Raw genomic sequence first — 112975 nt, forward strand, 5'->3', positions numbered from 1 at the left:
TCCGGGAACACTCCTTCCAAGGCATCGCACGCTCCTTTAACGGTCGTGCGACGATCATAAAAGGTGTTACCTATGTCCCTAGACAACTGTTACCTATGTCCCTGTGCCATACAGGGTTTCCCGCCCACGCGGTGATAGTTACGGTTGATTCAGCCGCACGGGCTGATCGTGAGGGAGTTGAACGCGTGGGCGGCAGAGCCGCCCACCCTACGATTTAAGCTTTTCAACCAGGCTCGCCGGCACTGCAAACGCCGTCCCATGCCGCACCCGCTGCTTCGTCCCGGCACCCGGGAATCGCAGCTTCGGCGTCACGTCCTCCCAGTTCACCATGTCGCGTGTACGTAGCGCCCCGTAGTGGCCGGCCGTATAAGCGTCGTAGTACACGATCACCTCATCCCCCACCTGCAGCACGCTCGGCCCTTCGCTCCACAGCCCGGACGGCGTAATCGGCGCCGCCAGCGCACCGAACGGACCGTCGAAGCTGGACGCCTGGGCGACACGCAGGTGCTTCAGGGGCGGATAGCGGGTCTCGTCCTTCACCAGCAGCCAGTCCTTGCCGAAGGCGCGCGCCAGCGTTGCGTCGATCACCGAGAAACCCGGATCGTAATACAGGCGGGTCGGCGTGAAGCTGGCGAAGTCCCTGGTCGTGGTGGCGTAGATGCGGTGGTTGTACTTTTCCTCGCTCTTGCCCTCGGTCTCGGGGAAACGCCCCGGGATGGTGGACGACCACAGGATCAGGTAGTGCTGCTTGCGTTCGTCGTAGCAGATCTCGGGCGCCCAGGCGTTCAGGGCGGTCGCTTCGTGCGCCATCACGGGGATGTCGCGCTGGGGCGACCAGGTCATCAGGTCGGGCGAGGAGGCGTAGCCGATGCCGCGGTCGTTCCAGCCGCTGGTCCAGACCATGTGGTACAGGCCGTCCGGCCCACGCACCAGGCTCGGGTCGCGCATGAGCTTGTGTTTGCCCACGGTAGGCGTAAGGAAGCTGGCGCCGCCGCGCAGCGCTTCCCACACATAGCCGTCGCGGCTGGCGGCCAGGTGCAGGCCGTCGGCGCCGTTGCCGATGAAGTAGGCAAACAGGTAGGCCTGCTTCTCTTCGGTGCGCAGGAGTGGCGCGCAGCCGGCGATCGCCGTGCCGCCCAGCGCGGCGATGGCGGTCAACAGCGCGCGGCGCTTCATTGGGCGCCCCCGGCGCGATTGCTTTCGTCGCCGGCCGGGCGCTCCGCCTTGCGGCCCGGGCTCGGCGGCACCGCGAAGGCGGCGACCGGATCCGGACGCGCCGGATCGAAGGCGAAACCGTCGACCACGTGGCTGGCCAGCGGCAGCCTCGCATCGCGCATGCCGAGCACGATCGCCTTGGCCAGCACGTAGCTGCCGTAGTTGTTGTGGTGGGTGTTGTCGAGACGGTCCGGGGCGGGCAGGGCAAAGGCGGCCTTCGAGCCCTCGACGCCGAGCGCCGCATACATGGCCTGGCTCATCTTGTGCAGGTCGATGAAGGGCACGTCCAGCTCCTGCGCCGACTGGCGCGCCGCTTCGGCATAGTCGGTCAGGGTGAGCTGGATATTTCCGCCTGCGTCGAAGCGGCGCCGCTCCATCGACGAGACGATGACCGGCAAGCCGCCGCGCGCGCGCACCATCTCGACGTGGGTCTTGATCTCGGCCTTGTAGGTGGTGAAGGGGCCGCCCTTGCCGGAGGCGATCTGCTTCTGGTCGTTGTGCCCGTACTGCATCAGGAGCGTATCGCCCGGCTTCATCTGGGTCAGGATCTTGTCGATGCGGCGCTTGGCCAACGAGTCGCGGTAGGTCTCGCCCGACTGCGCGTAGTTGGCCACCGCCACCGTCGGCTTGAAGAAGCGCGGCAGCATCTGGCCCCAGCTGTTGTAGGGCTCGCCGGGCTGGTCGCTGACGGTGGAGTCGCCCAGCAGGAACAGGGTGGGCACCTGTACCGGTACGATTTCCACGCTGCGCACGGCCGGACGGCTGCCGTTGAATTCCAGTGTCAGGCGCTTGTCCCAGGCCCAGGCTTCGGTGACGGTCTCGCGCGGGACGTTGAGCTTCACGTCGCCGGCGGCGATGCCGGCAACCGCGGGAATCCGCGGGGTGCGCACGTTGACGATGAAGCTGCGCGCGATTTTCTGGCCGGGCGCGGTCTCGACGTTCTCGAGCATCAGGCGGCGCAGTTCGGACTTGATGGTGGTGCTGCCGGCTTCCTTGTCGTCGCCCAGGGTCACCGTCACGCGGTAGTTGCCTTCCGGGAGGTCGACCGAAAAATAGCTGCCGCGGGCGCCCGGCTCGAAGCCGTAGCCGCGCGTGGCGTCGTAGGTCGCGTCCGGGGTCACGGCGGTGTAGCCGGCTGGCGCGGTCCCGTCGAAGGCGAAGCGCAGGGCCTGGCTAGACGGTGGCTGGGAGGCGCAGCCGGCCAGCAGGCTGGCGGCGGCGAGGGCGCACAGGGTGCGCTTGAGTACAGGTCTCATGTGGTCTTCTTTTTTTTGGTTCAGGATGCCGGCAGGGCGTCGCCGATCAGGGCCAGGTTCTGGATCGCGGCCAGGCCCCATTGCGCGGTGTCGTTGGTGGTCACCCACGGGACTTCGTTCACCGGGTTGAGCACGGCCGCGCCCGCGACGCGCTTGGGCGCGAAGGCCGGATAGGGGCGGTTCCCGCCGGTGAATTCCTTCCAGGCGCGGCGCGCCAGCCCGGGATCCTTGCGCTTCCAGGCCGCATAGGCCGTCATGCGCGAGTTGCCGAGGTAGAGGGCATCGGTGCCGCCGTGCTTCCTGCCCAGGCGGCGCACCTGTTCCTCGCTTGGGGCGTTGTACAGTTCGCAGTACTCGATCCAGGCCTTCTCGAACGCCTTGTCGCCGGTGAGGTTGATCAGCTCGTCGAAGATCTCGATGGCGCCGAACACCGCATTCAGGTGCGAGGCGGCGACGCCGTCGCCGATCATGTTGTGCAGGCGTCCGGTCTGCGGATCGTAGCCCATGCGTTCGGCGCTGAAGAAGCCGCGCGGCATGGCTGCGATGTCGCGCATGCCGGTGAAGATCTTGTCGCGGAACGTGGTGCTGCCGCTGCGCTCCCATTCGGTCAGCCAGTTCGCCGCCAGCGAGGCCCAGTCGGTGCCGAAGCTGGCGCGCACTGGATAGGGTCCCTTGGGCGGCGCGTTGGGGAGCTTGCGCACCGGGTCGACCGCGTCCAGGCGGGTGTCGGCATCCAGCACTTCGCGCATCACGTCGCCGATGCGTTCGTCCGCCGTCAGGTAGTAGTACATGCGGCGGTAAACCGCAGTGCTGATGCGCACCTGCTTGGCGCTGCAGCCCCAGTGCTGGACGTTGTGGCGCGTGCCCAGCCCGGCGAAACGGCCCAGGTGGTAGGTGTCGACGTCGCTGGTGTGGCGCACCATGGCCTCGCCCATGCGGAAGATGTCGGCGCGGCCGGTACGCAGGAAGGAATACCACAGCCACAGGTCGGGCGAGAGCTCGGAGTTGGCCCAGGCGTAGCCGCCGACGTCGTAGCGCCATTCGTGGCGGTCGGCATCGTAGGTGTGGCGCACGTCGCCATGGTCCCAGAAACCGTACCAGCGGCGCTGCTCGACCTCGTCGCGGTAGAAGGCGAAATGGGCGTTCAGCCGGTCCTCGATGCGCGCCTTGGCAGGCGTGGAGCGGTCGGGCAGGGCCCACATATTGCCGAACACGCGGGTGGCGAGGATGTGGCTCGGGGCGGCCACCAGCTGCGGCGGCGTCGCTACCACAGCGGCCATCTGCACCAGGCGCTCGCGCGCCGGAGTCGCATCCAGCGCCCACAGCGTCAGTTCGCTGCTACGGGCGACGCCGACCGGGGTACCGAAGCCTTTTTCATAGTCTTCATAGGTGATGTCGAGCGCCTGCAGTTCTTCGGCGTGGGTGTCCATGCCCATGCCGTCGTGGTAGAAGCGCAGGTCCATCGCGGGGGCGTCGGGCGACCACATCCAGAGCGTGACCTGGGCGGCGTCCGTGTGCGCATTGCGGATGTCGAGCTGGGTCGGGTGGCGCTGCCAGAAGTCGCGCAGGCCGAAAGCGACGCCGCCCGAGGCGCCGCCGATATAGCCCAGGCCCGGCGCGCGCCGGCCCCAGGCCGCATCGATCCAGCCATGGCCGGCCTTGGTGCGCTTGCGGATGCGGAAACTGTCGGCGGAGAATTGCGACAGGCTGTAGTCGCCCCAGGCCGGGACGTAGTGCATGTTCTTGCGCACGCGCTCGGCAATCTCGGGTGTTGGCAGCCCGGCCAGCTGCGCCTTGCGCACCGCCTCGCCGGGGTCGCGCCGCAGGCCGGTGAGGTTACGTACGCCTTCGGCCCAGAGGCCGCCGCTGTTGTCCTGTAATTCTCCGGCGAAGCGCACGTGCCGGTCGTGCGGCTCGTCCGCCATCGGCACGTCGAAGCGCAGGCCGATCCCGCGCACGAAATCCTTCTGCTCGTCGCCGTCGAAGACGAAGGTATGCATGATGCGCACCGATTCGGCGCCGGCGTAGAAGTAGAGGCGGACGGTGAAGGGCAGCCAGGAACGCGTGCCGCCCAGGGCACGGTGCATGCCGTCGAGTTTCACCACGCTGCGTATCGGGCCGCGCTGCTCGAGCGTGACGCGGGTGAGCTGGCTTTCGTACGCCGTCTGGCGCGTGCTGCCGTCCGGCTGGTCGTCGCTCAGCGCGATCAGCTTGCCCGCGCGCGCGATGTCGCGCGCAGTGTTGCCGACCTTACGCCGGATACTGCGGATGATCTCGCCTCCCTGGCGCGGGACGACGCATTCGATGACGCCGGTATTGACCACGATGGCGTCGGGACGCTCCTTGACGTCCAGCGCCTGGGCAGGGGCGCGCGCTTTACCGGGGTGCAGCTGCAGGCGCCCGGGCATGGCGGGGCCTCGTACCGGCAGCGCGTGGGCGGTCCACTTGAGCGAGCCGTCCGGCCAGTAGGCAATCGGCCAGCTCTGGCAGGCCAGTTCGCCCCCTGGGCCCGCGAGGCTGAAGGCCTGGTCCTTGCGCAGGGCGCCGCGCGGCCAGGGTACGCCGAAGGTGGTGCCGGTCATGAGCGACGGCGCACCCTCCAGCCACGACATGTCGGCGACCGTCGGAGAAGCGGGTGCAGCGGGCGCGGCGACGGCATCGACCGCGCGCACGCCGAGCGGCAGCGCCGCCGCCAGCGCGCCGGTCTTGAAGAAGCTCCGGCGGGACAACGGGGCCATCGGTCAGTTTCCTTTTGCCAGGCTGACTGCCACCGGCGCACGCAGGCGCGCCGCTTCCTCGGCGACGTGGCGCTGCCAGTCGGCCTGGTTGGCGAAGGTGCTACCGCGGGTCCAGGCCGCGCCCACGTGGTAGCTGAGCGGCTTGCCGGAAACCACCGGCGCAATCACCAGGCCGTTGCGCTCGTCGGCGGCGAATCCGGAGGCGCTCGGCACGATCACGGCCACGCCGAAGTCGCCGAAGCTCTTCTGGGTGACCCATTGCACCAGGCTGCCATCCTTTTTATTCTCGCTGAAGTCGACCTTCACTTCCTGGCCCTTGTCGCTGGGGCGCTTGTTCAGGCCTACCGCGGCGTTCAGGCTGGCCGGACCGGCAAAGGTAAACGTGCTGTCGATGCGGTCGAAGTAGCGGCCGGCGTCGACGGTGAAGCGCTTGACCTCGGCCACCTTGGTGCCCGCGGCGTCCCAGCCGTTGTAATGCAGCTCGAACACGGTGCGCACCGGGCCATTGGCCAGGATTTTCCAGCTGGCGTAGTTGGTGCCGACGTACAGCTGTTTGCCGTCCCAGATGCCGGTGCCGCCGGCGCCGCGGGTCGGGCCGACGTTGTACATGTCGATGCCTTCGCCTTCATCCACGTGGTAATGGTCGTGGCCGATGTTGTACCAGCGGTCGACGATCGGGTAGGGCACGCGCTTGAACCAGATGTCCATGCCGCTCGTGACCAGCACTTCCTTGTCGCTGCCCGTTGGCGCCGGGGCGCCCAGCGCAGGCCCGTAGGTGCGGTGGGCCAGCTTGTCGTTCTCCCAGGCGAAGTCGTCGAGGCGCTCCTGCACGAAGCGGGCCGTGGTCTTGGCCGGGAACGGCGGCACCGTGGCGCCGGCCTTCTCGATGGTGACGGTGGTGCGCTTCTCGCCCGGCTTGAAATCGACCTGGAACAACAGCTCGCCATAGGCGGCGCCGATGAACTTGGGGTCCTTGCCCGTGGGGGCGATATTGGTGACCTGGTAGGGCAGAACGCGGCCCGAGGCATCCTTGACCACGAGTTGCTGGTTCAGGGCCTGCGGCAGGGCCTCGTTGACCTTCGTCCAGGGGATGGCGATGGTTTCGGCGGGGCGGGCGATGTCGAGGTTGTGGCTGATGGTGACCGTGAGGCGCTCGGCCGCAGTGGCGGAGCCGGTGGCGAGGAGGGCGGCAACGGCAATGGTGCTCAGGGAGAAACGAGTTGTCATATCAGTGCGCTTATCAGTATTAATTGGTTACCTGCGGCGGCGTCATGCCTTCGCCGAGGAAGAAGCTGGGGTGCGGCGGCTGGTTGTAGGCCGCGTTCTGGGCCGCCACCTGCGCCCGGTACTGGGAGTCGTGCATCAGCGTGTTCAGGCGGTGACGGGTCGGCAACGTGGTGCTGAACACCAGCAGGGCATCGTCAGTGCTGCTCCTCCACACGACCTCTTCGCGCCAGTCGCCGAACAGGTCGGCCGACAGCACCGGGTTGGCCTTGGTGCCGTTGTTCGAGGCCGCCTTGTACTGGGCGCCGTCGAGCAGCGGTTCGAGACGCCGGGCCTGCGGGTTCCACTTCTCGATTCTGGTGCCGTCGAGCGATTCGCGCAGCAGGTCGCCGTCCCACCAGAGGCCGAAGTTGTAGGCGCGTGGACGCACCGGCGAGATCTGCACGCCCTTTGCGCTGAACAGGCCGCCGGCCGGGTTGGTGATGCCGCCCACGGAGGCCCAGCATTCGTTGCCCGGATGGGCGGCGTCGATGTCCATGCAGATGCCGCGGCCGACGTCGATGGTGCTCGGGATGCCCCACAGTACCTTGCCGGTGGCGGCGTCGCGCATGGCGGCGCCGTTGCCCTGGTAGCATTTGGGCGACTCGTGGACCATGAAGACCTGCAGGCCGGGGAGGCTCGGGTCGTGCTTGGTGACGTGGAGGGCGTCGCCGTGGCACAGGTTCGAGCTGTACATCAGCTTGCCGCCGCTGGTGATGGTGGCGGCGCCATAGACGATGTCGTCACGGCCGTCGCCGTCGGCGTCGGCCACCGCCATCCAGTGCGCGCCCTGGCCGGCGGCGGCGGTGTTGCCCGGCGTGTCGCTGTCGAACACCCAGCGCTGCGACAGTTTGCCGTCGCGCCAGTCCCAGGCCGCCAGCACGGCGCGCGTGTAGTAGCCGCGCGCGAACACCGCGCTCGGGCGCTTGCCGTCGAGGTAAGCCACGCCGCCCAGGAAGCGGTCGACCCGGTTGCCGTTGCTGTCGCCCCAGGCGGCGCCGTTGCCGCCACGGGCAGGCAGGTAAGCGGTGCTGGCCAGCGCGGCGCCGCTGCGGCCATCGAACACGGTCAGGAATTCGGGGCCTTCCAGGATGAAGCCGCGCCCGTTGCGGTAGTCGGCCTTGGGGTCGCCAATAAGCTTGCCCTGGCCGTCGACGCTGCCGTCGGCGGTCTTCATCATCACCTCGGCGCGGCCGTCGCCGTCGAAGTCGTAGGCGAGGTAGGTGGTGTAGTGGGCGCCGGCGCGGATGTTCTTGCCCAAGTCGATGCGCCACATGAAGCTGCCGTCCAGCTTGTAGGCGTCGATGTAGGTCGAGCCGGTGTGGCCGCTTTGCGAGTTATCCTTGGCGTTGGTCGGCTGCCACTTGACCAGCAGCTCGTAGCGGCCGTCGCCATCGAGGTCGGCGGCCGAGCCGTCGTTCGCCTGGTAGGTGTAGGCGACGCCGTCCGGGGTGACGCCGCCTTCCGGCTTGCGCAGCGGGATGGTGAGGTAGGGCTGGGCCCAGGCGGCGGCCGCCTTCGTGCCGTCCGCGCTGCCCGGGATCTCGGCGTTGCCGCGTACTGCCCGCACCCTGTAGCTGGCGCCGGCAATGGCCCCTGGGTCGACGAAGTTGGTGACCGCCAGCGGCTTGTCGTTGATGCGCTTGCCGTCGCGGTAGAGGTTGAAGCTGGTGGCATCTTCGCCGGCGAGTGCGCGCCAGCTGACGAAATTGCCGCCCTGTGTATGGATCGCGACCACGCCGCGGTCGAGGCGTTCGAGCTGCTTGCCCGCGAGCTGGGTGACGGCGGGGGTGCTGCCGGTCGTGGCGCAGGCGGTGCAGGCGAGGGCCAGCATGCCGAGAGCGATGCTGCGCTGCAGCGTATTATTGTGTGTGTGGGAAGCCATGGTGTCCTGGGTTAGGCGTCGAAATAGCTCATCCGAGTATTCGGTGCCATGCGGGCAGTGTCAACAATCGGGCTGTTTCACGGCCCATTTAGTCAAGCGCTTGAGCGAATCCTGCACGCTGTGAATACAGTTGGAGCGATCAACGCACTGATCGATGCGCGGATTGAGCACAGGGGGATATGGACGCCCGTGCGCATGCCGGCGTAGACTGTGCGGATTCGTTTCCTACCAGCCAGTCCATGATCATCTCGTCCGCCACCGATTTCCGCGAAGCGGCCCGCCGCCGGCTCCCGCCCTTCCTGTTCCACTACCTCGATGGCGGCGCCGGCGCCGAGCAGACGCTGCGCAGCAATGTCGACGACCTGCAGGCGGTCAAGCTGCGCCAGCGCGTGCTGCGCGGTTCCGAGCAGCTGGACCTCGGCGTCGCGTGGCTCGGCAAGGACTATTCGCTGCCGATCGCGCTGGCGCCGGTCGGCCTGACCGGCATGTACGCACGCCGCGGCGAGGTGCAGGCGGTGCGCGCGGCCTGCAAAAGCAACATCCCCTTCATCCAGTCCACCGTGTCGGTGTGCCCGCTCGCCGAGGTGGCGGCCCAGGCATCGAATCCGATCTGGTTCCAGCTGTACGTGCTGAAGGACCGCGGCTTCATGCGCGACGTGATGCGGCGCGCCTGGGAGCTGGGCGCGACCAACCTGGTGTTCACGGTGGACATGCCGGTGCCGGGCGCGCGCTACCGCGATGCGCACAGCGGCATGAGCGGTCCGAACGGGCCGCTGCGGCGCGTGCTGCAGGCGATGGCGCATCCGCGCTGGGCGCTGGACGTGGGTGTGCTCGGGCGCCCGCACGACCTCGGCAACATCTCGGCCTACCGCGGCAACGCCACCGGCCTGGCCGACTACATCGGCTGGCTCGGCGCCAACTTCGATCCGGGCATCGCCTGGCCCGACCTGCAGTGGATTCGCGACGAGTGGAAGGGCAAGCTGATCATCAAGGGCATCCTCGACCCGGAGGATGCGCGCGACGCGGTGGCCTTCGGCGCCGACGGCATCGTGGTGTCCAACCACGGCGGGCGCCAGCTGGACGGGGCGCCGTCTTCCGCACAAGCGCTGCCGGCGATCGCCGCCGAAGTGAAAGGCAAGCTCACCATCTTCGCGGACGGCGGCGTGCGCACCGGGACCGATGTGTTCCGCATGCTGGCCCTCGGCGCGGACGGAGTGCTGATCGGGCGTGCGTTCGTGTACGCGCTGGCGACGCAGGGGCAGGCCGGGGTGGAGCGCCTGCTGGCGATCATGGAGAAGGACCTGCGCACCAACATGGTCCTGACCGGCGTGCAGTCGGTGGGGGAGATCGGGCCACACTTGCTGGCGAAGTAAGGCCTGTCCGGCCGCGGCTGCGCGAGCACTGGTTCGTCGCCGCGTGCGCCATGCTTCGTAGAGGCATGGAACGCGGCCGCCATCGGACGCCCGACGCCGGGCCACCGATGTCCGCAAATGACCAGCCGAATCGGCGCACATCGACGCACATATTGCATTCTGGCTTGCGTAAATTCTTTACAGCAAATAAATAAGTCGCTACAGTCGGCCTTCTACCCGGTCCTACGCCATCCTCAATGTCCAAGTTGCAGTCCGCCGGCGCCATTGCGCGCTGGCGCGGTGAATTCATTTCCACCAGTCTCGAATCGGCATTCCTGCGCGACCAGGGCCGCATCATCCGGCATGAATTGACTCGTTCGCTCTCATTTTGCGCGATCTTCTACCTGATATTTGCGCTTGTCGATGTGGCCCATCTCGGCCAGAGCAGCCAGGCGCTCGCCCTGTTCATCGTCCGTTTAACCGTTGCCGGCGTGGCCCTGACAGGTATCGTGCTGACCCGCCGCAGCACTGCACCAGGGAGAACCGCCCATCGCGCGGCCACCGCGTTCACGGGTCTGGCGATGCTATCGTTCTTGCTGGTCACGTATTTGCGGGGCGAGCTGCTACTTCATGGCATGTCGATGGCGATCATGCTGATCATCGTGTATTTGTTCATTCCGAACCGCCTGGTCAATGCAACGGTCGTCGCACTCGGCGCCAGCGCCGGCTTTCTCGTGCTCGCGCATACGCTTGGTACGGTCAGTCCGCGCCATCTGTCGACCATGGCCTTGCTTCTGCTGCTCGCGAACCTGTTCGGCGCGGCTGCCGCGCGCCGCGACGCCCGTTCGTCGCGCCGTCAATACTGGACCCAGCAAATCCTGATCAACCAGTCTGTACGCGACCCCCTCACCGGCGCCTTCAACCGCCGCCACCTGAACACCGGCCTGCTGGACGCGGAAATCAAGCGCACGCGGCGCCGGGGCGGCTCGCTGACCATCATCATGTGCGACCTGGACGGTTTCAAGGCCATCAACGATACCCTCGGCCACCAGGCGGGCGACGTGCTCCTGCAGGATTTCGCAGGCTTGCTGCTGTCGATGACGCGTGACGGCACCGATACCGTTGTGCGCTACGGCGGCGAAGAATTCCTGCTGATCCTCCCCGACACCGGCCTGGCTGACGGCCAAGCCCTTGCCGAGCGCATGCGCACACGCCTTGCCGAAACCAGCAGCCTGCACGGCCATGTCCGCGTGAACGCGACGGCAAGCTTTGGCGTGGTCAGCGCGCGCCTTTCGCCCGAGCTGCCGGGCATTGCCAGCCACGCCCTGGTCGCGCATGCCGATGAAATGATGTACGCGGCCAAACGCAGTGGCCGCAACCAGGTTCACGTGAAGGAATGGGAGCCTGCCAGCGCGGCCTGAGCCTGGGCCGGGCGGTCTGCGCGCACCAGCACGTCGTTTCGGCCGGACAGGGCGTTCCGGATCAGGTGCACGGTCTCGCCGGGCGCGTCCCAATGCGGAAAGTGGCCGCAGCGGTCGAACCAGTACAGCTGCGCATCCGGAAAGGCCGCCTTGGCTCGCCATGCCTGGCGCGGGAAGCAGACCCGGTCGCTACGTCCCCAGCCGATGACGAGCGGGTGCGCGATGCTGTGGCGCGGAGCGCCGCGCTGTTCTTCGCCGTAGGCAAGCTCGGCCAGTAGTTCGTCGAAGGCCGGCGCCGTGATATAGCTGCACAATTCCCTGCTCACGATGCCTGGGTCCAGTCTGGCCGGCCGGGCACTGAACTGGGCCAGCAGCAGGGTACGTCCAATGGCCGTGTTGCACAGCGCGGGAAGTGCCGGACGCAGCAGGCGCAATAGGCGGATCGAGAGATAGATCGAGCTGAAGAATGCGTGGCGTTCCCACCCTTGCCAGAAGCCACCCGGGTTGAGCGATACCACGCCGCCGACGATGCCGCCGCGACGCGCAAGTTCCAGTACCAGGCGTGCGCCCATCGAACTGCCGACCGCGTCGATACCGGCCAGGCCGTGGGCGTGGATGAAGGCCGCGACCTCATCGGCCAAGGTCCGGATCGAGGTCTCGCCGCGCAGGCGCGGGGTCCGGCCAAAGCCGGGCAGGTCCAGGGCAATCACTTCGCGGGTCGCGGCAAGATGGTCCAGGATCGGTTCCCAACTTTGCCAATGACCTCCGAGGCCATGTACCAGGAGCAGCGGTTTTCCGGTGCCACAACGAATGTGGTGCATATCGTGTTCTCCTTCCAAAGGATGCATGCCTCTGGAGGGTAGCCGAACTGTTGTGGGGCGCGCGTTCCTTAGGGATGAGCAACGCCCGGCATCCCATGCGGTGACTTGATGCGCTCCTAGTGCCCACGGCGCCCGATGCGGTGATGCACCCGCCGCTGCGCCAGCCACACCGCGCCCGCCACCACCGGCACCAGGATGCCCAGCGCCAGGTCCGGATTGAGCGGCAGGCCGGCAGCCTTGGCCGCCTTGCCCGCGTAGCCGAGCAGGCCGACCAGGTAGTAGGAGATCGCCGCCACCGACAGGCCCTCGACCGCGAGCTGCAGCCGCAGCTGCTGGGCGGCGCGGGCGTTCATCGATTCCAGGATGCGGCGGTTCTGCAGTTCCTGCACGATGCCGACCCGGGTGCGCAGCAGGTCGTTGCTGTCGGCGATGCGGCGCGCCAGCGCGTCCTGGCGCGCGTTGACCGCGCCGCAGGTCTGCATGGCCGGCGCCAGCCGGCGTTCCATGAATTCTTCCACCGTTGGCGTGCCCTCGATGCGCACTTCGCGCAACTCCTCGATGCGCGCCTTGACGATGCCGAAATAGGCTTTCGACGCCGAGAAGCGGTAGCCGTTGTCGAGCACCAGCTTCTCCAGGCGCGCCGCCAGCCGTGTGATGTCGCCGAGCAGGCGCTGTTCGTCGTGGGCGCCCTTGTCGAGCGCCATGTCGGTGGCGACCATGGCGCTGGCCAGTCCGGCCAGCTCGGCTTCGATGCGGTCCAGCTCCATGCCGACCGTGCGCGCGGCCGGCAAGCCGAGGAGGGCCATCATGCGGTAGGTTTCGATCTCCAGCACCCGTTGCACCAGGCGCCCGCCCTGCAGGTGGCGCATGCCGAGGTCGCGGATCACGAAGCGGCTGAAGCCATCGGACTGGATCGCGAAGTCGGTCCACAGTTCGGCGCCCTGCATGACCGAGGAGCCGGCCAGCTGGTTGCGTTCGAACACCGCTCCCAGGCGCGAGGCGTCGGCGTCGCCCCTGACCAGCGCCACGTGGGCGGCCGCCATCACGCTGCCTTCCAGGCTGGCCAGCCAGGCAGCGGGCAAGAAGGACAGCGGCACGTGCGAGAAGGCTTCGTGCGGCGCCATGTTGGGCGGCAGCGGCGTGGTCACCGTATAGGTGGCGAATTCGGTATGGCATTCCCACTTCAGGCGGAAGCTGCCGAAGTCGTGGAAGAAGTGGTTGCTGCCCGGGCCGGGGGCGGCGACGCCGAAGTATCCGCACAGTTCCCCCAGCACGCGATGCTGCGAATGCTGGGCCGGCGGGCCGGCCTGGCCGCCATGGCAGACCGCCAGGTGGGTGATCGCTTCGGGAGCGTCGAGCCGCATGAAAGGCCGCGAATGGAGCTCGGCGGCGAGCGGGACGCGCAGGGGATGGTTCAGCGAAGGGTTGAAGTCTCTCACTCGGCGCTTTCGTAATTGGTGAATATATCTTTTGTATATTGTGTCATTACACTGAATTTTGTGCACTGCGTCAAAAGTTTTGCGCCGAACACTCAGGACCTTGAGCGGAAAGTGTTGGGAATGATCATCAGACTTGCCTGCATGGGCGCAGGGCTGCTTCAGGCGCCCGGCAGGCGCGGGCGGCCCGGAAGAAGCTGTACCGAGACGTGCCGCATCCCTGGAGAGCCGGGAGGCCGCGCGCACTGAGGCGGATGCCCCGCTCCGGCTAGCCGGCCTCCTTGCGTGCCCCCGCGGCGAGGCCGGCCAGCACGTCGATCGGCAGCGGGAAGACGATGGTGGACGACTTGTCGCCCGCGATCGCGCCGAGCGTCTGCAGGTAGCGCAACTGCATCGCGCCGGCCTGCTGCGACAGCACCTGTGCGGCCTGCTGCAGTTTTTCGGAGGCCTGCAGTTCGCCTTCCGCGTGGATGATCTTGGCGCGCCGTTCGCGCTCGGCCTCGGCCTGGCGCGCGATGGCGCGGATCATCGATTCGTCCAGGTCGACGTGCTTGATCTCGACATTGGCCACCTTGATGCCCCAGGCGTCGGTCTGGGCGTCGAGCACCTGCTGGATGTCGAGGTTGAGCCGCTCGCGTTCGGCCAGCATCTCGTCCAGTTCGTGCTTGCCGAGCACCGAGCGCAGGGTGGTCTGGGCCAGCTGGCTGGTGGCTTCCATGAAGTTGGCGACCTGGATGATGGCGCGCTCCGGGTCCACCACCCGGAAGTAGATGACGGCATTGACCTTCACCGAGACGTTGTCGCGCGAGATCACGTCCTGGGTCGGAACGTCGAGCACGATGGTGCGCAGGTCGACCCGCACCATCTGCTGCAGTACCGGGATCAGGATGATCAGGCCCGGCCCCTTGACGCCCCAGAAGCGGCCCAGCTGGAACACGACGCCGCGCTCGTACTCGCGCAGGATGCGGATTGCTGCGACCAGCAGCGCCAGCAGCAGGAACAACAGGCTGCCGAGGCCGATACCGATACCCGAGATCATCGTGCCCTCCTATGGTGTGTCAACGGGGACCACTTCGAGCTGCAGGCCGCTGCGGCCGACGATGCGCACCGTCTGCGACTGGCGCAGCGGCGTGCTGCTGATAGCGTGCCAGAGTTCGCCCTCGACCCGCACCCAGGCTTCGTGCGGCCGCTGCTGGCCGGTCTGCTCGACCGTGCACAGCGCGCCGACCATGCTTGCCGCGCCGCTGGTCACCGGGCGCCGCCGCGTGCGCAAGGCCAGGCGCACGGTGCCGAACAGCAGCAGGGCGCTGGCCATGGCGAGCGTGCCGACCAGGCCGGGCGGGATGCCGTAGCCGGGCAGCTCGGTATCGACCAGCATCAGCGCGCCCGCGACAAAGGCCGCGATGCCGCCCAGTCCGAGGATGCCGAAACTGGGCAGGAAGGCTTCGGCCGCCATGAAGCCCAGGCCGAGCACGATCAGGGCCAGGCCGGCATAGTTCACCGGCAGCAGCTGCAGGGCGTACAGCCCCAGCAGCAGGCAGATGGCGCCGATCACGCCCGGCGCCACCGCGCCCGGGTTCATGAATTCGAACACGAGGCCGTAGAGCCCGACGGTCATCAGGAGCAGGGCGACGCTGGGATTGGCGATCGCCCCCAGCGCATTGGTACGCCAGTCGGGCGTGAACTGGACCAGCACTGCCCCTTTCGTCCGCAGGCGGTGCGGCTGGCCCATGACGCTGACCGTGCGGCCGTCGAGCTGCGCCAGCAGGGCGGGGACGTCGGCTGCCACCACGTCGATAACCTTCAGCCGCAGGGCTTCCTCTGCACTCAGGCTGCTTGAGTCGCGTACGGCGCGCTCGGCCCAGTCGGCATTGCGGCCGCGCAGCTGGGCCAGCGCACGCAGGTAGGCCGCGGCGTCGTTGATCGCCTTGGCCTGCATGGCCGAGCCCGGCTCTTTCTGGCCGGTTTTCGGCGCAGCCTTGCCGGTTTCGCCGGGCGGGGGCTGGCCGCCGGGAGCGGGCTGCGGCGGGGTGATGCCCATCTCGACCGGTGTCGCGGCGCCGACATTGGTGCCGGGCGCCATGGCCGCGACGTGGCTCGCGAACAGGAGATAGGTGCCTGCACTGGCGGCGCGCGCACCGCTGGGGGCGACGTAGGCGGCCACCGGCACCGGCGAGGCCAGGATGGCCTTGATCACCGTGCGCATCGAGGTGTCGAGCCCGCCCGGCGTATCCATTTGCAGGACCAGCAGGGCATGCCCGAGCGACGCCGAGCGCGCGATGCCGCGCGCCACATGGTCGGCGCTGGCCGGGCCGATGGCGCCGTCGATCGTCAGCAGGCCGACGGCTGGCGGCCCGGGCGCGGCTACGATCGCCGCCGGAGAAAAACCCAGGAGCGCGAACACGAGAAACGCCAGCATCGTGGCTGGCGCCGTGGCGAGCCGATGGCGCGAAGCAAAGCCTGACACATCGCCTCCCCGGACCGATGCCGGCCGCAGGCTGGACCGGACAAGACTTGGACAGCGAAACCCCCAAGGGTGTTCCCGGAATAGTCGACTTGAGTCGATAACGAGAATGCATTATCATTAATGGGCTGCCTCGCATTCAAGAAAGTGTCCAGACCCATGAAGCGCCCGTTCCTTCCGATCCTGCTGGTTCCCGTCCTGCCCCTGTTCAGCGAGCCCGCCATCGCGGACGACCCCGTGATGGTGATCGGAGAAGTGCGGGTGAGCGCCCAGCGCGGCGGTCCCCTGTTGTCCAGTGGCGTCATGGCTTCGGTCGACGTGCTCGGCGCCGACAAGGTCGAGGACAAGAACGTTGCCAACAGCTGGGAACTGCTGGGCCAGCTTCCCGGCATCCAGCTGACCGAAACGCGCATGGGTGCGGAATCCGGCAAGGCCACCTTCCGCGCCTTCAATGGAGAAGGCTATATCAATGGCATCAAGGTGCTGATCGACGGCATTCCCAGCAACGTGAACAGCGGCAACCAGCGCTTCATCGACATGGTCTTCCCCCTCGAGGTCGACTACATCGAGGTGGTGCGCGGCACCAACGACCCGCGCTACGGCCTGCACAACATCGGCGGCAACATCAACTTCGGCACCCGCCAGGGCGGCAACTACCTGGACGGGCGGTTCACCGCCGGCAGCTTCGCCACCCGCGAAGTCCAGCTGGCGCTGGGACGCGAGGCCGATGGCGTCGCCCAGAATTACTTCGTGGCCCGCCAGGCATCGAACGGCTACCGCGCGCACAGTGACTCCGACAAGCACACGCTGGGCGCCAAATGGTTCGTCAGCTCGGCCGACCGGCTGCTCAAGGCCGGCCTGGTGCTGCGCAGCTACCGCCACGATGCCGAGGAGCCCGGCTTCCTCACCGCGGCCGAACTGGCCGCCGACCGCCGCCAGTCGCCGGCCAAGAACGCGAACGACCTGAGCGAGCGCGACATGCGCCATGCGAGCGCCCACCTCGACTGGCAGCCCGCGCCGTACACCCACGTCGGTGCCAGGCTATACTTCAACCGCTACGCGGACGACCGCCGCGTGAGCTTCACCAGCAATCCGGCCGGCACGGCGCCGCGCCAGCGACGCATCTGGGACGAAGAGCAGCGCGGCTTCCTGGGGACGCTGACATGGCGCGCCGGCGCCCGGCTCGTGGTCGAAGGCGGCATCAACGCCGAGCGCCAGGACAACCGCTACCGCCGCCTGCGCTACCGCTTTGCGCTGCCGACCAGCTTCGCCACGCCGGCCACGGTCCAGAACGACGACAGCTACAGCCTGGAAAACACGGGCGCCTATGTGCAGGCCATCATCCAGCCGCTCGATTCGCTCAAGATCATTCCCGGCCTGCGGGTAGACGAATTCCGCGGCGGCTTCGTGAACCAGACCAGCGGACTGCAGGCGCGGCTGCAGGACTACGGCCCGATCAGGCAGCCCAAGCTGAGCATGGTCTACAGTCCGGCGCAGGAGCTGAGCGTCTACGCCAACTGGGGCCGCACCTTCCAGGTCCTGACCGGATCGGGCGCTCCGGCCTACCTGACCCCGGGCCAGGCCGAGTTCGCGCCCTCGATCAACACCGGCAAGGAGATCGGGGTCAAGTTCCGGCCCGCCGCCGGCATCGACCTGCGGGTCGCGGCTTGGCAGCAGGACGCCACCGGCGAGGTGGCCAACATGCCGGCCACCGGCACCACGGTCGGCCTGGGCGAGACGCGCAGGAAAGGACTCGACCTGCAGGCGTCGGCGCGCGTGGGCGAGCGGGTCGACGTGACGTTCTCCCACTCGCTGCAGAAAGCCGAGGTGATGAGCGCCTTCACGGCGGACGGCATGTCGCTGGCGGGCCGCGAGGTGTTCTCGACGCCGCGCCGCATCACCAATCTCGGCGCCGACTATCAACCCTCAGAGCGCTGGCGCTTCGGGCTGCAAGGCCGTGCGCAGGGCAGCTATTACATCGACAGCGCGAATGCCGAGGGCAAGTTCGGCGGCTTCGTGCTGTTCGACGCCAGCGCGCGCTTCAAGCTGTCGGAAAGGACCAGCCTCGACCTGCAGCTCCGGAACCTCGCCGACCGCCGCCATGCCTATGCCTGGTACGACAACTTCTTCTGGCCGGCGCAGGACGCGCAGCCGATGTTCTCGGCGGGGCCGGGGCGCGCCGCCTACCTGTCGCTGAACGTGAAGCTGTGAACCCATGACCAATCCAACCCGTTCCCGCATCACCTCCATCGACGCGCTGCGTGGCCTGGTGATGGTGTTCATGCTCGCCGACCACGTGCGCGAGACCTTCCTGCTGCACCTGCAGGTGTCCGACCCGATGGACGTGGCGGCGACCTCCGGCCCGCTGTTCGCGTCGCGCCTGGTGGCGCACCTGTGCGCGCCGGTGTTCGTGTTCCTGACCGGCCTGTCGGCCTTCCTGTACGGCGCGCGCCAGCCGGACGGCCCGGCCGCGGCCGCCGGCTTCCTATGGAAGCGCGGCCTGTTCCTGGTCGCGCTCGAGCTCACCGTCGTCAACTTCGCCTGGACCGCCAGCTTCCCGCCCAAGGTGATCTACCTGCAGGTGATCTGGGCCATCGGCCTGTCGATGCTGGCGCTGGCGGCGCTGGTGCGCCTGCCGCGTATGGCCCTGGCCACGCTCGGGCTGGCGATCGTCGCCGGCCACAACCTGCTGGATGGCTTGCACTTCGCAGCCGGCCATCCGCTGCACGCGATCTGGGCCGTGCTGCACGAGCGCGGCTGGCTCGTGTTGGGCGACGCGCTCCGCCTGCGCACCTCCTACCCGGTGCTGCCATGGATCGGCATCATCTGCCTGGGCTACGCCTGCGGGCCGTGGTTCGGAGCGGGCTTCGTCCCGGTGCAGCGCCGGCGCCGGCTGCTCGGCTGGGCGGCGGGCGCATTGGGCGGATTCGTGCTGCTGCGGGCGCTGAATGTCTACGGCGACCGGCCCTGGACGGCGGGCGCCTCGGCCTCCGAGACCGTGATGGGCTTCTTCAACGTCACCAAGTATCCGCCGTCGCTGCTGTTCACGGCGCTGACGCTCGGGATCGGCCTGCTGCTGCTCGTGCTGCTGGAACGCCGCGATGGCGCGCTGGCGCGCCGGCTGTCGGTGCTGGGCGCGGCGCCGATGTTCTTCTATATCGCGCACCTGTATGTGCTCAAGCTGCTGTTCGTCGCGGTGACGGCTGTCGACCCGGACGCGGCCCGTTTCGACGGGGTGGCGCCGGTATGGGCGCTGGCGCTGCTGCTGTGCGTGGCCTTGTACCCGGCGGTGCAGGCCTTTGCGCGGCTCAAGGCGCGGCGGCGCGACATCGCCTGGCTCAAGTACCTGTAGCCGGCACGTGCTACCATCGGCGGCCCGGCAACTGTAGTGTACGAGTAGTGAAACACCGATTATTCCTGTTCGACCTGGACGACACGCTCCTCGACTTCAAGGCCTCCGAACGCCTGTCCTTCGTGCGCACCATGGGCGAACTTGGCGTGCAGGGCGATGTCGAGGCGCGGTTCCAGCAGTATCAAACGATCAACCTGGCGCTGTGGCGCGCCTTCGAGCTGGGCACCGTATCGAAAGAGCTGCTGAAGGTCGAGCGCTTCCGCCAGACCTTCGCCGCAGGCCGGCTCGACCTGGACCCTGAGCGCGCCAGCCTTCTCTATCTCGACGCCCTGTCCGACACGGTGGTGCTGGTCGACGGCGCCCTGCGCCTGTGCGAAACCCTGTGCGCGGTCGGCGAGGTCGGCATCATTACCAATGGCGTCCACCAGATCCAGCACCGGCGCATCGCCAACTCGGGACTGGGCGGGCACATTGCCTTTGTCGCCACCTCGGAAGCCTGCGGCCATGCCAAGCCGGACAGCCGCTTTTTCGCGTATACCGCCGCGATGGCCCGGACTTTCTCGAAACGCAACACCATCATCGTCGGCGACCGCCTGGATGCCGACATCCTCGGCGCCAACCGCTTCGGCATCGACAGCTGCTGGTTCAATCCCGGCGGCCTGGTCAACGACAGCCAGGCGCTGCCCAGCTGCGAAGTCGCCACTCTGGACGAGGTCGTTCCCGCATTCAAACGATTGGCGCAGGCGGCCTGACAACCGCACAATTTGTCGGCTTTTCGCGTCACAGGGGTTGAAATACTCCCGTTATACTCCACATGGAGTATAAGGAGAAGATAATGCACGCCACTACCCCCCTGCAGCGCGTACCCGACAGCGACAAGGTCACCGTCAATGTCGGCCTGGTCGACCTGGCCCAGGTCGACCTGCTCGTCAACGAAGGTTTTTATTCGAACCGTACGGACTTCGTCCGTACCGCCATCCGCAACCAATTACTGGCGCATGCCGATGCATTGCGCCAGATCGTGGTCCGCAAGCGCTACGTGCTGGGCCAGCATCGTTACAGCCGCAGGGAGCTCGAAGAGGTGGTAGCCGGCGGCCAGCGCCTCGAGATCCACGTGCTGGGACTGGCCGTGATCGAGGACGAGGTGACGCCGGAACTGGCGGCCGCCGCGATCGTATCGGTCCAGGTCCTCGGCGCCTTCATCGCATCGCCCGCCGTCAGGCAGGCGCTTGCCGACCGTATTCACAATTAAAGGACAGCATTCCATGAAACCCATCGACGAATTCCTGCGCCACATGATGGCGTCGGCCCAACGGGTCCGCACCGGCGACCCGGCCGCCGCCACCGAAGTCATCCAGCGCGCACTCCAGCAGGCCGGGCTCATGCCCGCCGGCGGGACCGCGCAAGACGACGGCCCGACCATCATCGACCTGAATCCTCCTCCTGCGCCACCGCCGGGCGCGGCGCGTACCAGCTCGACCGAGGCCCCGGCGGTACGTAAGGCGCGCCCGGGCCACCCGATGCCCGGCGCGCGCCCCGCCTGGAAACGCCAGCCCCGTCCCCCGGCCGACCTGGGCCCGGGCAGCTTCACCGAAGGCACGTTCGCCTGTGCCGAAGGCCGGCGCCGCTACCGGCTGTATGTACCGGCGAGCGCCGCCCAGGGCCCGCGGCCGCTGGTGGTGATGCTGCACGGCTGTACCCAGAATGCCGGCGATTTCGCGGCGGGCACCGCGATGAACACGGTGGCCGAGGAACACGGCTGCCTGGTGCTGTATCCTGAGCAGGACCGCGGCGCCAACCATAACGGCTGCTGGAACTGGTTCGAGCCCGGCCACCAGCGCGCAAGCGGAGGCGAGCCGGCGATCATCGCCGCCATGACGCGCCAGATCGCCGCCGAGCATGGCGCCGATCCGAAGCGCGTGTATGCGGCCGGCCTGTCGGCGGGCGGCGCGATGGCGGCCATCCTCGGCGCCGAGTATCCCGAGCTGTACGCGGCGGTCGGCATTCACTCCGGCCTGGCGGCCGGCACCGGCAAGGACATGATTTCCGGCCTGCATGCGATGAAACATCCGCCCAAGCCGGCGGCAGCCGGGCAGGGCGTGCCGGTCATCGTGTTCCATGGCGATGCCGACCACCTGGTCCATCCGGGGAACGGCGAGGCCGTGTTGAAGCAGTTCACGGGAGCGCACGCTGGAGGCGGATTACAGCAGCAGCGCCACAGCGGCGACGCCGGCGGGCGGAAGTTCACCCGTACCGGCTGGCGCCATGCGGATGGCCGGCGCGTGGCCGAGCACTGGCTGGTGCACGGCGTTGGGCACGCGTGGGTTGGGGGCAAGGCGGCCGGGTCGCATACCGATGCCAGCGGCCCCTGCGCGTCGACGGAGATGCTCTCGTTCTTCCTCGAGCAGTCGCGCTAGCGCTAGCTGGGCGCAAAGTACTCGCCCTTAAATAAATGTGTTTTTGGCTGCCATAACCGGCGCGCTGCTGCGTTGGCTCGTGCTTGCAGTGCTCGCACTGCGGCGCACTCGCCGCCTTGCATCGCATCCGGTTCTGTTTGCCAAAACTCACATTTATTTCTTGTCGAGTACTTAGCGCTTGATCGCGTGCAGCCACACGGCCGCGATCCGCTCGGCGTCTTCGTAGCCCGGCTCGCCCAGCTGGCCGCCGAAGATGTCGGGGTCGAGCTCTTCATAGCTCCAGTGGTCGCACTGCGCTTCCAGGTCGGGCCGGACCGCTTCCAGGAATGCATCCTGGGCGCCGGTGATCGCCACCCCGGTGTACAGCATCAGGTTGCCGCCGCGGCGCAGCCGCCCCAGGCTTTCGCGGACGATCCGCACCGACAGCTCGGCGCCGCGCATCCCGCCGCCATGGCGGTAGGGCAGTTCGCTGGGGTCGAGCACATAGGGCGGGTTCGACACGATCAGGTCGAAATCCCCCTCCAATCCATCGAACAGGTCGCTGTGGCAGGCGCGCAGGTTGGGCAGCCCCGCCAGCGCCGCATTCACCACCGTCAGTGCCAGCGCCCGGGTATTGATGTCGGCGCCGATCACTTCGGCATGCGGGAACTTGTGTGCGATCGCCAGCGCGCCGGCGCCGCCGCCGCAACCGATGTCCAGCGCCCGGGTCGGTCCAGAGCCGAGCCAGGGAAAGGCCCGTCCCATGGTGCCGACGAAGCGGTAGGTGTCGGGGCCGAAGAAGACCGAATCGTCGTCATCGGTCGGGTAGGCCGAATGGAACACCAGCAGCTCCCCCAGGGTCGACGCGCGCAGGGTCGAGCGCAGCAGGGCGCCGTCGGCCTCGACGATGCCGGCCTCGCGCATCAGGTCCAGCAGTTCCGGCGCCACATCGGCGGACGCGAACGGCCGGCTCCAGCCGAAGATGCCGCGCAGGTCGGCGGCGCGCTCGTTGCCGGGACGGCGGTTGATGCGGCGGTGGGTGGAGGGCGTCACCGTGACGAAACGGTAGTCGTGCTCGCGCAGGTAGCGGCCGACGGCGACCAGGGCGTTGGCGTGGGGATTTGTCATTGCGCCAGCCTCGCATGCGCGGGGCGCGGGCGCTGTGCGCCAGCTAACGCAGATTGCCGCCTTGGAGAAGGGAAATTTCCACCGCTATGTGAATACCCGAACAGTGCGCGCCCCGGCTGACGCCCATACTCGATCACAGGAACATTGTTCAGGTCGGCTTGGGTCCGGCTCACCGTTGAGGAGAACGACATGGCGCACAGGGATCGTGAGGGGCCGGCTGGCCGGCTGGAGCGCGAGATCGCACGCGAACGCCATGAGCGCGCGCTGCATGACGAGGCGAGAAGCGGCCTGGGATCGCAGGAAGAAGAATTTCGCCTGAAGGACGCGCGCGAGCGTGCCGATACAGGCACGCTCAAGCGCCATCCCGGGCGCTGAGCGCAACACAAGGAGGCGAACATGAAATGGGAAGGTGAACGCCAGAGCGATAACGTGGAAGACCGCCGTGGCGGCGGCGGCGGGGGCTTCGGCATCGGCGGCAAGACCGTGGGGATCGGTACGCTGGTCGTGGCGCTGATCGGCAGCGTGTTCTTCGGCATCGATCCGAGCGTATTCCTCGGTGGCGGCGGGCCGCCCGTCGCGGTGCAGCAGGGACCGCAAGGGCCACAGGCTGCGCCGGCCAATGACCGCGAGACGCAATTCGTACGCGCGACGCTCGGCTCGACCGAGGATGCCTGGGCCCAGCTGTTCGCGGCCCAGGGCGCGCAATACCAGCCGGCCCGGCTGGTGCTGTTCGAGAACGCCACCGGCACCGCCTGCGGCACCGGACGCAGCGCCACCGGCCCCTTTTATTGCCCGGCCGACCGCCAGGTCTATATCGACCTGAGCTTCTTCCGCCTGATGGAGCAGCGCTTCCAGGTGGCCGGCGAATTCGCCCAGGCCTATGTCATCGCGCACGAGGTGGGGCACCACGTCCAGAACCTGCTCGGCATCTCCGACCAGGTCCGCAATGCGCAGCGCAATGCGTCGGAGAAGCAGGGCAATGCCATGTCGGTGCGGCTCGAGCTGCAGGCCGATTGCTTCGCCGGCATCTGGGCGAACCAGCGCAAGCAGGTGATCGAGCCGGGCGACGTCGAAGCGGCGATGGCCGCGGCCACCGCGATCGGCGACGACGCGCTGCAGCGCCAGTCGCAGGGCACGGTGGTGCCGGACTCGTTCACCCATGGCAGCTCGGCGCAGCGGGTGCGCTGGTTCACGCGCGGGCTGGAGACCGGCAGCGTGGAGCAGTGCAACACCTTCGAGGCACGGCAGCTGTAGGGTTTACGGCTTCGCCGTACCCGCGTTCAACTTGACGATACGCTGTGGCTGCGCATGCCGTAGTTGAACGCGCGGGCGGGGGACCCGCCCGCCCTACGAAAACCGAACCGCTTGTAGGACAAATCCCCGTTGAGCGCCTCCCTCCCTGAAAGCGGATGAAAACCGCTTGTTCGTTTCCGTGCGCGCATCGCATTCCTTGGTGTTCTGACATAACGTATTTGCAAAGCCCGCCGAGCTGGCGGGCGATGTGAATCCTGTCGTCAACCCAATCGAGGAGGAGTTATGCTGGCAATGAACTACCGCGGGCCCTATCGCGTCCGCGCCGATCACAAGCCCGACCCGGTCATCGAGCACCCGGGCGACGCCATCGTGCGCGTCACCCGGTCCTGCATCTGCGGTTCGGACCTGCACCTGTACCATGGCCTGGTGCCCGACACCCGCGTCGGCCACACCTTCGGCCACGAGTTCATCGGCGTGGTCGAAGATGTCGGCTCCGGAGTCCAGAACCTGAAGGTCGGCGACAAGGTACTGGTGCCGTTCAATGTGTTCTGCGGATCCTGCTTCTTCTGCGACCGCGAACTCTACGGCAATTGTCACAACATGAACGCGGAATCGACCGCGGTCGGCTCGATCTACGGCTACTCGCACACCGCGGGCGGCTACGACGGCGGCCAGGCCGAGCTGGTGCGCGTCCCGATGGCCGACGTCGGCCCGATGATCATTCCCGACGACATCCACGACGACGACGCGGTGCTGCTCACCGACGCGGTGCCGACCGGCTACCAGGCGGCGGAGATGGGCGACATCCAGGAAGGCGATACGGTGGTCGTGTTCGGCGCCGGCCCGGTCGGCATCTTCGCGGCCAAGTCGGCCTGGCTGATGGGCGCGGGGCGCGTCATCGTGGTCGACCATATCGAGTACCGGCTGGAGTTCGTCAAGCGCTATGCGCAGTGCGAGGTGGTCAACTTCAAGGAAGTGCGCGACATGGCCGAGCACATCAAGAAGATGACCGACTGGATGGGCGCCGACGTCTGCATCGACGCGGTCGGCTGCGAAGCCTCGGGCAACGCCATGCAGACGCTCACCGGGCGCTACATGATGGCCCAGGCCGGTTCGGCCACCGCGCTGCACTGGTGCATCAACTCGGTGCGCAAGGGCGGCAACGTGTCGATCGTCGGTGTGTACGGCCCGACCTTCAACGCGGTCCCGATCGGCAATGCGCTGAACAAGGGCCTGACCCTGCGCATGAACCAGGCCAGCGTACGCCGCCACCTGCCGCGCCTGATCGAGCACATCCGGGCAGGGCGCCTGAATCCGAAAGAAATCATCACCCACCGGGTGCCGCTGGAAGAGGTGTCGGACGCCTATCACATCTTCTCGGGCAAGCTGGATAACTGCATCAAGACCATCCTGATCCCGCCGAATGCCAATCAGGTCAAGGCAGTCTCGGCCAGCGCAATGCATTAAGGAGCGACCATGGAACCACGCAACGACATGACTGAACACAAGCACCATGGCCACGCGCACGGGCATGACCATGATCACGGCCACCTGCAGCAGCACCCGAGCCAGGGCCACGTCGCGCCGCGCCGTCCTTCACGCCAGGAATTGCAGCACATAAACGGCTGGGGCGCCGACCTCGACCACAAGAACCGGCCTGGCGTGCCGATGGAACGCACCCCGCCGCGCTTCATCAACCAGCCCCAGGGCGACCCCGAGCAGCAGCAGGAAAAGGTCGAGATCCTGGTCTCGTCCGAGCGCCCTGGCATTACCCAGGTGTTCGGCACCGTCCAGCCGCCCTCGGGCCTGTCGGGCATGATCCGGCGCATGGCGTTCAAGGCGAGCGAGAACGACCTGCGCCACTGGCTGCTCCTGCTGCTGGCCGATCGCGTCAACATGGTCGAAGGGGTGGTCGACGACCTGGCGCACGGGCACGTCCCGAACGTGCTGGGCGAGATGGGCATCAAGGCCGAGATGAAGCACAACCCGGCCGGGCTGGCGAAGAAGGTGGCGATCACCGCCGCCGTGGTTGGCACGGCGGTCTACCTGATGAAGCGGCGCGACCGCGACGACGTCCGTTACGAGAGCGATCGCGGGGACGACCGTTACCAGGGTGACCGCTACGGCAAGCGCTACTACCGCTGAGTAGCACCCAGTCGTTCAGGGCCTGCGCCCACTGGGGCGCAGGCCATGGCCGGGGCAGGGTGCGGCGTCGGCTCGCCGGCAGCTGGGTTTCCCCTCGCTGGTTTGCGCTTGGCCGGCTTGCGGCGGAACTTGAGCCAGACCACCAGGCCGGTGACGAAGAAAATCAGCGGGGTGAGGCCCACCACGCTGACCAGGATGCGGCCGGCCAGGCCAAACGCTTCGCCGGTATGCAGCGGGTACAGGGTGCTGACGAACCAGTCGCTGCCGCGCGCGGCCATCGGATCGATCGATCGCAGCACGGCGCCGCTGCCGGCGTCCACGCTGACGCGGGTGGCGCCCGGGCCGTGGCGCAGTTCGCCCGGCTGGCGCACCCGGACCTCAAAGGGCTGCTCCGGCTTGGCCGGAATGCCGATGCGCGAGACTCGCGCTTCCGGGTAGCGCGCCTGCGCCGCCGCCATCGCCGCGTCAGGCCCGATGCGTGGCGCGTCTTTCCGGCTGGCGTTGGCCACCTTCTCGTTCTTCGTCAACGGCGCGACGGCACGGATCGCCGGCGTCACCCAGTCCGGCGCATTGAAGTACACCCCGGAAAATGCCAGCACCAGCAGCACCGGCGCCACCCAGAAGCCGGCCGCGCGGTGCAGCTGGAAGCTGAACTTCGGCCAGTTGCCGCCACGCCGCACGGTGATGGCATGCCAGAACGCGGACAGGGTCGGCTTCGGCCACCACACCACGATGCCGCTCAAGCACAGCAGCATCAGCGCCACCCCCTGCACCGCGATCACCAGCTTGCCCGCGTCCCCGGACATCAGGTAACGGTGCAGGTGGAACAGGGTCGGCATCAATAGTGGCCGCGACAGGCCGGCTTCGCCCCAGTTGCGCTCACCCAGCACAGTCAGGTTGGCCGGGTCGACCATGACCTGGCGGGTCACCCCTTGCGACCAGCGCGAGGCCGGCTTCTCCGGGCGATACCAGGCCACGTACACATCGCCGTGCACCTCGGGCAGGAACAGGGTGTCGGGGCGCCCGTAGGCCGGGTCGCCCGCCAGGCGCGCGGCGACCGCCGCCACCTGGGCGGGCGCGGGACGGGCTTCGGCGCCGGCATCGAAGCCCGGAGGTGGCGCCACCTGCAACAGTCCCGGATTGAGCCAGGCGTCGAGCTCGTGGCGCCAGCCGATCACGGTGCCGGTCAGGCCTTGCAGGACCAGGATGGTGCCGAAAACAAGGCCGGCCCAGAGGTGAATGGTACGGATGAGCGGTTTCATGCACCGCATGATAACCGAAATGAGAACGATTCTCGATATTGCGTGTTTACTTGATAACGATTATCATTTCGGGATTCCTGCTGAGTAAGCCCTTTCGAATCCATGAACAAGACCAACCCGATCAAGCCCATCGTCGCCGCCTGCATGCTGATGGCCATGTCCTGCGCCGCTGCCCAGGAGCAGACGCCCTCCCGGGAGCAGACACAGGAGCAGGCACAGGAACAGGAACTCGCCTCGGTGGTCGTCACCGCCACCCGCACTGCCAGGGCCATCGACAGGATTCCGGGTGCGGTCTCGGTGATCACGCAGCAGGAACTGGCGACCCAGTACCTGATCGCGGATGACCCGTCGCAGGCCCTGTCGACCTATGTGCCGGGCTACGCGCCGAGCCGCCAGAAGATGACCTCGACCGGCGAATCGCTGCGCGGCCGCCAGCCGCTGATCCTGTTCGACGGCATCCCCCAATCGAACCCGCTGCGCGCCGGCATGCGCGAAGGCTACTTCGCCGACAGCGCCATCATCGAGCGCATCGAAGTGATCAACGGCGCCTCGGCCATGCAGGGGATGGGTGCGACCGGCGGCATCATCAACTACATCACCAAGACCCCGCGCAGGGAGGGGACGAGCTACAGCGTCAACACCCGCTTCGCCAGCCAGTTCGAGTCCGACAGCCTGGACTGGAAGACCGGCCTGACCGTTACCCACAAATCCGGCGACTTCGACCTGCTGGCCTACGCCAGCGTGCAGCGCCGCGGCATGGGCTACGACGGCAGTGGCCGCCGCTTGGGAATCGATGCGGTGCAGGGCGACACCATGGATTCGCACGGCAACGACTTGTTCCTGAAAATGGGCAAGACCTTCGGGGCCCAGCGCCTGCAGCTCAGCCTGAACCGCTTCGACCTGGCCGGCGACGGCGACTACCGCGGCGTGCCGGGCAAGCTGGCCCAGGGTGTGCCGACCAGTTCCGCACCGGGAACGCCGATCGGCATGCCACCGCGCAACAAGGTGCGCAGCGCCAGCGTCGACTACCGCCACGACGACCTGGCCGGCGGCAGCCTGGCCGTGCAGCTGTTCGGCCACGAATTCTCCGCGCTGTACGGCGCCACCAACACCTCTACCTTCCAGGACCGCACGATCGCGCCCGTCGGGACCCTGTGGGACCAGTCGCAGGTCGTGACCGACAAGCGCGGCTCGCGCATCACCTGGGTGCGGCCGGACCTGGTCGTACCGGGTCTGGAACTGACGACCGGAGTCGACTGGCTGCAGGACAATCCCCAGCAGCGCCTGGCCAGTACCGGCCGCACCTGGGTGCCGGAGCTGAAGTTCCGCTCGCTGGCGCCCTTCGCCCAGCTCGAATACGAGTTCGGCCCGCTGACCGTGCGCGGCGGCGTGCGCTACGAAGACGCCAAACTGGACGTCGACACCTACACCACCCTGGCGGCCTACGGTAGTCGGCAAGTGCAGGGCGGCTCGGCCGAGTTCTCGAAAGCGGTCAAGAATATCGGCGTGGTCTGGCGTTTCGCTCCTGGCTGGTCCGCCTTCGCCGGCAGCTCGGAAGGCTTTGGCCTGCCCGACGCCGGCCTGGTGCTGCGCGCGGTGGCGGTGCCCAACCAGTCGGTCTCGAGCCTGATCAGCCTGCAGCCCATCGTCACCCGCAACAACGAAGTCGGCATCAACTGGCGCGGCAGCCAGGGCCAGTTCGGCCTGTCGCGCTACGATTCGCGCTCCAAGCTGGGCAGCGTGATCCGCATCACGTCCGCCGGCCTTGGCGTGGTCGAGCGCGTGCCGACCACGGTCAAGGGCTGGGAAGCGAATGCCGAATGGCGCCCGAGCAAGGCGTGGAGCGTGTTCGGCACCTGGGCCACGCTGGACGGCAAGACCGCCGCGACCCAGGGCGCGCCGATGGACCTCGACCTGGGCGCGCGCTCGCAGGGACCGGACAAGGCGGTAGTGGGCGGCAACTGGAACTTCCGGCCGCAGGGCCAGCTGCGCCTGCAGGCCACCCACCTGCGCGACCGCGACATCAACATCGGCCGCCGCGTCGGCACCAGCAACCTCGAAGAGCACTTCCAGGGCTATACCCTGGTCGATGCCGCCGTCACCTGGGAGACCCGCCTCGGCCGCTTCGGCCTGAGCCTCGAGAACCTGTTCGACAAATACTACGTCGGCTACTACTCGCAGTCGGCATCGAGCGTGGATGTCAACGCGACCTATGCCGGGCGCGGACGCACGCTGGCGCTGAGCTGGAACCGGAGCTTCTAAGAGCCAGAAGTTCCAAGGGCAGGCCTGTCTGCTTGAGCGTTGCGCTCAAGCAAATCCTTTCTGCTGAGCTCGTCCACACTGTCCGGTGGGCGGCCCATCCGCGGGCCGCGTTTCCACCGACGGAGACGAGATGACCACGCACACCACCCTCCCGGCCGCGCTGCTCGGCGCCGCCTTGCTGCTCGCGCAGCCCCTCCATGCGGCGCCCATGATGAGCCCGCCCACGACCTTGAGCAGCACGGCGAAGACCGCCGTGCTGGCCCAGCTGGCGGCGCAGCGCCAGGCCAAGGGCCTGGACCCCGACCACCATTACCGCTTCACGGCCCAGCATCCCGGCGCCGGTGGCACCCAGATCCTGCGCGCGGCCCATACCTGGAAGGGCTTGCGGGTGTTCGGTTCCGAATCGGTGGTGGTGCTCGACAAGTCCCTGAAGATCGTGTCCGAATCCGCCTCCGAGCGCCGCCAGCATCTTGGCAGCGGCACTGCCAACCGCCTCGGCGCGCTCACCGCCAGCTTCAGCGTCGTGCCGCAGATCAACAGCCGCGCGGCGATCGCGGCGGCGCTGGACTCCCTGGCCCCCAGCGCCGGCCCGAACGCGGTGCACGTGGTGAAGCCGAATGCCGAGCTGCTGATCTACCCGGTGATGCGCATGCAGCGGGTGGTCGGCGCCGGCGCCAAGGAAGAAGCCGAGCTCAATGCCCTCGACGTGCAGGACGTGGTCGAGCGCTACGAGCTGGCCTACCTGGTGCGCACCCGCATGCGCGTGGGTGACCAGCCGGTCTACTACGACACCATCGTCAGCGCGCGCGACGCGGCGGTGCTGGATCAGTGGAGCATGCTGCAGACCGTCGCCGGCGTGGGAAAAAGCCAGTACAACGGCGAGGTCCCGCTCAGCACCACCCTGAACAACGGCGTGTACCAGATGCGCGATCCGGAGCGCGGCAAGGGCGGTACCTTCGGGGCGATGGCGATCACCAATGCCAATAACGGCAGCAGTGCCGGCAAGCTGTACACCAACGCCACCAATACCTGGGGCGACGGCAAGCAGTTCGTCGAGGGCGGCAACACCACGGGCGTTAACGGCCAGACCGCGGCGGTCAATGCGATGTGGGGCTTGATGAACACCTACGACGCCCACAAGAACGTGCTGGGCTGGCTGGCCCTGGACGGGCGCGACACGGCCACCTACATCGCGGCCCACGTCAACCGCGGCTACGATAACGCCTACTACAGCGACACCTGCAAGTGCATGTTCATCGGCGACGGCACCTACTTCACCAGCCTGGGGGCGATCGACGTGGTCGGCCATGAGATGGGGCATGGCATTACCGCCGCCACATCAAGCCTGATCTATTCGGGAGAATCGGGCGGCCTGAACGAATCGAGTTCGGATATCTCGGGCGAGGTCGTGGAAGCGTATGCGCGCGCAGGCGGCAAGGGCGACAGGTTTCCGGAAGAGGGCAACGACTGGCAGCTGGGCACCGAGATCAGCAGGAATGCCACGCCGCTGCGCTGGATGTTCCGGCCAAGCAAGGACGGCAGCAGTCCGGACGCCTGGAGCACCTCGCTGCGCCGCCTCGACGTGCATTACAGCAGCGGGCCGAACAACCGCATGTTTTATTTCCTGTCGCGCGGCTCGAAAGACGACAGCGCGGGCGACCACTACAGCAAGTACCTGGTCAAGCAGCCGAAGGCGATGAGCGGCATCGGCATGGACAAGGCTTTCCGCATCTGGTTCCATGCAAACACCACCAAGTTCACGTCCTCGACCAACTACGCCGACGCGCGCGCCAAGATGATCGAAGCGGCGACGGACCTGTACGGCAAGGACAGCCGCGAGGCGGTCGCCGTGCAGCGTGCCTATGCCGCCATCAACGTCGGCGCCGACGTGGACGAACCCGGCGCCGTCGCGACCCCTTACTGAGCCGCGGCGACGCTTGCCTGGTCAGTCATCAGGGGGAAGGGATTGAGCGGCGTCCCTTTCCACCATTGCTTCTCGGGCGTCAGCTCGAACACGGCAAAATGCAGGTGCGGCGCGTTCGGGTCGGAATTGCCGGTGACGCCGACATAACCGATCACGTCGCCGCGCCGGATAGCCATGCCTTCCTTGATGCCGTCGGCGTAGCGGTCCAGGTGCGCGTAGTAATAGGCGTAAGGCAACAATTGCCAAACAGTCAGACGCCAGTAGGGCGGAACCGTCGATAAGCGTGCACGTGCAAAATTTGTGCAAACAGATGCCACTCACCTAGTGAGGTTGTGACTATACAAACTTCCAGGTAGCATCTGGCATCGACATTTACAGCAGATGCTATGAGCAAAGATTGGTACGACTACCAGGAGAAAGCCGCCGCGCTGTTCCGATCCATGGGTTTGGATGCGGCCACAAACGTGACTGTTCAGGGGGTTCGTACCACGCACGACATAGATGTAGTTGTCAGATCACATCATGCCGGTTTCGACATTACTTGGCTTGTAGAATGCAAGCATTGGAAAACGCCGGTTTCTAAGTTACACGTCCTTGGTCTTCGTGAAATCGTAGCCGATACCGGGGCTGATCGCGGGATTCTCCTTTGTGAAGCCGGTTTTCAGAGTGGGGCGATCGAGGCTGCCCAGCTGACGAATGTCCAGCCTACATCCCTTGAGAACGTACGTGTCACGGCCGGGGGAGACATTTCCGCGATGAGGCTTCGTGAACTTTTTGACCGAACTACTGTTTGTCGAACCCGCTATTGGGACATACCGAAGCGCGACAGGATCGAACATGGAATCCGTTCAGATCTCGGCGACTCTGGATACTCTGGATGGATGGTCTTGGAAATGGCCAACGACGTGTTAATACGGGCGTTGCGAGCCATGTATCCGTTCAAACCGGACTCAATCCAGGCGCTAGTTTTGTTCGGGAAAGATCGTGAATTTGTTTCTGTTAACGACGTTCTCGACACCTTGACACCCTTAATTGATGAGCTTGAGAACAAGCTCACGAATGCAGAACATGCTATTGCCTCGCAGAAATGTACCTAATGAGTAGGTGAATCGCCACAGCTCTTCTAGACACTCGAGAGCGCTGGAAATACTGCCTTTCATACCTGACCGGCGACATGTCATTGCAGAAGCTGGCCGGCCCTTCGGATTGTAGGACATCTCGATATAGTCGAAGATGTCCTCCTTGGCCTCATCTCAGGTAGCGTAAATCCGACGATAAAATGGCAAAGAACACGACTGCAGCTGACACCCTGGCTAATACCGAAGTACCGGCTTTCTGGCACAACTGGGCACACTCGCCACTGCAATTACCGATCTGTCCCAAGTTGCTATAACGCGCGACCCGGTAATTAACGCACGCACGAAATTCGCTGCAAACTGGGACGAGACGATCAAGCTCATTACTCAAAACGCAGATCAGGGAAAATTCTCCAAGAAAATCCCTGGTGGCTTCGTGATTACTTTTCGCAAGCGTAATTTGGCAATGCGGATCAACGGGACGCAATACTTCCAGGTCAACGATGTGGAAGGGGCGACCAAGTTTGTAGTAGCTGCTAAAGCTACTGCAAATGGTTAACTCGATCAATCATTCCGCGAGACTATGCGCAATCCACGTAAAGCAAAAGAAGAAGCACCATCAGCGTAATCAGCCAGCATTCCAAGCGAAGCCCGCCATGTGCGGGCTTTTTATTCGAACTGTTACTTTTAACGCAAGCAGTACTTTTCGAAGAATTCTGCCCTTACTACGCGGGCAACTCTCTTGTGCGTTGCTTGATACATGTATGAGTAGTATCGGTAGAATTCCGATTCAGTATTAGATCGATTGGCCATCACGTTTTCCTCCAACGCAATCAGTTTTTCCTTGAAGTCTTTCGGCAGGGCATCGACATGTTTTGCGATTTCTACGACCAGCGTAAAGAAATTCGACTTCCTGAACCACATCGAGTCAACCGGCAGGTTGAGATCACTAATAATTGAAAACGTCTTGATCAAGAGTGCAATCATGTGGTCGCGGTTCGGGTATTCCTCGTTGTACCCTGCTACCTTTGGCTCAACTTCACGGTCTTGGACAAAATACCCACCGTTTTCCAATGTTGCCATCACTAATAGGATGAAGTGGAGGTCTGCCATACGCGTGAACTCTGACTCTCTCAGTACGCCATACTGCTCAAAGTCTACGTTCGCTAAAATGTTTTTGGCGGCCTGAATAAAATGGCCGTCATAGACAGCGTTATGAATTTCAATATCATCTAGCTTGAATTTCGTTAGGTTGATGCGTCTGAAAATTTCTCGCGTCGTCTCATCGTCGACTTTGCCGAGATCTCGCATCACGATCTGATAAGATAAAAAATCTTGTTTCTGCTCCCGGGTTAATTCTTGATAGGTAGGCACAGAAGTTAGAGGATGATCATGCTTTTCCTCGATGTAATTTCGAATAGTGGTCAGCCTTTGTTGACCGTCGATAACAAGTTTTGTAGTGCGCAAGAGCTGTACATCAACCTCGCCTTCGCAGACGTAAATCTCAGGAAAAGGAAGTCCTTTAAGCATCGTGTCGATAAATGCTGCTTGGTGCTCATGCGTCCATACGAACTTCCGCTGAAAGTCAGGGCGCAATACTAACTTTCCTTCGTTGATTAGCTGATAGACATCGGCGATGGTGGGATTTGTAACGCTAGGTTTGATTTGTAGAGGCACTGATAGCTCCGATTTTCAGCTGACTCCTTAACGACCGAAGGCCGCTAAGCGTGTATTTTTCCAGATGGCTGTAGCTCTTGAAAGCGCCCGCCGTGACTTTGTAATTCCCTACCTCGCTATTCCCGTACGAGATTGACTTGAAGAACTCGAACCAATCTTGCTTAAAGTCGTCCATTGTGAAAGAAGTCGGGAGGAGGTCAGGTCGCATCCATCCAATCGCGCCGTACTCAAGGAACTTATGATAGCCTTTTATTTCGTACAAAGTAACCGCCTTACGGTTTTCTCGTAACTCCATTTGGTAAGCGTGAATAGAATCCATGATTCTATCGTAAAGTTCAGACGAGATAAGTGCAACATCAATGTCGGAATCAAGGTCGAAAAGTTTTCCTTTGTGCGGACTAAAGCCAAGTTTAGCCGACCCAGTTATGAAGACTTCGTGAAAGCTGATGCCAAACTTATCAGCGATGCGTTTTCGAAATGCATAGTAAGCATCCTCGTCTCCATGAAAAACAGCCGGAGTTCCATGTAAGGTTGTGCGTCGGCAAAAGTCGAGTAGGCCATTGTCGTTATCGATTGAGCCTAATCTTTGAAGGAAAGTCTGCATACAGAGAACTATGTTGAACAATGCTTTGAGCAAGAAGTGCTGCACGCCGACCACATACAGTTAGTCGAACCGCATGAGTATGCTCGCTAACTGTCTTTGTGGCAACAAGTAATGAATGCTAGTTATGATTAATCGGTATCTAGCCAGCCAAGGCTACTGCCTTAGCTCGCGCTAGAGCAACGGCGCCGCCAAGGTTACGACGACGGTTGAGCTACCCTGCGTCGAGCTAGCGTCAAACGCTGCTGGTGTGACGATCTATGACCATTTTTTGACGTGCTGCGCTGCCGCGAAGTCTAAGCTAGGCTGTGCTAGGTAAGGAGAAGGCTTGCTGCAGGGCAGGCTGTTTACACATGCTTTGCACGCAGTGATCACCTGCGGCGTAAGTGCTTGTTTCTTCTGAATCTTTCCAGGCCCTCTGTAATACTCTGTGTATGACATGCATCCCGCTCCGCACTCAACGAATCACGTAACCTCAAGAGTCTATTGAGGAATCTCAGAAAGCACATCGGCCGGTAAGTCACCGGCCGATTCCGGATCCCGAAAACGCATGTATGCAGGGCTTAACTGCTGCCGTACAGGTGGCATCAACCTTAGACTGATTTAAATCTTGGGTTGAGCGAATGCTTGCGGACCTTGCTCGATAGCTTGATCCAAAAAGGTCATAACGATGATGTCAGGGTGGGCACTCATGCCGAGGGTCTCACCTTGTTCGTTAATCTGCATATCCGTATCGCCCTGCTTTGTAAAGCTGAACTCGCCCACGTAGTCGTACTGCGCGTCTGGCAGCCAAGAACTTTTTCGCAAACAGACCACGCGACCACAAGAGCGGCCGTTGTCGTATGAGGGCAGCAGATGGAACCTAATGGTTGCATTCATGCACAACACATCAACAGTGTAATCGTCGATACGCACTGTCTCCAGCGATAACATACGCACTGGCCTACGCTGTTTGATGTAATCCTTTACCTCCATAAGATAAGCAAAATAATCTTTTAATGATTGCTCATCTTGCTCAAGCGCCACAAGTCTGTTGTAGTTTTCTAGCTTGATCACAATTCCTCCAAGAATCGCCGTTGGACATCAAACGTCGTATAACATCTAGATCAATTTCTGAACTGTAACATTTTAGTCCATCAATGTAGCTAAGTTGTGGTTAGCCGTCTAATTTCAATAGCTACTACAAGTTTTTTTCAAACACGCCATTTGAAGGGTGGTTTGGCGAGTTCTTTACGCTGCTTCATGATCGGTGATCAAGCTTAGGACCAGCTTGCATCTTGCGTTCGATGCAGTGGTTGACTACAGCGTTCCAGTACGTGACGAACGCCGAAATATTTTTTTGTGATGCGCCTTCGGCTATACGAGTTTTTGCAATCGCTTCCAGTTATGCTTTCGTCAGGGCTTGCATCTTCACGTTAGGCAACGCGTCCTTCCAGTGCTGACGTGCTCATACGTAGCTTGCTTTGTGCTTGCGTACTTCTAGAAGGCTACCGATTGCTTCATGCAGCGTGACAGGGTGTTCGCCTTCGTACACAACTGTCTGCACAACTTGTGTTCCCACTTCTTTGCTAGCGTCTCGGCAAGCTTCTTTTCAGCAGTCTTAGTCGATCGGTTGAACATCACTTCGTCAACCATCTGCTCCAGTACCAGATTTCAATTCGATTGATCAATGCCACGTGCGTTCTCCAATAGGAAACGCAACACTGTCCGCGTGCAAAGGGCTTGCATAATCCTTGTGCAAACGCGTGCAAAAACCTTGTACAAAACGCGTGAAAAACAGTATTGCTGAGCACTAGGGGATGTATTTGAGCTGACAAAAGATCAACGTTGGAGTGAGAGGAATGCCGCCGTACATACAGCGTACGGCGGCAAAAATCTCAGGGAAATGAACTTAAGCCTACGGGGCGGCGACGGCTTGTGCGTCCGACATCAGCGGGAAGGGATTGAGTGGCGTCCCTTTCCACCATTGCTTCTCGGGCGTCAGCTCGAACACGGCAAAATGCAGGTGCGGCGCGTTCGGGTCGGAATTGCCGGTGACGCCGACATAGCCGATCACGTCGCCGCGCCGGATAGCCATGCCTTCCTTGATGCCGTCGGCGTAGCGGTCCAGGTGCGCGTAGTAATAGGCGTACTTCTCGGCCGGGTCGAACTGGTACAGCGTGGTGCCGCCCGGCTTGCTGGTGAACAGCTTGGCCACCTTGCCGTCGGCGGCCGCCAGCACCGGCGTACCCTTGGGCGCCACGATGTCGAGGGCTTCGTGGTGACGCTGATTGCCGCGCGGCTGGTCGTAGGTATCGCTGAGATTGGCGAGCTTGATCCCCTGCACCGGCACCAGGAGCTTGCCATGGACGGCAGCGGCGACCGCATCGGCCGGCGCCTGGGCGCCCGTTGCCGTGCCTGTGCCTGCGCCGGTGCCCGATACTGCGGTGGAAGGAGGACGCAGCGGCAGGTCGAATTCACTGAGGTCGGCCTGGATGCTGGGCGGGCCCGGCAGCTGGGGATCGATCTGCGCCGCCGGCACGCCCGCAGCCGGCGGCGCAGTGGCCACCACCGGCGCCGGCTCGTCGGGCACGGCGCGCAACATCACGAACAGTCCGCCGGCGCCGACCAGCACGCCGAGCAGGAAGGTCATCAACCATTTCATCGTCATCCTCCGTGGGGTTTATACCTGCTTCAGCTTTCCAGCACGACCTCCAGGCCCGCCGCCACGGCGCCGGCCACTTCGGCGGCGCTCCAGTTGGTCAGGCGGATGCACCCGTGCGATTCGGTCTTGCCGACGTGGCCGGGCACCGGGGTGCCGTGGATGCCGTAGTGTTCCTTGGACAGGTCGATCCAGACCACGCCGACCGGGTTGTTCGGGCCCGGCGGCACCTTGGCTTTCTTGTCGCCCGGTTCGGCGTCCCAGAACAGCTTCGGGTTGTAATGGTAGGTCGGGTTGGCATGCACGCCGTTGATCTTCCACGTGCCGATCGGGAGCGGATCGTTGCCGCTGCCGGTCGAGACCGGGTACTGGGCAAGCAGGGCGCCGCCGGCGTCGAACAGCTGCAGCACCTTGGGGCCTTCCTTGACCACGACCTTGGCCGCCTTCGGCAGCGGCTGCTTGCCGTGCACGTTCGGCACCACGATCTGCTCGCCGGCGCGGCTGAAGTCCTTGCCAGGGTTGAGACGCGCGAGCATCTCGGGCTTGGCGTGGAATTTCTCGCCCAGTCCTTCGAGGACATTGGCATAGCCGAGTTCGGGCAGCTTGGCCTTGTCCATCATGTCTTCCGGTACCGGGCGGAAGGGGCCGGCCACGTCGGCCTCGACCAGGGTATAGGTGACCATGTGGGGGGTGTTGTCGGCGTTCAGGGCGTCCCACGTCGCCGCATCCAGCTTGCCCGTCACCGGCAGCTTGCGGGTGGCCTGGAACGTGTTCAAGGCCTGGCGCATGTTGGAGCCGTAGGCGCCATCGATTTCACCGGGCGAGAAGTAGGCGCGGTCGAGCAGGACCTGGGCGCGCAGGTTGCGTTCGAATTCGGCTTTCCTGGCCTCCGCCGGGCTGGCCGGGGCGGCTGCCTGTGCGGGTGCCAGGGCGGGTGCGGCTTGCTGTGCCTGGGCAAGGGGGAGGGCGCCCAGCAGGGCGGCGAGGAGCGGGGCTACGGTGAATTTACTCATTTTGGTTTCCTGCAATGCTTGCTTTTGGAAACTTCAGGGTAGGCCCGCAGCGTTGGCGGGTCTGTGCGAGAACGAACCCAAGCGGTCGAGGCCGCCCGCGCTACAATCGCCGCCATGACCAGCCACACTATCGTGCTCCAGCCCGGCGGACTCGCGTTCGAGGCGGACGCGGACACCAGCATCCTGCATGCGGCCGAGGCCGCCGGCATCGCCTTGCCCAGTTCCTGCCGCAACGGCACTTGCCGCACCTGCATCTGCCGGGTGCGCAGCGGCACGGCGGTCCACCTGATCGAGTGGCCCGGCCTGTCCGTCGATGAAAAGCGCGAAGGCTGGATCCTGCCCTGCGTGGCGGTGGCGCGCGGCGATCTCGAACTCGAGACGCCGCTGGCACGCCGGATGAAGTGGGACGCCGTTTAAGGCTGTGGACGGCCGAGGGCCTGTTCGATGACGGCCAGCACCATCGGCCAGGCAGGCGAGCCGGCCGCCACTTCGTCGTAGTGGCTGGCGCCCGGCAGGATCACGACTTCGGCGGCGTCGCCCGCCTTGCGCGCCCGCGCCGCATAGTCGTGCGCCACGCGCGGCGGCGAGATCGTGTCCAGCTCGCCCGTGACGAGCCAGGTACGGCTGCCGTTCGGCATCAGCTCGGCCGCGTTGGTATCCACGAACACGTCGGGCCGGCCGGGCCCCGGGACCCCGGCCAGTTCGCGGGTATCGCGCCCGCAGCTGGACTTGATCAGGGCCGCTTCGTTGCGCAGGTCGGCCAGGCCGCCCAGGCTGACCACGGTGCGTACCTGCAGCGGCAGCGCGGCGCGATGCAGCGGACTGCCGGCTGGAATGCGCCCGCGTCCGGCCATCCACTGCACCAGCTGGCCGCCGGCCGAGTGGCCGACCGCGGCCACGCGCCCCAGGTCGAGTGGATGGCGCGCGGCCTGCGCCGCCAGCAAGTCGAGCGCCGCATGCATGTCCTGGTAGGTGCCGGGATAGCCGCCGCCCGCTTCGTCGCTGCGCCGGTATTCCACGTTCCACACCGCGATGCCGCGCGCCGCCAGCGCACCCGCCATGTTGCGCAGCTGGGTGATCCCGCCGAACTCCTTGGTCCAGCAGCCGCCGTGTACCAGCACCGCCACCGGGAAGGGGCCGGCACCTGGAGGCAGGAACAGTTCCGCGTACTGCGAAGGCGCGGCGCCATAGGGAATGCGGGCAGTCGGCTCGGGGCCGCCGAGCGCCAGGTAATCGGCCAGTTTCATGGGTGTGGCGGCGGATGCGCTGTGGATGCCGGCCGCGCCAAGGGCAAGCAGGGCGGCAAGCAGAGGACGACAAAAAGGCGGGCGGAAGGTCATGGTCTGCCAGGAAATATTTGAGCGGCCACTATACCGAGGATTCCCGGTTCCGGCCACCAGCGGCAGTGCCCGCACGATTGAAAACCCGGCATCGGCATCCATGCTAGGCTGCATCCAAGTGCAACCATGTCAACAAGGAGGAGTACGATGAGCCAGTCGAAATCAGGCGATAGCCAGACCAACAAGCAGTCGGACAACCGGTCCGAAGAAGAAATGGCCAAGCAGCGTGCCGGCCAGAACACCGACAAGAGCAGCCACGACCACATGTCGAATGTGAAGGCCGGCAAGGGCGAAGGCGCCGGTGGCGGCACCAAGCAGAAACGCAAGCACTGAAGAAGCGTGCGCGGCGGGCCGGGCCCGCCGTTTTCCCCGCTGTTTGCCGATCCATCCCCTTCCAGAGGCTGACCATGACGACATTCCCCGTGCATGCCCACAGTACCCCGGAACCGGACGTGCCGGATCCGAAACCCACCCCCGACCCGCGCCCCCCGGTGCCGGACGACGTCCCCGATCCGGCCAATGCGCCGGTCGAGGAACCGCGTTTTCCCGAAGCCCCGATTCGCGCCTAGCCCTGCAACGTTCCACCGGATCGATCCGGTGGAATGAAAACGGGCCGTCGCTTGACGGCCCGCAGAAGGGTGCTTGCTCAGGCGCGGGACTTGTCCGCAGTGCCGGATGAGTCCTTGCCGCCCGAGGACGGCAACGGGGGGATCTCCTTGATCATTTGTTCGGTTTCCAGCTCTGCAGGCGATTTCTCGCCGCTGCCGATATCTGCTTCGTGCAGCACGTTGGGGCCTTTGGCCGCGGGATCGACTTGGCGAGTCGGGTTGTTCATGGTGCGCTCCGGTAGGTTGGTCGATAGGACGATCCTAGCAGGGCCGCTCAGGCGTCGGCGCGCGGGACGCCCGATCCATGTCATGGCCCTGACACCTTTCGCTGCCTATAATGGATCCGAGTAATGGCGTAATCGAAGCACCAAGCGAAGCACACACCGAGATTCAGCGAGCAAGGCCGGAGGAGACCATGGGCCATACCTTGTACAACACGATTCACCTGGGCCGCGGCCCGCTGTATTACTCGCGCCGGGCGCAACTGGCGCTGGCGCTGGCGCTCGGGGTCGCGGCCAGTGCCGGCCTCGGATGGCTGGCCTTGCGCGCCTTGCGTTGAGTTCTAGCGCTTGCTCTGCGAGGGCGCGCCGGGTACCATGGCGCGCCCTGACCGAGAAACAAGCAGAATGAAGAACGAACAACTGACGACCGACGAATACGACGCCCTTGAACTGGTACGCCGCGGCGTGAAGCGCGACAACCCGGGTGCCTGCGTGGGCCGCAATGCCAAGCGTCTGTCGGGATTGAAAATGATGGAAACCACCCGCGACGGGCGTATCCAGTTGACCGAAAAGGGGCAGCAAGTGCTGTTCCTGCGCCGCTGCATCACATCGCTGACGGCGCTGGCAGGCGATCCCCTGGCCGCGCTCGATGCCGACGTGGTGCGCTTCCTGAGCATCAAATCGCACATCGCCCCGCTCGAAGGCGGCGGCTACGCCCTGACCGACAAGGGGCGCGAATCGCTGGACGACATTACGCGCCAGCAGCAGCAACTGCGCCGCTAAAGGCGTCGCGGACGGCGGCGCTCGCGCACTGCCCTCCGTTTGCCAAGATGCCGCCTAATTGATCCGGCGGCGGTTCGGGTACACCAGTACCCGCACGGCCACTTCGGCCGGCACGTTCATCGTCGCCAGAAACTCGGCGGCGCGCTGCAGTCCGAGGGTCGGGATCGACGCCACCGCCTGGTTGATCAGGTCGCGCGTCCGAATGTCGGTGCGCTGCCGGCGCACGCCTGTGGCATTGGCCGCGGTGTCGGCGACCGTGCGCAGCTCGCCGGTATCATTCATTATCATAAATATCCGTTAGGTCTGGGGTTGCTAAGAAGACACGGCTATTCTAAGGCTAACAATGTTGTTTAGGCTACAAATAAATAGCCTATAGCAAACTTAGTGCTTGAATGACGGGGGAGTCGGCGCCGGATCAGGCGGCAACGCTGTCCGACGCGGTCTCGGGCGCGGCTTGCGGCGGTGCCTGGCGCGGTGGCGGCAAGGCCTTGCGCTGCACCAGCAGCAGCTCGAAGTCCTCGGCCGGCAGCGGCTTGCTGAAGAAGTAGCCCTGCATCTCGTCGCAGCCGTGGTTGCGCAGGTAGTCGAGCTGCTCGAGGGTTTCGACGCCCTCGGCGATCACCGCCAGCTTCAGGTTGTGCGCCAGCGCGATGATCGAGGTGACGATCGCGGCGTCGTTGGCGTCATGGGTGATGTCGGCGACAAAAGAGCGGTCGATTTTCAGCACGTCGATCGGGAAGCGCGACAGGTAGGAGAGGCTCGAGTAACCGGTGCCGAAGTCGTCGATCGACAGGTTCACGCCCAGCGACTTCATGCGGTGCAGCAGGTCCACCGCCGGCGTCACATCGCTCATGAACAGGCTTTCGGTCAGCTCGATCTCCAGGCAGTCCGGGTCCAGCCTGGTGTCCGCCAGGACCGATTCCAGGCTGGCGATCAGGTCGGCGGCGCCGAACTGGCGCGCCGACAGGTTCACGGCCACGCGCAGCCTGCCCAGGCCCGCATCCTGCCAGGCCTTGTTCTGGGCGCAGGCGGTGCGCAGCACCCAGGCGCCGATCTGGACGATCAGGCCGGTCTCCTCGGCGATACCGATGAAGCGGCCAGGGGGCACCATGCCCAGCTCCGGGTGCTGCCAGCGGATCAGCGCTTCCATGCCGACGATCTGGCCGGTCTTCAGGTCGACCTGCGGCTGGTAGTGCAGCACGAACTCGTTGCGTTCGAGGGCGTTGCGCAGCGCGCTTTCGATGCGCACGCGCTCCATCGACTCCTCGTTCATGGCCGGGGTGTAGAACTGGAAGTTGTTGCGTCCCATCTTCTTGGCGCAATACATCGCGATGTCGGCGTGCTCGATCAGGCTGTCGGCCGGCGTGCCCTCGCTCGGATAGACCGCGACGCCGATCGAGCAGGTGACGAAGAATTCCTTGGTGCCGAGCATGACCGGCTGGGCCACCGAATCCATCACCCGCTGCACGATCTCGGGCGAGAGCGGCTCGTCGTGGTGCTCGGCCAGGATCACCACGAACTCGTCGCCCGACAGGCGCGCCACGGTGTCGGTGTCGCGCAGGGAACCGGTCAGGCGCGCGGCTACCGTCATCAGGAGCACGTCGCCGGCCTTGTGACCCATCGAGTCGTTGACGAACTTGAAGCGGTCGAGGTCGATCAGCATCACCCACATCGGGTGGCCACTGCGGTTGGCGTAGGCGATCGCCTGGCTCAGGCGGTCCTGCAGCAGCGAGCGGTTGGGCAGGCCGGTCAGCACGTCGTGCTGGGCCACATGGTGCACGCGCTGCTCGGTGAGCTTGCGTTCGGTGATGTCGCTGCCGGTGCCGCGGTAGCCCGCAAGCAGGCCGTCGTCGCCGAACACCGGCTGGCCGTTGACGCAGAACCAGCGGGTGTGGCCGTGCGCGTCGACGATCTGGTATTCGAGGTTGGCGAAGGGTTCGTGGGCCTTGACCTGGGCGATGTGGGCGCGCCCGGCTTCGGTCTCCAGCAGCGACGGCGCCGTCTCCCAGCGGGTCTTGCCGATCACTCTTTCCACGGCGACGCCGGCCTTTTCGGTGAAGGCGCCGGTGACCATGGTGAAGCGCAGCTCGCGGTCCTGTTCCCAGTACCAGTCCGAGGACATCGACACCAGCTGGCGGAAGCGCTGTTCGCTCTGCTGCAGGGCGCGTTCGGCGCGCTCGCGCGCGGCCATGTCCTCGACCAGGCGCCGGTTGGTGCGGCGCAGGTCGGCGGTGCGCTGGCGCACCAGCTGCTGGACCCTGCGCGCGCGCTGGCCCGAGGCCTGCACGAAGGCCGTGCCGAGCAGCGTCATCAGGATGCCGCCCACCAGCAGGACGGTCGAGGCCATGTGGTCCTGCAGGAAGGGCCGCGGCGCGCTCGCCACCTCGATGCGCCAGGGTTTGCCGGCGATCCGCAAGGTCCGGGTGGTGAAGGTGGTATGGCCGGGCGCCAGCAGGCCGGCAAGCCAGCTGGCCGCTGGCTTGCTGCCGGCCGTGTCGCTGGTGGAGAACATCAGGTTGGCGGGAGTGGCATGGTCGCCGGCATATACCGACACCACGATGTCGCCCGAGCCCTCGCGCGGATCGAGCAGGCCGGTGGCGGCCAGCGAGGCGCGGACCAGTTCCGGGCCGCGGATCACGACCGCGGTGTCGCCGGCCAGCATGCCCTGGCGGTCGAGCACCGGCATGATCAGTTCGAAGGCTGGATGTTTCTGGTCGTCCTGGGCCAGCTGGAACAGGTCGGTGGCCGCCGCACGGCCTTCGCCGCGCGCGACCGCGAGCGCGCTCATGACCTGCACGTTTTCGGTGGTGTTCAGGCCGAAGGCGCGTTCGTTGCCGGCCATCGGCTCGATGAAATCGACGATGTGGTAGCGCGCCCGCACCGGCGCCGTCACCAGGCCGCGCGGCTGCAGCTCGGTGAACACGGTGCCCGGGCGAACCTTGCTCAACTCGGCTTCGACGGCGGCGCGCTGCTCGCCCGGCACCGCGCGGTGGAAATTGAAGGCCTGGATGTAGCGGTGGCGCTGCAGCAGGGCGGCGGTGAAGTCGTGGAACTGCTCGCGGCTGACCGGCTCGCCGCGCGCGAAGAGCTGGTTGGTCACGGTCAGGACCTCGACCGCCTGGTCGATGCCCTGGCGCACCGCCGCCACGCGCTGGTCGGCACGCTGGGCGAATGCGAGCGCCATGTTGTCGTACTCGAGGTGGCTCACGCCCAGGAACAGGGCGGTGGATGCGGCAAGACCGCCCCCTAGCGTAAGGGCTGCCGTGAGAGTCAGCGACAAGGGCAGACGACGCGCCATGATGTTCTTAGAATGTCCTGGAGTAAGAAAACCTACGGAGCTTTCCGGTAGGCATCAATACGAAGTGTGTCACATCAGGAAGGGATTCGGCAAACTAAATGTCGCAAAAATGCCGGTCTCACACGCGCCGCCAGGACAAGTACGCAACGACCAGCCGTGCCAGAAGGCGGTTGAGCGGGGCGGCGCCGAGCCCGCGGTTGCCGAGGGTGTCGCGCAGGAAGCGCAGGGCGCCTCCCGGTGCGGCGCCGGGGCGCCTGGGCGCCTGGGCCAGCAGGATACGGTTGTTGCCGGCGACGCCGGAGAGCCAGCACACATGGCCGTCGAAAGCGGCCCGCAAGCGTTGCACCACAGATACATAATCGGGGTCGTAGCTCAGGACATTGGCCACCAGCACGCCGCCGGGACGCAGGCTGCGCCGGCAGTGCGCATAAAAGCTGGCGCTGGACAGGGCTGGCGGCAGGCCAGCGGCGTCGAAGCCGTCCACCAGCAGCACGTCGCACTGGACCTCGTTGTCGCTCGTTCGCGACAGCCAGTGGGCGGCATCGCAGTGCAACACCCGCAAGCGCCTGTCGTCGGGCGGCACCCCGAACTGTTCGCGCAGGGCGATCACATCGGCGCGCACTTCCAGCACGGTGATGCGGGCTTCGGGAAAATGACGATGGCAGAACTTGAGCAGCGAGCCGCCGCCCAGGCCCACCATGAGAATGTGGCGCGGGCGCGGCGCCAGCAGGGCGAAGCACATCATGGCGCGCGCATACGACAGCACCAGGGCGCTCGGTTGCGACAGCCGCATTTCGCTCTGGATGTCGCCGGGCGTGAACTCCAGCGTGCGGCGGTTGCCGCGGGTGGAGACGATCGGCGGCGACAGCGTGGGTGGCGGGTCGGGCAGGGCGGACATGTCGCCAGTATAGAAGAGTACAGCGGGGGAAGCGAATAGCGGACGAGAACGGCGCTGCCACGCAGCTTGTTCTGCGGCATCCCTTTCTGATAAGCTGGCCATTCGAACAAAGAAAAACGCCCATGTTCCTGGACCATCCTTCGATCACCGCCACCAATGCCCAGACCGAGCCGGACCGGCTCGAGCGCCTGCAGCGCGTGTACGGCTACGCGATGGCCCTGGCCGACAGCGCCGGCAACGCCGGTTTCGTCGACAAGCTGACCCAACTGCACGACCACAAGGGCACGCTGATCGTGTTCTGGCACGCGCCGCCCAGCCTCGAGGAGCAGGCGTATTTCAGCAGCGCCTGGGCCAGCAAGGTCGGCGACGGCACGACCCGGGTCGAACACGAATACTGACACTGAGCTGAGCGCAGGCTGACGACATGACGAATCTGGACGCAACCACGATGGTGCTGGTGCTCGCCCTCGGCAACCTGGCCCTGTGCGCACTGCTGACCTTCTATGAGCAGGGGCCGGCTCGCCATGGGCACACCCACGCGGCGCTGGGCGCCTGGGCCCTCTCGAAACAGGTGCAGGCCGGCGCCTGGACCCTGCTGGCGCTGGGCGGCCCCGGCGTCGTGCCCGAGGCGCTGGCGCTGCCGGGCGGCTATGCGCTGCTGTTTGCCGGCGTGGCCATCGAGGGCGGCGCCGGCTGGCAGGCGGCCGGCCGCGACGGCTGGCGCCGGCCCACGCTGGTGGCCGGCGGCCTGGCGATCCTGGTGTTCTTTGTCTGCTACCTGATCGACGAACAGGGGCTGCGCAGCCTGGCGGCCTCGCTGCTGCTCGGCGCCCTGTACCTGAACGCGGCGATCGCATTGGCAGCAGGCTGGCGCGAGGCCAGCCTGCTGCAGCGCTTCCTGGCCCTGGTGACCGCCGTGCTGGCGCTGGTGGTAGCGGCGCGCGGCCTGTCGGTGCTGCTGCTGCCGGGCGGCTGGCGCTGGCTCTCGAGCGAGCTGCTGCGCCAGCTCTCCAGCGCCGCGCTCTACCTCCTGATGCTGGCCAACGCCTTCGGCATGCTGCTGCTGGCGCGCGAGCGCGCCGGGCGCGAACTGGCGCGCCTGGAAGTGGTCGACCCGCTCACCGACGTGCCGAACCGGCGCGGCTTCTTCGCTGCGCTGGCCCCCTGGATGGCGCTGGCGCGCCGCCCCGGCCTGCCGACCGCCCTGGTGGTGCTCGACCTCGACAGCTTCAAGCGCGTCAACGACGGCTACGGCCACCCGGCCGGCGACGCCGTGCTGCGCCACGTGGTGGAACTGTGCAAGCGCCAGCTGCGCGATTCCGACCTGGTGGGGCGCCTGGTGGGCGTGGAATTCGCCATCCTGCTGCCGCGCACCAATATCGACGAAGCCCTTCTCGTCGCCGAGCGCATCCGGGCGGCGATCGCCAGCTCGCCGGTCAAGAGCGAGCGGGCGATGATCGCCATGACGGCCAGTTTCGGGGTGACCGTGATTCGGCCGGAGGACAGCACCGTGACGCTGTTCCAGCGCGCCGATGATGCGCTGCGGGCGGCGAAGGAGGCGGGGCGGAATCGAGTCAGTCAGGGAGTTGCGGCAGCGGTTGAGGCTTGAGTGGTAATAGACAAGCGCTTGTCTGCTTGAACGAATTCACGGCACTTTAGTATTCGTGCTTGGCTGCTATCCGCCAGGAGCGGACCTTTTGCAATTGAGAAAAGCGATAGGAAAATGATGGAACGTTGGGAATACAAGACAGTGAAAATGGAAGCAAAAGGGTTGATGGGTGGCGTAGTGGACACCGATAAGTTCGACGCGTTGCTCAATCAGCTTGGCATGCAAGGCTGGAATCTGGTTTCTGTCTTTGATACGAACATGGCAGTCAACGGTACAACGCGCGAAATAGTCGCTGTCTGCAAGCGTAAGCTCGGCTGATCATCGTCGATGACGCTCGAGCGCTGTCCGGTATGGGTCGGTACCGGTCCTTCGTGACAGTCTGCGACTTTTCGCCCCTGGCGAACTGCTATGCTGAGCTCAACGGCTGCCTTCGTCCAGAAGCGGTCGCTCCTTCAACCTCGCAATTTGGAAATCCTTGTGCCGCTTTACACATACGTGGTGTCGTACAAGGGAGCGACTCATGTTGCCCAAGGTAGCCACAGCAATTTCAAGGGCTTCATTTCGACGTGGTGTTCCAATCTCCCTGCTGGAGCACTGCCTGCGCTCACGCCTGCACTTCGCCGTGACCTTGCAGAGAAAGCATACCGGGGCGAATTTCCACCAGTTGCCAACATCAGGCATGCCTGACGCAAGGCTATCGAGATCGACGGGAGTGAGTTGCTCGTCGTCGCTGTGCAAACCCAGCCATGACCAGGAAAACGTGACAATTCAAGCATATTCGGTTTGCAACGCCCTCTAGAATGGAAAGATAAAAAGGAGAGGCAGCCATGAAGACCAGGACCGACCCTCGCGGCTTTGAACTGGCGGGAGGGAAAGCAAAACTTGTCGCCGCACTGTTATTGCTGTCTTTGGTGCTGACTGGTGCGTTTGCCCTGTGGCCGCCCGACGAAGTCGTGCTCGACGGCGCCATGCGCACCCAGGCAATCGACAGGCTGGTGTTGGAACTGAACCAGCATTACGTGTTTCCAGGCACTGCGAAACAGATCGAAACCTTGCTGCGCAAGCGGCAGCAGGATGGCAAGTACGACGCGATCAGCAATGGCATGCGATTTGCCGCGCAACTCACTGCGGATATGGCCTGCGTCGCCCATGATAAGCATATGAAGGTGCGGTTCAGCCCGAGGTTCCTGCGACCCGACCGCGATCCGGATATGAGCAGTGCACCGCCGGGCAGCAAATCCGGCATCGACAAGATCGGACGCCTGACGCCTGCCATTGGCTATCTGCGGCTATCTGCATTTCCTCCCCCCTTTCTCGTTGCGGAAAAGTATGCAGCCGCGATGAACACATTGTCCGATACCGACGCGCTCATCATCGATATGCGCGACCACCGCGGCGGCTCCCCGCAATCGGTAGCTCTCTTGATCAGCTATTTCGTCGACCAGCGGACCCGCCTGAACGATATCTGGTCGCGCGATTCCGGCCGGACGCAGCAGTTCTGGACCGAAGACAGGCTCGATGGCAAACGCTATGGCGGCAAGAAGCCGGTCATGATCCTGGCCGGCCCCCGCACCGGGTCTGCCGGCGAAGATTTCACTTATACGATGCAGGCATTGAAACGCGCCACCGTCATCGGCGAGCCGACCTGGGGCGGCGCCCATCCGGTCGCCTCGTATCGCCTCAGCGGCCATTTTTATGCCGACATCCCGAACAGCCGCAGCATCAGCCCGATCACCCACACGAACTGGGAAGGCTCGGGCGTCAAGCCCGATATCGCGGCGCTACAAGCCGATGCGCTTGCGGTGGCCAAGGAGCTGCTGCAGCGAAAGCGCGATGCCATTCGACATTGAAGGATGCACTTCTCATGAATGACGCCCTCACGGTTTCCGTGCCGCTCCTTCACATGGATCGGCTGACGCTTCGGGAATATCGTGTTGAAGATTTTGAATTATTTGCCGATCATTTGTCGAATGCGGAAAGCTCGGCCCATCTCGGCTCGGCAGACCGCCAGATCGCTTGGCGCATCTTCAACTCACATGCCGGGTTATGGCTCCTGAACCAGGCGGGCTGGTGGTCGATAGAGGACCGGCAGACGGGCCGGCTGGTTGGCAGCGTGGGCGCTTTCTTCCGTTACGAATCGACGGTGATGGAGATGGGATGGAATACCTATCGCGCATTCTGGGGGAATGGCATCGCGAACGAAGCGGCCGCGGCAGTCTTGAAGTATGCGTTCGAGGTTCGGCGCGAGCCGACGGTTCGGGCACTGATCGCGCCCGGTAATGCATCGTCGCGCCGTGTCGCCGAGCGCCTGGGGATGACCTACGAAATGAAGACTGAGCTGAACGGCAAGGAAGTCGATAGCTACATGCGTAGCGTGCCTGAAGCGGCTGCGGTTGGCACCATGCCGCGTCCGTTTTGGGTCGATCGCAGGCCTGGATCCGATCAACCCAGCAGCGCTGCCTCGTCGCAAGCGCATTCGTAAAACCCCGCACCCCGCCACGTCACATCCCCGTCATATCCCCGACGTATCCTGCGCCATCGCCGCCGCCGGATACGTCTCATCATGCATCCTTCTCCCGCATTCCCCCGTTACGCCGCCGTCGAACTCGGCTCGGACAGCTTCCGCCTCCACGTCGCCCGCATCGAGCACGGTGAACTGGTGCTGGAGGCCAGCCTGTCCGAGCGGGTCGCACTGGCCGCGTCGTTCGAAGAAGACGGCAGCCTGTGCGACGCGGCGATGCGGCGCGCGCTGGCCTGCCTGCGCGAGTTCGCCCAGACCCTGGACGCCTGGCGTCCGCAGGCGGTGCGGGTGGTCGCCACGGCGGCGCTGGGGATGGCGCACAACGGCGCGCTGTTCCTGCCGGCGGCCGAGCGGGCCCTGGGCCATAAGATCGAGTTGATTGCCGGCGACGAGGCCGGGCGCCTGGTGTACATGGGCGTGGCAAGCACGCTGGGGCCGGGCGACGAGCCGCGCCTGGTGCTCGACATCGGCGGCGCCTCGACCGAACTGGTGCTGGGGCGCGGCGCGCGCATCGAGCGCATCGAGTCGTTCAGGGTGGGCGCGCTGCGCCAGAGCCTGAGCTTCTTTGCCGACGGCCGCATCGACGGGGCCAGCTTCGATGCCGCCGTGCGTTCCGGGCGCAGCCGCTTCGCCGAGAGCGCACTGGCCGGGCGGCGCCGGGACGCCGCCTACGGCGCCTGCGGCACCGTGCGCGCCCTCAGCGAGATCGCGCTCGAGGACCGGCTTGGTTCCTTGACGCCGGAGGTGCTGCACGCGCTGCGCGAGCGCTTCCTGCGCGCCGGCCACGTGGCGCGGGTACGCCTGGCCTGGCCAGCCGCCGCGCGGGCGCCGCACCTGGCTGGCGGACTGGCCCTGCTGATTGCGCTGGTGGAGGAGTGCGGCGTCGCGCAGGTGCTGCCGGTGGGCGCCGGCCTGCGCGTGGGCGCCTTGTGGGACCTGCACCGGCGCGCCGGAATGGCGATGGGAACGCCGCCGCCACGGCGCCCGGAGGCCCACCTGCCGGCCGCCACGTGAGCACGCCCGCCATGGGATGTCGTTTTCCGTCCCGGGTCAGCGCTTTTTACTGTTGTTTGGAAACTTCTGGTGGCATACTTGTCTTGTCCGTTCAACCACGCCTGCCCACCCGTTTTCCATGCGCCGCTTCTTCCTGTTTGCCCTGGCCGCCAGTTGTCTGTTGCAGCACGCCCGGGCCGAGGCCGCCCCGGGTGAGCGCATCGTGCTGTGTTTCGAGCGCCAGGAAGTGCGGCCCTGGCGCACGCTCGACGGCGGCGGACTCAATTTCGAACTGCTGAGCGAGGTCGCGAAGCGTATCGGCGTTACCTTCGACTACCAGAGCATGCCCTGGAAGCGCTGCCTCGAACAGCTCAAGGCCAACCAGGTGGGCGGCGCCTTCGCGGTCAGCTTCAACCGCGAACGCATGGCGCTCGGCGCCTACCCCGGCGCAAATCCGGGCGCCCCGGAACCCGCCGCCGACCCGGCCAAGCGCATGCACGTCGACACCTACATGCTGGTGCGCCGCCGCGGCAGCCGCCTCGACTGGGATGGCAAATCCTTCCGCAACCTCGATGGCCGGATCGGCTTCCAGCTCGGCTACTCGGTGGGCGATTTCCTGCGTGCGCAGGGCGCGCAGACCGACGAAGGCAGCCAGCGTTCGGACGAGCTGGCGCAGAAGCTGATTGCGGGGCGCCTGGCCGGCGCAGCGCTGGGCGGCGGCGACGCCGCGCGCCTGATGCGCGGTCCCTACGGCAAGCAGCTCGAGCTGCTGACGGTGCCGCTGATCGAGAAGCCGTATTTCCTGGTACTGTCGAACGCACTGCTGGCCAGCCAGCCGCAGCTCGCGACGCGCCTCTGGAACGCGGTCGAGGAAGTGCGCACCAGTCCCGCCTACCGCAAGCGCGAGCAGCAGGAGCTGGGCGGCCGGCAGTTCGGCAGCCGTGGAGGCCGAGGCGGTGACCAGTATTAAGCGCCGCAGCCGCATGAGCGTGGTGCCGCGCCGCCTGCTCGAGAACTGGCGCCAGAACATCGTGTTCCGGCTCGGCGCCGGCATCGTGCTTGCCGTCGCGCTCTCGACCGGCGTCTACACCACCTACACCCTGCACACCCTGAGCCTGGACGCCGATGCGCGCCTGCAGGAGCGCATCGAGCGCCAGGCCAAGGTGCTGGAACACGCGCTGGCGCGCCCGTTGTTCGACATCAACAGCGCCGCCGTCAGCTCGGTGGTGGACGCGCTCGGCGCCACGCCCGAGGTGCAGAGCCTGCGCGTGCTGGCGCCGGACGGCGCACTGATCGCGGCGCTTGGGAATGCAACTGAGCGCGACGACGCCGGAACCGCGTTGCGCCTGCGCCGCCGCATCAGCTACAACGACGGCACCCGCACCTATTCGGTGGGCGCGATCGAGCTGGCCTTCTCGCGCGAACAGATCGACCAGGACCTGCGCCAGCAGATCGTGCACACGGCGGCGGCCAACATCCTGCTGACGCTGGCCATCGTCGCCTGCGTGTTCGTGGTGGGACGGCGCATGTCGCAGCCCTTTGCCGACATCCAGGATGCGCTGGAAAAGCTGGCGCGCGGCGAGACCGACATCCGGCTGTCCGGCATCGGCCGGCGCGACCAGGTCGGGCGCCTGTCGTCCGCGGTGCGGAGCTTTCGCGACACCCTGAACCGGCTGCGCCAGGCCGAGCAGGTGACGAACGGCCTGCTGCGCGAAAAGAGCCGCATCGAGCAGCAGCTGCGCGAGCTGAACGAAGACCTGGAACAGAAGATCGCCGCGCGCACCGAGGAACTGACCCAGTCGAACCTGCGCGCGGAAGCGGCGAATGTGGCCAAGTCCGAATTCCTGGCCAACATGAGCCACGAGATCCGCACCCCGATGAGCGCGATCATCGGCATGGCCTACCTGGCGCTGCGCACCGATCTCAATCCAAAGCAGCAGGACTACGTCGGCAAGATCCACCGCGCCGCGCTGTCGCTGCTGGGGATCATCAACGACATCCTCGATTTCTCCAAGATCGAGGCCGGCAAGCTCGATGTCGAGCAGGTGCCGTTCTGCCTCGACGAAGTGCTCGGCAACGTGGCCAGCGTGACCAGCCAGCGCGCCGCGGACAAGCGCCTCGAATACCTGTTCCACGTGCCGCACGCGGTGCCGCGCAAGCTCGTGGGCGACCCGCTGCGCCTGGGCCAGGTCCTGATCAACCTGATCAACAACGCGGTCAAGTTTACGCCGGCGGGCGAGCTGCAGTTGTCGTGCATCCCGCTCAAGGGGGGCGACCCTGGCCGGGTGAAACTGCGCTTCGCGGTGCGCGACACCGGCATCGGCATCGGCGAAGAGCAGCAGGCCAAGCTGTTCCGCGCTTTCAGCCAGGCCAACGGGTCGACCACGCGCGAATACGGCGGCACCGGACTGGGGCTGTCGATCTCGCAGCAGCTGGTGGGCCTGATGGGCGGGCGGATCGCGGTCGACAGCGCGCCAGGGGCCGGCTCGACCTTCCACTTCGATCTCGACTTCGCGCTGTCCGGCGAGCCGGAATCGACCCTGCAGGGCCCGGGCGAGCTGACCGGCGCGCGGATACTGGTGGTGGACGACAGCGCACTGGCGCGCGCCATCCTGCGCGAATCCCTGGCCGCGCTGCCGCTGCGGGTCGAGTGCGCATCGGATGCACGCCACGCGGAAGGCGCGATCATCGCCGCCGATGCCGCCGGCATGCCTTACCGCCTGGTGCTGACCGACTGCACCATGCCGCGCATGGACGGCATCGAGCTGGTACGCCGCATCACCGCCAACAAGGACTTGTCCGCGCCGCCGCTGACCGTGCTGGTCACGGCTTTCGGGCGCGAAGACGTGCAGGCCCGCGCGGAAGAGGCGGGCGTCGACGGCTTCCTGTTCAAGCCCTTCGTGCAGTCGGCGCTGTCGCATACCCTGGCCGGCCTGTTCAGCGCCGCGTCGCGGGGCGCGGCCGGCGCGGGCGTGGTGCGCGCCCAGCAGCACGGCGCGCGCGTGCTGGTGGTGGAAGACAACCTGGTCAACCAGCAGATCGCGCGCGAGCTGCTCGAGGCGCAAGGCGTGGATGTCGACGTGGCCTCGACCGGCCAGCAGGCGCTGGAAAAGCTGGCCGAGGCCGGCCCGGAAGGCTACCGCCTGGTGCTGATGGACCTGGAAATGCCCCAGCTCGACGGCCACGAAGCCACGGTGGCGCTGCGCAAGGACCCGCGCTTCGACGAGTTGCCGATCGTCGCGATGACCGCGCATGCGCTGTCCGAAATCCGCGAACGCTGCCTGAACGAAGGCATGCAGGACTACATCACCAAGCCGGTCGACCCGGAAAAACTGGTCGCCACGCTGGCGCGCTGGATCGGCAAGGCGATGCCTGCCCGATTGCCGTCCTCGGCCTTGGCGGCCGACGAGCTGGCGCCGCTCCCGGGCCTGGCGGGCATCGATTCCGCCTTCGGCCTGCGCAACGTGGGCGGCAACAGCGCGCTCTACATCGAGCTGCTGGACCGCTTCCGCGGCTCGCAGCGCGACGCCGGCTGCAGCATCCGCAGCGACCTCGATGGCGGACGCCTGCGCGAGGTTGCCAGCCGCGCCCACTCGCTGCGTGGCGTGGCCGGCAACATCGGCGCGCGCGACGTGATGTCGCTGGCCCAGGAGATCGAAGAGCAGGCCGCCCGGCCCGCGACGGCCGGACCCGCGCTGTCGCGCAGCGTGGGTGCGCTCGAGCGGGCGCTGGCCGACCTGATGGATTCGCTCGACTGCTATTTCGCCAACGCGCCCGAAGTGCCGGCTGCGGCGCCGGCCGCTGGCGGCAAGTCGGATGCCGACGACGCGCATGATGCCCGCCAGGCAGCGGCCCAGCTGGAACGCCTGCTGGCCGAGTTCTCGGGCGAGGCCACCGATTATTTCGACACCGTGCGCGCGCCGCTCGGCCGCCTGCTCGGCGCGGGCGCGCTGGCGCGCCTCGAGGCGCACCTGTCACGTTACGAATTCGAGGAAGCGCGCCAGGTGCTGGCCCAGGCCAAGGGCGCTTCTTCCTCCATCGCGGAACACATATGAATGTCCTGAAGGACCAGCCGCCTGCACAGCAGGATAAACAGTACCGGCCGACGATCCTGATCGTCGACGACACGCCGGACAACATCATGCTGCTGTCGCGCCTGCTGAAGGACAAGTACCACACCAAGGTGGCCACCAACGGCAGCACCGCGCTGCAGGTGGCGGCCGCTACCCCGGACCTCGACCTGGTCCTGCTCGACGTGATGATGCCCGGGATGGATGGCTACGAAACCTGCCGCCAGCTCAAGGCCAATCCGGCAACGAGCGACATCCCGGTGATCTTCCTGACCGCCAAGAACCAGATCGAGGACGAGGCCATGGGCCTGTCGGTGGGCGCGGTGGACTACCTCGGCAAGCCGATCAGTCCACCGATCCTGTTCGCACGCGTCTCGACCCACCTGACCCTGCGCGCCGCGCGCAAGCAGCTGCAGGAGCATAACCAGAACCTGGAGCGCATGGTCCAGCAGCGCACCGCGCAACTGCTGCTCATGCAGGAAGCCCTGATCCTGGCGATGGGATCGATGGCGGAAACGCGCGAGGGCGAGACGGGCGGGAAAAACAGCAATTACAGCGGCAACCACATCCGCCGCACCCAGCGCTACATGCGAGCGCTGGCACTGAAGCTGCGCAGCCATCCCCGCTTTGCGGCCAGCCTGACGGAAGAGAACATCGAGCTGATGTACAAATCGGCGCCGCTGCACGACATCGGCAAGGTCGCCATCCCCGACCGCATCCTGCAGAAGCAGGGCAAGCTCGACCCCGAGGAATTCGAGGTGATGAAGCTGCATGCGGCCTATGGGCGCGACACCATCATGCTGGCCGAGAAGCACCTGGGCGGCACCAACAGCTTCCTGATGTTCGCGCGCGAGATCGCCCATTCGCACCAGGAGAAATGGGACGGCAGCGGCTATCCGGAAAACCTGAGCGGCGACGAGATTCCGGTCTCGGCGCGCCTGATGGCGGTGGCCGACGTCTACGACGCGCTGATCTCGCGCCGGGTGTACAAGCCGCCGTTCACCCATGCGCAGTCGCTCGAGATCATGCAGCAGGGGCGCGGCTCGCATTTCGATCCGGACGTGCTGGACGCCTTTTTCGCGCTCGAAGCGGAGTTCGCGCACATCGCGCGGGAGTTCGCGGACCAGGATTCGTAATATTGGCAGTCAAGGGCCAAATCGACTATATTGTTTAGCTTAATGAAGCAATGGAGTTGGTAATGCCCAGGAAGTCGGCCGTCGTTACGGCAGCAGGGAAAGGTGCCGCGCGTGCGAAAGCGGCGCCCGTCAAGGCGGCAAAACCAGCCGTCAAGCCGGTAGTCAAGCGCGCCGCCAGGGCGGCGCCGGTCAAAACAGCCAGGCCTACCGTCAAGGCGGCCGCCAAGGCCGCAGCCAAGTCGCTGGCTGCTCCCGCCGTAAAACGCGCCCCGCGCAAGGCGCGAGCCGCGACAGCGGCAGTCGCGCCGCGCGACGCCGCCGACGCGCGCCCGGTCCTGGTGCGCGACAGCTTCACCATGCCGGAACAGGAATACGCCGTGCTTGCCGAGGTCAAGCAGGCCTGCCTGCGCGCCGGCATCGACGTCAAGAAGAGCGAACTGCTGCGCATCGGCGTGGCCCTGCTGGGCCAGGTCGACATCGCGACCCTCAAGGCGGTGCTGGCGGCGCTCCCGCAGCTCAAGACGGGACGGCCTCCGGCGCCTTAGCGGCGCTAATGGATTGAAGCGCTGGTGAGCTCCTTTAGTTCGCGGATCGGGATGTTCGACTTCTCGTGCATGCGCAGCAAGATCGTGGCGCCGACATTGAGCTTGCGGTGGCGGATCTTGCTGATGATCGGCGGCTGCACCTCGAGCACCCTGCATAGTTCGGCGTCGTTCTTCAGCTGCATGCGCTCGATCAGGGTATCGAGCAGCTTGTTGGGCACGAAGCTCGACGGCTCCAGGGCGCGGGCCCGTTGCATCGCGGCGAGCATTTCCTGTTTTTTCTGTCGTACGCTCATGTTGCTTCTCCGAATATGAAAACAATAATTCGGGACAGATCGACTGTTCTGGAAATACGCCCTGCCTGTTCTGGATATGGGTTTGGTGGCGGGTCGTTGTGATATTACTACGATTGCGCCATGCACGATTCACGAATTGAGCGTAACAGACGGTAACATGGGTCTTTCTCGCAGGAATTTACGCTAATTTCAATCCGGAACGGGTCAGGAGCAGGACCTGATCGGCCATGGCGGCCGCGGCGTGCGAATGGGTAACCATGATGGCGCCGGCGCCGCTGGCCCGGGTCTCGCGGCGCAGCAAGGCAAGGATGCCCGCGGCGGTCTCGGGATCGAGGTTGCCGGTCGGTTCGTCGGCCAGCAGCAGGGCGGGGCGGTGCACCAGCGCGCGGGCGATCGCCACCCGCTGCAGCTCGCCCCCGGAAAGCTGGCGCGGGAAGTTGGCGCCGCGCCCGGCCAGCCCGACTGCGTCCAGCATCTCGTCGGCACGGTCGGCGGGCGCGCGGTTCAGCAGCAGCGGCAGGGCCACGTTCTGGCGCAGGGTGAGGTGCGGCAGCACGTGGAAGGCCTGGAAGATGAAGCCCATGCGGGTACGGCGCAGGCGGGTCGCCGCGGCGTCGTCGAGCGCCGACATCGGCGTGCCGTCCACGATCACCTGGCCCGCGTCGGGCGCGTCCAGTCCGGCAATGATGTTCAGCAGGGTCGACTTGCCGACCCCCGACTCGCCCATGATGGCCACGAACTCGCCGGCGCGGAAGCTGTGCGACAACTCCGCCAGCACGGTGCGGCCACCGTAGGACTTGCTCAGTTTGTCGAGTACGAGCATGCGGAGCCTCTGCTTAACGTGTGAGGGCGCGGCGCAGCGCGAAGCTGGCCGCATCCACTGCCGCCACCAGCAGCAGCATGGCGATCACCACAGTGGCCGCGCTCTGCATCTGGAACAGCGACAGGTGGTATTTCAGCATCTGGCCCAGGCCGCCGGCGCCCACCACGCCCAGCACGGCGGCGGCCCGGATGTTGTTCTCCCAGCGGTACAGGGTGTACGACAGCATCTGCGGCAGGGCCTGCGGCAGGGTCGCGTACAGGAAGGCGCCAAGCGGCGCGGCGCCATTGGTGCGCAGGCTGGCTTCCGGGAGCGGCTCGACGTTCTCGAGGGCGTCGGCAAACAGGCGGCCCAGCACGCCGCTGGTGTGCGCGGCCAGCGCCAGGGTGCCGGCGAAGGGGCCGAGGCCGGCGGCGACCAGCAGCAGCGCGGCCCACACCAGTTCCGGGATCGAGCGCAGGACGTTCAGCAGCACCCGGGTCAGCCCCCGGGCAGCCCGTCCGGCGCGGCCTGCCGCGGGCAGGGCCAGCACCAGGCCGCCGATGACGGCGAGCAGGGTGCCGACCAGCGACATGGCGAGCGTCTCCCACAGCGCGCCCAGGGTCTTGAGCAGGAACGGCCGGCTGGTCTCGGGCGGTGCAAAGCCGGCCAGGAATTCCGCGCTCGACGCCAGGGCCTCCGGTGTGAAGAAGGCCGCCCACTGCAGCGGCAGCGAAGCGAAGCTGGCCAGCACCAGGGCGACCAGCGCAGCCAGCAGCACCAGGGTGCCGAAGGCAGGCGGTGGCGGCGGTGGAAGGCGGTCGTTCATCCCAGCCTCCGGCGCAGCAGCTTCGACACCAGGTCGGCCAGCGCCACCAGCAGTACGAACATGATCAGCATGGTCGACACTTCACCGCCCGCCATCATCTTGGTCGACTCCTCCATGCGCTGGCCCAGGCCGCCGGCGCCCACGAAACCCATCACCGCCGAGCCGCGGATCGCGCATTCCCAGCGGTAGACCGTGTAGGACACCAGTTCGGCGGCGGACTCCGGCAGGGCGCCGTACAGCAGCGCCTGGAGGCGCCCGCTGCCATTGGCCAGCAGCACGTCCGTGGCGTGGGCATCGGACGATTCGAGGATTTCGGCATAGACCTTGGCCAGCATGCCGCAGTAGGTCAGGGCGATGGCCAGCACGCCCGCGGTCGGCCCGAGGCCGACGATGCGCACGAACAGCAGCGCCCACACCAGCTCCGGCACGCTGCGCAGCAGCACCAGTACCCAGCGCAGCAGCTGGCGCACCAGCCCCGCCAGCGGCCGCATGCGCCTGGTGCCGAGGCGCGAGATCGACAGGCGCTCGGTGATCAGGATGGTGGCCGGGATCGCGCCCAGCAGCGCCAGGCTCAGGCCGGCGGTGGCGATGGCCACGGTCTGCCAGGTCTCGCGCAGCACCATGGCGAGGAACTCGGCGCTGGCGGCCGGGTGCAGGAAGTCGGACAGGAACATCCACGCGGCCGCCAGGCTTTGGGGGTCGAACAGGATCCAGGGCTTGAATTCGCTGGCCACGAGCATCGGCCACAAGAGCAGGAGGCAGACGACCGTGGCGGTAACGCGGCCGCGCCAGGCCGGGTCGGGATGCTGCGCGGCCGCCATCAGAAGCAGGCGCCCACGGCGATGCGCTCGGGCGGTTCGTGCGGGTGCTGCGGATGCGGTTGTACGGTCTCGTTCTCGTACAAGGCAGCGATCATGGCGTCGCTCACGGCGCCGGTCGGCGCATCGAACACGATGCGCCCGGCACGCAGGCCGACCAGCCGCGGAAAATGGGCGCGCGCCATCTCGACCTGGTGCAGGCTGCACACCAGGGTGGCCTTGCGCGCGGCAGCTTCCCCCTGCAGCGCCGCCAGGGTGTGCCGGGCCAGTGCCGGGTCGAGCGCGGAAATCGGTTCGTCGACCAGCAAGGCCTCGGCGCTCGACAGCATCAGGCGCGCCAGGCCGCAGCGCTGCCGTTCACCGCCGGACAGGCGGTCGACGCGCGCATACAGCTTGTCGCCCAGGCCGAAGCGCGCCAGGGCCGCGTGCGCGGCGTCCGGGTCGCCAGGACGCACCAGCGAGGCAAAGGCCTGCCACAAACTCATGTGCGGCAGGCGCGCGGCCAGCACCGCGGTGACGACGCGCTGGCGCGGCGGCAGCGGCGGCGTCTGCGGCGCCAGGAACAGGCGCGCGCGCAGGCGATGCCGTGCGGCCTGCGACAGGACCCACGGGTCTTGCCCGAAGACGGAAAAATCCCCGTGCGCCGGACGGTGGGCGCAGGCGAGGGTGGCGAGCAGAGTGGTCTTGCCGGCCCCGGAAGGGCCGATCAGTGCCAGCTGCTCGCCGGGTGCGATGACCAGGTCGAGGGCAGAGAGGGCGGGAGCCGCATCAAGGGCCGCCGCAAGGTGCCGCACGCTGAGTTTCTCGAGCCGGTAGGTCATGGGCAGGACGCTGCTGCGCGTTTACTTCAGCAGGCCGGCGTTGCGCGCCGCCGCTTCGATCGCGCCGTAGTTCGATACCTTGGACGGGATGAATTTGGTGGCGCGCTGCAGCTCCAGGATCTGCTTGCCTTCCGGGGTCGAGTCGTCCAGCGCCAGGAAGGCGTCCGTGATCTTCTTCTGCAGGGCCGGGTTCATGTCGCTGCGCACGGTCCAGTTGTAGTCGTAGTAGCCCGGGGTGGTGTAGAACACGCGCACGACCTTCGGATCGACCTTCTTGGTCTCGACCAGCTTGTCCCATACCGAGATGTTGAGGGCGCCGGCGTCGACCTTGCCGCCCGCGACCGCCGCCACGGTGGCGTCATGCGCGCCCGAGAAGGCGACGCGCTTCAGGTCGGTGTCCGGATTGACCTTCGCGCCCAGCAGGAAGGAACGCGGCATCAGGTGGCCCGAGGTCGACGATTCCGAGCCGAAGGACAGGGTCTTGCCCTTCAGGTCTTCCAGCTTGTTAATCGCCGGGTTGGTGGTGATGAAGACCGAGCGGAACTTCTCGTCCTCGGCGCGCTGCACCAGCGGCACGACCTGGCCCTTGCTGCGCACATTGGCCTGCACGAAGGTGAAGCCGCCGAACCAGACCATGTCGATCTTGCGGTTGATCAGGCCTTCGACCGAGGCGGCGTAATCGGTCACCGGGGTGAACTCCACCTTCAGGCCGGTCGCCTTGGCCAGGTAATCGCCCAGCGGCTTGAACTTGCGCTGCAGTTCGGTCGGGGCTTCGTCCGGAATGGCGGACACGCGCAGCACACCCGGGGTGTTCTGGGCATAGGCGCCGCCGGCGGCGGCGAACATCAGGCCGGCCGTGGTGGCTGCGGCGAACATGGTTTTCAGAACACGCGAAGCTGAGAACGGAGTCATAATGGCATTCTTATTGAGTGTTGGAAAGTGGTGAACCGGGTGCGTCACGGCAGCACCGCTGCGGGGTGCGGCGAAAATCCGGAATCCGCTATTATGGCAAAAACAGCAACTTGCTGGAAGCGTGGCTTTCGGCACCGCTGTCGAGCAATCCTATGCCATGGCGCATGGTGCGATGTGGCGGCACGAATGATAACGCTTATGCACACCTCCTGCACGCAAGACCGGCCGCGCACCGCCAACGCGCACGTCGCCGACGAGCTGCATGCCGGCCTCCAGGCGCCGGAGGCCTGGATCTCGCCGAAGTTCCTCTACGATGCACTGGGCTCGAAGCTGTTCGAGGCCATCTGCGAGCTGCCCGAGTATTACCCGACCCGTACCGAGGCCGCCATCTTCGCGCGCCACGGCGCCGAGATCGCGCGCGTTGCCGGCCTCGGGGCGACCCTCGTCGACCTGGGCGCCGGCAATTGCGCCAAGGCGGCGGCGCTGTTCCCGCTGCTGCAGCCGGCCCAGTACGCCGCGGTCGACATCTCGACCGAATTCCTGTGCGAGGCGCTGGAGCGCCTGCGCCAGTGCTTCCCGCACATCGAGATGGAAGCCCTGGGCATGGATTTTTCCAGCCGCTTCGAGTTGCCGGCCCAGGTACGTGCGGCACGCAGGCTGTTCTTCTATCCCGGCTCGTCGATCGGCAACTTCACCCCGGACGAGGCACAGGCCCTCCTGCGCCGCCTGCGCGCCCAGTGCGGCGCCGACGGCGGCGTGCTGATCGGCGTCGACCTGGCCAAGGACAAGCCCGTGCTCGACGCCGCCTACGACGACGCGCTCGGCGTCACGGCCGCCTTCAACCTGAACGTGCTGCGCCACGTGAACCACCTGGTCGGCGCCGACTTCGACATCCGCGCCTGGCGTCACCATGGCTTCTACAATGCGCCGGCCGGGCGGGTCGAGATGCACCTGGAGGCGGTGCGCCGGCAGGAAGTGCACTGGCAAGGGAGTGGGCAAGACCGTGGCCAGCATTGCACGCGCGTATTCGAACCAGGCGAGCGCATCCACACCGAGAACAGCTATAAATACCAGCAGGCCGATGCGATCGCGCTGCTGGAGCGTTCCGGGTTCGAGGCCACCCACGTGTGGACCGACCCGCAACGCTGGTTCGCGGTGATCCACGCACAGGCGATCGGCTGATGGGCTTCCAGCAGCGCGAAGACATCCTGCACGCCTACACGCGGGTGCGCGGGCGTTCCCTCGACATCGCCGCGCCGCTGTCCGCCGAGGACTGCTGCGCGCAGTCGATGCCCGACGCCAGCCCGGTCAAGTGGCACCTGGCGCACACCACCTGGTTCTTCGAGACCTTCATCCTCGAGACCCATGAAGATCACTTTGCGCCGTTCCATCCGGCCTTCCGGGTCCTGTTCAACTCCTACTACAACGGCATCGGCGCGAAGCATCCGCGGCCCCAGCGTGGCCTGCTCACCCGGCCCGGGCTGGACGAGGTGCGCGCCTACCGCATGGATGTCGACCGCCGCGTCGCCAGGCTGCTGGCGGCGCGGCCCGATCCCGCGCTGGCGACCCTGGTGGAGCTCGGGCTGCAGCACGAGCAGCAGCACCAGGAGCTGATGCTCACCGACGTCAAGCACCTGCTGGCCCAGAACCCGCTCTATCCGGCCTATTCGCCGCAGGAGCTGGAGGCAGGGGTGGCGCCGGAACCGACCGCATGGATCGAATTCGATGGCGGCCTGGCGGAAATCGGCCACGGAGGCAACGGCTTCTGCTTCGACAACGAACTGCCGCGCCACTGCACCTATGTCGCGCCGTTCACGCTGGCCTCGCGCCTGGTCACCAACGGCGAGTACCTCGCATTCATCGAGGCCGGCGGCTACCGCGACCCGGCGCTGTGGCTGGCCGAAGGCTGGGACCGCGTCTGCGCCGGCGAGATCACGCAGCCGCTGTACTGGATTGCGGGGGAGGACGGCGCCTGGAGCGAATTCAGCCTGCACGGCGTGCAGCCGCTCGACCCGGCACGGCCGGTGACCCACGTCTCGCTGTACGAGGCCGACGCCTTTGCGCGCTGGAGCGGGGCTCGTCTGCCGACCGAGGCCGAGTGGGAATTCGCCGCGCGCCAGGCCAGCCTGGCCGGCGGCGCCCTGCATCCCGAGGCCGCCAACGGCGACGGCCTGCTGCAGATGTTCGGGGCTTGCTGGCAGTGGACCAGCAGCAGCTACGCGCCTTACCCCGGCTATGCGCCGGCCGCGGGCGCCATCGGCGAGTACAACGGCAAGTTCATGGTCAACCAGTACGTGCTGCGCGGCTCCTCCTGCGCCACGCCGGAGGGCCATGCGCGCGCCAGCTACCGTAACTTCTTCCCGGCCGGGGCGCGCTGGCAGTTCACCGGGATCAGGCTGGCACGATGAGCCGTCTCAGGACCTGGCGCGAGCGCCTGCTGGACCAGCGCGCGAATGCCTGGATCCTGGCGCATCCGCTCGCTTTCAGCCTGCAGGTCATCCGGGGCTTTCGCGCCAACCAGGGCCTGTTGCTGGCGGGCGCCGTCGCCTATTATGCGCTGCTGTCGATCGTTCCCTTCCTGATGCTGGTGGTGGTGGCGCTGTCGCACTTCATCGACCAGGCCGAGCTGCTCGAGACCCTGCGCCGCTATCTGGGCCTGCTGGTGCCCGGACAGACCGGGCCGATCGTGAACGAGGTGGCGCACTTCCTGGCGAACCGCGAGCTGATCACCTGGCTGCTGGGCGGGACCATGCTGTTTTTCAGCTCGCTCGCCTTTACGGTGCTGGAAAACGCGATGAGCGTGATCTTCATCCACCGGGTGGCGGTGCGGCGCCGCCATTTCATGGTCTCGGCGGTGCTCCCGTACTGCTACATCCTGGCCCTGGGCCTTGGCGTCATGATCGTGACCCTGGTGGCCGGTACGCTGGAGGTGATGGGCAAGGAGAGCGTCTGGCTGTTCGGCTACGAGTGGTCGCTGAACGGTGTCTCGGGCGTGCTGCTCTACCTGCTCGGATTATTCGGCGAAATCCTGGTGCTGACCTCGATCTACCTGGTGATGCCGGTCGGACGCCTGTCTGTGTGGCATGCGCTGGTGGGCGGCGTCACCGCGGCGCTGCTGTGGGAGCTCGCGCGCCACGTGCTGGTCTGGTACTTTTCCACCTTGTCGCAGGTGAACGTCGTGTACGGCTCGATGACGACCGCCATCGTGGTCATGTTCAGCCTCGAGATCGCCGCCACGCTGTTGCTGCTCGGCGCCCAGGTGATCGCCGAGTACGAGCGCGTCGGGCATGGCCTGACCGACCGGCCGCCCGAGCCGATGCAGACGGAACCGCCGCCTGAATCTTCCGTCGGGTAAAGATCGGTACTTGCGCTTGGTCAATTTTTGGTAGCGACGTCAGTGGCACAGTATGGGCTTGCGCTTGAGAAGCTTTCCCTGGGAGATGCCATGAGCCAAACCGTCGCCTTCGCTTTGCCTCTGCCGGTCGCGCTTGCACTGGCCGTACTCGTGCTCGGCTTGCTGGGCTTGAGCGCGCTGGCCCTGTCGCTGCGCAAGCCGGCGCCGGTCCACCTGCCGGCAGCCGACTGGGACCACGCTGCGCAGTCGCGCCCAGGCTGAGCTTCCTTCCCGGCGCATGGCCGGCGGACCTGACCATCGGCTACACTGCCGGGCATGGCGCACTTCTTTCTTTGCTGGGAACTCGGCGGCGGGCTCGGACACGCCGGCCGCCTCAAGTCGATCGCACTGCCGCTGCGCGCGCGCGGCCACCAGGTCAGTTTCGTCCTGCGCGACCTGGTGCTGACGCGCCGTCTGCTGGTTGACCCCCAGCTTGCCGGCATGGCGACCCTGCAGGCGCCGGTCTGGCTGCACCGCACCACCGGCCTGCCGCCCGACCAGGCCAGCCTGGCCGAGATCCTGCTCGCTTGCGGCTACCTCGATGCCGACGCGTTGGCCGGCCTGTGCGACGGCTGGCGCGGGCTGTTCAGGCAGGGGCGTCCCGACCTGGTGGTGGCGGACTATGCGCCCACCGCCATCCTGGCCGCGCGCAGCCTGGGCTTGCCCAGCGCGGCGGTCGGTCCCGGCTTCACGGTGCCGCCTGCGGGCGCGCCGCTGCCGCCGCTGCGGACCTGGGAAGCGCCGCAGCCGGCACGCCTGCGCGCGGCCGAGGCGCGCCTGCTCGACAGCGCAAACCGGGTGCTGGACGTGCATGGCGCCACGCCGCTGACGCATGGCGCCGCGCTGCTGCACGGCGACCATCCGCTTCTGTGCACCTGGCCGGAGCTCGATCATTACGGTCGCACTGGCAGCGGCCCGTGGCTGGGGCCGAACCTGCCGCCGCCCGCCGGACACGCACCACGCTGGCCGGGCGGCGAGGGCAGGCGCGTGTTCGCCTATCTGCGCCGCGGCGTGCCGGAATCAAGCGAGGTGCTGGCAGCGCTGGTGCGGCAGGGCTGCCGCGTGCTGTGTTACATGCCCGATGTCGCGGCCGGGGCGCCGGCGCCCGTCGAGAGTCCGCAGCTGGCGTATGCGCCGGGTCCGGTGTCCTTGCCGGATGCGCTGGCCGGCTGCGCGCTGGTGGTCAGCCATGCCGGCGAAGCCGTCAGCGCGCAGGCCCTGCTGGCCGGACGGCCGCTGTTGATGCTGCCGCATTCGGCGGAAAGCTTCCTGATGGCGCGCCGGGTGGCGCGCCTTGGGGCGGGAATCAATGCGATGGCGCAGGCGCGTCCGCGCGACTGGGAGGAAATGCTGGCAGCGCTGCTGGAAGGGCCGGCCTTCCGCGACGCGGCCGCCGCCTTCGGGCGGCGCCATGCGGATTTCGATCCGCAAGGCCAGGCCGAGGACCTGGCGGACCGGATGGAGGCGATGCTCAGCCGACCTTGATGCGCGGTGCGCCTTCCGCCATGCGGCCGATCACCGCGGCGTCGCCGAAACCTTCGCGCGCGAACAACGCCAGCACCTCGCCGGCGCTGGCCGGGTCGCAGGAGACCAGCAGGCCGCCCGAGGTTTGCGGGTCGGTCAGCAGCGCGCGCTGGGCCGGCGTGATGGCGGCGCCCAATTCGACGTCCTGGCCGTAGGCCTCCCAGTTGCGGCTGGATGCGCCGGTGAAGAAGCCGTCCTGGGCCAGTTGCAGCACGCCGGGCAGCAGCGGCACCGCGTCCATGTCGAGCGTGGCCGCCAGCTTCGCGCCGCGCGCCAGTTCCAGCAGGTGGCCCAGCAGGCCGAAGCCGGTGACGTCGGTCAGGGCGTGCACGCCCGGCATGTCGGCCAGCAGGCGCCCGGGCTTGTTCAGCTTGGTGGTGTTGGCGATCATGGCCGCGTAGCCGTCTTCGCCGAGCATGTCCTTCTTCAGCGCAGCCGACAGCACCCCGACGCCGAGCGGCTTGCCGAGGATGAGCACGTCGCCGGCGCGGGCATCGGCATTTCGCTTGATCTTCGATGGATGCACGAGGCCCATCACCACCAGGCCGTAGATCGGTTCGACCGAGTCGATGGTGTGGCCGCCCGCGATCGGGATGCCGGCTTCTGCGCAGATCGACTCGCCGCCGCGGATGATCTGGCCGATGGTCTCGAGCGGCAGCTTATTCACCGGCATGCCCACCAGGGCCAGCGCCATGATCGGCGTACCGCCCATCGCGTACACGTCCGAGATGGCATTGGTGGCGGCGATGCGGCCGAAGTCGAACGGGTCGTCGACGATCGGCATGAAGAAGTCGGTCGTGGCGATCAGGGCCTGCTCGTCGTTGAGCTTGTAGACCGCGGCGTCGTCGGCGGTCTCGATGCCGACCATCAGTTCTTTCGGCACCGGGAAACCGGTCGACTTGGCCAGGATTTCGGACAGCACGCCGGGCGCGATCTTGCAGCCGCAGCCGCCGCCGTGCGAGAAGGAGGTGAGTTTGATCGGTTGTTCAGGCGTGGTGCTCATCGATGTCTTCCAGTGTGGGTTGAGTCGCGCCGGGCGCGTGAAGAAGCAGATTATCCACCAAGTCGCGCAGGGCCGCTCGCTCGGCGGCCGGCGCGAACAGGGCGGCGCGGGCCGCGCACTGCTGGCGCAGCAGGGTGTCGAAGGCGGCGTCGCCGATGATCCGGTCGATCAGCGCCGCCAGCGCGGCCGCATCGCCCGGCGCGAAGTAGCCGGCATAGTCCTCGCCCAGCATGCCGCGGTTGCCGTCGATATCGGAGGCCAGCACCGGCACGCCGCAGGTCACGGCTTCGATGATCACGTTCGCGCCGCCCTCCATGATCGATGCGATGACCATCGCCCGGCAGCGCTTCAGGCGCTGGCGTGCGGCCGCATGGGGCAGGGCGCCCAGCCAGCGATAGCGCGGGTTGCTTGCCTGCGCACGCTGCGCCGCCGCGCCGATCGCCGGGTCGAGCGCGCCGCCGATGTGCAGCAGGCGCGCGCTGGCCTGCGTGACCAGACCAGCGGCGCGGATGAAGGTCAAGGGGTCTTTTTCTTCGCGCAGGTGACCGATCATGCAGATGTCATGGTGGCGCGGCGCGCCCGCAGGCTGCCAGGGGCGCAGGGCCGGCGCCGATTGATAAATGACGCGCGCCTTGCCGCGCAGCGCATCCGGCAGCATGGCCAGGCCGGCCGGCTGCAGCAGTATCAGGGTCGTGGCGTGGGCGAGCGAGGCGCGCGCATCCGGATCGGTGGCGATGTCGCGGTAAAGATCGGTCCCCGTCAGCACCAGCACGGCGGGACGCGCCGGATACGCCGCGCGGAAGGCGTCCAGCGCGGCTGCCGAGCGGCGCGCATGCAGGGCGATCATCAGGTCCGGCGCTGCTTGGTCGGCGGACCAGCTGCCCGCGATGCCGACTGCGTGCCCGCCCCGGAGGAAACGTGCCCAGCGGCTGGCGGTCTGCCAGTTGCCGTTATTCTCGCGCGCGGTCGCGGGGCTGACGATGAGGATGCGCTTGCGCACTGCCGGGCTCTCCAGGGAATGGGAACGCGATTATATGCCACACCCTGGCGCCGCACGCCGGCGCCGCATTTCATGCGGCGTGGTTTGGCGATGGCGGGCATCGGTAGGTACACTTCGCTCAGGGCGCTCGCAAGTGCCAGGCCGGCGCCACGCCCTACGGAGGAGCTTCGTGAGATCGAGAGAAGTGCTGCCACTGCTGTTCTTCCTGGCCGGGCTGGGCGTGTGGACGCTCGCCTGGAGCAAGCATGTATATTGGTGGGTCTTGTTTGCTGGGCTGCTGATGGCGGCCGGCGCCCGGCTGGCCTGGAAGAGGCGGCGCGAGCCCGGCTCGACCGCTGCTTCGGGCCAGGATGGTTTCGGCTGGTGCGCGGATAAGGGTACCGCTACCTGTGGCGACGGCGGACCGTCAGGCAATGGCGACTAAGAGCGCCTGACAATCGCTCTTACTTGCTCTGACAGTAACATCCTCGTAGACTGAGCTATATCGACCTTCCGCTATCGGCGAGGAGCAGACGTCGCAACCCGCTCAGATCATGACGTTATAACGAGGTTGACATGGTGTACTTAGCTCTGACTCCGCAAGGTCTGCAAGAAATCCTGGATACTCCCGAAGCAGCAGAGGTGCCTGTATGGTGCGGCGCCAATGCGTTGTCCGAAGCTGAGTTTGCGAAGCTGGAGCGTAGCAATGTCACCCGATTCACTTACTCGCTCGCGAACGTCGAAAAGGCGACAATCCAACGTGCCTTATGGACAATCGAAGAGCATCACCCGGGAGAGCGCATCTGGGTTGAGAGCGTGGTCTTCGAGGACTGACTGCGCGGTTTGGGAACGTCTGCTTCGGATTCGATAGCGGACTACGCAGGCTCAGTTCGTGCATTGAAATAGCGCCTGAGTTCGTAGACGGACAGGCGCCATCAGGCGAGCACTTCCGTCTGAAGACCTGAGTCCGCTTATGGCAGCGCATCCCCCAGCCCCTTACCGAACACCGAAAGGCGCACGGCCACGGATCGATGATCGCGCGGCCAAAAACGCATTGATGTGAGCGAAGACCTGGATTGGCCCGCGCGACAGGGACGAAAAAAATGGCTGCCCGAAGGCAGCCATTTTTCATGAAGCATTCAGCGATCAGTACTCGCCAAAGGTACGACGCACGCCGTCAGCCGAGCGCGGATGCGCCGACTTGCTGAAGCTGCCTTCACGGCGGGCGCCTTCCGGGCGGTTGCCACGGTAGCCGCCTTCGCGCGGTGCAGGGGCTGCTGCGCCCGGGGCTGCGTCGCGGCGGAAGCCGCCTTCGCGCTGCGGACGGTCGCCGTAGCCGCCGGTACGCGGCGTTGCAGTGGCTTCACGCGGACCGCGGTCGGCGTAACGGCTCTCCGCTGGACGGGCGTAACCGCCTTCGCGTGGAGCACGGTCGGCGTAACCGCCTTCACGCGGGGCACGGTCACCGTAGCCCGGCTTGGCGAAGCTGCGCTGGCCCGGCTTGGCGGCGCTGCGGCCGTCGCCCGGTTTCCAGCCTGGACGCGCACCCGAACGGGCAGGCGCCGAGCGCTTCGGCTCGAAGCCTTCCACGACATCGACCGGGATCAGCTGCTTGGTGAAGCGCTCGATACGCTTCACGTTCATGCCTTCGGCATGGTTCACCAGCGAGATCGCCAGGCCGTTGCGGCCGGCACGGCCGGTACGGCCGATACGGTGCACGTAGTCCTCGGGGAACTTCGGCAGGTCGTAGTTCACCACGTGGGTGATGGTCGGCACGTCGATGCCGCGGGCGGCTACGTCGGTCGCCACCAGCACGCGCACCTGGCCGCGGCGCATGCTGTCCAGGGTGCGGTTGCGCGCGCCCTGGTGCATGTCGCCGTGCAGCGCGGCGGCCGCGAAGCCGGCGATGTTCAGGCGGTCGGCGATCATGTCGGCGTCGCGCTTGGTCGCGGTGAACACCACGGCCTGGTCCATCGACTCGTCACGCAGCAGGTGGTCGAGCAGGCGGTTCTTGTGCGACAGGTCGTCGACGAAGTGCACCTTCTGCGAGATGTTCTCGTGACGGTTGGCCGCGCTCATGATCTGGATCGTCTGCGGATCCTTGGTGATGCGGCGGGCCATGTTGCCCACCACGCCGTCCAGGGTTGCCGAGAACAGCATGGTCTGGCGGCTGGCCGGGGTGGCGGCGACGATCTTTTCGATGTCGTCGATGAAGCCCATGTCCAGCATGCGGTCGGCTTCGTCCAGCACCAGGATTTCCAGCTGCGAGAAGTCGATCTTGCCCGATTCCATATGGTCGATCAGGCGGCCTGGCGTTGCCACCAGGATTTCAGGGTTCTTCGACAGCAGTTGCATCTGCTTCGGATAAGGCATGCCGCCCAGGATCGACACGGCGCGGATGCGGCGCATGTCGGTCGTATATTGTTCGGTCGCGGTGGTCACTTGCAGTGCCAGTTCGCGGGTCGGGGTCAGGACCAGCATCTTCGGCTGGGCCGGGGTGAAACGGACGCGTTCGCCTTTGGCACGTGCCGACTGCGCGCTCTGCGCAGGGGTACGGGTTTGCGGGGCGATTTCGGCGTTGGCAAGCCTGTTCAGGGCCGGCAGCATGAATGCCGCGGTCTTGCCCGAACCGGTTTGCGACGAGACCAGCAGGTCACGGCCGGCGATGGCGGCAGGGATTGCCTGCTCTTGCACGGGGGTCGGCTTGGTGTAGCCGGCTTCGGCGACTGCCTTGACGAGGGACGCATGTAAACCTAGTGCTTCAAAACTCATGTGGACTTTTACTTTCGAAATAAATCATCGCGCGGTCGAAATGACGAGCGCAGAATAGCAACGCGAACCAACACTACGAAATGACTCAGAAATGAAAGAAATTTCGGCACAAAAGCTTTGCGCCGGGACGGTGTCTGGATGCTGACACGCAGGGCGGGAGGGCTTTTCAGGAGGACGATTCGATAATCGCCTGGGCTTGCGATGCTGCTTGTTGTACTACTGAACTAACAAATGTGACTGCCGTGTCCGGTGTGTTCGGACCTGTTATTGCAGCGCACAAACGATACTATACATCAGATTGGAAAAGTCTGCACGCGGCCTCACAGGTGTGTGGCCGCGGCGAAGCATGTCAAGGCTGACCAGGGCGATCAGCGCTTCTTGCGCTTGGAAGAGGTGTTGCGGGCGATGCGCTTCTTCGACGGGGCGCCGGCCTTGGCCTTGTAGCGCGAGGCCGAGGCCTTTACGCGCGGGCTGCGTTCGGCTTCGAAGGCCACCACGGCGTTCTCGATGATGTTCTCGGCGATGTCGCCTGCCTGTGAGGCCGATGCCTTCGGCACCAGGATGGTCGAGCCGGCCTTCAGGGTCGACTTCGCCGGGATGTTGTTGGCCTGGCGAATGACTTCCGGGGTGGTGCCGAACTTCGACGCCAGCGAAGCGATGGACACGCGTGCACCGGTGATTCTGTGCGTGGTCCAGGTCGACAGTTCGCGGCCCCACTGCGCCAGGTTCAGGTGAAATTTCTCGGCATTTTCCTTCGGCAGCAGGATCTTGGTCTTCTCGCCGCCGGTGATCACCGGTTTCTTGAACTGCGGGTTCAGCGCCCGGAATTCGTCGAGCGACATTTCTGCCAGCTGGGCGGCGACGGCCACGTCGATGTCGCTGGTCTTGTCGACCGCGGTGAAGTAGGGTTGATTATCGATAGCCGGCAGCGCCACGTTGAACTGCGACGGGTTGGCGACGATATTCTTGACTGCTTGCAGCTTCGGCACGTAATTACGGGTCTCGGCCGGCATCAACTCGGCCAGGCTGTCGAAGTCGGTGCCCTTGCCGAGCGCCTGGTTCTTCTTCACGATGCGCTGGATATTGCCTTCACCCCAGTTATAGGCGGCCAGTGCCAGCTGCCAATCGCCGAACATCGTATACAGGCGCTGCAGGTAGCTCAGGGCCGCATCGGTCGAGGCCAGCACGCCGCGGCGCTCATCCTTGAACATGTTCTGCTTGAGGTTGTAGTCCTTGCCGGTACCCGGCACGAACTGCCACAGGCCGGCCGCATTGGCGGTCGAGAGGGCCTGCGGGTTGAAGCCGGACTCGATCACCGGCAGCAGGGCCAGCTCGGTCGGCATGCCGCGTTTCTCGAGTTCCTGCACCACGTGGTACAGGTAGGGCGAGGCACGGCCCGAGATGCGCTTGAGGCTGTCCGGATGCTTGCTGTAGGCGCGGGTGTGACTGGCGACCAGGCTGTTGTTGAGGTCGGGAATCGCATATCCGCTGCGGATGCGGCCCCAGACGTCGGTTTCCTTGTAATCGTCGACGTTGAGCAGGCCGGGCGCCAGCGGCACAGCGGCGCGGCCGGCCGGGGTGGCGATTTGGGCAATGGCGGGGACAGCTGCGGCAGCGCCCAGGGGTGCATTGTCTGCCGCATGTGCCAGCGTCGAGATGAAGGAAGAGGTGGCCAGCAGTGCCAGCGCGGCAGTCGCTACAGTCTTGCGGATCATGTCGTGCATCGCTTTCCAATGTTGCGTTCGAGAACGAACGTACTGGTCAAGGGGGCAGTGTACGGAGTCATGCTTGAGTCAGTCAAGAAGTATGTCCAGCTCGTTACAAATTACTTTCCACTTTGCACCTTTGTAAGTTGTCATCATGAAAACAGAATATGCTGCTCGATGCGGGCGTGATCGACGCAAATGGACGATACTGCTCAAGGCCGGGGAGGGTGACGCGCATCTCATCCGTTCCTCACCCGTTCTGTTCGTAGCCTAGCGGCCAGCAGGTGTAAATCTATGAGGGCGCGCAAAGTGTGCGTACAATCCGGCATCCGCCTAACGCGCTTTATTGAGTTGTTAACCAGAACATGAGCAGAACATGAGCATGAGTCCGAGCACTGCAAACCCGAACGCCGACGATGATGCGATCGTCGCCGCCACCCGCCGCTGGCTGGAACAGGCCGTCATCGGCCTGAACCTGTGCCCCTTCGCCAAGGCCGTCTATGTGAAGGAACAGGTGCGCTACGTCGTCTCGAGTGCGACCACCCCGGAAGCCTTGCTCGAGCAGCTCATGGACGAGCTGCAGCACTTGTCGGATACGCCGGCCGAAGAGACCGACACGACCCTGCTGATCCATCCTTTCGTGCTGGGCGATTTCGAGGACTACAACGAATTCCTGGACGTGGCCGATGCGGCCGTCGAAGACATGCAGCTGGACGGCGAGCTGCAGGTGGCGAGCTTCCACCCGAACTACCAGTTCGCGGACACCGATCCGAACGACATCGCGAACTATACCAACCGCGCGCCGTATCCGATCCTGCACCTGCTGCGCGAGGACAGCATCGACCGCGCGGTCGAGGCCTTCCCGGAGGCGGCCGAGATCTTCGAGAAGAATATCGATACCATGGAAAAGCTCGGCCACGACGGCTGGGACAAGCTCGATGTCGGCCCCGCACGCTGAAGGGGCGCCGGTGGAGCGCCTTGTCGGGGCGCTCCCGCAGCGCCCCGACACACCTTGTGTCGCCGTGTGTTCGACCACCTTCGACGAGATTTGCCGCGGTTGCGGGCGGACCTACGTCGAGGTGGCCAACTGGGTGTCGATGAACGCCGAGGAGAAAGAGCGCGTGTGGGTGCGCATCCTGGCGCAGGGTTACCCGCGCCGGAATACCTGACAAGGTTTCCGCAGGGTGGTCAGCCCGACCACCCTACATATATTAGAGGCCAAGGAAGTCGCGCTTCCCGATCGGCACCCCGTTGTGGCGCAGGATCGCGTACGCCGTCGTCACGTGGAAGAAGAAATTCGGCAGCACGAAGCCGGTGAGGTAGTCGTCGCCGCGCTCGAAATGACGGGCGCGCTCGCCGGCGCCGTGGGTGATGGCGCGCTCGCCGCCGGCATCGACGGCCTCGCGGGACAGTGTGTCGATGAAGCCCAGGGTCTTGGTGATGCGCTGCTGGAGTTCGGCGAAGCTCTGCTCATGGTCGTCATAGCGCGGCACTTCCACACCGGCCAGGCGCGCGCTCGCGCCCTTGGCGAAATCGGTCGCAATCAGGACCTGGCCGACCAGGGGAAACATGTCCGGGAACAGGCGCGCCTGCAGCAGGGCGCTTGGCTCGATCTTGTGCTGCTGGGCATGCGCTTCGGCTTTCTCGAGCACGCCCGCGAGGGCGCGCAGCATTTTCTGGAACACCGGAACCGACGCGGTATGGGTGGACAGGCTCATCGTTTCTCCTTTGAAAGAATTCAATCCTAGCAAATCTTGTCGCGTCTTGCCGACACTCGGCAAGCGCGGGCGAGGCATAGCGGCAATTAAGTGTCATTTTGGTGACTCTCGGTAATGTCCAATGCATAATTGGGTAATTCCATTGCCACAAGTAAATCCCTGCCGCCGGCGGGGAACAGGCCCCCAACGATGTCCCTGCCACGTTTTTCATTCCGCGCCCTGCCTTCCAGGCTGCGCCAGCTGTACGGCCGTTCGCTCTACCGCGCGCTGCTGCTTGTGGTGTTCGGGGGGCTGGCCGTACCGGCACTGGTGGGCGGCTGGTTCCTGATCGGGGTGCAGGAGCGCGCAGCGGCGGCGCATGACCTGAACGATGTACTGCAGCGTAATGCCGACATCCTCGCGCGCGGTGTGCAGGAATCATTATGGGACATGAACATCGACGCGGCGCGTTCGCTGGTGGACTCCTTCGTGCGTGACCCGGCCGTCGTGCGCGTCGCGGTGCGCGACCTGGCGCAGGCGGAGGTCATCAACCGCCATACGCCCGCACCGGCCGGCGCCCGCATCTACCGCGCCGAGCGCGATGTGATCGTGCAAGGCCGGACGATTGGTCACGTGCTGGTGGAAATGGGCGACCACCTCAGCCAGCAGGACCTGCGTGCCAAGCAGCGCAATTACGCGCTGGTGCTGGCGGTCCAGCTGGCGGTCTCGCTGCTCCTGATCGCGCTGCTGCTGCGGCGCCGCCTGCAGTCGCCCTTGCGCATCCTGACGGGTTTCTCGGACCGGCTGGCGCGCGGCGACTTCGACACACCGCTCGCGCTGCCGGTCGACGACGAACTGGGGCGCCTGGGCAGGCAGATGGAGCGCATGCGCATGGCAATCGGCCAGCTGTTCGCCGACATCGGCCGGCGCGAGGAACAGTTCCGGACCATCGTTGCCCAGGTGCCGGGCGCCGTGTTCCGCGCCCGGCCTGGCAGCCACATCGACTTCGTGAGCGACGCCATCAAGGACATCTCGGGCTACCCGGCCGAGCGCTTCATGCGGGCCACAACCGACGACTGGGCCAACATCATCCATCCGGAGGACCGGCGCACGCAGCGCCACGCGGCGGTGGACGCCTTGATGGCCGGCAGTTCCTACGAGATCGAGTACCGCATCATCGATGCCGGCGGTGTCGAGCGCTGGGTGCTGGAGACCGCCCAGCCGCAGGGCGCATGGGGCAGCGCCGACTTCCGGGTCGACGGCATCATCTACGATATCAGCGAGCGCAAGCACGACGAGATGCGCATCGAGGCCCTGCTCACCGAGCAGGGGGCGATCCTGGACAACGTGATGTTCGGCGTGCTGTTCGTGCGCGAGCGCCGCATCGTTTCGGCCAACCGCCGCGCCGAAGGGCTGTTCGGCTTTGGCGAAGGCGAGATGGTGGGGCGCTCGACGGACACTCTCCTCGCCGGCAGTGCCGGACATGAGCACCAGTGGCTCGCGAAGCCGCCGACGATCGCCGACGGCCCCGGCAGCGGCGAGGAAATTCAGTTCCGCCGCCGCGACGGCAGCGTTTCCTGGCTGCTGGTAAGCGGCTGCGCGCTGGACGCGGCGCGCCCGAACGAGGGCAGCATCTGGGTCTTCGCCGACATCACCGAGCGCAAGCTGGCCGAGGAAAAGCTGCGCCTGGCGGCGACCGTGCTCGAGCACATCGCCGACGCCGTCGCCGTGGTCGACATGAACGGCCGCATCGCCGCCATCAATCCGGCCTTCACCCAGATTACCGGCTACACCGAAATGGAAGCGCTCGGCCAGCAGTCGAGCCTGACTCGCGCAGGCCGCAACGACGATCCGTTTTACCAGCAGATGTGGCAGGACCTGCACGATGCCGGTTTCTGGCGCGGCGAACGCTGGGAGAACCGCAAGAACGGCGAGGGCTACCTGGAATGGCTCACGGTCTCCAGCGTGCGCAACGATGCGGACGAAGTCACGCATTATGTTTGCGTGTTCAGCGACATCACCGAGGTCAAGGAGTCGCAGGCCAAGCTCGACCACCTGGCCCACCACGACCCGCTGACCGCGCTGCCGAACCGCCTGCTGTTCCACGACCGCCTGCAGCACGCGATGATCCGCGCGACGCGCGAGGGCCAGCAGCTGGCGGTGCTGTTCCTCGACCTGGACCGCTTCAAGAACGTCAACGACACCCTCGGCCACCACGTGGGCGACGAGCTGCTCAAGCGGATGGCGGGCGCGCTCACCGCTTGCCTGCGCGAGGGCGATACGCTGGCGCGCCTGGGCGGCGACGAGTTCATCGTGCTGCTGGAGGATATCAACGGCGAGAACGGCGCGCGCCAGGTGGCCGGGAAGCTGATGACGCTGTTCGAGCAACCGGTCACGGTGGCCGGCCACGAGCTGTTCGTCACCGGCAGCATCGGCATCAGCCTGTTCCCGCAGGACGCGCCGGACCTGAACATGCTGGTGCGGAACGCCGATATCGCGATGTACCAGGCCAAGGCGCGTGGCCGCAACGGCTACCAGTTCTATGCGCCCTCGATGAGCAGCGGGGGCGCCGATCGCCTGCGCCTGGAGTCGCTGCTGCGGCGCGCGATCGAGCGGCAGGAGATTTTTCTCCACTACCAGCCGCAGGTCGAGATCGAGACCGGCCGCCTGCTTGGGGTCGAGGCGCTGGTGCGCTGGAACAGCCCGGAGCTGGGCATGGTGTCGCCGGTGCGCTTCATCCCGGTTGCCGAGGACACCGGCTTCATCAGCCAGCTGGGGCAGTGGGTGCTGGCCGAAGCCTGCGGCCAGATGACGCGCTGGGACCGGGCCGGCCTCGCGGTGCCAAAGATGGCGGTGAACCTGTCGGTGCGCCAGTTCGAGCGCGGCGGCATCGCGCCGATGGTGGCCGGCGTCCTGCTGGATACCGGGCTGGAGGCAGGGCGGCTGCAGCTGGAGGTGACCGAGTCGGTCATCATGCATACCGGCGACGCGCTGGAATGCATCAACGAGCTGCGCGCGGTCGGCGTCGGCCTGGCGATCGACGATTTCGGTACCGGCTATTCCTCGCTGGCCTACCTGAGCCGGCTGCCGGTCCAGACCCTGAAGATCGACCGCAGCTTCATCCAGGCGATCCCGCTGGATGCGAACGACGAGGCGATCGCGGTGGCGATCATCCAGCTCGGGAAGAACCTGAACCTGTCGGTGATCGCGGAAGGCGTCGAGAACCAGGCGCAGGCCGACTTCCTGCTGCGCCACGGCTGCCGCCAGGCGCAGGGCTACTTCTACAGCCGGCCGGTCGCGCCCGGCGATATACTGTCGCGCTGGCGATCAACACGACAAGACCACGATGAATCAAATGAGGCTGGTGCATCCGGGGGCAGCGAAGTCTGAAACAGGCACGAGGCCGGCCCGCCGCCGTTTCCTGCTGGGCGGGGTGCTGGCCGGCGGCGCACTGCTGGTCGGCTGGGGCCTGCAGCCGCCGCGCCAGCGCCTGCATGCGGCCGAAGCGCCGGCGCTCGGCGAGGACGCGGTCGGCCTGAATGGCTGGATCGCGATCGCGCCCGATGGTGCGGTGTCGGTGGTGGTGCCGCGCAGCGAGATGGGGCAGGGCGTGCACACCGCGCTGCCGATGCTGGTGGCCGAGGAGCTCGACGTTCCCCTGTCCGCCGTGCGCATCGCCCGGGCCCCGATCGACAAGATCTTCGCCAACCTCACGGTGCTGCGCGAAAACCTGCCTTTCCACCCGGACGACACTGGCAGCACGCGCCAGGGCGCCCAGTGGCTGATGGCCAAGCTCGGGCGCGAGCTCGGCATCATGTTCACCGGCGGCTCGACCAGTGTGAAGGATGCCTGGGTGCCGATGCGCGAGGCGGGTGCGGTGGCGCGCGCCATGCTGGTGAAAGCCGCGGCCGCGCAGTGGAAGGCGCCGGCCGCGCGCCTGCGCACCGAAGACGGTTTCGTGCTGCACCCGGACGGGCGCCGCGCCGGCTACGGCGCGCTGGCAGGCGAGGCGGCGCGCGTCGGCGCCGGTATCGCCGCCAGCGACGTGCGCCTGAAGGAGCCGCGCGACTTTCGCCTGATCGGCAAGCCCCTTGGCCGCCTGGACAGCCTCGCCAAGGCCGACGGCAGCGCCCGTTTCGGTATCGACGCCCGCGTACCCGGCATGGTGTACGCGGCGCTGAAGATGGCGCCCGTGTTCGGCGCGACCCTGGCGGGATTCGACCCGGCCGCAGTGGCGTCGATGCCGGGCGTACTGCGGGTGGTCGCGGTGCCTGGCATGCCGGGGGCATCCACCGGCGCCGGCGCCGCCGTCGCGGTGGTGGCAAGCGGCTGGTGGCAGGCACGCCAGGCCGCGGCACGCCTGCCGGTGACGTGGAACGAGGGCCCTGCGGCGCCACTGTCCACCGAATCGATATTTCGGGAATTCGCGCGCGCCCTCGACGAGGACAGCGGCTACGTCTACCACGAGACCGGCACCCAGGACGTGCAGGGCGCCGTGACGACGGTGACGGCCGAATACCGCGCGCCCTACCTGGCACATGCGGCGCTCGAGCCGGTGAATTGCACCGCGCAGGTGGCCGATGGCAAGGTGCGCCTGTGGGCCTCGACCCAGGTGCCGAGCCTCGCGGTGGACGTGGCGGCGCGGGTCGCCGGCGTGGACCGCGCCGACGTGTCGATCGCGGTGATGCTGCTGGGCGGCGGCTTCGGGCGCCGGCTGGAAACCGACATGGTGGCGCAGGCCGTGACCGTGGCCATGGCGCTCGATGGCAAGCCTGTCCAGCTGATCTGGAGCCGCGAAGACGACACCGCCCACGACGTCTACCGCCCTGCGGCGCTGGCGCGCTTCCGTGCCCGGCTCGACGCCAAGGGCGACATCCTCGCCTGGGACAACAAGTCCGCCAGCGGCGCCATCGGCCACCAGTACTTCCCGCGCAACCTCGGGCTGCCGGGCGTGGGGCCGGACAAGACCACCGCCGAGGGCGCATACGACATGCAGTATGCGATCGCCAACCAGCGCATCGCCCACGTGATCGTGGACAGCCCCGTGCCGCTGGGCCACTGGCGCTCGGTCGGGCATTCGCACAACGCCTTCTTCAAGGAGGCTTTTCTCGATGAAGTGGCGCATGCGGCGAAGCAGGACGGCGTGGCGCTGCGGCGCGCGCTGCTGCGCGGGCATCCGCGCGCACTGGCGACCCTGGACGCGGCGGTGGCGCGGGCCGGTCAGCCGGCGCCGGGGCGGGCGCACGGGGTGGCGCTGCACCGGTCGTTTGGCAGCACGGTGGCCCAGGTGGCCGAGGTGTCGGTGGAAGGCAAGGCGATCCGCGTGCACCGGGTGGTGTGCGCGATCGACTGCGGGCTGGCGGTGAACCCGAACATCATCGCCCAGCAGGTGGAGGGCGGGGTGCTGTTCGGGCTGTCGGCCGCGCTGCACGGCGAGATCACGCTGAAGGACGGGCGGGTGCAGCAGTCGAACTTCGGCGACTATCCGGTGCTGCGCATGATAGAAGCGCCGCTGGTGGAAACCATCGTGATGGCAAGCAGCGCGCATCCGGAAGGCGTGGGCGAACCGGCGGTGCCGCCGATCGCGCCGGCGGTGGCCAGTGCGGTGTTCAAGCTGACCGGCCAGCGGCTGCGCAGCCTGCCATTACGTCTCGTTTAGCTGACGTAGGGTGGGCGGCTCGTGATCCAGGCCACTGGCCTGGATCACCCCACGCGGTGATACGCCAGGACTCCGCTCTCGTACCGGATGATCTTGCCTCTAACTACCGCCGCGTGGGCGGGGCGACCCGCCCACGCTACGCGCCGAGAAGCACGCGCAGGTTGCAGTCGCGCTGCCAGCCGCGCCGCTCGTCGGTGGAAGCGGCCAGGCGCGCCAGTTCCTCCGGCGTGGTGTCGGCCTGGGCCTGTACCAGGCGGTCGGCCACGGCGCCGTCGGGCAGCATGGTGCCGAAAAAGGCGACCGTGTCGCCGCGCTGCACCAGCAAGGTTGGGAAGTTGTCCACGTCGAGGTCGCCCACGATGTCGGCCTGGTCTTCGATGTCGATCCAGACGAAGGTTTTATCGGGGTGGCGCAGCGCCAGTTCCTCGAAGGTGGCGCGGTAGGACGAGCAGGTGCCGCACCAGGCGGCGCACAGGCAGGCGACCGTCAGGGCCTCGCCGGAAATCGCGGCGGCGACCAGCTCGCGGTTGTCGGAATCCAGGGTCAGGCTTTGCATGAGCCGGATTGTACCGTGTGTCCTGCCGGATGTGGGTTCGGCGGTTCCCGGCATGCCTGCCGAGCGGGTAAAATAAGGGCATGTCCACCATTCTCGCCATTGAAACCTCGTCCGAGCTCGCCTCTTGCGCGCTGCTGGCCGACGGCCGCGTCATCGACCGTTCCACCTCCGGCGTGCGCACCCATTCGCAATCGATCCTGCCCATGGTGCAGGAGCTGCTGCTCGAGGCCGGCATCCGTCTCGCCGATTGCGATGCGATCGCCTTCGGCGCCGGCCCCGGCTCGTTCACCGGCGTGCGGACCGCCTGCGGCGTGGCGCAGGGCCTGGCCTTCGGCGCCGGCCTGCCGGTGCTGCCGCTGGTCACCCTGGCGGCAATGGCCGAGGCCTGCCGTGCCCGCACCGGCGCAGTCGAGGTGCTGGCCGTGCTCGACGCGCGCATGGGCGAGGTGTATTGGGCTCAGTACCGTTACGACGCCGGGCGCGCCGCCTGGCTGGAAGTCGCGGCGCCCGCGCTGTGCGCCCCGCAAGACCTGGAACCACTGCCGGCCGAGCGACTGACGGCCTGCGGCAACGGCTTCTCAGCCTACCCGGAAGCGTTTGCCGGCAAGGACTTCGCTGCCGGGGCATTGGACGACATCCTGCCGCATGCGCGCGAACTGGCGCTGCTTGGCGCCCCGGCGCTGGCGGCCGGGCTGGCGGTAGCGGCCGCCCAGGCGCAGCCGCTCTACCTGCGCAACAAGGTGGCCTATACCAGCGCCGAGCGCCAGGCGATCAATGCGGCAAAGGCGGGGACATGACGGCCCTGCATGACGTCACCGGCTTGCACTTCGCGCCGATGCTGGCCGCCGAGGTGGACGAGGTGCATGCACTGGAATGCAGCGTGTTCCCGCACCCCTGGAGTCGCAGGAACTTTACCGATTCCCTGGCCAGCGGCTACGACGCCTGGACCGCGCGCGACGCGGCGGGCTTACTTGCTGGTTATTACATCCTGATGTACGCGGTCGATGAAGCGCACCTGCTCGACGTGGCGGTGGCCGCCGGCCGCCAGCGCCAGGGGCTCGGACGCCACCTGCTTGACCGCATCGGCGCGCGCGCCCGCGCGCAGGGCATGGGTTCGGTACTGCTCGAAGTGCGTCCGTCCAACGAACGCGCGCTGGCGGTGTACCGCCGCTACGGCTACCGTGAGATCGGCCGCCGCAAGGGCTATTACCCGGCGCACGGCGGACTGCGCGAGGATGCCATCGTGATGAGGATCGACCTGTGAACCAGGCAGTCAAGCGCATCGGCCAACGCGACGCGGCCTTCCTGGCCGAGATGGGCATCGGCCCGCTGTGGAGCCTGCGCGCCGTGGCGGAGGACGTGCTTGATGCCGAACCTGCCGTCGTGCCGGATGCCGCGGCGGAAGCAGCCGTCGAAGCGGCTGCGGAAGCGGCGCCGCAAACCCAGGCCAAGCCGCTGGCGCCGCCCCCGATGCCCCGCCAGGTCGCCGAACCGGCCGTGCGTCCCGCGTGGACGCCGGCCGTGCGCGAAGACAGCGCCTGGGGTGCGGAGGCGGAACCGGAGCGTCCGGACGTCTCGACCATGGATTGGGCCGGCCTGCGCCAGGCCATCGCAAGCTGCAAGCATTGCAGCGCCTGCAGCGAAGGCCGCAAGCCGGTGCTGGGCGCCGGTGCGCGCCAGGCGCGTTGGCTGGTGGCCGCCGGCACCGCTAGTGCGGCGGACGAACAGGCCGGCCAGCCGATGACCGGCGAGCCGGGCCAGCTGCTCGACAATATGCTGGCGGCGGTCGGCATGTCGCGCGCATCCGATGTATATGTGACCGCGCTGGTGAAGTGCCGTCCCGCCAACGCCAACGGCGGCGACCGCGCGCCGACACCCGAAGAAGCGGCGGCCTGCCGTCCCTTCCTGGAGCGCGAACGCGCGCTCACCGGCGCCGGCCTGGTGCTGACCCTGGGCCAGGTGGCGGCCGACGGCCTGCTCGGCAAGCCGCTCTCGGAGCCGCTGGCCAGGTCGCGCGGCGCCGTGCACCGCCTTGGCGACGTGCCGCTGGTGGCGACGCTGCACCCGGGCGAACTGCTGCGCCGCGGCAGCGATAAGGCGCTGGCCTGGGAAGACTTGTGCCGGGCCCGGTCGGCAGATGCAGGCCGGGAAGCGGAACGAGAAGCAGACCCGCGTGGAAACGCCGGCTGACAGCTACCAGCAAGGCTTCCACCGCCGTTGGGGCCACCTGCGGCGCGCCCGGGTGCGGGCGCTGGCCTGGCTGCTCGACGCGCCCGACCTGCTCGATGCCGACGACCCGCTGTGGGCCGGGCGCATCGCGACCCTCGACCCGGTCAGCCTGGATGTCGCCGACTGGCTGAAGCGTCTCGATGCCGATCCTTCGGCGCTGGACGAAGCGCTCGGCGGCAAGGCCTATACGCGCCTCGGCCTGTACGCCGAAAAGCTGATGGCCTTCTATTTTGCGCAGCACGGCCGCCTGGTCGCGCACGGCCTGCAGGTGCGCGCCAGCCGCAACGACACCGTCGGCGAGTTCGACTTCTTGCTGGAACATGGGCCGGATGCGGTCGAGCACATCGAATTCGCGACCAAGTTCTACCTGCTCGACGGGGAGGCCGGGCAGCAGCAGGACTGGGAACTGAGTGCCCTGGTCGGCCCCAACCTGGCGGACAGCCTGGGACTCAAGATGCGCAAGGTGTTCGAACGCCAGCTCAGCCTCGGCGAGCATCCGGCCGCGCAGGCCCTGCTGCCGCGTCCCGTGGCGCGGGCGCGGGCGCTGGTCAAGGGCTGGCTGTTCTACCCCGCGGGCAGCTGGCCGGCCATGCGCGGGATCGCTGCCGGCCATTGCCGCGGTTTCTGGTGCGCGCTCGATGAAATCGACGCTCTGGCCGGGAAGGAATTCGTGATGCTGCCGCGCCTGCAATGGCTGGCGCCGTTCCGCGCCACCTCGAGCACCCCCGTGCTGAACGGCGCAGAGCTGCATGCCGAGCTGGCGGCGGGGTTCGAGACGGCGTCCACGCCGGTGCTGGTGGCGGCGGTACGTGTGCTGCCCGGTCAAGTGATCGAGGAGGTCGAGCGCGGGTTCATCGTGCCGAACGACTGGCGCGAGCGCGCGGCGGCACGCAGGATGGTGAAGCAGGTTTTGTAGGGTGGGCGGCTACGCCGCCCACGCGTTCAGCAAGTGCTTGAATTGCGGCAAAGCGTAGGTAAGTTGAACGCGTGGGCGGGAGACCCGCCCACCCTACGGTGATACGTAAGAGGCTTAATTTAAGGCTCTGTGATACGTAAAATGAATCAGTGCTTGCCTTCGCCGATCAGCGCCAGCGAATCGTGCTCGCGCTGGTTGGCCGCATGGCGGCGCCCGATGAAGTACATGATGCCCGCCACCGACAGCCCGAACATGACGATGATGATGTCCAGGTCGAGGTTCAGGGTGATCATGATGGCATACATCGCCAGCATGGTCAGGATCGACAGGTTCTCATTGAAGTTCTGGACCGCGATCGAGTGGCCGGCGCTCATCAGGACGTGGCCGCGGTGCTGCAGCAGCGCATTCATCGGCACCACGAAGAAGCCCGACAGGAAACCGATCAGGGCCAGCAGCGGATAAGCCAGGTTCACCGAGGTCACGAAGACCATGCTGCAGACGACCAGGCCCATGATGATCCCGAGCGGGATCACGGTGAGCGATTTGCGCAGCGGGATCATGCGCGCCGCCATGGCCGCGCCCAGCGCCACGCCGATCGCAACGACACCAATCAGGTTGGTCGCTTTGTCGAGCGGCATGTGCAGCGAGCGCTCGGCCCATTTCAGCACGATGAATTGCAGGGTCGCACCGGCGCCCCAGAACAGGGTGGTCACGGCCAGCGAGATCTGGCCCAGCTTGTCGCGCCACAGGGTGGCCGAGCAGTTGGCGAAGTCGGCGATCAGCTTGGCGGGGTTGCGCTCCTGGTGTTCGTAGCGTGCGCCGGTATCCGGAATGCGCAGGTTGAACACGGCCGCCAGGATATAGACGCCGACCACCACCGCCATCGCCGCTTCGGCGCCGCTCTGCACAAACGGAATGCCCAGGCCGAGCAGCATGGCGGAACCGTGCGCGCTCACCAGGGTGCCGCCGGCCACGGTGCCGAGGATGATCGACATCACGGTCAGGCCCTCGATCCAGCCGTTGGCGGGGACGAGCTTCTCTGGCGGCAGCAGTTCGGTCAGGATGCCGTACTTGGCAGGTGAATAGACGGCCGCGCCGAAGCCGACCACGGCATAGGAGAGCAGCGGGTGCATGCCCAGGAACATCAGCGCGCAGCCGGAAATCTTGATCAGGTTGGCGATGAACATCACGCGGCCCTTGGGCAGCGAATCGGCGAAGGCGCCCACGAAAGCCGCCAGCAGCACGTAGAAGAGCACGAATGACAGCTTCAGCAGCGGGGTCAGCGAAGCCGGGGCGTTCATCGAGGTCAGCAGACTGATCGCAACGAAGAGAAGTGCGTTGTCTGCCAGCGACGAAAAGAACTGCGCCGCCATGATGGTATAAAAGCCACGGTTCATTCGAAAAGAGTAAAAACTGGTTCGAGTTGCTTTATACCATGAATGCCCCTTGCGCCAAAAGAAAACCAGCCGTGTCAAAAGCGCGGCCCGGCCCGGTCCGGTAAAATAGACCCCTTCCAGAACAGCTGACCCGCGAGCCGGTTTTTGCCATGCCACGACCGCTTTCCGCCACCATCCACCTCGACGCGATGCAGCACAATCTGCTGCGCGCGCGCGCGGAAGCGCCGCACGCGAAGATCTGGGCCGTGGTCAAGGCCAACGCCTACGGGCATGGCCTGGAGCGCGGCATGCGCGGCTTCGCCCAGGCCGACGGCCTGGCCCTGATCGAAACCGAGAATGCGGTGCGGCTGCGCGAAAACGGCTGGATCAAGCCGATCCTGCTGCTGGAAGGGATTTTCGATGCGCTGGATGTGCCGCTGCTGGCCGAGCACAATATCAATAGTGCGGTCCACTGCATCGAGCAGATCAAGATGCTCGAATACACCCGGCACTATCGCCCGATCGACGTGCACCTGAAGATGAATACCGGGATGAACCGGCTCGGCTTTCGTCCCGACGAATACGCGGCCGCCTGGCAGCGCCTGCGCGCCATTCCCGACGTGCGCAACATCACCCACATGACCCACTTCGCCAATGCCGACGAACTGGAGCACCCGCGCCTGACCATCGCCGAGCAGGTGCGGCGCTTCCAGTATGGCGCCGGCGCGCTGGCGGGCGAGCGCAGCCTGTCGAATTCGGGCGGGGTCCTGCACCAGGGTGACCTGGGCGACGCCTTGTCGAACGACTGGGTCCGTCCCGGCATCATGCTGTATGGCGGCACCCCGGGCGGCCGCAGCGCGCAGGATTACGGCCTGCGCCCGACCATGACGCTGCGCTCCGAGGTGATCGGCATCCAGCATATCGGGCCAGGAGACACGGTCGGCTACGGCAGCCGCTTCGAGGCGCAGGGGCCGATGACGGTGGGCGTGGTGGCCTGCGGTTATGCCGACGGCTACCCGCGCCACGCGCCGCACGGCACCCCGGTGGTCGTCGACGGCGTGCGCACCACCCTGGTCGGGCGGGTCTCGATGGACATGATGACGGTCGACCTGACCCCGGTGCGCAATGCCCATGTGGGCAGCAAGGTGCTGCTGTGGGGCGACGGCCTGCCGATCGACGAGGTGGCCCAGGCCGCCGGCACGATCGGCTATGAACTGATGTGCGCACTCGCGGGGCGGGTGCGTGTGATCGAAGGAAGAATGGGAACCGATGGCTAAGTCACGAACCGCTTATACCTGCAGCGAATGCGGCGCCACCGCCAGCCGCTGGTCCGGGCAGTGCCCGGATTGCAAGGCCTGGAACACGATGGTGGAATCCGTGGTCGAGCCGCAGGGCGTGAACCGCATGTCGCAAACCGTGCACAAGGCGCTGGCGCAGACGGCGCCGGTGCTGTCGCTGAAGGACATCGATGCGCTCGACGTGCCGCGCTTCGGCACCGGCATCGAGGAATTCGACCGCGTGCTGGGCGGCGGCCTGGTGGCCGGCGGCGTGGTGCTGATTGGCGGCGATCCGGGCATCGGCAAGTCGACCCTGCTGCTGCAGGCGCTGGCCAACCTGGCCGCCACCCGCAATACGCTATATGTGAGCGGCGAGGAATCCGGCGCCCAGATCGCGCTGCGCGCACGCCGCCTGTCGGTCGATTCGTCCGAACTGAACTTCCAGGCCGAGATCCAGCTCGAGAAAATCCTCGGCACGCTGGCCGACATCAAGCCGGAAGTGGCGGTGATCGACTCGATCCAGACCCTGTACTCCGACGCGCTCACCTCGGCCCCGGGCTCGGTGGCCCAGGTGCGCGAATGCGCGGCCCAGCTCACCCGCGTGGCCAAGCAGACCGGCGTGACCATCATCCTGGTGGGCCACGTGACGAAAGAGGGCGCGCTGGCCGGCCCGCGCGTGCTCGAGCACATCGTCGACACCGTGCTGTACTTCGAGGGCGATACCCAGAGCAGCTTCCGGCTGGTGCGCGCCATCAAGAACCGCTTCGGCGCCGTCAACGAGCTGGGCGTGTTCGCCATGACGGAAAAAGGCCTGAAGGGGGTATCGAACCCGTCGGCGCTGTTCCTGTCGCAGCACGACAGCCAGGTGCCGGGTTCCTGCGTGATGGTGACCCAGGAGGGAACCAGGCCCTTGCTGGTTGAAATTCAAGCCCTGGTCGACGCCAGCCACCTGCCGAATGCGCGCCGGCTGTCGGTGGGCCTCGAACAGAACCGCCTGGCGATGCTGCTGGCGGTGCTGCACCGTCACGCCGGCATTGCGGCCTTCGACCAGGACGTGTTCATCAATGCGGTCGGCGGCGTGAAGATCACCGAGCCGGCGGCCGACCTGGCGGTGCTGCTGGCGATTAACTCGTCGATGCGCAACAAGCCGCTGCCGCGTGGTCTCGTCGTGTTCGGCGAAGTCGGCCTGGCCGGTGAGATCCGTCCGGCCCCGCGCGGCCAGGAGCGCCTGCGCGAAGCGGCCAAGCTGGGCTTCTCGATCGCCGTGATCCCGAAGGGGAACGTGCCGAAGCAGAAAATCGAGGGCATGACCATCATCGCGGTCGAGCGCATCGACCAGGCCTTTACCAAGCTGCGCGAGCTCGACTGAAGGCCGGCCGCACTTCTATAATGCCTCCTGGCTCAACCGTTCAATGACTGGATCACGTGTTTACAGAACAAAGAACATCCGAACGCAAGGTATTGCGTACCCGTGCCCGCATCGCCATGGAAGGCGCGGCGCCGGTCGGCGGCCGTACCAGCGACCTCGGCGCCAACGGCGTCAGCATCAACCTGCCGGACCCGCTGCCGGTCGGGCAGACCGGGCAGGTGAGCTTCGACCTGCTGGTCGAGGGCAAGATCGTGCCGATCAGCGCGCGCGCCAAGGCGCTGTATTGCATCTTCAGCAATGGCGAATTCAAGGCCGGCTTCCAGTTCCTGAGCCTGGACCTGGCGGCGATGACGGCGGTGGCGCGCTTTTTGCGCTGAACCCGCATGACCAATGCAAAACGGCGAGCGCCCTGGGGGCCTCGCCGTTTTGTCGCTTTATGACATGGTCCGAAGATCGGACCGGCACTATTCGTGATAGTGATCGTACAAGCCTTCTCGGCTACCCCGCACTTCCTGCCAGATCTCGAAAGCCACGAGTCCCGCCAGGCCGGTGAGTATGCCAAACACCATTACGCTGAACATAAATCCGAACGCTTTTCAGCATCCCCTCCCTATGAAAGTGACGCTTTCAGCTTAGCAGAGCGCGGCGTATTTACAAGGGGTCCGGAAGGGCGCGGCGTGGATATTTCCACATCGGCCGAGCCAGCTCGGCAACCCGGACCGGAAGTGGTGGCAAATTGCGTGACAGGTCGCCGCGAACCACGGCAATATACGCCGTCGCGCCGAATTATTACATCTGTCATCAACTTGTCATATTCGGCCAGTAGACTTCGCAGCGTTAATGAAGCCCCGGACTATCCCGGACCACTTTCAAAGGATCCATCATGCGCATGAAGCACCTGTTCGTCTCGATCGCCGTTGCGGCCTCGACCTTCGCCGCAAGCGCCCAGGCAGCCAATATCACTGGCGCAGGCGCTACCTTCCCGTATCCGGTCTATGCAAAGTGGGCCGAGCTCTACCAGAAGGCTTCGGGCAACGGCCTGAACTACCAGTCGGTCGGTTCGGGCGCCGGCATCAAGCAGATCAAGGCCAAGACCGTCGATTTCGGCGCTTCGGACATGCCCTTGCAGGCAGCCGAGCTGAACGCCGCCGGACTGTTCCAGTTCCCGGCCATCATGGGCGGTGTCGTGCCGGTCATTAACCTGCCGGGCGTGGCTCCCGGACAGGTGAAGCTGTCCGGCGCCCTGCTCGCCGACATCTACATGGGCAAGATCACCAAGTGGAACGCGCCGCAGATCGCCGCGCTGAACCCGGGCGTCAAGCTCCCTGGCGACGACATCACCGTGGTGCGCCGCGCGGACAGCTCGGGCACCTCCTTCCTGTTCACCAATTACCTGTCGCAGGTCAGCCCTGCATGGAAGTCGACGATCGGCGCCGGCACCGCGGTCAAGTGGGCGGTGGGCGTGGGCGGCAAGGGCAACGAAGGCGTCGCCGCCAACGTGCAGCGCATCAAGGGTTCGATCGGCTATGTCGAGTGGGCCTATGCCAAGAAGAACCGCATGCAGCACACCCAGCTGCAGAGCAAGGACGGCGTCTTCCTGCAACCGAGCGACGAAGGCTTCATGGCCGCCGCCGCCGGCGCCAACTGGGGTGGTACCCCGGGCTTCGCCGTGGTGTTGACCAACCAGCCGGGCAAGGCAAGCTGGCCGATCACCGGCGCCAGCTACATCCTGGTGCACAAGAGCCAGGCCGACGCCGCGAAGGGCAAGGAAGTGCTGAAATTCTTCGATTGGGCCTACAAGAACGGCGATGCCGCGGCTGCCGATCTGGACTACGTGCCGATGCCGGACAGCGTCGTCAAGCTGGTGCAGGACGCATGGCGCGCCAACATGAAGGACGCAGCAGGCAAGGCGCTCTGGTAAATCACTTCCGATAGAATCATGAGGGAGGGGCCGGTCGCGGTGTAGCCGAGGCGGGCCCTTCCGTTTGCCAGAAAGATTAACAAAAAGCTATGAGCGTACAACCAAACGTCACGCTGAATGACCTGGCCGATCCGGCAGCGGTCGACGCAGCCCACCAGTCCGCCGCCCTGCGCAAGACCATGCGCAACCAGCGGGTCCAGGACTTCTTCTTCCACAAGGTCACGCTGCTGTTTGCCGCGTCCGTGCTGCTGGTGCTGCTCGGGATCATCGTCTCGCTCGCCATCGGCGCGGCGCCGGCCTTCAAGGAGTTCGGCCTCGGCTTCATCACGCGCGTGGAATGGGATCCGGTGGGGGACCAGTTCGGCGCCATGATCGCCATCTGGGGCACGCTCGCCACCTCGATCATCGCGCTGGCGGTGGCTTTCCCGATCAGCTTCGGCATCGCCCTGTTCCTGACCGAGATTTGCCCGGTGTGGCTGCGCCGCCCGCTGGGCACCGCGGTCGAACTGCTGGCCGGCGTACCCTCGATCATTTACGGCATGTGGGGCTTTTTCGTGTTCGCGCCGCTGTTCGCCGACCACGTCCAGCCGCTGCTGAAAACCACCATCGGCCAGCTGCCGGTGATCGGCATGCTGTTCCAGGGCCCGATCATGGGCATCGGCATCCTGACCGCAGGCCTGATCCTCGCCATCATGATCATCCCCTTCATCGCTTCGGTGATGCGCGACGTGTTCGAGATCGTTCCCACGGTGCTGAAGGAGTCCGCATACGGCCTTGGCTGCACGAAGTGGGAAGTGGTGCGCAAGATCGTGCTGCCGTACACCCGCAACGGCGTGGTCGGCGGGGTGATGCTGGGTCTGGGCCGTGCGCTGGGCGAGACCATGGCGGTGACCTTCCTGATCGGTAATGCCCACGACTTGTCCTGGTCGCTGTTCTCGGCCGGCAATTCGATCTCCTCGACCCTGGCCAACGAATTCAACGAAGCCACCACCCCACTGCACACGTCCTCGTTGTTCGCCCTGGGCCTGATCCTGTTCGCCATCACCTTCATCGTGTTGTCGGCAGCCAAACTGATGCTGGCCGGGATGTCCCGCAAGGAAGGAAGCAAATAATGGACGCCGCTGTGAAAAACCCTGTGTACCGCAAGCGCCTGCTGGCGCACCGCGTCGGCATCGTCCTGTCGGTACTCGCCATGGGCATCGGCCTGGCCGTCCTGGCATGGATCCTGGCCACCTTGCTCATCAACGGCTTCGGCGGGCTGTCTCTCAGCATGTTCACCGCCGATACTCCGGCCCCCGGCAGCCCTGGCGGCTTGCGCAATGCCATCGTCGGCAGCCTGATGATGGTCGGCCTGTCGACCCTGGTCAGCACCCCGATCGGCATCCTGGCCGGCATCTACCTGGCCGAATACGGCGAGAACAACAAGTTCGCCCAGGTGACGCGCTTCGTCACCGACATCATGCTGTCGGCGCCGTCGATCGTGATCGGCGTGTTCGTGTACGCCCTGTACGTTGCCAAGGTCGGCAACTTCGCCGGCTATGCCGGTTCCATCGCGCTGTCCCTGATTGCGGTGCCGGTGGTGGTCCGCACCACCGACAACATGCTGCGCCTGGTGCCGACCAGCCTGCTGGAAGCGGCCTACGCCCTCGGCGCGCCGCACTGGAAGGTGGCGATGACGGTGCGCCTTCGTGCCGTCAAGGCCGGCGTCATCACCGGCGTGCTGCTTGCCGTGGCCCGCGTTTCGGGCGAAACCGCGCCGCTGCTCTTCACTGCGCTGAACAACCAGTTCTTCAGCACCGACATGAAACAGCCGATGGCCAACCTGCCGGTCGTGATCTATACGTATGCGATGAGCCCCTATGACGACTGGCGCTCGCTGGCCTGGGGCGGTGCGCTCCTGGTCACCTTTACCGTGCTGGCCCTGAACATCGTGTCGCGCACCATGTTCAGCCAAAAAACTCCGCGTTAATCTACCCTGAGCAAAGTGATGAACCAAACCATGCCAAACCTTGCCGCGGCCGCCGCCAAGAGCAAGACGATCGAAATCTCCGGCCTGAACTTCTTCTACGGTAAAACGCAGAGCCTGAAGAACGTGTCGCTGGACATCCACGACAAGCAGGTCACGGCCTTCATCGGCCCGTCGGGCTGCGGCAAGTCGACCCTGCTGCGCACCCTGAACCGCATGTACGACCTGTACCCGGGCCAGCGCGCCGAGGGGTCGATCATGTACCGCGGCCGTAACATCCTGGAGCCGGGCGTGGACGTCAACATGCTGCGCGCCAAGGTCGGCATGGTGTTCCAGAAGCCGACCCCGTTCCCGATGTCGATCTACGACAACATCGCTTTCGGCGTGCGCCTGTACGAGAACCTCTCGAAAGGCGAAATGGACGAGCGCGTCGAATGGGCCCTGAAGAAGGCGGCCCTGTGGGAAGAGGCCAAGGACAAGCTGAACAAGAGCGGCCTGTCGCTGTCCGGCGGCCAGCAACAGCGCCTGTGCATCGCGCGCGGCGTGGCGGTCAAGCCCGACGTCCTGCTGCTGGACGAGCCGACTTCGGCGCTGGACCCGATCTCGACCGCGAAGATCGAGGAACTGATCAGCGAACTGAAGCAGGACTACACGATCACCATCGTGACCCACAACATGCAGCAGGCGGCGCGTTGCTCCGATTACACTGCCTACATGTATCTTGGCGAGCTGGTCGAATTTGGCGAAACCGACCAGATCTTCATGAACCCGGCACGCAAGGAAACGCAAGACTACATCACCGGCCGTTTCGGTTAACGGTTTCGGCCCTGTGACGATAACAATACATTAGGTATTAGGAGAGTATTTTATGACTGGCGAGCATTCCTCTAAACAGTACGACCAGGAGCTGGAGGCGATCCGCTCCAAGGTGCTGCTGATGGGCGGCATGGTGGAAACCGCGTTCGACGAGGCGATGGAGTGCTTCCGGGTGGGCGAAGCCGCGCGCGCCGAGCGCGTGATCGCCGACGACCACGCAGTCAATCAGCTCGAAGTGCAGCTCGACGACGACTGCAGCCACCTGATCGTGCGCCGCCAGCCGACCGCGAACGACCTGCGCACCGTGATGGCGACCATCAAGGTGATCACCGACCTCGAGCGCATTGGCGACGAAGCCTCGAAGATCGCGCGCACCGCCAAGAACCTGCACGAGCGCGGCGCCACCCCGTTCGCCCATTACGACATGGTGCGCACCATAGCCAGGGCCACCTCCGACCTGCTGCACAATGCACTGGACGCCTTTGCGCGCCTGGACGGCAAGCAGGCGCTCGAACTGATCGCGGCCGACGAAGTGGTCGACCACGAGTTCCGCACCATCCTGCGCAACCTGATCACCTTCATGATGGAAGACCCGCGCACGATCTCGTCGGCGCTGGACACGCTGTGGGTGGCCAAGGCGATCGAGCGCATCGGCGACCACGCCAAGAACATCGCCGAATACGTCATCTACGTGGTCGAAGGCCGCGACATCCGTCACAGCAAGCCGGTGGCGGCCGAGCAGCCGGGCGTCTAGGCATGGCGGACAACACGAGCGTACTGGTGGTCGAGGACGAGCCCGCGATCGTCGAACTGGTGAAGTATTCGCTGCGCGAAGCCGGCTGGGACATCCGCACCGCCGACACCGTGGGCGGCGCCTGGGACAGCATCACGCGCGGCAAGCCCGACCTGGTGCTGCTCGACTGGATGCTGCCCGACCAGAGCGGCCTGCGCCTGCTGTCGCGCCTGCGCGGCGACCGCGACTTCCAGGAAATCCCGGTCATCATGCTGACCGCCAAGAGCATGGAAGAAGACAAGCTCGCCGGCCTGAACACCGGCGCGGACGACTACGTCACCAAGCCGTTCTCGCCGCGCGAGCTGCTGGCCAGGAGCCGCGCGCTGCTGCGCCGCAAGAGCCCGCACCTGGCCGAAGCGCCGCTGCGCGCCGGCAGCGTGGTGCTCGATCCGAACAGCTGCACGGTGACGGTCGAGAACGCGCAGATCGACATCGGCAATGCCGAGTACAAGCTGCTCAAGTTCCTGCTGGCGCACCGCGAGCGCGTGTTCTCGCGTGCCCAGCTGCTCGACAAGGTGTGGGGCGACCACGCCGTGATCGAGGAGCGCACCGTCGACGTGCACGTGCTGCGGCTGCGCAAGGCGCTCAAGAGCGCCGACGGCCTGATCCGCACGGTGCGCAGCGTCGGCTATATGCTGTCAGAGAAGTAAGATGCGCTCGATGAGTCCGAGGGTGCTGTTCTGGGTGCCGGCGGTCCTGCGCCTTGGCCTGGTGTTCGCCGCCGCCGGCGTGGTCTGGTGGATGGCGGGCGTGGTCGATGCGCTGGCGTTCGCGCTCGCGGCCGTGGTGATCGCGCTGTTCGTCCAGCTGCGCTACCTGCACGAGCTGGGCGAATGGCTGAACAACCCGCATTCGAGCCGGCTGCCGGACGGGTGGGGCGCCTGGACCGACGTCTTTGCTCGCCTGTACCGGCTGCGGCGCGAGGACGAGCGCCACCAGGCCGAGATGGCCGAATGGCTGGCGCGCTTCCGCCAGGCGATGCAGCTGCTGCCGGAAGGCGTGGCGATCATGGACGACGTGCTGTTCCTGGAATGGTGCAACGAAGCCGCCGAGCGCCACCTGGGCCTGACCATGGCGCGCGACAAGGGCCTGCGCGTGACCAACCTGGTGCGCCATCCCGACTTCATCGACTACGTGATCCTGGGCCGCTACGAGCAGCCGCTGACGCTGTCCTTCCGCGGCCGCAAGCTGGAGTGCCGCATCATCCCCTTCGAGAACCGGCGCCAGATCCTGGTGACGCACGACGCCACCGATACCGAGCGGATCGAGGCGATGCGGCGCGACTTCATCGCCAACGCCTCGCACGAACTGCGCACGCCGCTCACCGTCATCGTCGGCTTCCTCGAAATCGCCATGTCCGACCCCGGCCTGGACGTGGCCACCCGCACCGCCCACCTGGAGCTGATGACCGAACAGGCGCGTCGCATGCAGCGCCTGATCGGCGACATGCTGACCCTGTCGCGCCTGGAGTCGGACGAATTCCCGCTCAAGCGCGAGCGGGTCGACATGCGGGCGATGGTCGACTCGGTGGCGGCGGAAGCCCGGGCGCTGTCTGGCGGCCGGCACGTGATCCAGGTCGAATTCGACGGGCCGGACGTGATGGGCAGCCTGGAAGAGCTGCGCAGCGCGTTTGCCAACCTGGCCTCGAATGCGGTGCGCTATTCGCCCGACGGCGGCACCATCCGCCTGAAGTGGACCCGCGGGTCGGACGACCTGCGCTTCTCGGTGATGGATGCCGGCATCGGCATCGAGCCGATCCACATCTCGCGTCTGACCGAGCGCTTCTACCGCGTGGACAAGAGCCGCTCGCGCGAAACCCAGGGTACCGGCCTTGGGCTGGCGATCGTCAAGCACGTGCTGATCCGTCATGGCGGGCGCCTGATGATCAGTTCGGTACCGGGGAAGGGCAGTACGTTTACCGCCGTCCTGCCGAATACGTCGCTGCCGGGCTGATTACTACGCTGGCCAGTGTTCGGCGAGATACCAGGTCATCGCCACGGCCAACACCAGCCAGCCGGCCAGCTGCCAGCTCGCCCGCCGGCCGGCGCTCCTGGGATCCAGGGTGCACGCCAGGGTCAGGGTCTCGATTTCCCTGAGCATGCCGCAGGTCGACCGGACGGTGTCCAGGCGCCGGGCACTCGTCGACGATGCGGGTTCCCGCAGGGCCGCGGCATGCAGCGCATCGACATCGTCTGCCGACATGCCGTTTTCGTGCACGATCCAGAGCAGCATGCCTGCGGCGTTGTCGATCGGTTCGCCGGGAGGGCTTGCCAGCGTGGCAGCATGTTGCGCCGGCGTGATCAGCCGATCGGACAGGAGCTGATCCAGGATGCGGCAGTGGGCAGACATGTTCAGCCGTGCGAGCTCGGCAAAGGCCTCCTCGACGATGCGGTCGTTTTCGGACGGTTCCTCTTCCAGCGTCTGCAGCTCATCGAGTTCGTCGTAGGTCAGCAAGCCGTGTTCCACCATCCAGACCAGTTGCGGCACCGGATCGGGCTTTTGTGCAATGTCAATCCACCCGGGATGGGCCAGCACCCCGGCGCGCTGCCCGTCGCTGAGCAGCGCCAGGGCGCCGGGAAAAACGTTCTCGATAGCGTTGGAACTCGCCATGCTTGCCTCTCGGTTTCAGGTTGACGAGTCATCCTAGCGGCAACTTTTCGGCCCGCCCGGCGTCTTCGCAAACTGATGCCAGATGGCGTCGCAATTTTTGCGTTCGGGCAATGGCAACGGACGAGGTACGCGTAAATTGCTACGAGGCAATTTCCGATTCCTTGACTATCCCATCACGCCATGTCCTATACTTTTTATCAGCCATCCGGCGCCGTTCCGTCCAAGGCCTATCCGTTGGCCGCAGTCTGCATCGCCCTGACGCTGGCCGTTGCCGCCTTGTATGCATGGATCATTCTTCAGGTTCCTGCCTTTTTCGGCTTTTTCCTCTGCTTTGCTTTTGCGTTCGTGATGGCCGGTTTCGCAAAGCATGTGTGCGTGAATGCAAAGGTCCGTCATCCCGTATGGACCGGGCGCTTCGGCCTTTTGCTCGGCGTTAGCGGCTGGTATTTCCAGTGGGTGGCCTGCCTGGTGATGCAGCCGGGTTCCGATCAGGGCATGTCAACGACATTCGCCAGTATCGCAAGAATGGCAGCGCGACCGGACGATGTGCTTGGCCATGTCATGCAGTTCGGTTTGTTGTCTGCAGGCTTCGACCGATACCTGACCGCTGCGGCCTGGCTGGGTGAACTCTGGGTCCTGCTGTTCTTCCCGCTTATCACAGGCAAAATGCGCGCGGAAGAAGTATTTGACGAATCGGCTGGAAAATGGGCGAACCATGTCGAAATGCCGAACAGATTCAGGTTGGTCAGCCAGCCTGCTTTGCTGTGTGCGATCGAATCGCCTTCACACTCTCTGTCGGATATCTTGATGCCGGAGACCGACGAAACGAGTGCGAATTATTCACGGCTCAGGATCTATCGTTGCGAGGATGGGGATCCTCTCGTCTCGGTGCTCAACGTGGAGGTCAAAGGGAACGATGGTCGGCAGAACGTCGTCGAATGCTGGCCTGGCAGATATCTGCGTGTATCCGAGACCGAACTGGCGACATTGCTCGCCGAGACGGCAAAACACGACGGTATCGATGAATGCGATCCGCCCGAGCTTGTACAAGCCATCGAGTGCTTGCATCGCGGCGAATTCGAGGCCGCTTACGCTGAGGCACTGCCTTTCGTCGCCGCGGATGAGCAAGGCTTGTATTGCGATGCCAACCGCATTTGCGCAATCGCGTGTTCCCAGTCCGGGCAATGGAAACAAGCCGTCGTTTACTGGCGCGCCTTGTTCGCCAGGGAGGGGACGGCCCATAATGCCTTGCAGGCAGCAAGCAGCGCCGTCATGGCGGACGAGGTTGAGCAGGGTATCGACTGGATGGAGCGGGCCCATACACTGAATGCGGCTTCGCGAGAAATGTCCAGTGTAACGATCACCACGACCATGCTGTCTGCCCTGACGGCAGCAAACCACCTGACAGCGGCGCTCCCTTTGCTGGAGCAGCTCAGGGATGTCTATGTGGCCTTGCATGTGACCGACCCCACCTTCCTGTTTGGGCACCAGGTGCCGCTGTTCCATGTCTTCCTTGAAAAGAGTGGGGCAATCGTCGGCAAGGTGCTGGGTAAGGGCGAAAGCCGGGCGTGGTACGCCGCGATGCTGCCGCACCTTGATGAGCGCGGCAAGACGGAACTGACGACCTGGCTGGAAGGGGCAGGCGCTTCAAGTTAGTGTCGAATTGGCAAGCAGCACTCGACATTTCCCGGAAATTCGACGCTGACCCGCATTGCCGGGTCGGGGTACAATCGTGCCTCGTTCTTTCCGGCACCTTCTATGTTCTCTCGTCGTCGCTCCCTGATCGCTTGCGCCGCGCTGTTCCTGAGCGCCTGCGGCACCACGCCAACCCCGCCACCGAGCACCCCCGTCGCCCAGCAAGTGACACCGCCTGCGCCGCCGCGCAAGGTGAGAATCGGCCTGGCCTTGGGCGGCGGCGCCGCGCGCGGCTTCGCCCACATCGGTGTGATCAAGGCGCTGGAAGCCCAGGGCATCGTGCCCGAGATCGTGGTCGGCACCAGCGCCGGTTCGGTGGTCGGCTCGCTGTATGCCTCGGGCCTGAACGGCTTCGCCCTGCAAAAGACTGCGCTGGCCATGGACGAGGCCACGATTTCCGACTGGGCGGTGCCGCTGTTCGGCAAGTCCACCGGCGTGCTGAAAGGCGAGGCGCTGCAGAATTATGTGAACAAGGCAGTCAATAACGTGCCGATGGAGCGCCTGAAGATCCGCTTCGGCGCGGTGGCCACCGACCTCAAGACCGGCCAGCCGATCCTGTTCAGCAGGGGCAATACCGGCATGGCGGTGCGTGCGTCGTCCGCCGTGCCGAGCGTGTTCCAGCCGGTGAAGATCGGCGCCAAGTCCTATGTCGACGGCGGACTGGTGGCTCCGGTGCCGGTGAAATTCACCAAGGACATGGGCGCCGAGTTCATCATTGCGGTGAACATCTCCAGCGCCACCGACGGCGCGGCCACCACCAGTTCGCTCGATGTCCTGATGCAGACCTTCAGCATCATGGGCCAGCGCCTGAATCACTTCGAGCTGAAGGAAGCCGATATCGTCATCACGCCCAACCTCGGCAACATGGGCAGTGCCGACTTCAGCAACCGCAACCTGGCGATCCTGGCGGGCGAGCAGGCCGCCGCCGCGGTCATGCCCCAGATCAAGGCCAAGCTCAAGGCCAAACAGCAGCCACAATAAAAGGACCCGACATGCACACCAAGCCTTATCTCACCCTGGAAGACGTCAAGAAGATCGCCCTGGCGGCCGAAGCGGAAGCGCTGCGCAACAACTGGGCCGTTTCCTTTGCCATCGTCGATGACGGCGGCCACCTGCTGTGGTACCAGCGCCTGGACGGCGCCGCGCCGGCCTCGTCGCATATCGCGCCAGCCAAGGCCAGGACCGCCGCGCTCGGCCGCCGTGAGTCCAAGATCTACGAAGACGTGATCAACAACGGCCGCGTATCCTTCCTGTCCGCGCCGGAACTGGAAGGCATGCTGGAAGGCGGCGTGCCGGTGATCGTGGACGGCCATGTCATTGGCGCGGTCGGGGTGTCGGGCGTGAAATCGAACGAAGACGCGCAGATTGCCAAGGCGGGGATCGCGGCCCTGACTGGCGCCTGATCACGAGCTGGTCCGCGTCGACCCCGGAAGGCACCTGCGGGTGCCTTTTGTTTTATTTCGCAAAAGCAGCAAAACGACTTGCCATGCGCCTGTTTTTCGCGGATTTCGGCAAAATCGGCGCCACTTTTGTAAAATTGCTGCATTGCCGAATAGGCCTGTTTCGCGCTATAATTCGGAAGTTTAGCCATTCACACATTTGCCGTAGCGACTACCCACCACCCCCTTATTCAACTAGATATCCAGCTACCGGCACAGGCACGTCTGCCCGGGTTTGTTGGATGTCGGTCTGACGTGGCGCAGCTACGGTAACTTTATTGGGAGTTACCCTTGCCGCCATTTTTTTCTGGCCCAGCTGTCCCGGCCATCCTGGCCCTCGCCGACGGAACGATTTTCAAAGGATATTCCATTGGAGCCGCCGGTCACACGACCGGTGAAGTGGTGTTCAACACCGCGATGACCGGCTACCAGGAAATCCTCACCGACCCCAGCTACTCGCGTCAGATCGTCACCCTGACGTACCCGCACATTGGCAACTACGGCGTCAATTCGGCCGACGTCGAGGCCTCCAAGGTCCACGCCGCCGGCCTGATCATCCGTGACCTGCCGCTGCTGGCGTCGAATTTCCGCTCCACCATGTCGCTGTCGGACTACCTGAAGCAGGAAAACGTGGTCGCCATCGCCGGCATCGATACCCGCAAGCTGACCCGCATCCTGCGTGAGAAGGGTGCGCAGGGCGGCGCCATCGTCACCGGTATCCAGGGCAAGGAACCGCTCGAAGCCCAGGCGCTGGAGCTGGCACGCTCGTTCCCGGGCCTGTCGGGCATGGACCTGGCCAAGGTGGTCTCGGTCAAGGAACCGTATGTGTTCACCGAAACCGAATGGAAGCTCGGCGAAGGCTTCGGCAAGCAAGAGAATCCGCAATACCACGTGGTCGCCTTCGACTACGGCGTCAAGCGCAACATCCTGCGCATGCTCGCCGAGCGCGGCTGCAAGGTGACGGTGCTGCCGGCCCAGGCCACCGCCGCCGACGCGCTGGCGCTGAACCCGGACGGCATCTTCCTGGCCAACGGCCCGGGCGACCCCGAGCCCTGCGACTACGCCATCAAGGCGAGCAGCGAACTGATCGAGAAGGGCATCCCGACCTTCGGCATCTGCCTCGGCCACCAGATCATGGCGCTGGCCTCCGGCGCCAAGACCATGAAGATGAAGTTCGGCCACCATGGCGCCAACCACCCGGTGCAGGACCTCGATTCGAAGAAGGTCCTGATTACCTCGCAGAACCACGGCTTCGCGGTCGACCCGGACACGCTCCCTGGCAACTGCCGCGTCACCCACGTGTCGCTGTTCGACGGCTCGCTGCAGGGCTTCGAGCGTACCGACAAGCCTGCGTTCTGCTTCCAGGGCCACCCGGAAGCCTCGCCGGGCCCGACCGACGTCGCCTACCTGTTCGACCGCTTCATCGGCCTGATGCAAAAGAGCGGAGAAAAAGACAATGCAGAAGGAAAAGTAAATGCCTAAGCGTAGTGATATCAAAAGCATCCTGATCATCGGGGCCGGCCCGATCGTCATCGGCCAGGCGGTCGAGTTCGATTATTCCGGTGCACAGGCCTGCAAGGCCCTGCGCGAAGAAGGCTACAAGGTCATCCTGGTCAATTCGAACCCGGCGACCATCATGACCGACCCGGAAACGGCGGACGTCACCTACATCGAGCCGATCACCTGGAAGGTCGTCGAGACCATCATCGCCAAGGAGCGTCCGGACGCGATCCTGCCGACCATGGGCGGCCAGACCGCGCTGAACTGCGCGCTCGACCTGCACCACAACGGCGTGCTCGAAAAGTACAAGGTCGAGCTGATCGGCGCGACCCCGGAAGCCATCGACAAGGCCGAGGATCGCTCCAAATTCAAGGACGCGATGACCAAGATCGGCCTCGGTTCGGCACGCTCGGGCGTGGCGCACTCGATGGACGAGGCGCGCGCGGTGCAGCGCGAACTTGGCTTCCCGACCATCATCCGTCCGTCCTTCACGATGGGCGGCAGCGGCGGCGGCATCGCCTACAACGAGGAAGAGTTCGAGCAGATCTGCAAGCGCGGCCTGGAAGCGTCGCCGACCAACGAGCTCCTGATCGAAGAGTCGCTGCTCGGCTGGAAAGAGTACGAGATGGAGGTGGTCCGCGACAAGAAGGACAACTGCATCATCATCTGCTCGATCGAGAACCTGGATCCGATGGGCGTGCACACCGGCGACTCGATCACCGTCGCGCCGGCGCAGACCCTGACCGACAAGGAATACCAGATCCTGCGTAACGCGTCGATCGACGTGCTGCGCGAAATCGGCGTCGACACCGGCGGTTCGAACGTGCAGTTCGCGATCAACCCGAAGGACGGCCGCATGATCGTCATCGAGATGAATCCGCGCGTGTCGCGTTCCTCGGCGCTGGCCTCGAAAGCCACCGGCTTCCCGATCGCGAAAGTGGCCGCCAAGCTGGCGGTCGGCTTTACGCTGGACGAGCTGCGCAACGAGATCACCGGCGGCGCCACCCCGGCATCGTTCGAGCCATCGATCGACTACGTGGTGGTCAAGATCCCGCGCTTCACCTTCGAGAAATTCCCGACCGCCGACAGGCACCTGACCACCCAGATGAAATCGGTGGGCGAGGTGATGGCGATGGGCCGCACCTTCCAGGAATCCTTCCAGAAGGCCCTGCGCGGCCTGGAAGTGGGCGTCGACGGCCTGAACGAGAAGACCCGCGACCGCGAGAAGATCGAAGAAGAACTCGGCGAGCCGGGTCCTGAGCGCATCTGGTACGTGGGTGACGCATTCGCCCAGGGCTTCACCCTGGAAGAAGTGCACAACCTGACCAAGATCGACCCGTGGTTCCTGGTGCAGATCAAGGAGATCGTCGACATCGAGCTGTGGCTGGATCACCAGAAGCTCGAGAGCCTGGACAAGCCACTGCTCTACAAGCTGAAGCAGAAGGGCTTCTCGGACCGCCGCCTGGCCTTCCTGATGCAGACCACGCCGCAGGCGGTGCGCGCGCGCCGTCACGAATTGGGCATCCGTCCGGTGTACAAGCGCGTCGACACCTGCGCCGCCGAGTTCTCGACCAACACGGCCTACATGTACTCGACCTACGACGAGGAATGCGAGGCCAACCCGACCGACAAGAAGAAAATCATGGTGCTGGGCGGTGGCCCGAACCGTATCGGCCAGGGCATCGAGTTCGACTACTGCTGCGTGCACGCGGCCCTCGCCATGCGCGAAGACGGCTACGAGACCATCATGGTCAACTGCAATCCCGAGACCGTCTCGACCGACTACGACACTTCGGACCGCCTGTACTTCGAATCGCTGACCCTGGAAGACGTGCTGGAAATCGTCGACCTCGAGAAGCCGGTCGGCGTGATCGTGCAGTACGGCGGCCAGACTCCACTAAAACTTGCGCTGGATCTGGAAGCCAATGGCGTGCCGATCATCGGCACCTCGCCGGACATGATCGACGCCGCCGAAGACCGCGAGCGCTTCCAGCAGCTGCTGCAGAAGCTCGGCCTGCGCCAGCCGCCGAACCGCACCGCGCGCACCGAAGCCGACGCCCTGGCGCTGGCCGACGAAATCGGCTACCCGCTGGTGGTGCGCCCGTCCTACGTGCTGGGCGGTCGCGCGATGGAGATCGTCCACGAGCAGCGCGACCTCGAGCGCTACATGCGCGAAGCGGTCAAGGTGTCGCATGACTCGCCGGTGCTGCTGGACCGCTTCCTGAACGACGCCATCGAAGTCGACGTCGACTGCATCTCGGACGGCGAAGCCACCTTCATCGGCGGTGTGATGGAGCACATCGAACAGGCCGGCGTACACTCGGGCGATTCGGCCTGCTCGCTGCCGCCGTACTCGCTGTCGACGGAGACCATCGCCGAACTCAAGCACCAGACCTCGCTGATGGCCAAGGCCCTCAATGTGGTCGGCCTGATGAACGTGCAGTTTGCGATCCAGCAGTCGGAAGTCGACGGCAAGACCGTGGACACCGTGTTCGTGCTGGAAGTGAACCCGCGTGCATCGCGCACCGTGCCGTTCGTCTCGAAAGCCACCGGCCTGCAGCTGGCGAAAATCGCGGCGCGCTGCATGGTGGGCCAGACCCTGGCCCAGCAGGGCATCACGAAGGAAGTGACGCCGCCGTTCTACAGCGTCAAGGAAGTCGTGTTCCCGTTCGTGAAGTTCCCGGGCGTCGACACCATCCTGGGGCCGGAAATGAAGTCGACCGGCGAAGTGATGGGCGTGGGCGAGACCTTCGGCGAAGCGTTTGTCAAGTCGCAGCTGGCGGCCGGCATCATCCTGCCGAAGAAGGGCACCGTGTTCCTGTCGGTGAAGGGTACGGACAAGCCGCGCACCGTCGGCGTGGCGCGCGAACTGGTGGCGCTGGGCTTCTCGCTGGTGGCCACCAAGGGCACCGCTGCCGTCATCGAGGCGGCCGGCATCCCTGTGCGTTCGGTCAACAAGGTGCTGGAAGGCCGTCCGCACGTGGTCGACATGATCAAGAACCGCGAAATCGTCATGGTGGTCAACACCGTGGAAGAGAAGCGCTCGGCGATCACCGACTCGCGCACGATCCGTACCTCGGCCCTGCAGTCGCGCGTGGTCACCTACACGACCATCGCCGGCGCGGAGGCCGCGATCGAGGGCATGCGCCATCTGGACGAGCTGCGCGTCTATGATTTACAAGGTCTTCATAAAACCTTAAACTAAGCAGCAAGCAGTACCCAACAACCACAGAGCTCGCGCGGGCAGCAATCGCGCGCCTCTGTGGTTTTCACTTGGATCGTCCAATCACGAACAGTACAGACAGACATGAACACTACCGTACCACTGACCAAATACGGCGCCGAACTCCTGAAGGAAGAGCTGCACCAGCTCAAGACCAAGGAGCGCCGTAGCGTGATCGACGCGATCGCCGAAGCGCGCTCGCATGGCGACCTGTCCGAAAATGCCGAATACGATGCCGCGAAAGAGCGCCAGGCCTTCGTCGAAGGCCGCATCGCCGAACTGGAAGGCAAGCTCAGCGCCGCCCAGATCATCGACCCGGCCACGCTCGACGCCGAGGGCCGCGTCGTCTTCGCCTCGACCGTCGACCTGGAAGACCTCGACAACGGCCAGAAGGTGAGCTACCAGATCGTCGGCCTCGACGAAGCCGACCTGAAACTGAACAAGGTGTCCGTCACCTCGCCGATCGCCCGCGCACTGATCGGCAAATATGCCGGCGACGTGGTGGAAGTGCAGGCCCCGTCGGGTCCGCGCGAATACGAAATCCTCGAAGTCCGCTACGTCTGATGGCTGACGCCGGCGCCGCCCGGACGGCAGTGCCGTCCCGTTCCGCATCCCGCCTGGCGGCCGCACGGCTGCTGGCGGCGGTCCTGTGGGCGGGGGCGCTGTGGGCGCTCGGCTATATCGCGGCGCCGGCGGTGTTCGCAGCCGTGCCGAGCACGGTGGCGGGCGATGTCGTGGCGGTGCTCCTGCACCGCCTGGGCTGGGTGTCGCTCGGCTGTGCCGTCCTGATGCTGGTGCTGGTGCGCCTGTCGCCCGACCTCGATGCCGGGCACCGCCGTTCGCTGAACCTGCTGGTGCTGGCGATGCTGGCCTGCGCGCTCGTGATGTGGGCCGGGCTGCAGCCGGCCATGGCGCAGCTGCGCGAGCTGGCCGGGGCGGGCGGGGTGAGGGCGTCGCCGTACTGGACGCAGTTCGCCGTCATGCACGGGGTGTCGCAGCTGTTCCACGTGATCGAGAGTATTCTCGCTGCGGTATTGGTGCTCAAGAGCCGATAGCCCAGGTGTTGTAGGGTGGGCGGGTGTCCCGCCCACGCGTTCAACCGTCGCCCGCGCCGTCGCGTCATTTTACGCTACGAACGTCAGCTTAGAAGGCTGATGCTCCATGAAGGCGGCAGGCGAAAAAAAACCGGGTCGCCCCGGTTGCCTGCGTGGCCCCGAATCACTTGTTCAGTGAATTCTTCTTGGTAGAAGCCTGGCGCGGCTTGGCGCGCTTGATGTTGCCGCCTGCGGTAACGCGCTCATTCCCCTTCAGCATGACCTTGGTGACGCTCGGCTTCTTGGTGCCGCTGGCGCTGGCCTTGACGATGGTAACTTCGCGCATGCCCTTGCCGGCCTTGCTGCTGCGTTCCTTGACGGTTTCTTTCTTCGGACGGTAGAGCACCAGCAGCTTGCCGATGTGCTGGACCGGCGCCGCATCGAGGTCCGCGCAGATCTGTTCGTACATGGCGATGCGGGCTTCGCGGTCGTCGCCGAACACGCGCACCTTGATCAGGCCGTGCGCGTCCAGGCTGCCGGCGATTTCCTTCATGACCGATTCGGTCAGGCCGGATTCGCCGATCATGACGACTGGGTTGAGTCCGTGGGCTTCGGCGCGCAGTGCGCTGCGCTCGGCCGGAGTGAGTTTAAGCATAATAATTTTTGAATTACCTTTAAAAGCAGTATTCTACGCGAATGGCCAAGAACAAATTAAACAAAAACTGGTTACACGACCATATTAACGACCCCTACGTCAAACTGGCCCAGAAAGAGGGTTACCGGGCTAGAGCAGCCTACAAGCTGAAGGAAATCGACGAGAGCGAAAAGCTGATCAAGCCCGGGCAGGTCATTGTCGACCTCGGCTGCACCCCGGGCAGCTGGGCCCAGTACACCCGGCGCAAGCTGGCCGGCGCGGAGAGCGGCGGCATCCATGGCACCATCATCGGGCTCGACATGCTGCCGATGGATCCGATCGCCGACGTCCAGTACATCCAGGGCGATTTTCGCGAAGAAGAGGTGCTGGGCCAGCTCGACCTGTTGCTGCAGGGCCGCAAGGCCGACCTGGTGCTGTCCGACATGGCGCCGAACCTGTCCGGGATCCCGACCGCCGATGCGGCGCGAATGGAACACTTAATCGACCTGGCAATTGAGTTTTCTCAACTTCATATGAAACCGGGCGGGGCATTGCTGGTGAAGTGCTTTAAAGATATGGGATTTACCCAGATACTGGAAAAGTTTCGTACTGAATTCAAAACCGTCAAGCAGGTCAAACCCAAGGCCAGCCGCGACAAATCGTCCGAAATTTTCCTGCTCGGGCGTGGTCTGAAGAATCCAGTAGCGTAAATTTGTCCCGAAACTGCTGTTTTGCCCTTGATATTCGGCGTGGCAGCCACACATCAGCCGCGTAAGCCTGGCTGCGCAATGAATGCGTGGCCGGTCTGGCATGAAAAAATGGCATTTCAGCACTATTGCCTATGTCGCGTAGCGGCGTCGGCTTATTGCGGGTAAAATCGTCATACTGAAATCGGTAGAGATGCGGTCCGCATCGGAGGAGTTTTCGTGAATAATATGTTTTCCAAATCCGCCATCTGGGTGGTCGTTGCGCTGCTGTTGTTCATGCTGTTCAAGCAGTTCGACAACCACAGCGTCGCCGGCGGCAGCAAGACCATCGCTTATTCCGAGCTTCTCGACGAGGTGAAGGCGCGTCGCATCAAGGACGTCGTGATCGAGGGTTCGAACATCACGGCGACCAAGAGCGACGACACCAAGGTGCGCGCCACGGCGACCATCCTTGATCGCGGCCTGATCGGCGACCTGCGCGAAAACGGCGTGCGCTTCGACGTGAAGCCGCCGGAAGAGCCATCGTTCCTGCAGCAGGTCTTCATCTCCTGGTTCCCGATGCTGCTCCTGATCGGCGTGTGGGTGTTCTTCATGCGCCAGATGCAGGGCGGCGGCAAGGGCGGCGCTTTCTCCTTCGGCAAATCGAAGGCGCGCATGCTCGATGAAACCAACAACACCGTGACCTTCGCCGACGTTGCCGGCTGCGACGAGGCGAAAGAAGAAGTCTCGGAAATCGTCGACTTCCTGAAAGACCCGACCAAGTTCCAGAAACTGGGCGGCCGTATCCCGCGCGGCGTGCTGATGGTCGGCCCTCCGGGCACCGGCAAGACCCTGCTGGCGCGCGCCATTGCCGGCGAAGCGAAAGTGCCGTTCTTCTCGATCTCCGGTTCCGACTTCGTCGAGATGTTCGTCGGCGTGGGTGCGTCCCGTGTCCGCGACATGTTCGAGAACGCCAAGAAACACTCGCCCTGCATCATCTTCATCGACGAGATCGACGCCGTCGGCCGCCACCGCGGCGCCGGCATGGGCGGGGGCAACGACGAGCGTGAACAGACCCTGAACCAGCTGCTGGTCGAGATGGACGGCTTCGAAGCCTCCTCGGGCGTGATCGTCATCGCCGCGACCAACCGCGCCGACGTGCTGGACAAGGCGCTGCTGCGTCCGGGCCGTTTCGACCGCCAGGTGATGGTGGGCCTGCCGGACATCCGTGGTCGCGAACAGATCCTGAACGTGCACATGCGCAAGGTGCCGATCGGTACCGACGTCAAGGCCGATATCCTGGCGCGCGGCACCCCGGGCTTCTCGGGCGCCGATCTGGCCAACCTGGTCAACGAGGCGGCGCTGTTCGCGGCGCGCCGCAGCAAGCGCCTGGTCGAGATGATCGACTTCGAAGACGCCAAGGACAAGATCTACATGGGCCCGGAGCGCAAGTCGATGATCATCCGCGAGGAAGAGCGTCGCAACACGGCGTACCACGAGTCGGGCCATGCGGTGATCGCCAAGCTGCTGCCGAAGGCGGACCCGGTGCACAAGGTCACCATCATGCCGCGCGGCTACGCCCTCGGCCTGACCTGGCAGCTGCCGGAGCACGATGCACTGTCTGGTTACAAAGACAAGATGCTGGAGGAAATCTCGATCCTGTTCGGTGGCCGTATCGCCGAGGAGATCTTCGTGGGCCAGATGTCCACCGGCGCGTCGAACGACTTCGCCCGCGCGACCAAGCTGGCCCGGTCGATGGTCACCCGCTTCGGCATGTCCGAAAGCATGGGCGTGATGGTCTACGAAGACAGCGAGAACGAAGGCTTCTTCGGCGGCGCCACCAAGACTATTTCGGAAGCGACGCAGCAGAAGGTCGACGCCGAGATCCGCGCGATCCTCGACACGCAGTACGCCCTGGCGCGCCGCCTGCTCGAAGAAAACCGCGACAAGGTCGAAATGATGACCAAGGCGCTGCTCGAATGGGAAACCATTGATGCCGAGCAAATTAACGACATCATGGCCGGACGCGAGCCGCGCCAGTCGCCGACCAGCATCCTGACCAAGCGCACGCCTCCGGGCGACGGCGGTTCGGGTGGCGTGGCGCCGAACGCCACCGCACCTGCTTGATCGCCTGACTCATCCCGGCAAAAGGCATCCATCCGGATGCCTTTTGCTCGTTAACACGTTTCGATTTGCCATGCCCAAGAACCTGCAATGCGGCCAGTACAGCTTCGCGCTGGACGGCCCGGCTTCTACCAGTCCGGTCGTGATGGGCATCCTCAACCTCACGCCCGATTCCTTCTCCGACGGCGGCCGCTACCAGGGCCTCGAATTCGCGCTGTCGCATGCCGAGGAAATGCTGCGCGACGGCGCCGGCATGATCGACATCGGCGGTGAATCGACCCGTCCGGGTGCACCGTTCGTGGCGGTGGCCGAAGAATTGGCGCGTGTGATGCCGGCCCTGTACGCGCTGCGCACCCTCGACGTGGCGCTGTCGGTCGACACCTGCAAACCGGAAGTGATGCGTGAGGCGATCGTCGCCGGCGCCGATATGATCAACGACATCAACGGTTTCCGCGCGCCTGGCGCCATCGAAGCTGTGCGCGACAGCGATTGCGGCCTGTGCGTGATGCACATGCAGGCCACGCCGCAGACCATGCAGCAGGCGCCCAGCTACGTCGACGTGGTGGGCGAGGTAATCGCGTTCCTGAACGAGCGCGTGGACTGCCTGGTGCGCGCGGGGATCGCGCGCGAGCGACTCTGCATCGATCCGGGCTTCGGTTTCGGCAAGTCGGTCGAGCACAACTATGCGCTGCTGCGCCACCTCGGCCGCATCGGTAGTGAAGTCGGACTGCCGGTGCTGGCCGGGCTGTCGCGCAAGTCGATGATCGGCGCCGTCACCGGCCGGCCGGTAGAGGAGCGGATGGCGGGCAGCGTGGGCGGGGCATTGGCTGCGGTAGCGCATGGCGCTAGAATTGTACGTGTTCATGATGTAGCAGAGACGGTCGATGCGCTGAAGGTATGGCGTGCCGGCACTCAAGACGAATAATCACGATTGAATCGGAAAAGAGAACAAGAATGGCACGGAAATATTTCGGTACGGATGGTGTACGCGGTCTGGTGGGAGTCGCCCCAATTACCCCTGAATTCGTCATGCGCCTCGGTTACGCGGCCGGCACGGTGCTGGCCAAGGGCGGAAAGTCGAGCAGCGGCCGCCCGGTGGTCCTGATCGGCAAGGACACCCGTATCTCGGGCTACATGCTGGAAGCCGCCCTCGAAGCGGGCTTCTCCGCGGCCGGCGTCGACGTCATGCTGGCCGGCCCGATGCCGACCCCGGCGATCGCCTACCTGACCCGCGCGCTGCGCCTGCAGGCCGGCGTCGTGATCTCGGCCTCGCACAATCCTTTCCAGGACAACGGCATCAAGTTCTTCTCCGGACACGGCACCAAGCTGCCCGACGCGGTGGAGCTGGAGATCGAAGAGGCCATCGACCAGCCGATGGGCTGCGTCCCGTCCGACAAACTGGGCCGCGCGACCCGCCTGCGCGACGCCCAGGGCCGCTACATCGAATTCTGCAAGAGCACCTTCCCGAACGAACTCGACTTGCGCGGCCTGAAGATCGTGGTCGACAGCGCCCACGGCGCCGCCTACAACATCGCCCCGCACGTGTTCCATGAACTCGGCGCCGAAGTGGTCTCGATCGGCGCCCAGCCGGACGGCTTCAACATCAATGCCGGCGTCGGCGCGACCGCGCCGAAAGCGCTGTCGGAAGCAGTGGTGGCCAACAAGGCCGACCTCGGCATCGCGCTGGACGGCGACGCCGACCGCCTGATCATGGTCGACGCAGCGGGGCGCGTCTACAACGGCGACGAGCTGCTGTACCTGATGGTACGCGATCGCATGTCGACCGGCCCGGTGGCCGGCGCCGTCGGCACCCTGATGACCAATATGGCGCTGGAAGTCGCATTCAAGCAGATGGGCATCGGTTTCGCGCGCGCCAAGGTCGGCGACCGCTACGTGCTGGAAGTGATGCAGGAGCGCGGCTGGCTGTTCGGCGGCGAGAGCTCGGGCCACCTGCTGGCGCTCGACAAGCACACCACCGGCGACGGCATCGTGTCGGCGCTGCAGGTGCTGTCCGCGCTCAAGCGCAGCGGCAAGTCGCTGGCCGAATGCTGCAGCGAACTGAAGCTGTATCCGCAGACCTTGATCAACAAGAAAGTGGCGCCGGGCTTCGACTGGACTGCGGATGGGGCAGTGGTGGCCGAGAAGGAAGCGGTCGAGCGCGAACTCGGCGATTCGGGCCGCGTGCTGATCCGTGCTTCCGGCACCGAGCCATTGATTCGCGTCATGGTCGAGGCTAAGGAAGCGGAACTGGCCGACAGCATGGCCCGCCGCATCGCCGACAAGCTCGCGGTCTGACTACGCGCGGGCAAAACGGTGCGCGCCGATTTGACGCGCACCCCCGTGCGGGAGTATGATCAGGCCTCACATCGGAGTGTAGCGCAGCCCGGTAGCGCACCTGGTTTGGGACCAGGGGGTCCAAGGTTCGAATCCTTGTACTCCGACCAAAGTTTTTCTGCGGGCTGTCGTTCGACAGCCCGTTTCATTTGCGGTGGTCCAGCAAGCCGGGCTCGCGCACTGTCGTCATCTGCCCATAGCTCAGTTGGATAGAGCATCAGCCTTCTAAGCTGAGGGTCGCTGGTTCGAACCCAGCTGGGCAGGCCATCCACCCATTTCGGACCGTATGCTTTTCCTGACTGTTCCCTATGCCGAGAAGGATGAAGCGAAGGCGCTCGGCGCCCGCTGGAATCCGACCAAACGCCGCTGGTACGTGCCCGATGGCGTCGCCACCGCAGCCTTCGCCAAATGGGCCGGGGAGGGCGTCGACGCCGCAACGCCGGCTGCTGCTGCGGCAAAGTCCGGTGGCCGCGTCGACAGTTACCAGGGCAAGACCGTAACCGGCACCAATTACGTCGCGCTCGAGCACGGCTGCAATCCTTTCGAATCCTGCGAGCAATGTAGCGCGGCACTGGCGGGCACCGAATGGTTCAAGGCACGCCAGCACCTGGCCGGCGTCGTCTCGAAGCTGTAAACGCAACGCAAGCCTGCGTACCGTCGTACCGGCAAGCGAACGGCGTCCGCAGCGCTGCTGTGTTAACGTCCCGGCAGCGCGCACCGCTCCCGGACGCGCGCCTTTCCGGAGCGCGCCCATGTTGTTCGTACGACTCGCACGATTGTTCCAGCCCTGCATTCACCTGGTCGTCCTGGCCATCGCCCTGGGCAGCATGCTGCCGGCCGTCCACGCCGCCGATGCGCCCGCCACGCTGGCCACGCCGATGCAAGGCGAGACCTTCACGCTGCAACTGGCAGGAGACGGCGCCGCGGCGCCGGATGCGAGCGCCGGCACCGTGCAGTTCATCGGCACCGCGACCGTCATCGTCCGCTTCCAGGGCTTTACGATCCTGACCGACCCGAATTTCCTGCACAAGGGCGACCATGTCCACCTCGGCTATGGCCTGACGTCCGAACGCAAGACCAATCCGGCCATCCGCTTCGAGGACCTGCCGCCGATCGACCTGGTCGTACTGTCGCATTTCCACGGCGACCACTTCGACCAACTGGTACGGGAAAAGCTCAACCGCGCCACCCCGATCGTCACCACCAAGGAGGGTGGCGAGCGGCTCAAGCGTTTTGGATTCACGCGCACGTTCGGCCTGAGCAGCTGGGACCGTCTCGAGGTCGCCAAGGGCGCGGCGCGGCTGCGCATCACTGCGACGCCGGGACGCCACGGCCCGGCCGGCGTGGCGGTGCTGCTGCCCAAGGTGATGGGATCGATCCTCGATTTCGGCGCCACGCCGGAGTCGCCCGACTACCGCATGTACATCAGTGGCGACACCCTGGTGTACGACGACATCCGCGCCATTCCGGAACGTTTTCCGAACATCGACCTGGCCTTGCTGCACCTGGGCGGCACCCGCATCCTGGGCGTGGTGAAGGTCACGATGGACGGCAAGGACGGCGTGCGCATGATGCAGGTGGTGCGTCCCAGGAAGACCGTGCCGATCCACTACAACGACTACGACGTGTTCAAGTCGCCCCTCGAGGACTTCGCGCGCGAAGTCAAGGCGGCGGGCCTGGAGAAGGATGTGGTCTATCTTGCACATGGCGAAAGCTACGCATTCAGCCGAATACAGCGCTAGCAGGGCAGCGGCGGGGCAAACTGTTTCAATCATGCGACTCCCTTCAATCGTGCATGCTCGCCTTGCCGCCGAGTAAACGCTATGATGCCAGCCTGACAATAACCGTTTCCCAGCCACGGCATGCCCCGAGCGCAAGACTCCAGCCCGAACGACCCCCTTGCCCGGCGCGACCGGCGGCTCGTCACCGGCATCGCGGTCTCGGCGCTGCTGCACGGCCTGTTGTTGTCGCTGCAGTTCGGCATTCCCGGCTTCGATGCCGGCCCGGGCGGGCCGATCCAGGTCACGCTGGCGCCGCCGCCCGCACTTGCCCCCGTCCCCGCCCCGGTGCAGGCTCCCGTCGAGACGCCTGCCTTGCCCTTGCCGCCGTTGACACCCTTGCCGGTCCAGTCCGCCGCGCCCGCCAGGGGCTTGCGGCTGGTCGATCCGCGCCCCCAGCAGGTCGAGCTGGCGCAAGCCGTGCAGCCCAAACCTGCCGCCCGGCCGGTCCGGCGCCAGAAGCCGAAGCGCCGGGCGCCGGTGGCGCCACCCCTGATCGCCTCGACGGCGCGGCCCGACGCGCCATTTGCAGTCGCCCCGCCGCCAGCCGAGATCGAACCCGACAGCACGCCGAGTGTCGTCAGCAGTGACGCCGAGGCCGTGCCCGAACCCGACCAGGTGGCGATCGCGGCGGCCGAGGACGAGCAGGCGCGCGACGCCGAGCGCCAGCGCCACGAAGAAGCGGACCGCATCGCTGCGGCCGAAGCCCGCCAGCGGCTCGAGGCGGACACCGCGCGCCTGTTACGCGAAGAGCAGGAAATCGTCACCAGGCGCGAACGCGAGGCGCTGGCCCAGCGCGAGGCCGCCTTGCAGGCGGAGGAGCGCCAGCGCCTCGAACGGCAGCAGGCGGAGCAGAAATTCGCCGAGCAGGAAGTCGCTGCCAGGCAGC

The 112975-nt window shown here is 65.7% G+C and carries 105 protein-coding genes, 2 tRNA genes and 1 pseudogene (1 of these 108 cut by a window edge); 70 read left to right on the plus strand and 38 right to left on the minus strand.

Going from position 1 to position 112975, the window contains the following annotated elements; translation table 11 throughout:
- Positions 1–207 precede the first annotated feature (207 nt).
- From AC56LU_RS10025 to AC56LU_RS10045, 5 genes are read right to left on the minus strand one after another with little or no spacing between them, the layout of a single operon-like run.
- Entirely contained in the window at positions 208–1176 is a 969-nt protein-coding gene (locus AC56LU_RS10025; protein ID WP_497175449.1) for a glycoside hydrolase family 43 protein, read from the minus strand.
- A complete protein-coding gene (locus tag AC56LU_RS10030) occupies positions 1173–2471 on the minus strand; it encodes a rhamnogalacturonan acetylesterase (RefSeq protein WP_497175450.1) in 1299 nt (432 codons plus the stop codon). The genes AC56LU_RS10025 and AC56LU_RS10030 overlap by 4 nt, the downstream gene beginning before the upstream one ends.
- A gap of 20 nt (positions 2472–2491) precedes the next feature.
- A complete protein-coding gene (locus tag AC56LU_RS10035) occupies positions 2492–5209 on the minus strand; it encodes an exo-rhamnogalacturonan lyase family protein (RefSeq protein ID WP_497175451.1) in 2718 nt (905 codons plus the stop codon).
- Between the two features lie 3 nt (positions 5210–5212).
- Complete coding sequence (locus AC56LU_RS10040) at positions 5213–6436, minus strand: DUF4861 family protein (RefSeq protein WP_497175452.1); 1224 nt, start codon at positions 6434–6436, stop codon at positions 5213–5215.
- A 19-nt stretch (positions 6437–6455) separates the two neighbouring features.
- Complete coding sequence (locus tag AC56LU_RS10045) at positions 6456–8357, minus strand: rhamnogalacturonan lyase (RefSeq protein ID WP_497175453.1); 1902 nt, start codon at positions 8355–8357, stop codon at positions 6456–6458.
- Positions 8358–8596: 239 nt separating this feature from the next.
- Between AC56LU_RS10045 and lldD the strand changes: the two genes are divergently transcribed.
- Together lldD and AC56LU_RS10055 are read left to right on the plus strand one after the other, a co-directional pair.
- Entirely contained in the window at positions 8597–9730 is a 1134-nt protein-coding gene (gene lldD / locus AC56LU_RS10050) for an FMN-dependent L-lactate dehydrogenase LldD (protein WP_497175454.1), read from the plus strand.
- Between the two features lie 236 nt (positions 9731–9966).
- Positions 9967–11130 carry a GGDEF domain-containing protein gene (locus AC56LU_RS10055; protein WP_497175455.1) on the plus strand — a complete coding sequence of 388 codons (1164 nt, stop codon included), beginning with the start codon at positions 9967–9969 and terminating at the stop codon, positions 11128–11130.
- On the opposite strand, the gene AC56LU_RS10060 is transcribed toward AC56LU_RS10055, so the two are convergent.
- The 4 genes from AC56LU_RS10060 to AC56LU_RS10075 all read right to left on the minus strand — a co-directional run bounded on the left by AC56LU_RS10060 (position 11094) and on the right by AC56LU_RS10075 (position 15806).
- Positions 11094–11951: an alpha/beta fold hydrolase gene (locus AC56LU_RS10060; RefSeq protein ID WP_497175456.1), complete on the minus strand. Its 858-nt coding sequence runs from the start codon at positions 11949–11951 to the stop codon at positions 11094–11096. The two genes, AC56LU_RS10055 and AC56LU_RS10060, sit on opposite strands and share 37 nt — an antisense overlap.
- Positions 11952–12067: 116 nt before the next feature.
- Positions 12068–13390, minus strand: coding sequence for a DUF3422 family protein (locus AC56LU_RS10065; RefSeq protein ID WP_497175457.1), 1323 nt, complete (start codon positions 13388–13390; stop codon positions 12068–12070).
- Positions 13391–13655: 265 nt separating this feature from the next.
- Positions 13656–14426: a slipin family protein gene (locus tag AC56LU_RS10070; protein ID WP_497175458.1), complete on the minus strand. Its 771-nt coding sequence runs from the start codon at positions 14424–14426 to the stop codon at positions 13656–13658.
- Positions 14427–14435: 9 nt separating this feature from the next.
- Complete coding sequence (locus AC56LU_RS10075; protein WP_497175459.1) at positions 14436–15806, minus strand: NfeD family protein; 1371 nt, start codon at positions 15804–15806, stop codon at positions 14436–14438.
- A 204-nt stretch (positions 15807–16010) separates the two neighbouring features.
- On the opposite strand from AC56LU_RS10075, the gene AC56LU_RS10080 reads away from it, so the two are divergent.
- The 5 genes from AC56LU_RS10080 to AC56LU_RS10100 all read left to right on the plus strand — a co-directional run bounded on the left by AC56LU_RS10080 (position 16011) and on the right by AC56LU_RS10100 (position 21620).
- Complete coding sequence (locus AC56LU_RS10080) at positions 16011–18062, plus strand: TonB-dependent receptor (RefSeq protein ID WP_497175460.1); 2052 nt, start codon at positions 16011–16013, stop codon at positions 18060–18062.
- 4 nt (positions 18063–18066) lie between these two features.
- A complete protein-coding gene (locus AC56LU_RS10085; RefSeq protein ID WP_497175461.1) occupies positions 18067–19203 on the plus strand; it encodes an acetyltransferase domain-containing protein in 1137 nt (378 codons plus the stop codon).
- Positions 19204–19250: 47 nt separating this feature from the next.
- Positions 19251–19955, plus strand: a complete 705-nt coding sequence (locus AC56LU_RS10090) for a YjjG family noncanonical pyrimidine nucleotidase (RefSeq protein ID WP_497175462.1) — start codon at positions 19251–19253, stop codon at positions 19953–19955.
- Positions 19956–20038: 83 nt separating this feature from the next.
- Positions 20039–20455 carry a CopG family transcriptional regulator gene (locus tag AC56LU_RS10095; protein WP_497175463.1) on the plus strand — a complete coding sequence of 139 codons (417 nt, stop codon included), beginning with the start codon at positions 20039–20041 and terminating at the stop codon, positions 20453–20455.
- Between the two features lie 13 nt (positions 20456–20468).
- A complete protein-coding gene (locus tag AC56LU_RS10100) occupies positions 20469–21620 on the plus strand; it encodes an extracellular catalytic domain type 1 short-chain-length polyhydroxyalkanoate depolymerase (protein WP_497175464.1) in 1152 nt (383 codons plus the stop codon).
- A 171-nt stretch (positions 21621–21791) separates the two neighbouring features.
- On the opposite strand, the gene AC56LU_RS10105 is transcribed toward AC56LU_RS10100, so the two are convergent.
- The gene (locus AC56LU_RS10105; protein ID WP_497175465.1) at positions 21792–22727 is read right to left on the minus strand and encodes a methyltransferase; all 936 of its coding nucleotides are present in this window, start codon (positions 22725–22727) and stop codon (positions 21792–21794) included.
- A 189-nt stretch (positions 22728–22916) separates the two neighbouring features.
- On the opposite strand from AC56LU_RS10105, the gene AC56LU_RS10110 reads away from it, so the two are divergent.
- The 4 genes from AC56LU_RS10110 to AC56LU_RS10125 all read left to right on the plus strand — a co-directional run bounded on the left by AC56LU_RS10110 (position 22917) and on the right by AC56LU_RS10125 (position 26126).
- Positions 22917–23102 (plus strand): hypothetical protein, encoded by a 186-nt coding sequence (locus AC56LU_RS10110; protein WP_497175466.1) that lies wholly within the window; start codon positions 22917–22919, stop codon positions 23100–23102.
- 21 nt (positions 23103–23123) lie between these two features.
- The gene (gene ypfJ, locus AC56LU_RS10115; protein WP_497175467.1) at positions 23124–23981 is read left to right on the plus strand and encodes a KPN_02809 family neutral zinc metallopeptidase; all 858 of its coding nucleotides are present in this window, start codon (positions 23124–23126) and stop codon (positions 23979–23981) included.
- Between the two features lie 282 nt (positions 23982–24263).
- Positions 24264–25448 (plus strand): zinc-dependent alcohol dehydrogenase, encoded by a 1185-nt coding sequence (locus AC56LU_RS10120; RefSeq protein WP_497175468.1) that lies wholly within the window; start codon positions 24264–24266, stop codon positions 25446–25448.
- 9 nt (positions 25449–25457) lie between these two features.
- Positions 25458–26126 (plus strand): hypothetical protein, encoded by a 669-nt coding sequence (locus tag AC56LU_RS10125; protein ID WP_497175469.1) that lies wholly within the window; start codon positions 25458–25460, stop codon positions 26124–26126.
- Here the strand turns inward: AC56LU_RS10125 and AC56LU_RS10130 are convergent.
- A complete protein-coding gene (locus AC56LU_RS10130; protein WP_497175470.1) occupies positions 26117–27388 on the minus strand; it encodes a PepSY-associated TM helix domain-containing protein in 1272 nt (423 codons plus the stop codon). The genes AC56LU_RS10125 and AC56LU_RS10130 overlap by 10 nt on opposite strands.
- A 102-nt stretch (positions 27389–27490) precedes the next feature.
- Between AC56LU_RS10130 and AC56LU_RS10135 the strand changes: the two genes are divergently transcribed.
- The gene (locus AC56LU_RS10135; protein ID WP_497175471.1) at positions 27491–29650 is read left to right on the plus strand and encodes a TonB-dependent receptor; all 2160 of its coding nucleotides are present in this window, start codon (positions 27491–27493) and stop codon (positions 29648–29650) included.
- Positions 29651–29780: 130 nt separating this feature from the next.
- Entirely contained in the window at positions 29781–31574 is a 1794-nt protein-coding gene (locus tag AC56LU_RS10140) for a M4 family metallopeptidase (protein WP_497175472.1), read from the plus strand.
- Here AC56LU_RS10140 and AC56LU_RS10145 read toward each other — a convergent pair.
- On the minus strand, positions 31568–31810 hold the full coding sequence (locus AC56LU_RS10145) for a M23 family metallopeptidase (protein WP_497175473.1): 243 nt from the start codon (positions 31808–31810) through the stop codon (positions 31568–31570). The genes AC56LU_RS10140 and AC56LU_RS10145 overlap by 7 nt on opposite strands.
- A gap of 150 nt (positions 31811–31960) precedes the next feature.
- On the opposite strand from AC56LU_RS10145, the gene AC56LU_RS10150 reads away from it, so the two are divergent.
- Positions 31961–32671, plus strand: a complete 711-nt coding sequence (locus AC56LU_RS10150) for a restriction endonuclease (RefSeq protein WP_497175474.1) — start codon at positions 31961–31963, stop codon at positions 32669–32671.
- On the opposite strand, the pseudogene AC56LU_RS10155 reads toward AC56LU_RS10150, so the two are convergent.
- From AC56LU_RS10155 to AC56LU_RS10180, 6 genes and pseudogenes are all read right to left on the minus strand, one after another.
- A pseudogene (locus AC56LU_RS10155) lies at positions 32646–32848 on the minus strand (IS3 family transposase); the annotation flags it as partial. The gene AC56LU_RS10150 and the pseudogene AC56LU_RS10155 sit on opposite strands and share 26 nt — an antisense overlap.
- A gap of 489 nt (positions 32849–33337) precedes the next feature.
- Positions 33338–34327 carry a DUF262 domain-containing protein gene (locus AC56LU_RS10160; RefSeq protein ID WP_497175475.1) on the minus strand — a complete coding sequence of 330 codons (990 nt, stop codon included), beginning with the start codon at positions 34325–34327 and terminating at the stop codon, positions 33338–33340.
- Positions 34305–34964 (minus strand): hypothetical protein, encoded by a 660-nt coding sequence (locus AC56LU_RS10165; protein ID WP_497175476.1) that lies wholly within the window; start codon positions 34962–34964, stop codon positions 34305–34307. Before AC56LU_RS10165 ends, AC56LU_RS10160 begins: the two co-directional genes overlap by 23 nt.
- A gap of 567 nt (positions 34965–35531) precedes the next feature.
- Positions 35532–35984, minus strand: a complete 453-nt coding sequence (locus tag AC56LU_RS10170) for a hypothetical protein (RefSeq protein WP_497175477.1) — start codon at positions 35982–35984, stop codon at positions 35532–35534.
- 841 nt (positions 35985–36825) lie between these two features.
- Positions 36826–37572, minus strand: coding sequence for a M23 family metallopeptidase (locus AC56LU_RS10175; protein WP_497175478.1), 747 nt, complete (start codon positions 37570–37572; stop codon positions 36826–36828).
- A 29-nt stretch (positions 37573–37601) separates the two neighbouring features.
- Entirely contained in the window at positions 37602–38582 is a 981-nt protein-coding gene (locus AC56LU_RS10180) for a L,D-transpeptidase family protein (RefSeq protein ID WP_497175479.1), read from the minus strand.
- A 114-nt stretch (positions 38583–38696) separates the two neighbouring features.
- Here AC56LU_RS10180 and AC56LU_RS10185 point away from each other — a divergent pair, with 114 nt between their 5' ends.
- On the plus strand, positions 38697–38999 hold the full coding sequence (locus tag AC56LU_RS10185; RefSeq protein WP_497175480.1) for a 2Fe-2S iron-sulfur cluster-binding protein: 303 nt from the start codon (positions 38697–38699) through the stop codon (positions 38997–38999).
- Here the strand turns inward: AC56LU_RS10185 and AC56LU_RS10190 are convergent.
- Positions 38996–39922 carry an alpha/beta hydrolase gene (locus tag AC56LU_RS10190; RefSeq protein ID WP_497175481.1) on the minus strand — a complete coding sequence of 309 codons (927 nt, stop codon included), beginning with the start codon at positions 39920–39922 and terminating at the stop codon, positions 38996–38998. The genes AC56LU_RS10185 and AC56LU_RS10190 overlap by 4 nt on opposite strands.
- 147 nt (positions 39923–40069) lie before the next feature.
- Here AC56LU_RS10190 and AC56LU_RS10195 point away from each other — a divergent pair, with 147 nt between their 5' ends.
- Positions 40070–40255, plus strand: coding sequence for a hypothetical protein (locus tag AC56LU_RS10195; RefSeq protein WP_497175482.1), 186 nt, complete (start codon positions 40070–40072; stop codon positions 40253–40255).
- 74 nt (positions 40256–40329) lie between these two features.
- Positions 40330–40491: a hypothetical protein gene (locus tag AC56LU_RS10200; RefSeq protein ID WP_497175483.1), complete on the plus strand. Its 162-nt coding sequence runs from the start codon at positions 40330–40332 to the stop codon at positions 40489–40491.
- A gap of 77 nt (positions 40492–40568) precedes the next feature.
- On the opposite strand, the gene AC56LU_RS10205 is transcribed toward AC56LU_RS10200, so the two are convergent.
- The gene (locus tag AC56LU_RS10205; RefSeq protein WP_497175484.1) at positions 40569–40757 is read right to left on the minus strand and encodes a hypothetical protein; all 189 of its coding nucleotides are present in this window, start codon (positions 40755–40757) and stop codon (positions 40569–40571) included.
- Between the two features lie 188 nt (positions 40758–40945).
- Here AC56LU_RS10205 and AC56LU_RS10210 point away from each other — a divergent pair, with 188 nt between their 5' ends.
- Together AC56LU_RS10210 and AC56LU_RS10215 are read left to right on the plus strand one after the other, a co-directional pair.
- Positions 40946–41089, plus strand: coding sequence for a hypothetical protein (locus AC56LU_RS10210; protein WP_497175485.1), 144 nt, complete (start codon positions 40946–40948; stop codon positions 41087–41089).
- A gap of 67 nt (positions 41090–41156) precedes the next feature.
- Positions 41157–41534, plus strand: a complete 378-nt coding sequence (locus AC56LU_RS10215) for a hypothetical protein (RefSeq protein WP_497175486.1) — start codon at positions 41157–41159, stop codon at positions 41532–41534.
- 54 nt (positions 41535–41588) lie between these two features.
- Here the strand turns inward: AC56LU_RS10215 and AC56LU_RS10220 are convergent, their stop codons facing one another.
- The 3 genes from AC56LU_RS10220 to AC56LU_RS10230 all read right to left on the minus strand — a co-directional run bounded on the left by AC56LU_RS10220 (position 41589) and on the right by AC56LU_RS10230 (position 45730).
- The gene (locus AC56LU_RS10220) at positions 41589–41816 is read right to left on the minus strand and encodes a hypothetical protein (protein WP_497175487.1); all 228 of its coding nucleotides are present in this window, start codon (positions 41814–41816) and stop codon (positions 41589–41591) included.
- Positions 41817–41949: 133 nt separating this feature from the next.
- On the minus strand, positions 41950–44832 hold the full coding sequence (locus AC56LU_RS10225) for a bifunctional diguanylate cyclase/phosphodiesterase (RefSeq protein ID WP_497175488.1): 2883 nt from the start codon (positions 44830–44832) through the stop codon (positions 41950–41952).
- Positions 44833–44950: 118 nt separating this feature from the next.
- Positions 44951–45730 (minus strand): fused MFS/spermidine synthase, encoded by a 780-nt coding sequence (locus AC56LU_RS10230; RefSeq protein ID WP_497175489.1) that lies wholly within the window; start codon positions 45728–45730, stop codon positions 44951–44953.
- 122 nt (positions 45731–45852) lie between these two features.
- On the opposite strand from AC56LU_RS10230, the gene AC56LU_RS10235 reads away from it, so the two are divergent.
- The 10 genes from AC56LU_RS10235 to AC56LU_RS10280 all read left to right on the plus strand — a co-directional run bounded on the left by AC56LU_RS10235 (position 45853) and on the right by AC56LU_RS10280 (position 56604).
- A complete protein-coding gene (locus AC56LU_RS10235; RefSeq protein ID WP_497175490.1) occupies positions 45853–46128 on the plus strand; it encodes a hypothetical protein in 276 nt (91 codons plus the stop codon).
- 26 nt (positions 46129–46154) lie between these two features.
- Entirely contained in the window at positions 46155–47339 is a 1185-nt protein-coding gene (locus AC56LU_RS10240) for a GGDEF domain-containing protein (RefSeq protein ID WP_497175491.1), read from the plus strand.
- Positions 47340–47456: 117 nt separating this feature from the next.
- Positions 47457–47657, plus strand: a complete 201-nt coding sequence (locus AC56LU_RS10245; protein WP_497175492.1) for a DUF4177 domain-containing protein — start codon at positions 47457–47459, stop codon at positions 47655–47657.
- 509 nt (positions 47658–48166) lie between these two features.
- The gene (locus tag AC56LU_RS10250; protein WP_497175493.1) at positions 48167–49189 is read left to right on the plus strand and encodes a S41 family peptidase; all 1023 of its coding nucleotides are present in this window, start codon (positions 48167–48169) and stop codon (positions 49187–49189) included.
- Positions 49190–49203: 14 nt separating this feature from the next.
- Positions 49204–49821: a GNAT family N-acetyltransferase gene (locus AC56LU_RS10255; RefSeq protein ID WP_497175494.1), complete on the plus strand. Its 618-nt coding sequence runs from the start codon at positions 49204–49206 to the stop codon at positions 49819–49821.
- 81 nt (positions 49822–49902) lie between these two features.
- On the plus strand, positions 49903–50874 hold the full coding sequence (locus tag AC56LU_RS10260) for a Ppx/GppA phosphatase family protein (protein WP_497175495.1): 972 nt from the start codon (positions 49903–49905) through the stop codon (positions 50872–50874).
- A 118-nt stretch (positions 50875–50992) separates the two neighbouring features.
- The gene (locus AC56LU_RS10265; RefSeq protein ID WP_497175496.1) at positions 50993–51823 is read left to right on the plus strand and encodes a substrate-binding periplasmic protein; all 831 of its coding nucleotides are present in this window, start codon (positions 50993–50995) and stop codon (positions 51821–51823) included.
- On the plus strand, positions 51810–54908 hold the full coding sequence (locus AC56LU_RS10270; protein WP_497175497.1) for a response regulator: 3099 nt from the start codon (positions 51810–51812) through the stop codon (positions 54906–54908). Before AC56LU_RS10265 ends, AC56LU_RS10270 begins: the two co-directional genes overlap by 14 nt.
- Positions 54905–56059 carry a response regulator gene (locus AC56LU_RS10275; RefSeq protein ID WP_497175498.1) on the plus strand — a complete coding sequence of 385 codons (1155 nt, stop codon included), beginning with the start codon at positions 54905–54907 and terminating at the stop codon, positions 56057–56059. The genes AC56LU_RS10270 and AC56LU_RS10275 overlap by 4 nt, the downstream gene beginning before the upstream one ends.
- Before the next feature lie 62 nt (positions 56060–56121).
- A complete protein-coding gene (locus AC56LU_RS10280; protein ID WP_497175499.1) occupies positions 56122–56604 on the plus strand; it encodes a hypothetical protein in 483 nt (160 codons plus the stop codon).
- A 5-nt stretch (positions 56605–56609) separates the two neighbouring features.
- Here AC56LU_RS10280 and AC56LU_RS10285 read toward each other — a convergent pair whose 3' ends face one another.
- The 6 genes from AC56LU_RS10285 to AC56LU_RS10310 form a co-directional block, all read right to left on the minus strand.
- Positions 56610–56897, minus strand: a complete 288-nt coding sequence (locus tag AC56LU_RS10285; protein WP_497175500.1) for a hypothetical protein — start codon at positions 56895–56897, stop codon at positions 56610–56612.
- Between the two features lie 178 nt (positions 56898–57075).
- Positions 57076–57720, minus strand: coding sequence for an ABC transporter ATP-binding protein (locus AC56LU_RS10290; protein ID WP_497175501.1), 645 nt, complete (start codon positions 57718–57720; stop codon positions 57076–57078).
- A gap of 13 nt (positions 57721–57733) precedes the next feature.
- Positions 57734–58525: a phosphonate ABC transporter, permease protein PhnE gene (phnE, locus tag AC56LU_RS10295; RefSeq protein WP_497175502.1), complete on the minus strand. Its 792-nt coding sequence runs from the start codon at positions 58523–58525 to the stop codon at positions 57734–57736.
- The gene (locus AC56LU_RS10300; protein WP_497175503.1) at positions 58522–59346 is read right to left on the minus strand and encodes a PhnE/PtxC family ABC transporter permease; all 825 of its coding nucleotides are present in this window, start codon (positions 59344–59346) and stop codon (positions 58522–58524) included. Before AC56LU_RS10300 ends, phnE begins: the two co-directional genes overlap by 4 nt.
- Positions 59346–60164: a phosphonate ABC transporter ATP-binding protein gene (locus tag AC56LU_RS10305; RefSeq protein ID WP_497175504.1), complete on the minus strand. Its 819-nt coding sequence runs from the start codon at positions 60162–60164 to the stop codon at positions 59346–59348. The genes AC56LU_RS10300 and AC56LU_RS10305 overlap by 1 nt, the downstream gene beginning before the upstream one ends.
- Positions 60165–60185: 21 nt before the next feature.
- Positions 60186–61076, minus strand: a complete 891-nt coding sequence (locus AC56LU_RS10310) for a putative selenate ABC transporter substrate-binding protein (RefSeq protein WP_497175505.1) — start codon at positions 61074–61076, stop codon at positions 60186–60188.
- Positions 61077–61274: 198 nt separating this feature from the next.
- Here AC56LU_RS10310 and egtD point away from each other — a divergent pair, with 198 nt between their 5' ends.
- From egtD to AC56LU_RS10335, 5 genes are all read left to right on the plus strand, one after another.
- Positions 61275–62258, plus strand: coding sequence for an L-histidine N(alpha)-methyltransferase (gene egtD, locus AC56LU_RS10315; protein ID WP_497175506.1), 984 nt, complete (start codon positions 61275–61277; stop codon positions 62256–62258).
- Positions 62258–63484, plus strand: coding sequence for an ergothioneine biosynthesis protein EgtB (gene egtB, locus AC56LU_RS10320; protein WP_497175507.1), 1227 nt, complete (start codon positions 62258–62260; stop codon positions 63482–63484). The genes egtD and egtB overlap by 1 nt, the downstream gene beginning before the upstream one ends.
- Positions 63481–64431, plus strand: a complete 951-nt coding sequence (locus tag AC56LU_RS10325) for a YihY/virulence factor BrkB family protein (protein WP_497175508.1) — start codon at positions 63481–63483, stop codon at positions 64429–64431. The genes egtB and AC56LU_RS10325 overlap by 4 nt, the downstream gene beginning before the upstream one ends.
- 90 nt (positions 64432–64521) lie before the next feature.
- The gene (locus tag AC56LU_RS10330; protein WP_497175509.1) at positions 64522–64692 is read left to right on the plus strand and encodes a hypothetical protein; all 171 of its coding nucleotides are present in this window, start codon (positions 64522–64524) and stop codon (positions 64690–64692) included.
- Between the two features lie 54 nt (positions 64693–64746).
- The gene (locus AC56LU_RS10335; RefSeq protein WP_497175510.1) at positions 64747–65955 is read left to right on the plus strand and encodes a glycosyltransferase; all 1209 of its coding nucleotides are present in this window, start codon (positions 64747–64749) and stop codon (positions 65953–65955) included.
- Here the strand turns inward: AC56LU_RS10335 and selD are convergent.
- Both selD and senB read right to left on the minus strand, forming a co-directional pair.
- Positions 65942–66997 carry a selenide, water dikinase SelD gene (selD, locus tag AC56LU_RS10340; protein ID WP_497175511.1) on the minus strand — a complete coding sequence of 352 codons (1056 nt, stop codon included), beginning with the start codon at positions 66995–66997 and terminating at the stop codon, positions 65942–65944. The genes AC56LU_RS10335 and selD overlap by 14 nt on opposite strands.
- Complete coding sequence (gene senB, locus AC56LU_RS10345) at positions 66981–67997, minus strand: selenoneine biosynthesis selenosugar synthase SenB (protein ID WP_497175512.1); 1017 nt, start codon at positions 67995–67997, stop codon at positions 66981–66983. Before senB ends, selD begins: the two co-directional genes overlap by 17 nt.
- 169 nt (positions 67998–68166) lie before the next feature.
- Between senB and AC56LU_RS10350 the strand changes: the two genes are divergently transcribed.
- The gene (locus tag AC56LU_RS10350; RefSeq protein ID WP_497175513.1) at positions 68167–68421 is read left to right on the plus strand and encodes a hypothetical protein; all 255 of its coding nucleotides are present in this window, start codon (positions 68167–68169) and stop codon (positions 68419–68421) included.
- 131 nt (positions 68422–68552) lie between these two features.
- Positions 68553–68810: a hypothetical protein gene (locus tag AC56LU_RS10355; RefSeq protein ID WP_497175514.1), complete on the plus strand. Its 258-nt coding sequence runs from the start codon at positions 68553–68555 to the stop codon at positions 68808–68810.
- Between the two features lie 312 nt (positions 68811–69122).
- Here AC56LU_RS10355 and AC56LU_RS10360 read toward each other — a convergent pair whose 3' ends face one another.
- Together AC56LU_RS10360 and AC56LU_RS10365 are read right to left on the minus strand one after the other, a co-directional pair.
- Complete coding sequence (locus tag AC56LU_RS10360; protein ID WP_497175515.1) at positions 69123–70748, minus strand: DEAD/DEAH box helicase; 1626 nt, start codon at positions 70746–70748, stop codon at positions 69123–69125.
- A gap of 368 nt (positions 70749–71116) precedes the next feature.
- Entirely contained in the window at positions 71117–72472 is a 1356-nt protein-coding gene (locus AC56LU_RS10365) for a transglycosylase SLT domain-containing protein (RefSeq protein ID WP_497175516.1), read from the minus strand.
- A 358-nt stretch (positions 72473–72830) separates the two neighbouring features.
- Between AC56LU_RS10365 and AC56LU_RS10370 the strand changes: the two genes are divergently transcribed.
- Positions 72831–73412, plus strand: coding sequence for a DUF1415 domain-containing protein (locus tag AC56LU_RS10370; RefSeq protein WP_497175517.1), 582 nt, complete (start codon positions 72831–72833; stop codon positions 73410–73412).
- Positions 73393–73623 carry a DUF1289 domain-containing protein gene (locus tag AC56LU_RS10375; RefSeq protein WP_497175518.1) on the plus strand — a complete coding sequence of 77 codons (231 nt, stop codon included), beginning with the start codon at positions 73393–73395 and terminating at the stop codon, positions 73621–73623. The genes AC56LU_RS10370 and AC56LU_RS10375 overlap by 20 nt, the downstream gene beginning before the upstream one ends.
- A 42-nt stretch (positions 73624–73665) precedes the next feature.
- On the opposite strand, the gene AC56LU_RS10380 is transcribed toward AC56LU_RS10375, so the two are convergent.
- The gene (locus AC56LU_RS10380; protein WP_497175519.1) at positions 73666–74172 is read right to left on the minus strand and encodes a DUF1993 domain-containing protein; all 507 of its coding nucleotides are present in this window, start codon (positions 74170–74172) and stop codon (positions 73666–73668) included.
- A gap of 189 nt (positions 74173–74361) precedes the next feature.
- Between AC56LU_RS10380 and AC56LU_RS10385 the strand changes: the two genes are divergently transcribed.
- Positions 74362–77541: a bifunctional diguanylate cyclase/phosphodiesterase gene (locus AC56LU_RS10385; protein ID WP_497175520.1), complete on the plus strand. Its 3180-nt coding sequence runs from the start codon at positions 74362–74364 to the stop codon at positions 77539–77541.
- Complete coding sequence (locus tag AC56LU_RS10390) at positions 77498–79810, plus strand: xanthine dehydrogenase family protein molybdopterin-binding subunit (protein WP_497175521.1); 2313 nt, start codon at positions 77498–77500, stop codon at positions 79808–79810. The genes AC56LU_RS10385 and AC56LU_RS10390 overlap by 44 nt, the downstream gene beginning before the upstream one ends.
- Positions 79811–79946: 136 nt before the next feature.
- Here the strand turns inward: AC56LU_RS10390 and AC56LU_RS10395 are convergent, their stop codons facing one another.
- Positions 79947–80366 (minus strand): thioredoxin family protein, encoded by a 420-nt coding sequence (locus AC56LU_RS10395; RefSeq protein ID WP_497175522.1) that lies wholly within the window; start codon positions 80364–80366, stop codon positions 79947–79949.
- An 80-nt stretch (positions 80367–80446) separates the two neighbouring features.
- Between AC56LU_RS10395 and tsaB the strand changes: the two genes are divergently transcribed.
- The 4 genes from tsaB to AC56LU_RS10415 are packed head-to-tail and all read left to right on the plus strand — an operon-like array spanning position 80447 to position 83511.
- Positions 80447–81163 (plus strand): tRNA (adenosine(37)-N6)-threonylcarbamoyltransferase complex dimerization subunit type 1 TsaB, encoded by a 717-nt coding sequence (tsaB, locus tag AC56LU_RS10400; protein WP_497175523.1) that lies wholly within the window; start codon positions 80447–80449, stop codon positions 81161–81163.
- Positions 81160–81630, plus strand: coding sequence for a ribosomal protein S18-alanine N-acetyltransferase (gene rimI, locus AC56LU_RS10405; protein WP_497175524.1), 471 nt, complete (start codon positions 81160–81162; stop codon positions 81628–81630). The genes tsaB and rimI overlap by 4 nt, the downstream gene beginning before the upstream one ends.
- Positions 81627–82556: a uracil-DNA glycosylase gene (locus AC56LU_RS10410; protein ID WP_497175525.1), complete on the plus strand. Its 930-nt coding sequence runs from the start codon at positions 81627–81629 to the stop codon at positions 82554–82556. The genes rimI and AC56LU_RS10410 overlap by 4 nt, the downstream gene beginning before the upstream one ends.
- Positions 82540–83511, plus strand: coding sequence for a DUF1853 family protein (locus AC56LU_RS10415; protein ID WP_497175526.1), 972 nt, complete (start codon positions 82540–82542; stop codon positions 83509–83511). The genes AC56LU_RS10410 and AC56LU_RS10415 overlap by 17 nt, the downstream gene beginning before the upstream one ends.
- Positions 83512–83657: 146 nt before the next feature.
- Here AC56LU_RS10415 and lplT read toward each other — a convergent pair whose 3' ends face one another.
- Entirely contained in the window at positions 83658–84908 is a 1251-nt protein-coding gene (lplT, locus tag AC56LU_RS10420; RefSeq protein ID WP_497175527.1) for a lysophospholipid transporter LplT, read from the minus strand.
- A 149-nt stretch (positions 84909–85057) separates the two neighbouring features.
- Between lplT and alr the strand changes: the two genes are divergently transcribed.
- From alr to phoR, 10 genes are all read left to right on the plus strand, one after another.
- Positions 85058–86164: an alanine racemase gene (gene alr / locus AC56LU_RS10425; RefSeq protein ID WP_497175528.1), complete on the plus strand. Its 1107-nt coding sequence runs from the start codon at positions 85058–85060 to the stop codon at positions 86162–86164.
- Positions 86157–87533: a DNA repair protein RadA gene (radA, locus tag AC56LU_RS10430; RefSeq protein WP_497175529.1), complete on the plus strand. Its 1377-nt coding sequence runs from the start codon at positions 86157–86159 to the stop codon at positions 87531–87533. The genes alr and radA overlap by 8 nt, the downstream gene beginning before the upstream one ends.
- A gap of 56 nt (positions 87534–87589) precedes the next feature.
- Positions 87590–87910, plus strand: a complete 321-nt coding sequence (locus AC56LU_RS10435) for a PilZ domain-containing protein (RefSeq protein ID WP_497175530.1) — start codon at positions 87590–87592, stop codon at positions 87908–87910.
- Positions 87911–88416: 506 nt separating this feature from the next.
- A complete protein-coding gene (pstS, locus tag AC56LU_RS10440; RefSeq protein ID WP_497175531.1) occupies positions 88417–89454 on the plus strand; it encodes a phosphate ABC transporter substrate-binding protein PstS in 1038 nt (345 codons plus the stop codon).
- Between the two features lie 179 nt (positions 89455–89633).
- Positions 89634–90566, plus strand: a complete 933-nt coding sequence (gene pstC / locus AC56LU_RS10445; RefSeq protein ID WP_497175742.1) for a phosphate ABC transporter permease subunit PstC — start codon at positions 89634–89636, stop codon at positions 90564–90566.
- Positions 90566–91423, plus strand: a complete 858-nt coding sequence (gene pstA, locus AC56LU_RS10450; RefSeq protein WP_497175532.1) for a phosphate ABC transporter permease PstA — start codon at positions 90566–90568, stop codon at positions 91421–91423. Before pstC ends, pstA begins: the two co-directional genes overlap by 1 nt.
- A 30-nt stretch (positions 91424–91453) precedes the next feature.
- The gene (pstB, locus tag AC56LU_RS10455) at positions 91454–92236 is read left to right on the plus strand and encodes a phosphate ABC transporter ATP-binding protein PstB (protein ID WP_497175533.1); all 783 of its coding nucleotides are present in this window, start codon (positions 91454–91456) and stop codon (positions 92234–92236) included.
- A gap of 52 nt (positions 92237–92288) precedes the next feature.
- Positions 92289–92990, plus strand: coding sequence for a phosphate signaling complex protein PhoU (phoU, locus tag AC56LU_RS10460; protein ID WP_497175534.1), 702 nt, complete (start codon positions 92289–92291; stop codon positions 92988–92990).
- A 2-nt stretch (positions 92991–92992) separates the two neighbouring features.
- Complete coding sequence (locus tag AC56LU_RS10465) at positions 92993–93679, plus strand: response regulator (protein ID WP_497175535.1); 687 nt, start codon at positions 92993–92995, stop codon at positions 93677–93679.
- Between the two features lie 10 nt (positions 93680–93689).
- Positions 93690–94982 (plus strand): phosphate regulon sensor histidine kinase PhoR, encoded by a 1293-nt coding sequence (gene phoR / locus AC56LU_RS10470; RefSeq protein WP_497175743.1) that lies wholly within the window; start codon positions 93690–93692, stop codon positions 94980–94982.
- A gap of 3 nt (positions 94983–94985) precedes the next feature.
- On the opposite strand, the gene AC56LU_RS10475 is transcribed toward phoR, so the two are convergent.
- Positions 94986–95639 (minus strand): hypothetical protein, encoded by a 654-nt coding sequence (locus tag AC56LU_RS10475; protein ID WP_497175536.1) that lies wholly within the window; start codon positions 95637–95639, stop codon positions 94986–94988.
- Between the two features lie 180 nt (positions 95640–95819).
- On the opposite strand from AC56LU_RS10475, the gene AC56LU_RS10480 reads away from it, so the two are divergent.
- The 7 genes from AC56LU_RS10480 (at position 95820) to AC56LU_RS10510 (ending at position 104551) form a co-directional block, all read left to right on the plus strand.
- Positions 95820–97295 (plus strand): hypothetical protein, encoded by a 1476-nt coding sequence (locus AC56LU_RS10480; RefSeq protein WP_497175537.1) that lies wholly within the window; start codon positions 95820–95822, stop codon positions 97293–97295.
- Between the two features lie 102 nt (positions 97296–97397).
- Entirely contained in the window at positions 97398–98315 is a 918-nt protein-coding gene (locus AC56LU_RS10485; RefSeq protein ID WP_497175538.1) for a patatin-like phospholipase family protein, read from the plus strand.
- Positions 98316–98326: 11 nt separating this feature from the next.
- Positions 98327–98737: a GlcG/HbpS family heme-binding protein gene (locus AC56LU_RS10490; RefSeq protein WP_497175539.1), complete on the plus strand. Its 411-nt coding sequence runs from the start codon at positions 98327–98329 to the stop codon at positions 98735–98737.
- Between the two features lie 327 nt (positions 98738–99064).
- Positions 99065–100255 (plus strand): glutamine-hydrolyzing carbamoyl-phosphate synthase small subunit, encoded by a 1191-nt coding sequence (gene carA, locus AC56LU_RS10495; RefSeq protein WP_497175540.1) that lies wholly within the window; start codon positions 99065–99067, stop codon positions 100253–100255.
- Positions 100248–103478, plus strand: a complete 3231-nt coding sequence (gene carB, locus AC56LU_RS10500) for a carbamoyl-phosphate synthase large subunit (protein WP_497175541.1) — start codon at positions 100248–100250, stop codon at positions 103476–103478. Before carA ends, carB begins: the two co-directional genes overlap by 8 nt.
- Before the next feature lie 102 nt (positions 103479–103580).
- The gene (gene greA / locus AC56LU_RS10505) at positions 103581–104060 is read left to right on the plus strand and encodes a transcription elongation factor GreA (RefSeq protein ID WP_497175542.1); all 480 of its coding nucleotides are present in this window, start codon (positions 103581–103583) and stop codon (positions 104058–104060) included.
- Positions 104060–104551, plus strand: coding sequence for a DUF4149 domain-containing protein (locus AC56LU_RS10510; RefSeq protein WP_497175543.1), 492 nt, complete (start codon positions 104060–104062; stop codon positions 104549–104551). Before greA ends, AC56LU_RS10510 begins: the two co-directional genes overlap by 1 nt.
- Before the next feature lie 163 nt (positions 104552–104714).
- Here the strand turns inward: AC56LU_RS10510 and yhbY are convergent, their stop codons facing one another.
- A complete protein-coding gene (yhbY, locus tag AC56LU_RS10515) occupies positions 104715–105185 on the minus strand; it encodes a ribosome assembly RNA-binding protein YhbY (RefSeq protein ID WP_497175544.1) in 471 nt (156 codons plus the stop codon).
- A gap of 41 nt (positions 105186–105226) precedes the next feature.
- Between yhbY and AC56LU_RS10520 the strand changes: the two genes are divergently transcribed.
- The 9 genes from AC56LU_RS10520 to AC56LU_RS10560 all read left to right on the plus strand — a co-directional run.
- Positions 105227–105874, plus strand: a complete 648-nt coding sequence (locus tag AC56LU_RS10520; protein ID WP_497175545.1) for an RlmE family RNA methyltransferase — start codon at positions 105227–105229, stop codon at positions 105872–105874.
- A 216-nt stretch (positions 105875–106090) separates the two neighbouring features.
- Positions 106091–107977: an ATP-dependent zinc metalloprotease FtsH gene (ftsH, locus tag AC56LU_RS10525; protein ID WP_497175546.1), complete on the plus strand. Its 1887-nt coding sequence runs from the start codon at positions 106091–106093 to the stop codon at positions 107975–107977.
- Positions 107978–108047: 70 nt separating this feature from the next.
- Entirely contained in the window at positions 108048–108899 is an 852-nt protein-coding gene (gene folP / locus AC56LU_RS10530) for a dihydropteroate synthase (RefSeq protein WP_497175547.1), read from the plus strand.
- 29 nt (positions 108900–108928) lie between these two features.
- Positions 108929–110269 (plus strand): phosphoglucosamine mutase, encoded by a 1341-nt coding sequence (glmM, locus tag AC56LU_RS10535; protein WP_497175548.1) that lies wholly within the window; start codon positions 108929–108931, stop codon positions 110267–110269.
- A gap of 72 nt (positions 110270–110341) precedes the next feature.
- Positions 110342–110418: transfer RNA gene (locus tag AC56LU_RS10540), tRNA-Pro, on the plus strand.
- 80 nt (positions 110419–110498) lie between these two features.
- A tRNA-Arg gene (locus AC56LU_RS10545) sits at positions 110499–110575 on the plus strand.
- Between the two features lie 19 nt (positions 110576–110594).
- Positions 110595–110942, plus strand: a complete 348-nt coding sequence (locus tag AC56LU_RS10550; RefSeq protein ID WP_497175549.1) for a DUF5710 domain-containing protein — start codon at positions 110595–110597, stop codon at positions 110940–110942.
- Between the two features lie 118 nt (positions 110943–111060).
- The gene (locus AC56LU_RS10555; protein ID WP_497175550.1) at positions 111061–112050 is read left to right on the plus strand and encodes an MBL fold metallo-hydrolase; all 990 of its coding nucleotides are present in this window, start codon (positions 111061–111063) and stop codon (positions 112048–112050) included.
- Between the two features lie 120 nt (positions 112051–112170).
- A protein-coding gene (locus tag AC56LU_RS10560) for an energy transducer TonB (RefSeq protein ID WP_497175551.1) crosses the window boundary here: on the plus strand, positions 112171–112975 show its beginning. It continues 1043 nt past the right edge of the window; the window shows 805 of its 1848 coding nt (coding positions 1–805); the start codon lies at positions 112171–112173; its stop codon lies beyond the right edge, outside the window.

This window comes from Telluria sp. PB2R4 (assembly GCF_059685695.1).

Bases quoted from the DNA above. Each gene is read 5' to 3' on its own strand.
- AC56LU_RS10395 (WP_497175522.1), bottom strand. From the start codon at position 80,366: ATGCAAAGCCTGACCCTGGATTCCGACAACCGCGAGCTGGTCGCCGCC.
- AC56LU_RS10230 (WP_497175489.1), bottom strand. From the start codon at position 45,730: ATGTCCGCCCTGCCCGACCCGCCACCCACGCTGTCGCCGCCGATCGTC.
- AC56LU_RS10120 (WP_497175468.1), top strand. From the start codon at position 24,264: ATGCTGGCAATGAACTACCGCGGGCCCTATCGCGTCCGCGCCGATCAC.
- AC56LU_RS10235 (WP_497175490.1), top strand. From the start codon at position 45,853: ATGTTCCTGGACCATCCTTCGATCACCGCCACCAATGCCCAGACCGAG.
- alr (WP_497175528.1), top strand. From the start codon at position 85,058: ATGCCACGACCGCTTTCCGCCACCATCCACCTCGACGCGATGCAGCAC.
- AC56LU_RS10055 (WP_497175455.1), top strand. From the start codon at position 9,967: ATGTCCAAGTTGCAGTCCGCCGGCGCCATTGCGCGCTGGCGCGGTGAA.
- AC56LU_RS10110 (WP_497175466.1), top strand. From the start codon at position 22,917: ATGGCGCACAGGGATCGTGAGGGGCCGGCTGGCCGGCTGGAGCGCGAG.
- AC56LU_RS10330 (WP_497175509.1), top strand. From the start codon at position 64,522: ATGAGCCAAACCGTCGCCTTCGCTTTGCCTCTGCCGGTCGCGCTTGCA.
- AC56LU_RS10180 (WP_497175479.1), bottom strand. From the start codon at position 38,582: ATGAGTAAATTCACCGTAGCCCCGCTCCTCGCCGCCCTGCTGGGCGCC.
- selD (WP_497175511.1), bottom strand. From the start codon at position 66,997: ATGAGCACCACGCCTGAACAACCGATCAAACTCACCTCCTTCTCGCAC.
- AC56LU_RS10285 (WP_497175500.1), bottom strand. From the start codon at position 56,897: ATGAGCGTACGACAGAAAAAACAGGAAATGCTCGCCGCGATGCAACGG.
- AC56LU_RS10335 (WP_497175510.1), top strand. From the start codon at position 64,747: ATGGCGCACTTCTTTCTTTGCTGGGAACTCGGCGGCGGGCTCGGACAC.
- tsaB (WP_497175523.1), top strand. From the start codon at position 80,447: ATGTCCACCATTCTCGCCATTGAAACCTCGTCCGAGCTCGCCTCTTGC.
- AC56LU_RS10225 (WP_497175488.1), bottom strand. From the start codon at position 44,832: ATGGCGCGTCGTCTGCCCTTGTCGCTGACTCTCACGGCAGCCCTTACG.
- phnE (WP_497175502.1), bottom strand. From the start codon at position 58,525: ATGAACGACCGCCTTCCACCGCCGCCACCGCCTGCCTTCGGCACCCTG.
- AC56LU_RS10360 (WP_497175515.1), bottom strand. From the start codon at position 70,748: ATGAGTTTTGAAGCACTAGGTTTACATGCGTCCCTCGTCAAGGCAGTC.
- AC56LU_RS10255 (WP_497175494.1), top strand. From the start codon at position 49,204: ATGAATGACGCCCTCACGGTTTCCGTGCCGCTCCTTCACATGGATCGG.
- AC56LU_RS10260 (WP_497175495.1), top strand. From the start codon at position 49,903: ATGCATCCTTCTCCCGCATTCCCCCGTTACGCCGCCGTCGAACTCGGC.
- folP (WP_497175547.1), top strand. From the start codon at position 108,048: ATGCCCAAGAACCTGCAATGCGGCCAGTACAGCTTCGCGCTGGACGGC.
- AC56LU_RS10375 (WP_497175518.1), top strand. From the start codon at position 73,393: ATGTCGGCCCCGCACGCTGAAGGGGCGCCGGTGGAGCGCCTTGTCGGG.
- AC56LU_RS10550 (WP_497175549.1), top strand. From the start codon at position 110,595: ATGCTTTTCCTGACTGTTCCCTATGCCGAGAAGGATGAAGCGAAGGCG.
- AC56LU_RS10105 (WP_497175465.1), bottom strand. From the start codon at position 22,727: ATGACAAATCCCCACGCCAACGCCCTGGTCGCCGTCGGCCGCTACCTG.
- pstS (WP_497175531.1), top strand. From the start codon at position 88,417: ATGCGCATGAAGCACCTGTTCGTCTCGATCGCCGTTGCGGCCTCGACC.
- AC56LU_RS10025 (WP_497175449.1), bottom strand. From the start codon at position 1,176: ATGAAGCGCCGCGCGCTGTTGACCGCCATCGCCGCGCTGGGCGGCACG.
- AC56LU_RS10195 (WP_497175482.1), top strand. From the start codon at position 40,070: ATGAGCCAGTCGAAATCAGGCGATAGCCAGACCAACAAGCAGTCGGAC.
- AC56LU_RS10280 (WP_497175499.1), top strand. From the start codon at position 56,122: ATGCCCAGGAAGTCGGCCGTCGTTACGGCAGCAGGGAAAGGTGCCGCG.
- AC56LU_RS10355 (WP_497175514.1), top strand. From the start codon at position 68,553: ATGGTGTACTTAGCTCTGACTCCGCAAGGTCTGCAAGAAATCCTGGAT.
- AC56LU_RS10130 (WP_497175470.1), bottom strand. From the start codon at position 27,388: ATGAAACCGCTCATCCGTACCATTCACCTCTGGGCCGGCCTTGTTTTC.
- greA (WP_497175542.1), top strand. From the start codon at position 103,581: ATGAACACTACCGTACCACTGACCAAATACGGCGCCGAACTCCTGAAG.
- AC56LU_RS10035 (WP_497175451.1), bottom strand. From the start codon at position 5,209: ATGGCCCCGTTGTCCCGCCGGAGCTTCTTCAAGACCGGCGCGCTGGCG.
- AC56LU_RS10240 (WP_497175491.1), top strand. From the start codon at position 46,155: ATGACGAATCTGGACGCAACCACGATGGTGCTGGTGCTCGCCCTCGGC.
- AC56LU_RS10215 (WP_497175486.1), top strand. From the start codon at position 41,157: ATGAAGAACGAACAACTGACGACCGACGAATACGACGCCCTTGAACTG.
- AC56LU_RS10030 (WP_497175450.1), bottom strand. From the start codon at position 2,471: ATGAGACCTGTACTCAAGCGCACCCTGTGCGCCCTCGCCGCCGCCAGC.
- AC56LU_RS10175 (WP_497175478.1), bottom strand. From the start codon at position 37,572: ATGAAATGGTTGATGACCTTCCTGCTCGGCGTGCTGGTCGGCGCCGGC.
- lldD (WP_497175454.1), top strand. From the start codon at position 8,597: ATGATCATCTCGTCCGCCACCGATTTCCGCGAAGCGGCCCGCCGCCGG.
- AC56LU_RS10265 (WP_497175496.1), top strand. From the start codon at position 50,993: ATGCGCCGCTTCTTCCTGTTTGCCCTGGCCGCCAGTTGTCTGTTGCAG.
- AC56LU_RS10475 (WP_497175536.1), bottom strand. From the start codon at position 95,639: ATGGCGAGTTCCAACGCTATCGAGAACGTTTTTCCCGGCGCCCTGGCG.
- AC56LU_RS10140 (WP_497175472.1), top strand. From the start codon at position 29,781: ATGACCACGCACACCACCCTCCCGGCCGCGCTGCTCGGCGCCGCCTTG.
- AC56LU_RS10325 (WP_497175508.1), top strand. From the start codon at position 63,481: ATGAGCCGTCTCAGGACCTGGCGCGAGCGCCTGCTGGACCAGCGCGCG.
- AC56LU_RS10185 (WP_497175480.1), top strand. From the start codon at position 38,697: ATGACCAGCCACACTATCGTGCTCCAGCCCGGCGGACTCGCGTTCGAG.
- AC56LU_RS10555 (WP_497175550.1), top strand. From the start codon at position 111,061: ATGTTGTTCGTACGACTCGCACGATTGTTCCAGCCCTGCATTCACCTG.
- AC56LU_RS10075 (WP_497175459.1), bottom strand. From the start codon at position 15,806: ATGCTGGCGTTTCTCGTGTTCGCGCTCCTGGGTTTTTCTCCGGCGGCG.
- AC56LU_RS10150 (WP_497175474.1), top strand. From the start codon at position 31,961: ATGAGCAAAGATTGGTACGACTACCAGGAGAAAGCCGCCGCGCTGTTC.
- rimI (WP_497175524.1), top strand. From the start codon at position 81,160: ATGACGGCCCTGCATGACGTCACCGGCTTGCACTTCGCGCCGATGCTG.
- AC56LU_RS10390 (WP_497175521.1), top strand. From the start codon at position 77,498: ATGAATCAAATGAGGCTGGTGCATCCGGGGGCAGCGAAGTCTGAAACA.
- AC56LU_RS10510 (WP_497175543.1), top strand. From the start codon at position 104,060: ATGGCTGACGCCGGCGCCGCCCGGACGGCAGTGCCGTCCCGTTCCGCA.
- AC56LU_RS10125 (WP_497175469.1), top strand. From the start codon at position 25,458: ATGGAACCACGCAACGACATGACTGAACACAAGCACCATGGCCACGCG.
- yhbY (WP_497175544.1), bottom strand. From the start codon at position 105,185: ATGCTTAAACTCACTCCGGCCGAGCGCAGCGCACTGCGCGCCGAAGCC.
- radA (WP_497175529.1), top strand. From the start codon at position 86,157: ATGGCTAAGTCACGAACCGCTTATACCTGCAGCGAATGCGGCGCCACC.
- AC56LU_RS10490 (WP_497175539.1), top strand. From the start codon at position 98,327: ATGCACACCAAGCCTTATCTCACCCTGGAAGACGTCAAGAAGATCGCC.
- AC56LU_RS10380 (WP_497175519.1), bottom strand. From the start codon at position 74,172: ATGAGCCTGTCCACCCATACCGCGTCGGTTCCGGTGTTCCAGAAAATG.
- AC56LU_RS10310 (WP_497175505.1), bottom strand. From the start codon at position 61,076: ATGACTCCGTTCTCAGCTTCGCGTGTTCTGAAAACCATGTTCGCCGCA.
- AC56LU_RS10070 (WP_497175458.1), bottom strand. From the start codon at position 14,426: ATGATCTCGGGTATCGGTATCGGCCTCGGCAGCCTGTTGTTCCTGCTG.
- AC56LU_RS10100 (WP_497175464.1), top strand. From the start codon at position 20,469: ATGAAACCCATCGACGAATTCCTGCGCCACATGATGGCGTCGGCCCAA.
- AC56LU_RS10210 (WP_497175485.1), top strand. From the start codon at position 40,946: ATGGGCCATACCTTGTACAACACGATTCACCTGGGCCGCGGCCCGCTG.
- AC56LU_RS10040 (WP_497175452.1), bottom strand. From the start codon at position 6,436: ATGACAACTCGTTTCTCCCTGAGCACCATTGCCGTTGCCGCCCTCCTC.
- AC56LU_RS10275 (WP_497175498.1), top strand. From the start codon at position 54,905: ATGAATGTCCTGAAGGACCAGCCGCCTGCACAGCAGGATAAACAGTAC.
- ypfJ (WP_497175467.1), top strand. From the start codon at position 23,124: ATGAAATGGGAAGGTGAACGCCAGAGCGATAACGTGGAAGACCGCCGT.
- AC56LU_RS10520 (WP_497175545.1), top strand. From the start codon at position 105,227: ATGGCCAAGAACAAATTAAACAAAAACTGGTTACACGACCATATTAAC.
- carB (WP_497175541.1), top strand. From the start codon at position 100,248: ATGCCTAAGCGTAGTGATATCAAAAGCATCCTGATCATCGGGGCCGGC.
- AC56LU_RS10080 (WP_497175460.1), top strand. From the start codon at position 16,011: ATGAAGCGCCCGTTCCTTCCGATCCTGCTGGTTCCCGTCCTGCCCCTG.
- pstC (WP_497175742.1), top strand. From the start codon at position 89,634: ATGCGCAACCAGCGGGTCCAGGACTTCTTCTTCCACAAGGTCACGCTG.
- AC56LU_RS10190 (WP_497175481.1), bottom strand. From the start codon at position 39,922: ATGACCTTCCGCCCGCCTTTTTGTCGTCCTCTGCTTGCCGCCCTGCTT.
- AC56LU_RS10300 (WP_497175503.1), bottom strand. From the start codon at position 59,346: ATGGCGGCCGCGCAGCATCCCGACCCGGCCTGGCGCGGCCGCGTTACC.
- AC56LU_RS10095 (WP_497175463.1), top strand. From the start codon at position 20,039: ATGCACGCCACTACCCCCCTGCAGCGCGTACCCGACAGCGACAAGGTC.
- AC56LU_RS10385 (WP_497175520.1), top strand. From the start codon at position 74,362: ATGTCCCTGCCACGTTTTTCATTCCGCGCCCTGCCTTCCAGGCTGCGC.
- AC56LU_RS10060 (WP_497175456.1), bottom strand. From the start codon at position 11,951: ATGCACCACATTCGTTGTGGCACCGGAAAACCGCTGCTCCTGGTACAT.
- AC56LU_RS10045 (WP_497175453.1), bottom strand. From the start codon at position 8,357: ATGGCTTCCCACACACACAATAATACGCTGCAGCGCAGCATCGCTCTC.
- AC56LU_RS10200 (WP_497175483.1), top strand. From the start codon at position 40,330: ATGACGACATTCCCCGTGCATGCCCACAGTACCCCGGAACCGGACGTG.
- egtD (WP_497175506.1), top strand. From the start codon at position 61,275: ATGCACACCTCCTGCACGCAAGACCGGCCGCGCACCGCCAACGCGCAC.
- AC56LU_RS10485 (WP_497175538.1), top strand. From the start codon at position 97,398: ATGTTCTCTCGTCGTCGCTCCCTGATCGCTTGCGCCGCGCTGTTCCTG.
- AC56LU_RS10480 (WP_497175537.1), top strand. From the start codon at position 95,820: ATGTCCTATACTTTTTATCAGCCATCCGGCGCCGTTCCGTCCAAGGCC.
- AC56LU_RS10220 (WP_497175487.1), bottom strand. From the start codon at position 41,816: ATGAATGATACCGGCGAGCTGCGCACGGTCGCCGACACCGCGGCCAAT.
- AC56LU_RS10305 (WP_497175504.1), bottom strand. From the start codon at position 60,164: ATGACCTACCGGCTCGAGAAACTCAGCGTGCGGCACCTTGCGGCGGCC.
- egtB (WP_497175507.1), top strand. From the start codon at position 62,258: ATGGGCTTCCAGCAGCGCGAAGACATCCTGCACGCCTACACGCGGGTG.
- AC56LU_RS10465 (WP_497175535.1), top strand. From the start codon at position 92,993: ATGGCGGACAACACGAGCGTACTGGTGGTCGAGGACGAGCCCGCGATC.
- pstA (WP_497175532.1), top strand. From the start codon at position 90,566: ATGGACGCCGCTGTGAAAAACCCTGTGTACCGCAAGCGCCTGCTGGCG.
- AC56LU_RS10135 (WP_497175471.1), top strand. From the start codon at position 27,491: ATGAACAAGACCAACCCGATCAAGCCCATCGTCGCCGCCTGCATGCTG.
- AC56LU_RS10250 (WP_497175493.1), top strand. From the start codon at position 48,167: ATGAAGACCAGGACCGACCCTCGCGGCTTTGAACTGGCGGGAGGGAAA.
- AC56LU_RS10205 (WP_497175484.1), bottom strand. From the start codon at position 40,757: ATGAACAACCCGACTCGCCAAGTCGATCCCGCGGCCAAAGGCCCCAAC.
- AC56LU_RS10365 (WP_497175516.1), bottom strand. From the start codon at position 72,472: ATGCACGACATGATCCGCAAGACTGTAGCGACTGCCGCGCTGGCACTG.
- lplT (WP_497175527.1), bottom strand. From the start codon at position 84,908: ATGAACCGTGGCTTTTATACCATCATGGCGGCGCAGTTCTTTTCGTCG.
- AC56LU_RS10290 (WP_497175501.1), bottom strand. From the start codon at position 57,720: ATGCTCGTACTCGACAAACTGAGCAAGTCCTACGGTGGCCGCACCGTG.
- phoU (WP_497175534.1), top strand. From the start codon at position 92,289: ATGACTGGCGAGCATTCCTCTAAACAGTACGACCAGGAGCTGGAGGCG.
- AC56LU_RS10370 (WP_497175517.1), top strand. From the start codon at position 72,831: ATGAGCATGAGTCCGAGCACTGCAAACCCGAACGCCGACGATGATGCG.
- glmM (WP_497175548.1), top strand. From the start codon at position 108,929: ATGGCACGGAAATATTTCGGTACGGATGGTGTACGCGGTCTGGTGGGA.
- phoR (WP_497175743.1), top strand. From the start codon at position 93,690: ATGAGTCCGAGGGTGCTGTTCTGGGTGCCGGCGGTCCTGCGCCTTGGC.
- AC56LU_RS10085 (WP_497175461.1), top strand. From the start codon at position 18,067: ATGACCAATCCAACCCGTTCCCGCATCACCTCCATCGACGCGCTGCGT.
- pstB (WP_497175533.1), top strand. From the start codon at position 91,454: ATGCCAAACCTTGCCGCGGCCGCCGCCAAGAGCAAGACGATCGAAATC.
- AC56LU_RS10245 (WP_497175492.1), top strand. From the start codon at position 47,457: ATGGAACGTTGGGAATACAAGACAGTGAAAATGGAAGCAAAAGGGTTG.